The sequence below is a fragment of the Polynucleobacter sp. AP-Nickl1-40-C4 genome (assembly GCF_035012665.1).
In the GTDB taxonomy this organism is placed as follows: domain Bacteria; phylum Pseudomonadota; class Gammaproteobacteria; order Burkholderiales; family Burkholderiaceae; genus Polynucleobacter.
The window spans coordinates 56,860-169,194 of record NZ_JAYGQR010000003.1 but is presented as its reverse complement, the minus strand read 5'-3'; the positions used below and the strand labels follow the sequence as shown (position 1 = coordinate 169,194).

Below are 112,335 nucleotides of genomic sequence, written 5' to 3'. Positions count from 1 at the left end.
CTATTTGTCTGATGATGACATGGCAGAAAAATTTGGACGAGAATTGCAGCGCCCTAATGGCGAGTCAAATGACTACCGCTTCAGCTTTGATGTTGAGTTTGAGGTTGAAAGTTACTTACGCCATCAAGGTGATAAGTTTTCAACCTACTTTGACGCCAATACTTATTTATTGATTACGCGCGCACTAGATTATTTTGATCCTGCACGTCGTTACGATGGCAGTCTGAATCGCGCCCTAGCGGAAGTACAAGCCAAGTTTTTGGTTGTCAGCTTTTCAACCGACTGGCGCTTCCCACCGGATCGTAGTCGCGAGATTGTGCAATCTTTGCTGAGCAATAAGAGTGAAGTGACCTATGCTGAGATCGATGCGCCACATGGGCATGATGCTTTCCTGTTGGATGACGAGCGTTATCACAACCTGGTCCGCGCTTACTTTAAGCAAATGCGTGAGGTTCAAGCATGAGCAATTTTAATAAGCGTGCCGACTTTGCTGCCATAGCTAATTGGATTGCACCCAATACTCAAGTCTTGGATCTCGGTTGTGGCGATGGTAGTTTCTTGGAGTTTTTACAGAAACAAAAACCGGTTCACGCTTATGGCGTTGAGATTGATGATTCACGCGTACTCTCTTGCGTGCAAAAGGGTTTGAATGTCATTCAGCAGGATTTAGAGGGCGGCTTAGCGCTCTTTGAAGATGGTAGTTTTGACACAGTTGTGCTGTCACAAACTCTGCAAACTATTCATCAAACTGAAAAGATTTTGCGTGAGGTAGTGCGGGTAGGTAAGGAGTCGGTGATCTCCTTCCCAAACTTCGGACATTGGTCTCATCGATTGGCTGTTGGTCTTGGCCGCATGCCAGTTTCTAAGAGCTTGCCTTACCAGTGGTACAACACGCCTAACGTACGCGTACTCACGGTTGCTGACTTTGAGAAGTTAGCCTCAAGCCTTGGCCTGAAGGTAATCGATCAATGCATCTTGCATGAGGGTCGCCAGGTGACTTTGATGCCAAATTTATTTGGTAGCCTCGCTTTATTCCGCATTCGTCGTGCCTAACAAGCAACTCCATGTAGTGAAGTCCTGGCTTCAAGACTTTCGGGTTTATCTCGAATGGCCTTGTTTGCGCATGTTGTTCTTGGGCTTCTCCGCAGGACTTCCTCTATTACTTATTCTAGGAACACTGAGCTTTTGGCTGCGTGAAGCCGGCATTGATCGCAGCACCATTGGTTACTTAACTTGGGTTGGTTTGATCTATGCTTTTAAGTGGGTTTGGGCTCCGCTTGTGGATCGCCTACAAATCCCACTCTTAACTCAATTATTTGGTCGCCGTCGCAGCTGGTTACTCTTTGCGCAAGCACTCATTATTTTGGGCCTAGTCGGTATGTCGACTTTAGATCCCAAGCTGGCACTCAATTCCATTGTTTGGTGTGCGCTCTTGGTGGCTTTTGGATCTGCCACTCAAGATATCGCATTAGATGCTTTTCGTATCGAGTCAGCTAATAGTGACCATCAAGCAGCCCTTGCTGCTACTTATCAAACTGGATATCGTCTTGCCCTAATTTGGGCTGGCGCCGGCGTGCTTTGGCTTGCTGCTCGGGCTGAAACAGGCAGCGGCTACGACGCCAGCGCATGGCAGTTTGCTTATCTTTGTATGGCAGCTTCTATCGGGGTGGGAGTGATTACAACGCTCTTGAGTAAAGAGCCAGCAAGATACGAATTAGCCAAAGTACGCACTGCTAAGGCCTGGCTTTATCAAACCTTGGTTGAGCCATTTGCAGAATTTATTACGCGCTATCGCTGGCATGCCATTTTGATTTTGTCTTTAATTGCCATCTACCGTATTAGTGATGTCGTGATGGGCATCATGGCCAATCCGTTTTATGTTGATATGGGTTACACCAAAGATGAAGTTGCAGCCGTCAGTAAAGTATTCGGTGTGGTGATGACCTTGGTCGGCGCTTTTGTAGGCGGTGTGCTCACATTGCGTTTTGGCGTGCTGCGAATTCTATTTGTGGGTGCAGTTCTCTCGGCGGTCAGCAATGTATTGTTTGCTTGGCTGGCCACTCAAGGACATGATTTACATGGTTTGATTTGGGTCATCTCTGCAGATAATTTAAGTTCTGGTATCGCTAGTGCAGCCTTTATAGCTTTCTTGTCATCACTTACTAATATCCGTTACTCAGCTACCCAGTACGCCCTGTTTAGTTCGATGATGCTGCTCTTGCCCAAATGGTTGGCGGGCTTCTCCGGAGTGTTTGTTGATAACTTTGGGTACCAAGCATTCTTCTACGGCACTGCCATTATTGGCGCCCCAGTCCTACTTCTTATTTGGGCAACGATTCATTTCAAGATCGTGCAGACCAAAAAAGAGGGGGAGTAAAAGCGGAGTAATGGGGAAAGTAAATTCTCCCCGTTACTTGTTAAATCTTCCAGTCGTAATCCACGGTAAGTGGTGCATGGTCTGAGAATTTCTCGTCCTTGTACACCGCAGTTTTCTTGGCTGTAGCAGCAATACCAGGGGTGGTGATGTGATAGTCAATTCGCCAGCCAACATTCTTAGCATAGGCTTGGCCTCGATTACTCCACCAGGTGTAGCAAGTTTCTGTTGCCTCTGGTTCAAGATGTCGATAGACGTCTACGTAACCTACTTTGCTAAAGAGATTGGTAAGCCACGCGCGCTCCTCAGGTAAGAAGCCAGAATTTTTGAGATTCCCTTTCCAGTTCTTCAGGTCAATTTCTTGATGGGCAATATTGACATCGCCGCATAGGACGATTTCGCGACCAGATTTTTTTAGGGAAACGAGATGTGGCAGAAAGCTGTCGAGGTAGCGATATTTAGCTTCTTGACGCTCCTCAGAGCTTGAGCCTGAGGGCATATAAACAGAGATCACTGATAAACCTTTAAAACGGGCTTCAACATAGCGCCCTTCAGCATCAAACTCTTCATTGCCATAGCCGTACAAGACCTCATCTGGCTTATGGGGCGTATAAATACCGCAACCGCTGTAGCCCTTTTTCTCCGCATGATGGAAGTAGCCATGCATGCCGTCGGGATTCAGAATGGCGTCCTCTAGATCATCGCGCTGAGCCTTAAGCTCCTGCATACAAATGAAATCAGCCTTTTGCTTCACAGCCCATGGCAGAAAGCCTTTTTTGACTGCGGAACGGATACCGTTGAGGTTCGCGGAAATGATGCGTAACATGTAGGCCTATGAGCTCAAATAATTCAAATCAAGATAACTTTATTCGTTTTGCCTTAGAGGCAAAGGTTTTGTCCTTCGGGGAGTTTAAAACCAAAGCGGGAAGACTCTCACCTTATTTCTTTAACGCTGGTGAATTTAATGATGGAGCTCGTCTAAGCGCATTGGGTCGTTATTACGCCAAAGCTTTGCAAGAATCGGGTATTCAGTTCGATATGCTTTATGGACCGGCATATAAGGGAATCACACTTGCAGCGGCAACAGCCATTGCACTGGCAGATGATGGGATTAACGTTCCATATGCTTACAACCGCAAAGAAGCTAAAGATCATGGGGAAGGTGGCATGCTGGTTGGTGCGCCTGTAAAAGGCAAAGTGGTCATCATTGATGATGTGATTTCTGCTGGCACTTCAGTTAGGGAATCCGTAGATCTCATTCGCAAAGCGGGAGGACAGCCTGCAGCGGTATTGATCGCTTTGGATCGTATGGAGCGCTCAGGTAATGCTGTTGAAATTGGAGACAAGTCTGCAGTACAGGCCGTAGAACAAGAGTTTGGTTTGCCAGTTGTCGCGATTGCTAACTTAGCCGGCTTAATGTCTTTCCTAACCTCTTCTAGTGATGCTCAGCTTACTCATTACTTGCCTGCAGTAAAAGCCTATCGCGATCTATATGGAATCTAAAAGCAGCTACTTTTAGATTGTTGTTTCACCTTCAAAGACAGTAACGGCAGGCCCGGTCATGATGACGGGCTGAGCAACACCATCAATTACCCCGCCCCAAGCAATCTGCAAATCTCCACCGCGGGTATGTACTTTTACTGGCGAGTCTAGCAAGCCTCTGCGAATCCCTGAAACCACGGCTGCACAAGCGCCGGTACCGCAGGCCAAGGTTTCTCCAGCGCCCCGTTCAAAGACGCGAAGTTTGATTTCATTGCGATTAAGCGCCTGCAGGTAACCCACATTTACTTTTTTAGGAAACGCAGCAAACTTTTCAATTTCAGGACCCTCTTCTAAAACGGGTGCGCTATCGACATCACCAACTACTTGGACGGCATGTGGATTCCCCATTGAGAGGACGCCCACCAAACTATCGTGAGTAGCTGGGTAATTCAAAGGGAGTGCATAGAGGGTTTCTTGAAATTCTTGAACGCTTGCCAAACCAGTCGCATTAAATGGAATATGGCTGTGTTCAAAAATTGGCGCACCCATATCCACCTCCACCTGGCCATCCGGATGGGAGTTGAGAGTCAGAACGGTGTGTGCCACTTCGACGCGCAAAGGATTCTTGTTAGATAGGCCCTGGTCTTGCACAAATCGTACAAAGCAGCGCGAGCCATTACCGCATTGTTCAACTTCACCGCCATCCGAATTAAAAATGCGGTACCGAAAATCAGCATCAGGGCGCATGGCTTTTTCAACTAGGAGAATTTGATCGGCGCCAATGCCAAATTGACGATGGGCTAAGGCTTGCCATTGCTCCTTGGAGATACCGCTTAAGTCTTGGTCGATACCATTGAGCACAATGAAATCATTGCCGGCACCATGCATTTTGGTGAAGCGAAGCTTGCGTACTGGATTGTTGGTATTGGTGCTCAAAATAATTCCGTTTAATCGTAAAGACTCGGTTCGCCTTCGGGCCTATGTTTAAAACGCTTATGAACCCAATAGTACTCTGCTGGTCTTTCTTGAACAAGTTCCTCGATATATTGATTTAGGCGAGCAGTATCTTTTTCAACATCATCGCTAGGGAAGTTTGGCAATGGCTCACTAATATGGCAGGTATAGCCTTTACGGTCTTTGTTTAAGGTAGTTGTCATCAAACATACCTCAGCGCCACTGAGTCTTGCCAGGCGCGAGACTGAGGTAATGGTGTTGGTCTGTATGCCAAAGAAAGGGACAAAGACAGAGTCACGTGGACCCAAGTCAATATCAGGGGCAATGAAAATAAAGTTACCCGTTTGAATTTCACGAATCAGGTCACGTAAGCGGCTCTGTCGCTCAATGGACTTCCCACCAAAGCGATTTCTCCACTCAATCATTTTTTGATTGAAGAAAGGATTCTTCATGTTTTGATAAAGGCCTGCACCACGGGGCCAGTCGTGTTGATTGGCCAATACTGAAAGCGCCATAAAGCCGCCTTCAAGCCCAACAAAGTGTGGATTAATCAGTAGGCGTGGCTTGCGATCTCCCAAAGTAATCGCTGATTCAATGGTGACGATATCGGTAATTTGTTTGCCACTACCCAGCCAGATACGACTTCTCTCTAATACGCTGCGGCCAAATAATTTCCAATGCTCAATCGCCAGATCATCAAGTTCTTTTTCACTGAGAGTGGGAAAGCACAAACGTAAATTAGTCTTGACTACGTGGGTGCGGCTGTTTGGAATATGGGCGGCAAGCCAGCCCAGGCCGTAGCCCACATGGATGGTGATCGTATAAGGCAGAAAGGCAAAGAGACGCAAAAGACTGAGCGCCAAGAAATTGAAGAGGTTTTGTAACCAGGTCATTTCAAAAATGATAACGAATTTATTTAATTTCTTGGAGGAAATTCTGCACCGGCGGGATGCTTATAGCGGTTGTATGACCAAATAAATTGTTCTGGCGCAACCAGAACTGCATTTTCAATTGCAACGTTGAGTTCTGCGGCGGCAAGATTGGCATCTTCAGATAAAGGCGCAAGACGAGTAGCCTGCATGAGCCATCCTTGGCCAATACCTTTGCGCTTAGCGGTAAACATGACTACTGGCGTGTTATTCCTATTGGCTAGGCGCGCCGGTAATGGCGTTGTGTATGCAGGACGTCCAAAGAATGGGACCCAAACACCTTCGCCACCACTAGGCACTTGATCTGGAAGAATGCCAATCGCTTCGCCTCGGGTGAGCGCTCTAGTCATTTGGCGCACGCCATTGAGGTTGGTCGGCACGAAATGCATATTCGGATAGGCGCGACCTTCTTCTACTACTTCATTGAGCCATTCTTGGCGTGAAGGTCGATAGAGAATCGTTGCTGGGAAATGCTGTGCGAGAACACGTGGAATGATCTCAAAGCCACCAAGGTGAGGAGTCAGCATCACTAAGCCGTGCCCTTCGCCGATCGCCGCCTCAACCACATCCCAGTTTTGCACTTCCACTAATTTCAGTGCTTTTGCAGGGTTGCGCCAAATCCACAAGCTATCTGAAAACAGCATTCCAGAGGCCCTTACTGCATCCCAAAGCTTGAATGGCAGGCCCCGTGCGTCAACTACTGCTTCGTATTGGGGTTTAAAGAGTGAGCGATATTGCTTGGAGCCAAGGTAAGCCAGCATGCCTAAAAAGGCCCCAATCACTTGCACTAGCGCAAGAGGAAGCACGGCAATCGCATTAAGGCAGAGCTTGAGAAGGAGTGTTCGCACCCCCTAATGATATTCAATGCCGCTCTCAGTGTGTGGATTTCAGCATGCCTTGCTGAATTAGGCATTTTTCGGATAGAATCCATCCATCGCTGAGTTAAGGCAACTTGCAGGGCGATTCATAAATTCTGCTAAAGCGTCGCCGTTGTAGTTCCTGGCACGTCGAGTTGTCCCAATGATCGTGTTAATTATTAAAGGAATATGCAATGGCAAATGATTACTTCTTTACCTCAGAATCCGTTTCTGAAGGTCACCCCGATAAAGTAGCAGACCAAATCTCTGATTCGATTCTTGATGCCATCTTGGCTCAAGATCCTACTGCACGTGTTGCAGCAGAAACTTTGTGTAACACCGGTTTAGTCGTTTTGGCTGGTGAAATCACTACAAACGCCAACGTTGACTACATCCAAGTTGCTCGCAATACTTTGCGTGAAATTGGTTACGACAACACTGACTACGGTATCGACTACAAAGGTTGTGCAGTATTGGTTGCTTACGACAAGCAAAGCCCTGATATCGCTCAAGGTGTTGATAAAGCCCATGATGACGGCTTGGATCAAGGCGCTGGTGACCAAGGCCTCATGTTTGGTTACGCTTGTGATGAAACTGCAGAGCTCATGCCTTTGCCAATTCACTTGTCACACCGCTTGGTTGAGCGTCAATCACAGTTGCGTCGCGATGGCCGTTTGAACTGGTTGCGCCCGGATGCAAAGTCACAAGTGACCTTGCGCTATGTGGATGGCAAGCCGGATTCTATTGATACTGTTGTGTTGTCTACTCAACACGATGAAGAAATTTCTCTCGAAAAATTACGTGAAGCAGTCATTGAAGAAATCATCAAACCAGTATTGCCTAAGCATTTGATCAAAGGCGCTATTAATTTCTTGGTAAACCCAACTGGACGTTTTGTTATCGGCGGCCCACAGGGCGATTGTGGTTTAACTGGTCGCAAAATTATTGTGGACACCTACGGTGGTGCAGCTCCTCACGGCGGCGGCGCTTTCTCTGGTAAAGATCCATCTAAGGTTGACCGTTCTGCTGCATACGCTGGACGTTATGTTGCGAAGAACGTAGTTGCTGCTGGTTTGGCAAGCAAGTGCTTGATTCAGATCTCCTATGCGATTGGTGTTGCTAAACCAACCTCAGTCATGGTGAGCACTTTTGGTACTGGCAAGATTTCGGATGAGAAGATTGCTCAATTGGTTTCTGAGCACTTTGACTTGCGTCCAAAAGGTATCGTGAAGATGCTTAACCTCTTGCGCCCAATTTATAAAAAGACTGCTGCTTATGGCCACTTTGGTCGTGAAGAGCCAGAATTTACTTGGGAGCAAACAGATAAAGCGGCTGCATTACGTGCGGCAGCAGGTTTGTAAGTAGGAAATACGCAGTTTGTAGGTGTATTGAGGCGAAATATGCCGTAATTGTTTACAATTACGGCATACCTTCAAGGAGCGTTGCAAGGAATGCTGAGACCCAGCACTTCCCCAGGCTTGAAGGGAGTGGGCTCTAAGGTAACCCCCGGAGTTTGCTAATTGCAACCGCGCTCGCTAACCCATGATTCAATGGCTAGCGAGTTTTTACTCCAGCATTGGATCGTATTTAGCTGGAGCATTAATGAATACCGTTTCTGATTTAAATAACTTTGTAGCAACTCGTTGCGCAATCGCTGATATCTCTTTGGCTGACTTTGGTCGCAAAGAAATCGCCATTGCTGAAACCGAGATGCCAGGCTTAATCGCCATTCGTGATGAATTTGCTGCTCAACAGCCATTGCGTGGCGCACGCATTACTGGTTCATTGCACATGACCATTCAAACTGCAGTATTGATCGAGACGCTAGAGGCACTCGGTGCTGAAGTTCAATGGGCATCTTGCAATATTTTCTCTACACAAGACCATGCTGCTGCAGCCATTGCTGCTAACGGCACGCCAGTATTTGCTATTAAAGGCGAAACCCTTGAGCAGTATTGGGACTTTACTCACCGCATTTTTGAGTGGGCTGATGGCGGCTACACCAATATGATTTTGGATGATGGTGGCGATGCTACTTTGTTGTTGCACCTTGGAGCGCGCGCTGAGAAAGATCAAGCTTGCTTGAACAATCCAACTAGCGAAGAAGAAACTATTTTGTTTGCTGCTATCAAGAAAAAATTGGCACAAGATCCAACTTGGTACTCAACACGCTTAGAAAAAGTTAAGGGTGTTACAGAAGAAACGACTACTGGCGTACATCGCCTGTATCAAATGTTTGCTAAGGGCGATTTGAAATTCCCGGCAATCAACGTAAACGACTCTGTTACTAAGAGCAAGTTCGATAATCTCTATGGTTGCCGTGAGTCTTTGGTGGATGCGATCAAGCGTGCTACGGACGTGATGGTGGCTGGTAAGGTTGCCGTGGTTTGTGGTTATGGCGATGTGGGTAAGGGTTCAGCTCAAGCATTGCGCGCCTTATCAGCTCAGGTTTGGGTAACTGAAGTAGATCCAATTTGTGCATTGCAGGCTGCAATGGAAGGCTACCGTGTTGTGACGATGGATTACGCTGCTGATAAAGCGGACATCTTTGTTTCTGCAACAGGCAACTACCATGTGATTACACATGACCACATGGCCAAGATGAAGAATCAAGCCATCGTATGTAACATTGGCCACTTTGATAATGAGATTGATGTTGCTGGTATTGAGAAATACAAGTGGGAAGAAATCAAGCCACAAGTTGACCATGTGATTTTCCCAGCTGCCAATGGCAAGCCTGAAAAGCGCATCATTATTTTGGCTAAAGGTCGTTTGGTTAACCTGGGTTGCGGCACAGGACATCCTTCATATGTCATGAGCTCTTCATTTGCAAACCAAGTGATTGCGCAGATCGAATTGTGGAATGCAGTAGGTACAGATAAATACCCAGTCGGCGTTTACACATTGCCTAAGCATTTGGATGAGAAGGTTGCACGCTTACAGCTCAAGACTCTCAATGCAGAGTTAACTGTGTTGTCAGATCAGCAAGCTTCTTACATTGGCGTAACGAAGGAAGGCCCATACAAGGCTGACCATTACCGTTATTAATCCAGTCACATAGAAACCTAGGCCCAAAATCATGGAATTAAGCGTTGAATTCTTTCCTCCAAAAACACCTGAAGGTGAGACTAAGTTGCATCTTGTGCGTGAGCGTTTTAGTGAAACACTCAAGCCAGCGTTTTATTCCGTGACCTTTGGCGCCGGCGGCTCTACTCAGTCCGGTACTTTAAAAGTGGTGAGTGACATTCACGCTGCTGGTGCGGCTGTTGCTCCTCACTTGTCTTGTGTTGGTAGCTCACGTGAAAGCGTGCGCGAGATGCTCAAGCAATATCAAGCCTTAGGTGTGAAGCGCATTGTGGCTTTGCGCGGTGACTTGCCATCTGGCATGGGTCAGTATGGCGAGTTTCATCATGCCAATGAATTGGTGGAATTTATTCGCTCAGAAACAGGCGATTGGTTTCATATTGATGTAGCTGCTTATCCAGAAACACATCCACAGGCGAAGTCACCTGCTAGTGATATCGATTTCTTTGTGCAAAAGATGAAGGCGGGCGCTAACTCCGCGGTTACTCAGTATTTTTACAACAGCGATGCTTACTTCCGCTTCGTAGACGAGGCTTATGAATTAGGCGTTACACAGCCAATTATTGCCGGCATTATGCCGATTACCAATAGCAGCCAATTATTACGATTCTCTGATGCCTGTGGCGCAGAAATTCCACGCTGGATTCGTTTACGCCTTCAATCCTACGGTGATGACGTCGCGTCTATTCGTGCATTTGGTGAAGAAGTGGTGACCGACTTGTGCGATCAGTTGTTGACTGCTGGCGCACCTGGAATTCATTTCTACTCGCTAAATCAGGCTGATGCAGTTTTAGCGATTGCAGACAATTTGGATTTAACGAAGTAAATCAAATAAGTAAGCCAGACTCCGTCAACAGCATATCCAGGGGCTCGTCATGTGTTTGAGCAGCCCATTGAGAATCATCTAATTTTTGCCAATCAAATCCAACCCCCATGCAAATGAGGTTTGGATTGTCTTTTCGCAGCTGGGCTAGTGTTCGATCAAAATACCCGCCACCATAGCCTAGGCGCCAGTAGTGTGCTTTACCGCTCACAACAGAGCTAGACCAGCCTACGCAGGGAATCAGGATGCAGTCGGGAATGAGTTGTGGCCTGGCAGTGTTTTCTGGGCTGGGCTCAGGAACGCCGTGAGCGCTTGGAATTAATACATCTCCCTCTTGCCACTCGTAGAATTCAAGATGCTTATCCGGGCGTGCATAGGGCAGCGCTAAGCGACGCTGAGGGACATTCTTCATCCAGCTTAATAAAGTGGGGCGTAAATCAATTTCATCTTGAATGGGCCAATAAAGGGCGATTGAGCGAATGGATTTGCCTTCATTTGCTAAAAAATGATTGAGGCCTGCAATCAAGCCCGCTTCTACAGAAGCATGGCCATTCCCAGCAGCAATTTCTTTGCGTTGTTTTAATAAATCTTGGCGAAGAGTTTTTGGTGAATTACCGTGCATATCAACCATTATCAGGCGAAAATTAAAGGATATAGTAATCAATTGCTGCAAGGCCTCTAGCCTTGCAAATAGAGATAGGGTTGAGTCGGAAGAATGAAGTTTGTAACAGTAAACAGCAAATATCTTGAGTGGGCCAAAATTCTGGTTTTGGGCCTAGCGTTAGGCGCGTCCAATTCCTATGCTGAAAAGCTGAAGAAGCCAAGCCTGCCCAAGTCCTATGAAAGCAAAGCTGCCCCAGCTGAAATTACCGATACCGATCGGATGTTTGTCGATTTGCGCGAAGCTGCAAAGAAGAATGATGTATTTCGTACTCAGCAACTTTCATCGAATCTAGTCAACTATCCATTTGATGACTATGTAGCCTACTTCCGTATCAAGCCACAGTTATTTGATAGTGCTGGCGGCGCGCGTAATGACTATGGTGCAGATGCTCAAGTAGTCGCGTTCTTAAATCAATATCAAGGCACAGCATTAGCTGACCGTATGCGCAATGATTGGTTATTGGTTTTGGGTAAGCGTAGGGACTGGGCACGCTTTGATGTGGAGTACGCTAAGTTTGTATTGGATGACGATACACAAGTGAAGTGCTATTCCCTGCTATCAAAATTATCACAAGGCGAAAACCCAACTAAATTGGCGATTGATTCTCGAGCAGTGTTGCTTGACCCAAGTTATTTTGGACAAGCATGTCAAGAATTGGTTCCATCTTTGGTGGCCGCAGGTGGCATGTCCCCGAGTGAGGCTAAAGCTATTGGGCGTGCGGCTAGCGAGAGGGGCTATGACACGATGGCACGTCGCCTTGGCGGTGAAGATCCGATCGCAGATATTGTTAAGGCTGTAAAAGCTGATCCATCAAAGGCCTATCGCGACTTTTCTCAAAACGCTTCACGCTATAGCAAAGAAAACCAAGCCGTTGCTTGGGGCGTGATCGGACAATTTTTAGCCAAAAAATTAGATCCCAATGCGGATGATGCCTATCGCTTACAGCAAGAGCTGGGCTATAACGAACTCCTTTCGGTCGAATCACAAGAGTGGAAAGTGCGCGCAGGCTTGCGCGCTAAAGATTGGGCTCTAGTTAAAAATGCGATTGATGGCATGAACCCAGCGGTGCGGGCTAAAGATCCCGCATGGACCTATTGGTATGGTCGTGCGCTCAAAGCTGAAGGGCAGGACGCAAAGGCCAAAGACAGTTTTGAAATAATTGCGGATCAATATAACTTCTACGGCCAGCTTGCGCGTGAAGAATTAGGCAAATCTAATAATGCGCCTGCTAAAACGAAAGTGACTGAGCAGGAGATAGATGCAATGGCCAGCCGCAAGGGCTTTATTCGTGGTGAGCGCTTGTATTCCATGAATCTTCGCTTCGAAGGTAATCGTGAATGGAATTGGGAATTACGCAATATGACCGACAAGCAGTTGTTAGCAGCTGCCGAATATGCAAAACGAATCAATTTATATGACCGTGTCGTTAACACTGCCGATCGTACCAAGCAAGAGCATGACTTTAGCTTGCGCTACCCAACTCCGTACAAAGAAGAGCTATCTCCAATTGCGCGTCAAATAGATCTCAATCTTGCTTGGGCTTACGGCTTAATTCGTCAAGAGTCACGCTTCATTATGAATGCTGCCTCTTCTGTGGGTGCATCTGGCTTAATGCAGGTGATGCCGAATACTGCAAAGTACGTAGCTAAGAAAATTGGGATGCCCAATTACACCAATGACAAATTGAGTGATATGAATACCAATTTAACTTTAGGTAGTAATTATTTAAATATGGTTTTGATCGATTTAGATGGGTCTTGGGTTTTGGCCTCTGCAGCCTATAACGCAGGCCCTTCGCGCTCAAAGGCTTGGCGGGAAAAATTATCTGGCCCTACAGAGGGTGCTATTTTTGCTGAAACTATTCCGTTTACTGAGACACGTGTGTACGTGAAGAATGTGCTCTCTAATGCAAATTACTATTCATCGGTGATGAGTGGTCAGCCACAATCTTTAAAACAGCGCCTAGGTGTCATTACACCGAAGGCTGCTACTCAATCTGAGCTTCCTTAAACAATCAAACACCGAGCTAAGCAAAGAAAGCTTCCTATGAAATATGACATCCTTCTAATCGGTGGCAATGGATTTGTGGGGCGAGTGATTGCTGCGCAACTTCAACTAGCGGGTTATTCTGTATTAGTTCCAACAGGCCATTTAGGTGCCGCGCGTGAATTACGCATGTTGCCCAAGGTACATGTCGAAGAGGCTGATGTTCATGAGTTTGATGAGCTGCAGAGCCTTTGTGAGCGTATTAAGCAAAATGGTGCCGTGATCAATTTGGTCGGAGTACTGCACGATAAGCCGGCTAAGCCTTATGGAAAGGTATTTAAAGCTGCGCATGTGGAGCTGCCTAAAAACATTATTACGGCAATGCAGCTCCATGGCTTAAAGCGCTATTTACATATGAGCGCATTGGGTGCCGACTCTCATGGTCCATCGATGTACCAGCGCAGCAAAGGTGATGGCGAGGCTGCAGTCAAGGCCAGCAATTTAGATTGGACTATCTTTAGGCCTTCAGTCATTTTTGGGGCGCAGGATCAATTTATTAATTTGTTTTCTAAGTTGACTAAGTTGTTTCCAGCTATGCCTTTGGCAAATTCCCAGGCGCAGTTTCAGCCGGTGAGCGTAGATGATGTTGCAAGTGCATTTGTTAAATCCTTATCGATGCCTCAAACAATTCGTCAGTCCTATGACTTGGTTGGCCCAACGGTTTACACCATGAAAGAGATTGTTGAGTTTGCCGCTCGTAAGGCTAAAACCTCGTGCCTCATCATTCCCGTGCCAGCTTTTGTGGGTTATCTACAGGCATTGGCATTCGAATTCTTGCCAGGTCCTACATTGATGTCTCGTGACAATATTGCATCTATGCAAGTACCCAATACTTTGCCAGCGAATAGTGTTGATGCGTTGCCGGAAGTATTCAAAATGAGTCGTCGCAGCCTAGAGGGCATGCAGTAATGAAAATCTACGCAGTAGGCGGAGCCATTAGGGACACCCTCATGGGCTTGCCTTTGCACGACATTGATTATGTTGTGGTGGGTTCCAGCGTGGATGAGATGATTGCTAAGGGCTTTCGTCCTGTAGGCAAAGATTTCCCAGTATTTTTGCATCCAGAGACGCAGGCTGAATATGCACTGGCGCGCACTGAGCGCAAGACTGGTAAAGGCTACAAAGGCTTTAACTTCTATGCCGACCCTTCTGTCACTCTGGAGCAAGACTTAGAGCGTCGTGATTTAACAATCAATGCAATGGCGCAAGAAGTGGGCGCTGATGGAAAGCAATTCGGCCCTATTATTGATCCTTATAACGGTCAAGAAGATTTGGCTGCCAAAGTATTTCGTCATGTGTCAGATGCATTTGCAGAAGATCCATTGCGGCTCCTGCGTATTGCTCGCTTTGCTGCACGCTTTCCTGAATTTAGTGTTGCTCCTGAAACGCTCAGCGCCCTAAAGGCAATTGTCCAATCAGGTGAGCTAAATGCTTTATCGGCGGAGCGTATTTGGCAGGAATTAGCCAGGGGCTTAGTTGCTTCTAAGCCGATGCGCCTATTTCAGGTTTTATTGGATGCCGGTGCTGCCAGAACGATACTGGGACCTTCATTGACCACCCAACTGTCTGAAGAGTCGTTTCGTGAAGAGCTCATCGCGTATTTTTCCTTAGCTGGAAATAGTATTGAAGAGCGCTGCGCAATTGCCTTAATGAATTTGCCCGCAAATGAAATTCGTTCATGGGCTGAATGTGTGCGCATGCCAATTGATGTGCGAGATTTCAGTGAAATATTCAGCGATCTTAGGGCCTTGATAAACAAGTATCCCAATGCTTCTTATCAGGCAGTTGACGTTTTGAATTGGTTCAACCGTGCAGATGTTTGGCGTAAGCCAGATCGAGCACAAGCACTTTTGAATCTTGCGGATAAATTGGGAATGCCTGTTTCCCCTTTGATCAATGCAATGCGTACTACTCAAGCCATCAATACAGCCGAAATTATTGCTGGCGTAGCTGCAGAAGATCGATCCAACGGCGAGCGGATTGGCAGCGCATTTGAATCTGCCAGGTTGTCTGCAATTACTATGGCTCTAGCTTCTTAAAACGAGCGCCTACAGCCTATTTCTGCCGCGTAGGCCCGGCAGATCTTCGAGTACATATCCCGGTAGCAAACTTTCTAATTTCTTTGAAAATGCAAAAGCTTTAAAGAGTTCGCCCATCTCTGCTTCAGACAATAATTTTTGCAAAGAATTGGAGATCGGCAGGAAGGTTTCTGGATCACTTGGGTCGCCAATTTCTAAAGCAATGTCACCAATGCCAGCATCTAATAGATACGCAGCCTGGTTGGTAAGGTATACATCATCCACATTTTCAGCCAACGCGCTACGAGCAATTTGGGACCATTCAACGTGCGTTGTTAAATCGCAAAGACCAGGTAGATGAAATGGATCTTGAATTGCATGGTGGCGATGATGGGCCATGAGGGTGCCCTCAAGCCTTTGCGGGTGATAGTACTCGCTCTCAGGAAATCCATAGTCAAACGTGAGGAATAGGCCAGCATCTAAATGTTTTGCAACTTGTTGCATCCATGCATTTGCTGGCGCGTGTAGTTCGGTGACATAACCTTCAGAGAAGTTGCCGCTGAGAAGGCTTTCAGGAAGTAATTGTTGTTCGACTGGAGGGCCTACTTTCCAGATCAGTTTGTCATTCTCAAATGCAACACCGTACCAATACCAAAATCCATTTTGATAAATGATGGCATCACAAGGAATCGCATCAATCACTTCGTTGGCCAGAATGATGCCTTTGAAATTTTCGGGTAACTCCGTTAACCAATTGCATTGGGTCTTAAGATGAAGTTGTCCAACAGTATTTCTAATTCTTTCTTGTTGGCGCTGTGCTAAGTCTGGTGAAATTTCGATAATGTCGTAACGATCCAAATGAAAGCCAAGATCATTGAGGCGGGTCAGTATTGAGGTAGCAAGATTTCCTGTCCCAGCGCCAAACTCCAAGATTTGAGTGGGAAGGCCTTTTTCCTTGAGTCCCTCAAGTACCGGTAGGAGAGTGGAGCAAATGGCTGCGCCAAAGAGAGGGCTTAATTCAGGGGCAGTAGTGAAATCGCCGCCGGCACCTAATTTGTGAGCGCCAGCGCTGTAATAGCCCATGCCGGGCTCATATAAAGCCATCTCCATATAGCGAGAGAATGGCAGCCAGCCGCCCTGTAAGGCGATTTGAGAGGCTATTTGGGCCTTTAGAAGCGCACTATGCTCCGTTTCAAGGCTGGTCAAGGTAATATCCATAGCTCGCTAGTCTAAGAGAATTTAATTGAACCCTAGTTCAACGCCCCCATCCCAGCAAGGAAAAGCAGTTTTAGTGACTGGCGCCGCCAAGCGCCTGGGTCGAGAAATTGCCTTGCAGTTTGCCCGTCAGGGCTGGGATGTTGCCGTTCATTATGGGCGATCTGAGCAAGAGGCCCAAGAAACCATCAGAGAAATCGAAATGATGGGTGTGAAAGCCCAAGCTTTCCAGGCGGACTTGGCTGATGAGGCTGCCACTAAAAATCTTTTTTTGGCTGTCAGCAAGATATTCCCTAATTTGGCCTGCTTAGTAAATAGCGCGTCTATCTTTGAATATGACCGCGCGAACTCCGGTACCCCGTTAAGTGGAAAAAGTTTGCAAGACCATATGCAAGTCAATTTAACCGCGCCAATTTTGCTATCTCAGCAGATGTTTGAGTTTCAAAAAAGTAAGCCAAATACATTTGGTGTAATTCCAGCGGTAATTCAATTGTTAGATCAAAAGTTGATTAATCTCAATCCAGATTATTTGTCCTACACATTATCTAAAGCAGCGCTACTTTCTTCTGTTGAATTATTGGCAATGGATTTCGCGCCCCATCTGCGTGTAGTCGGATTAGCACCAGGAATCTCTTTGCCATCAGGCGATCAAACAATGGATGGTTTTTCCAAAGCACATCAAATGACGCCACTGGGAAGATCCTCAACACCAGCAGATATTGCAAAGGCAGCCGTATTTTTGGCGGACTCTAGCGCCATCACCGGAACCACCTTATATGTGGACGGCGGGCAACATTTATTGCCATCATCACGTGATGTGATGTTCAAAACTAATTAAGTATTTTTAAAAAGCAAACATACATGCACGCTATTCTTTCTCATCCCGCTCTTGTTGACTGTCGCCGTTTATTTCTCCGGGACTATGAGATTTATATCAACATCGGAGTTCATGACTTTGAGAAAAAAGCAGAGCAGCGCGTCATCCTCAATGTGGACTTATATATTCCCCTTGACATGAATACGCCAACGAATGATCAGTTGGATGAAGTGGTGGATTACGACTTCATGCGCGAAACTATTAAGGCTCGGGCCTTTCAGGGGCATATTCATTTGCAGGAAACCTTCTGCGATGACATCGTGACGGCAATGTTGCTTCACCCAAAGGTGTTGGCTGCGCGTGTAAGTACGGCTAAGCCAGATGTCTATCCAGATTGCCACTCGGTAGGCGTTGAAGTATTTCGTATCAAGACTTCTTAAATAGAATTTAGAAAAGAACTCTTATGGGCGATATTCGTAAAGTTGTCTTCGAAGAAAACAAGCTAGAGAAGAAACTCTGCCGCTTGGTAGGTCAGGCCATTGGTGACTTTGGCATGATTGAAGATGGTGACAAAGTGATGGTGTGTGTATCGGGCGGTAAAGATAGCTATGCCATGCTCGATATTCTGATGAAGCTGCGTGAGCGTGCACCAATCAATTTTGAAATTGTTGCAGTGAACTTAGATCAGAAGCAGCCTAACTTCCCTGCTGAAATCTTGCCCAATTATTTAAAGAGTTTAGGTGTTCAGTATCACATCGAAGAGCAAGATACTTACAGCATTGTGAAGCGTGTGATTCCTGAGGGTAAAACTACTTGCGGATTATGCTCACGCTTACGCCGTGGCATTTTGTATCGTGTTGCAGATGAGTTGGGCGCAACGAAGATTGCTTTAGGCCATCATCGTGATGACATTCTAGAAACTTTAATGCTCAATATGTTTTATGCGGGCAAACTAAAAGGGATGCCGCCCAAGTTACGCTCAGATGATGGCAAGCATATAGTGATTCGCCCCTTGGCATATGTCCCTGAGAAACTGCTTGAACGTTATGCGGCAGATATGAACTTCCCGATTATTCCTTGTGATTTATGTGGAAGTCAGCCCAATTTGCAGCGCCAGGTCATGAAAGAAATGCTGCGCGATTGGGAAAAGAAGCATCCAGGTCGAGTGGAGAACTTGTTCCGCTCTATGCATCACATCGTCCCATCCCATTTGATGGATGGTGAAGCCTTTGATTTCAAAAATCTGGAGATTTCCACCGAGTTAGCGGGTATTGCTGCTAGATCTTCTGGCGACAGGGCAATTGATGAGGCTGAATTGGATGAATTAGCCTGTGGAACCATGATTCAGGGGACTTATAATCCCCCTTTATGAATATCGTCATTTTGGCTGCTGGGCAAGGAAAGCGGATGAAATCCGCTCTGCCAAAGGTCCTGCAAACTCTCGCAGGCAAACCTCTGCTCCAACACGTTCTCAATACCGCTCTTTCGCTACAGGATAAGAAGGCTAAATCTGGCCCCGTTGTAGTGGTTGGTCATGGTGCGGCAGATGTAAAGACATTCTTATTAAATGCCGGCAAGGAAGATCCAAGCTTTGGCAAAGTAAGCACTGCGCTGCAATCAGAGCAAAAAGGAACGGGTCACGCGCTATTACAAGCCCTACCTAAATTAGATGTTCAAGAGCCAACTTTAGTTTTATATGGCGATGTTCCCCTCACTACAAAAAAGACGCTAGCCAAATTAGCAAAGTTAGCTGATGGCGTTAGAGGACAAGACTCTGCATTAGCTTTGCTGACACAGAACCTCAGCAACCCTACTGGCTATGGCCGCATCGTGCGCGATGCTGACGGCTCTGTAAAAGAGATTGTTGAAGAGAAAGATGCAACGCCAGCGCAAAAATCGATTCAAGAAATTAACACCGGCATCATGGTATTGCCAACGAACTCATTAAAGAAGTGGCTCAAGTCTTTACGCGCCAGCAATGCACAAGGCGAGTACTACTTGACTGACGTGATTGCTATGGCTGTTAAAGATGGCGTGCCGATTCGAACAACGCAAGCTGATGATGAGTTTGAAACTATTGGTGTCAATAGTCGTGATCAACTTGCTGCATTAGAGCGTGTACACCAACTCAATAATGCTTATCAATTAATGGATGCAGGCGTATCGCTTGCTGATCCTGCGCGTATTGATGTACGTGGCACCTTAGAGTGCGGCACTGATGTATCAATTGATGTTGGTTGTGTATTTGAAGGTTGTGTAACTCTAGATACTGGTACTAAGGTTGGACCATATTGCGTGATTCGCAATAGCGTGATCGGCAAAGGCGTTTCTATTTATGCATATAGCCATGTGGACGGCGCAAAAGTGGGCAATCAATCATTAATTGGCCCTTATGCTCGTTTGCGTCCTGGCGCAGATTTATCAAACGATGTACATATTGGTAATTTCGTAGAAGTGAAGAACAGCAAAATTGCTGCTAATAGCAAAGCCAATCATTTGACTTATGTGGGCGACTCTATTGTTGGCTCCAGAGTCAACATTGGTGCTGGCACTATTACTTGTAACTACGATGGCGTTAACAAACATCAGACCATTATTGAGGATGATGTCTTCATTGGCTCGGATACTCAGTTGGTTGCACCTGTGCGTGTTGGCCGTGGCGCCACATTGGGTGCGGGAACAACTTTGACTAAAGATGCTCCTGCCAATCAACTGACTGTATCTCGAGCAAAACAAATTTCCTTACAGTGGCAGCGCCCTGTCAAGCAAGAAAAGAAACCAGTAAAAAAAGCAGCATCAAAGACGGCTGTGAAGAAGGCCGTCAAGAAGCCGGTTAAGAAAACTGCAAAGGGTAAAAAATAATGTGCGGCATTGTTGGCGCGGCTTCCCGTAAAAATATTGTTGATGTTTTGGTTGAGGGTTTACGCCGCCTAGAGTACCGTGGCTATGACTCTTGTGGTTTTGCGGTAATTAATGGTGAGGATGCCAAGCATCCCATCGAAAGAGCTCGAACTACTGCACGTGTTTCTGAATTAGGTGAGCAAGGTAAAGATTTTTTCGGCACCTTGGGTATTGCGCACACACGTTGGGCTACCCACGGTAAGCCAGATACCCAAAATGCACACCCACATACTTCAAACGATTTAATTGCAGTCGTACATAACGGCATTATTGAGAACTATGAAGTTCTGCGCTCAGATTTAAAGGCTGCTGGATATGTGTTTACCTCTGAAACAGATACTGAAGTTATCGCCCATTTAATTCACCAGCAATATGTTGCTAGTGGCCAAAAAGATATTGCAGCATCGGTAAGAGCGGTGCTCCCTCAATTGCATGGCGCATACGCTATTGGCGTTATCTCTCAAGATAATCCAAGCATTTTAGTAGGCGCCCGCGTTGGATCTCCTTTGGTGGTTGCTATTGGTGATCATGAGCACTTTTTGGCTTCTGATGCTTTGGCATTGGCAGGACGCGCTCATTCCATTATGTATTTGGAAGAAGGTGATGTAGTTGTTCTCAAGGCTGATTCCGTTGAGGTAATTGATCAAGCTGGTAAGGTCGCCCAAAGAGAGTTGAAGCCTATGCCAGCTCAAGCTGACTCAGTTGATCTCGGCCCTTATCAGCATTACATGCAAAAAGAAATCTTTGAGCAGCCTAGAGCAATTGGCGACACGCTTGCTAATATCGCTGACTTTGGCCCTGAACTATTTGAAGCTAAGCCAGAAGACTGGAGAGCTTTCGAGCAGATTTTAATATTGGCATGTGGCACAAGTTATTACTCTGCATGTGTTGCTAAATATTGGCTAGAAGATATTGCTGGCATTCCGACTCAAGTAGAAATTGCGAGTGAGTATCGCTACCGCACCACTGTACCTAATCCAAAAACACTTATTGTGGTGGTTTCACAATCTGGTGAGACAGCAGATACTTTGGCGGCATTGCGTCATGCTAAGAGTTTGGGTCACCGCTTTACTTTGGCTATATGCAACGTGGCTAGTAGTGCTATGGTTCGTGAAACCGATTGGCATTTCTTGACCAAGGCTGGTGCTGAAATTGGAGTAGCTTCAACAAAGGCATTTACTACGCAGCTTTTAGCGCTTTATCTCTTAGCGGTTTCGATTGCTAAACGCGATGGCAGAATATCCCCTGAAAAAGAAAAAGAGTTACTGCGTGACTTGCGTCACCTACCGAAAGCACTGCATGCAGTACTAGCGCTTGAGCCACAAATTATTGCTTGGAGCGAGGCATTTTCTAAATGTGAAAATGCCCTATTCCTTGGCCGTGGAATGCACTATCCAATTGCGCTTGAAGGCGCATTAAAGCTCAAAGAGATTTCTTATATTCATGCTGAAGCTTATCCAGCAGGTGAGTTAAAGCATGGGCCGCTTGCTCTAGTTACAGACAAGATGCCGGTTGTTACTGTTGCACCTAATGACGTCTTATTGGAGAAACTCAAATCCAATATGCAAGAAGTCAAAGCACGCGGTGGCAAGCTATATGTTTTTGCTGATCAAGATACTCACATCTCCAGTAGTGAAGGTATCAATGTCATCAAGCTGCCTGAACACTACGGCAACCTCTCCCCTATATTGCACGTAGTTCCTTTACAGCTGTTGGCTTATCACACAGCCTGCGCACGCGGCACTGATGTTGATAAACCCAGAAATCTAGCAAAGAGCGTTACGGTTGAATAATTTTTCGCCCGTTTGACATTCATCTAAAGTTGTGGACAAAATTCAGTAGATAAATCAGGGCTTTACGAAGCCCTGATTGCATTTCTGTGGTCAAATAACTATTGTAAAAGAGGATATTTGTTGCAACTTATGTTTCTGTCGATGCCCCGTCTTTCAGGTTTGAAATTGCTTCCGCTAATTTGCGCGCTAGCTCTCTCTGCATGCGCAGTCGGCCCAGACTTCAAACAACCTGAAGCACCTAAGACCTCTTCCTATACAGAAACCCCTGTAGCTAAGAAGCTCACTACCGCACCTGGAGTACCGGGCGGCACAGATCAAGAGTTTGTTGAAGGCGCAGATATTGAAGCGCAATGGTGGGAGCTTTATAAATCCCCTGAACTTGATGCGTTGATTAAAAGAGCGCTTGAGCAAAATCCAAATTTAGGCGCAGCCGATGCAGCATTGCGTGCTGCCCAAGAAAACGTCAACGCACAAATTGGCGGCCAATATTTTCCGGCAATTGGCCTTGGTGCAAATGCCATAAGACAAAAACAACCTTCAGCTGTGTACGGCATGAACTATGGTTCCGATACTTATAACCTCTACAACACTTCAGTCAATGTAACTTATAAGTTAGATGTCTTTGGTGGAGCTCGGAGGGCGGTTGAAGGTGCGCGTGCTCAAGCAGAGGTTGCGCAGTTTCAATTAGAGGGTGCGTACCTGTCGTTAACAGCTAACGTAGTGACGAGTGCTGTTAAAGAGGCCGCGTTACGTGCACAGATGCAAGCCACAGAAGAAATTCTGAAGGCTCAAACGAATCTTGCCGAGGTAACTGAGAAACAATTAATCATTGGTACGGTTTCTAAGGTAGACGTCACATCCCAGCGAACCCTGGTATCAAACTCTCAAGTGGATCTCTTTAACTACGAAAGAAATCTCGCATTTGCACGCAATCAATTGGCAGTATTAGTGGGAGAGATTCCGAGCAACGCCAATATTGCCAAGTTTGATCTGGCCAATTTGCATTTGCCAGAGAAGCTACCTCTATCGGTGCCTTCCAGCCTGGTGCGGCAACGTCCTGATGTGCGGGCGGCTGAAGCCCAGTTAAAAGCTCAAAATGCTTTTGTGGGCGTTGCAACGGCAAACTTATTGCCGCAATTTAATATCACGGGATCTATTGGTGCTGCCGCACTGACATCCAATGGACTGTTTGGGCCGAACTCTGCGTTATGGACTTTGGGTGGCGGTATCTTGCAACCATTGTTTCAGGGTGGCCAGCTTTTGGCGCAGCGTCGTGGCGCCATTGCGAACTATGAGCAGGCTGCTTTTCAATATCAGGCAACCGTCTTAAATGCATTCCAAGAAGTAGCCAATGCATTACGCGCACTAGAGACTGGTGCGCAAGCACTCAAAGCAGCATCGGACGCAGAGCGTTATGCCTACGAAACTTTGGACTTAGTGCAGCAACAGTACAAACTCGGTACGGCTAGTTATTTAGCAGTGCTCTATTACCAAAATCAGTATCAGCAAGCAAAAGTGAAATCGGTTGCAGCACAAGCAACTCGCTTCTCAGATACGGCAGCTTTATTTGCAGCATTAGGCGGCGGCTGGTGGAATCGTGAAGGCCCTGCTTTTAAACCAAAAGACATAGCGAACAAAGATCAAAATGAAACTTCTGGAACAAATTAAGAACAAGCTCGTTGCTTTGGTTCTTGCCTTATGGGCATGGCTGCAACGTAAAGCAATTGAATGGAAATTGCGTGAGAGAGCAATTGCGCTTTGGGAAAAGACCAAAGCCTTTTGGGCGCGCATGGGTCAGAAATGGCGTGGTACCAAGGCCCATGAAAAGCTCATGGCAATGGAACCTTTGCAACGTCGTATGACTATCATGCTTTGCGGTGTATTTTTATTATTGGGCCTAATCTTCGCTTTCAATCAGCTGAAGACTTTCATGATTAAGCATTTCATCGCGGGTATGGGATTGCCTCCTGCAACGGTTTCCACCATGGTGATTGCAAATACAGAATGGCAGCCCATGTTAACCAGCGTGGGTAATGTCCGCGCATTTAGGGGTGTTGAGCTCAGCACTGAGATTGGCGGCTTAGTACAGACTGTGCCCATTAAGTCAGGTCAAGACGTTAAAGAAGGCGAACTCCTCATTAAATTAAATGATGCATCTGATGTAGCCCAATTAAATTCTTTAAAAGCAATGTCTGACCTAGCTAAAGTCATTAATGAGCGCGATAGACAGCAGTTAGCAATTCAGGCAATTAGTAAGAACGTATTTGATACGAGTGCTGCTGATTCCAAATCAAAACAAGCACAGGTGGAGCAGCAGACTGCTTTAGTGGCCAAGAAAAACCTCAAAGCACCATTTAGTGGCCGGGTAGGTATTGTTTCTATCAATCCAGGACAGTATGTAAATCCTGGCGATAAGCTACTAACGTTACAAACCTTAGACCCTATTTTTGTGGATTTCAACTTACCGCAAAACAATGCTGAACTCATTCAGGTTGGCCAAGAGGTTCAGGTGACTACCGATGCATTTAAGGATGCAAGCTTCACGGGCAAGATTACTGCTGTTAGTCCAAAGGTCGATAGCAATACCCGCAATATTCAAGTCGAGGCGCAACTCGCTAATCCGGATAAGAAAATTCTGCCAGGCATGTTTGCTAATGTGAATATCAAGCTGGGCGATCAAGTGAAATACCTGACCCTACCCCAGACGGCAGTTACCTATAACCCGTATGGCTCGACCATCTTTATTGCAAAACCTACTGGCAAGAAAGATAAGCAAGGCAATCCAGCTCTTGAGGCACAACAGGTATTTGTAACGACTGGATTAACTCGTGGTGATCAAGTGGCCATTTTGAAGGGTGTTGATGAAGGCGCAACGGTGGTTACTAGTGGCCAGCTCAAGCTCAAGAATGGCACGCCACTAATTATTAATAACAAGGTGCAGCCAGCTAATTCACCTGATCCAAAGCCGCAGGAATAAATAGCAGATGAATTGGACTGACATATTCATCCGCAGGCCAGTACTCTCTATGGTGGTGAGTGCTCTTGTATTGATTTTTGGTTTAAAGGCAATTGGTTCTTTGCCTGTAAACCAATACCCGCAAACGCAAAATGCGATTGTGACAATCACTACGGCCTACTATGGTGCCGACCCTGAAACGATTGCAGGCTTTATTACGCAGCCTCTCGAGGCATCTATAGCTCAGGCGCAAGGTATTGATTACTTATCTTCTGCCAGCGTGAGTGGAGTCTCCACTATTACTGCAACTTTGAAGTTGAACTATGACTCAAACGCGGCATTAACGCAGATACAGACTCAAATTGGTGCGGTAAAAAATCAGTTGCCACCGCAGGCACAACAACCTATTTTGACAGTGCAGGTAGGGCAATCTACTGCCGCAATGTATATGGGTTTCTATAGCGATGACATCCCCAATAATGCTATTACCGACTATCTACTGCGAGTTGTAAAGCCAAAGCTGGATTCTGTTGAGGGGGTTCAGAATGCAGAGATTACTGGTGGACGTAAATTTGCCTTGCGCGCCTGGTTGGATCGAGAGAAGATGGCCGGTCTTGGTGTGGGCGCAGATGATGTTTATAACGCAATGTCAGCAAACAATTACTTGTCTGCAGTTGGAAGCACCAAAGGCGAGATGGTCTCGGTTGACTTGGTTGCTGGCACCGACTTGCATACCCTGGATGAGTTTCGCAAGTTAGTCATTAAAAAAGATGGCGTGAATATTGTGTACTTAGACCAAGTGGCCAATGTCACTATGGGTTCTGAGGACTACAACACGAACGTTGCCTTCAGCGGTAAGAGGTCAGTATTTATTGCTATTAAGGTTGCGCCGCAGGCTAACCTATTAGATGTAGCGCAGCGTGTGCGGGATGTTGTGCCAGATATTCAGAAGCAATTACCCACTGGCATGACGGGCAAGATTGTTTATGACTCTACCAAATTTATTACTAGCTCTATTGATGAAGTGGTGTCTACTTTAATAGAGGCCTTGGTGATTGTGACTGTGGTGATCTACCTCTTCTTGGGTAGTGCTCGTGCGGTTGCTGTTCCAGTAATTGCAATGCCTTTATCGCTCATTGGTACTTTCTTCCTCATGCAAGTGCTGGGTTATTCGATTAACTTGCTTACCCTTCTCGCTCTGGTCTTGGCAATTGGATTGGTGGTGGACGATGCCATCATCGTGGTGGAAAACGTTGACCGCCACATGAAAGAAGGTAAGTCACCACTAGAGGCATCTTTAATTGCTGCCCGCGAATTAGGCGGCCCAATTTTGGCGATGACGGTAGTGCTGATTGCGGTGTATATCCCGATTGGCTTTCAGGGTGGCCTAACGGGTGCACTGTTTACCGAATTTGCCTTTACTTTGGCTAGTGCAGTAGCGGTTTCAGGATTGATTGCTTTGACGCTATCCCCAATGATGTGCTCTCGCATCTTTACCGAAGAGCAAGAGGCTTCACCTTTTGTACAAAAGATTGATCGTATTTTTGAGAAGGTACATCACAGCTATCAAACCACTTTACGTGATTTGCTAAGCACTTGGCAGGTCATCATCGTGATGGGCGTCATCTTGTTAGGTGGCGTAGCTTATTTGTACTCAACGGCGCGTGCTGAATTGGCGCCAACTGAAGACCAGGGCATTGTTTTGATGCAAGCATCAGGACCTCCCAATAGTACGGTGACGCAAATGCAGACTTATGCAGATCAAATCTACGCAATTGCCGCTGCAGAACCAGAATACGAACAGGCTTTTCAGATCACCAGCCCAACTTCGAGCTTTGGCGGTATCTTGCTTAAAGACTGGGGTGAGCGCAGTCGTAATGCAACCAAGTTCCAAGAAGATATGCAGCAAAAGTGGAACTCTATTGCAGGCGCACGCGTGGCTGCCTTCCAGTTCCCGGCTTTGCCGGGCGCTCAAGGCTTGCCTGTGCAGGTTGTTATCAATACAACGGAATCTTATGCAGCGTTAAATGAAGTCTCGCAAGCAGTGCTTGATAAAGCGCGCCGCAGTGGCAACTTCTTCTTCGTAGATTCTGATCTTAAGATTGATAAGCCACAAGATGTTTTAGAGATTGATCGAGAAAAAGTCGCTGCATTAGGTATGACCCAGCAACAAGTCGGCGCTGCTTTATCTGCTGCTTTAGGTGGTGGCTACGTTAACTACTTCTCTGTAGCTGGACGTTCTTATCGCGTGATCCCACAAGTGAAGCAAGTGGATCGTTTAAATCCAGATCAAATATTGGATTACTATATTCGCACACCAAGCGGTGCGATGGTTCAAGCGCGCACTATCGCAACGATTAAACAAAGAGTGGTACCGCAGTCTATCAACCACTTCCAGCAATTGAATTCAGCAACAATCTCGGGTGTAAGCACTCCATTTATTTCGCAAGCGGATTTATTGGAGTACATGCGTCAGACTCTGAAAGAGGTTGCGCCGAACGGTTACACCATGGACTACGCAGGCCCGTCACGCCAATTTATGGCTGAATCTGGTGGATTCTTGGTCACCATGTTCTTTGCGATCTTGATTGTGTTCTTAGTGCTTGCAGCGCAGTTTGAAAGTTTCCGGGATCCGATTGTGATTTTGGTTTCTGTGCCGCTAGCCTTATTCGGCGCCCTGATTTTTATTAATTTAGGATTCACTACCTTAAACGTCTATACCCAGGTTGGCTTAGTTACCCTGATGGGCTTGATTAGTAAGCATGGCATTTTGATTGTGGAGTTTGCGAACGAGCTGCAAGAAGCGGGGCGTAGCAAGCTTGATGCTATTGTTGAGGCAAGCAGTGTTCGTCTACGTCCCATTTTAATGACGACTGCGGCGATGGTTCTGGGCGTACTACCTTTAGTGATTGCATCTGGGGCTGGTGCAGCAGGACGTAAATCCATGGGCATCGTGATTTTCACTGGCCTATCAATTGGTACGCTGTTTACACTCTTTGTAGTACCGGCAATGTACTTATTTATTGGTGCCGATCACCACGCTAAGAAATTTAAGCAGCAGTAAAAAATGAAAGACAGAAAAATTATTTAACGATATTGAGTTCTTTTTCAGCAATATCGTTAAAGCAGGTTTCTGTCTCTAGGCGCTTCATCCAAGTATCAATATTCTTATGGGCTGCACGCTCGCCCGTTTGCTGTGGAAAGGTTTGATTCAGAAGAGCCCAACGGCTGACACACAGGGCTAGAGCAATATCGCCAATCTGAAATTGATTTCCTGCGCAATAGCTTTGCTTAGACAATGTTTGATCAAGTAATCCAAGCAAACGATTAGTTTCTTGATACCCCTTGAGAATGGATTCGTATTTACGTTCTGCCTCTGGTGTTCTGGTGAGACCCAGAAATGCAATCCGTAGTGCTGGCCACATCGTGCCCAATTGCCAATCCATCCATTTCTCAGATTCGTACTGAGTCTTAATTTCTGCTGTAAAGCGCCCAGCCTGATCATGCTGACGGGCTAAATAGCGCATGATGGTATTGGATTCCCAAAGCACCACTTCACCATCTTCCAGTGTAGGTACCAAGCCATTTGGGTTGAGATTTAAAAACTCTGGAGTGTTATTGACTCCAAATTGCAGGCCAGCATCGATGCGCTCAAAGTCTTTGCCTTCTTTGAGTCCAAGCTCAGCAAGGCACCACAATACTTTTTGAACGTTAATCGAACTTTTTCGACCCCATAAACGCATCATGGTATTTCCTTACAAAGATAAATTGGTATTAGCTGGCTTTAGTTTCTGTGAAATCGAGACCAACAAATTGGCTGCGCGCAAAAATGAGGGGCTCTCGCTCGGGATGATTTTTTAAGTTAATCACTTTGGCAACAATGATGTTGTGATCACCACCTATGTGAACACAAACAGTTTCACATTCGTAATAAGCTACACAATGATCAATCTGCGTAAGTCCGCTAGCCGCAAGCTTGTGATCAATTCCCTTAAATTGATCGGTCTTCACATTAGCGAAATGCATTGCCAAATTCTCTTGAGAGCGCTCTAGCACATGAATCAGATGTTTCTTGCCAAGCTCAACCCAAGGCATGAGTCTTGAATGCTTCTTGAGACTCCAAAGAATGAGTGGTGGCTCAAGTGAGACAGTATTGAATGAGCTAATCGTAATGCCGTGAGAATTATTTTCCTCATCCAAGCAAGTGATAACAGTGACCCCAGTTGCAAATGATGCGAAACCTTTGCGCAGCTCTTGTGAGGTAAACGGGGTCATTAGTCTTTACTTATTTAGCTTCAGCTTTTGCTGTAGCGGTCAGTGTTGTGCCGGGAATAGGAATCAAAATTTCATCCTCTTCGGCTTTTACGCATCTGAAGCGATATTCATTGCCTGCCTTGGATAGAAAGCTGGCGCCTTCATAGAAATCATCTTTACAGGTCTTGGTGGCGAAATCCATAACATCCTGCGGTGCTGCGCTAGAGGTGATCAGGCGCATATTGCCCATGGACATATTAATTTGGGTGGAATAGCAGCCAGACAGCGCCAAGCCAGAAATCGTAGTTAATAGTAGAATTTTTTTCATGGAAACCTCCATAATCAGCAATGCTCGTTAGGATAAACCTATTAAGCAATTGCTGTGGGGAAATACCTCGTTCTAAAAGGAAGAGACATGTTTAAAGCAATATTGGTAAATAAGGATGATCAAGGGTATCGCGCAGAATTAGCCCAAGTGGATGAGGCCAGCCTCCCAGAGGGCGATGTTCGCGTAAAGGTCCTGTATTCCACTCTCAATTACAAGGATGGCCTGGCTATCACCGGCAAAGGACCAGTGGTTCGTAGCTTTCCAATGGTGCCGGGAATCGATTTTGCTGGTGAAGTGATGGAAAGCACCAGTTCCGACTTCAAGACTGGCGACATGGTGCTTCTTAACGGCTGGGGAGTTGGGGAAGGGCATTGGGGCGGCTTAGGACAGCAGGCCCGTGTGAAGGCCGATTGGTTGATTCCGCTACCCAAGGGATTTACTGCTAAACAAGCATTAGCCATTGGCACCGCAGGTTATACCGCTATGCTCTGCGTCATGGCACTACAAAAGCATGGGCTTAAGCCAAGTGATGGTGAGGTTTTGGTCACTGGTGCTGCAGGCGGCGTTGGCAGCTTTGCCATCACACTTCTCAGCAAGCTAGGTTTTACTGTTGTCGCGAGTACCGGCCGTATGGCTGAAGCGGATTACCTGAAAAAATTGGGTGCAACTGAAGTAATTGATCGCGCCACCTTATCTGCTCCTGGCAAGCCATTAGCAAAAGAGCGTTGGGCTGCAGTGGTTGATAGTGTGGGTAGTCATACCCTGGCTAATGCGTGCGCGCAGACCAAGAGCGATGGTGCTGTAGCTGCTTGTGGCTTGGCTCAGGGCATGGATTTTCCTTCAAGTGTTGCACCATTTATTTTGCGCGGCGTTACTTTGTACGGCATTAATAGTGTGACTGTGCCGCGTGCAAAACGCATTGCTGCTTATGAGCAATTGAGTCAGTTGGTGGATCTGAAGACCTTAGATGAAATCTCTCATGAGATCACGCTTGAGGAGTCAATCAAATACGCGCAAGAATTAATGGCGGGTAACGTACGTGGACGTTTGATTGTCGACGTCAATAAATAAAAAAGAAGTAAAGATTGGTATTACTGCGGTGCTTGGGGTTTGCGACTTGGAAGTTGTGTCCAAACCTCAAGCTTCTCAGGATTCGTGAGATCTGACCAATCAGCAATTTCAGTCAAGGTACGATAGCAGCCACGACAGTAACCATTTTCAGGATTAATGTCACACCAATTAATGCAAGGCGATGGAACTGTTGTCAAAGCAAACCTAGAAGTAAAAAATCAATCAATAACACTAAGCCATGAATACTCAAAACAAAGCAAGTGCTGAAGCTGCAATTCATTATCCCTTAGGAGACAATCTTCCGGAAGTGGGTAGCAGCTTAGAGGTTGCGCCAGGTGTTCGCTGGATCAGAATGCGCCTGCCCTTTGCTTTAGATCACATCAATCTTTGGCTGCTGCGCGATGAAATTGATGGCGTTGCGGGTTGGACGATTGTGGACTGCGGTATTGCTAATGAAGAGACAAGAAACTCTTGGGAGCAAGTGTTTGCTACTCAGCTTGAAGGCTTACCAGTCTTGCGCGTGATAGTGACGCATATGCATCCTGACCATGTGGGTCTATCCCAATGGCTCTGTGAAAAATGGAAGGTCCCTATGTGGATTTCCATGACAGATTACTTAACTGCTCAATGGTTAAGTTGCAAAGAGGGTGGTGCTGCAGTTGGTTCACGCGCTGGCAGTGGCGGTTCTGCAGATCACTTTCAAAGACATGGTTTAACGGGCTCAGAAGATTTAGAAAAAATTCGCGGGCGCTCCAATTACTACAGCAATATGGTTCCTGGAGTGCCGCGTCAATATCGCCGCATTATTGATGGCGAATTGATTTCAATAGGTGGTCGTACCTGGCAAGTCATTATGGGCTATGGGCATGCGCCTGAGCATGCTTCACTATTTTGTAAAGATCTTGGAGTGTTGATTTCTGGAGACATGTTGTTGCCTCGCATCTCTACCAATGTAAGTGTCTATGATGCAGATCCAGATGCAGATCCGCTAGGCTTATATCTTGATTCTATTGAAAAATATTTAGTATTGCCTGAGGATACATTGGTACTTCCTTCACACGGCAAACCATTTACTGGAATTAGGCCGCGTGTTGCGCAACTCAAAGCGCATCATGATGATCGCTTGGCGGATACTTTGGCCGCATGTAAAAAACCGGCACATGCCAGAGAGATTGTGCCGGTCTTGTTTAAACGTGAATTAGATATTCATCAACTCACATTTGCAATGGGTGAGGCTATTGCTCATCTGAATTACCTACTTCGTCGAGGAAAGTTGCGTCGCCAGCTTTGCGAGGACGGCGTGTTGCGGTTTTCCGTGGCTTAGCGCTAGTCGTTTTAGTCTTGGATTCTTCCTTTGGGGCGCTTGTTGAGCTAGCTGCAGAGCTAGCTGCTGAGACAGCATCACCAAAGGATTTGAGCGCCATCATGGTGGCATGCTGAACTTCAAGACCCTGAATAGTCGACTTGAGGATGTTGAGGTTCAAATTAAGCCAGTTTTCAACGCTTTTCAGGTCTTTAATACGCTTTTCAAGCTCATCTACATCCAAGCCAGGAAAAGCTGAAGCAAAGCCACCGGCAGCCTTGGAGGCATCTGCCGTGAAGGGGAACTGCCCAGCCTGACCTGCGGCACCTTGCCCCCACATGGTTTTAAACATATCTAGGCTTTGATTGAATTCTGGAATGGTTCCAAACATAGGGGCTCCGGGGTAAATGAAAAGTGGCTTTTCCAATAGAATAAGGGATTCTAGAGATTAATCCCGGTTTAACAATGCAATCTAATGGTTTGTCCCAGCCCTATACCCGTGGTCAAAAGCTTCCCGAGCTTTTGAAGCAGCGCATTCTCATTTTGGATGGCGCCATGGGCACCATGATTCAGCAATACAAGTTAACTGAAGCCGACTATCGCGGTTTGCCGGGAAATACTCGTTTTGCCGATCATCCTGGAGATGTCAAAGGTAACAATGAACTCTTGGTTTTGACTCAGCCACAAATTATTAGCAAGATTCATGAGCAGTATTTAGATGCTGGCGCAGACATTATTGAGACCAATACTTTTGGCGCCACTTCAGTCGCGCAAGAGGATTACAAAATGGCTGGCTTGGCTCGTAAGATGAATGAAGTCTCTGCCAAATTAGCGCGCGCAGCTTGTGAAAAATACAGCACCCCAGAAAGACCGCGTTTTGCTGCGGGCGCGATTGGTCCTACACCAAAGACGGCAAGTATTTCACCAGATGTTAATGATCCCGGTGCGCGCAATGTAACCTTTGATGCATTACGTGCTTCGTACCGTGAGCAGATTGAAGGATTGTTTGCGGGTGGCGTCGACTTATTTTTGGTTGAAACCATTTTCGATACGCTCAATGCTAAAGCGGCACTCTTTGCCCTCGATGAATTTTTTGAAGAGACCGGTGAGCGTTTGCCGGTAATGATTTCTGGAACGGTGACAGATGCATCAGGACGTATTTTGTCTGGTCAAACAGTTGAGGCGTTCTGGAATAGTTTGCGTCACATCAAGCCACTCACCTTTGGTTTGAACTGCGCATTAGGCGCTGCTTTAATGCGCCCTTATATTGCAGAGCTAGCAAGAATTTGCGATGCGGCAGTGTCTTGTTACCCCAATGCGGGCTTGCCTAATCCGATGAGTGATACGGGTTTTGATGAGACCCCAGAAATCACTTCTAGCCTAGTAGATGGTTTTGCTAAAGATGGCTTAGTTAATTTAGTAGGCGGCTGCTGCGGCACGACACCCGATCACATTCGTGCAATTGCTAATGCGGTTGCCAAACGGAAGCCACGCGCTTTCTATCGCGAGAATGCGGAGGTACCAGCATGAGCAAGATAGAGAAAAAAGCGATGCCAGCAATGAAGCTTTCTGGTCTTGAGCCATTTAATGTTACAGCAGATGTTGGCTTCGTCAATATTGGTGAGCGCACCAATGTCACTGGGTCAAAAGCATTTTCTAGAATGATTTTGAATAATCAATTTGATGAGGCGCTCGTAGTGGCGCGTCAGCAGGTTGAGAATGGCGCACAGGTCATCGACATCAATATGGATGAAGCGATGTTGGATTCTGAGGCGGCTATGACACGCTTCCTCAACTTAATCGCTTCTGAGCCTGATATTGCTCGTGTTCCCATCATGATCGACTCCTCCAAGTGGAGCGTGATTGAAGCGGGTCTGAAGTGTATTCAAGGTAAGCCAATTGTGAACTCGATCTCCTTAAAAGAGGGTGAGGAGTCCTTCAGAAAGCAAGCGCGTTTAATCCGTCGTTATGGTGCTGCCTCAGTGGTGATGGCTTTTGACGAGGTAGGGCAAGCTGATACCTTTAAGCGTAAGACAGAAATCTGTCGGCGCTGCTATGAGATCTTGGTAAACGAGATTGGATTCCCAGCAGAAGACATTATTTTTGATCCGAATATTTTTGCAATTGCTACCGGCATTGAAGAGCACGACAACTATGCGGTCGACTTTATTAATGCCACCCGCTGGATTAAAGAAAACCTACCGGGTGCTAAGGTTAGCGGCGGCGTTTCCAATGTGAGCTTCTCATTCCGCGGTAATGACCGTGTGCGCGAAGCGATTCATACGGTGTTCTTGTATCACGCCATTCAGGCTGGCATGGACATGGGTATTGTGAACGCTGGTCAGTTGGGTGTTTACGCTGATTTGGATCCTGAGTTGCGTGAGCGTGTTGAGGACGTTGTTCTCAATCGCTTTAAAGAAAAAGATGGCAAAACACCTACCGAGCGTTTGCTCGATATTGCTGATCAATTTAAGGGCGGTGGCGCTAAGCAAGTAGAAAATCTGGTATGGCGCGAAGCCCCAGTACGCGAGCGTCTAACGCATGCCCTAGTGCATGGCATCACCACCTTTATCGAAGAAGATACCGAAGAGTTGCGCGCAGAAATTATGGGCGCTGGCGGCAGACCTATTGAGGTCATTGAAGGCCCTCTGATGGATGGTATGAATGTCGTGGGCGACTTGTTTGGTGCGGGCAAGATGTTCTTGCCTCAGGTAGTCAAAAGCGCCCGCGTGATGAAACAAGCGGTTGCCATCTTGATTCCGTACATCGAAGAAGAAAAGCGCCAACATATTGCAGCAGGCGGTGAAGCCAAAGCTAAGGGCAAGATTGTCATGGCAACCGTGAAGGGCGACGTGCACGATATCGGTAAAAATATTGTGACTGTTGTTCTGCAATGTAACAACTTTGAAGTAGCCAATATGGGTGTGATGGTTCCTTGTGCAGAGATTCTCAAGCGTGCCAAAGAAGAGAATGCAGATATTGTTGGTTTATCTGGATTGATTACACCTTCGCTAGAAGAAATGACTTATGTTGCGCAAGAGATGCAACGTGATGATTGGTTCCGTGAACGTCAAATTCCGCTGATGATTGGTGGCGCAACAACTTCACGTGTTCACACAGCGGTGAAGATTGCCCCACACTACGATGGCCCTGTGGTGTATGTGCCTGACGCATCTCGTTCAGTTTCAGTGGCTTCTAGCCTGCTTTCGGATGAGAGCGCTAAGAAATTTATTCAAGATTTGCGTGACGACTATGTACGCATTCGTGAACAGCACGCCAATAAGAAAGCGGCGCCAACAATTTCTTTAGAGGCAGCGCGCAAGAACCGCGAGATGATCGACTGGTCTGCTTATGTTCCAGAGAAGCCGAAGTTCATTGGCCGTCGCGTATTTAAAAACTTTGCACTGAGCGATATTGCTAAATATATTGACTGGACACCATTCTTTCAGACCTGGGATTTAGCTGGAAAGTTTCCGGCGATCTTGGATGATGAAGTAGTTGGTGTTGAAGCACGCAAAGTCTTTACAGACGCCCAAGCCTTGCTTGATAAGCTGATTAAGGGGCAATGGTTACAAGCCGATGCGGTGGTGGCTTTCTATCCAGCCAATACCGTTGGTGACGATATCGTTTTGTATAGTGATGAAGCACGAGAGCATCCTTTGTTTGTATGGCATAACTTGCGACAGCAGTCCGAGCGCCCTGTTGTAGAAGGTGTTCGCAGACCTAATCGTTGTTTGGCAGACTATGTTGCGCCAAAGGACTCCGGCGTGGCTGATTACCTGGGTTGTTTTGCAGTGACCACCGGTCATGGTGTTGAAAAGAAAGTGGCTGAGTTTCAGGCAAAGCACGATGATTACAGCGCCATTATGTTGAAGGCCTTGGCTGACAGATTAGCTGAAGCTTTTGCTGAGCTGATGCACCATCGAGTGCGTACAGACTTATGGGGCTATGCAACAGATGAGATTTTGACAAACGATCAAATGATCAATGAAGAATACCGCGGTATTCGTCCGGCACCTGGTTACCCAGCCTGCCCTGCACATGAAGTTAAAGAGGATTTATTACGAGTCATTGGCTCTGAAGATATTGGCATGACTCTGACCGAGTCAATGGCCATGAATCCAGCTTCAAGCGTGAGCGGTTTCTATCTTGCTCATCCGGATGCGCGCTACTTTAATGTGGGCAAGCTATCCGATGATCAGGTTGAAGACTTGGCTAAGCGCCGTGGGCAAAGTATTGAGGACACCCGTCGCCAGCTAGCGAGCTTGCTTGATTAAACGCCCCACATAACGGGCTCGTCTTTGGCTTTGGACTGCTTCATGAGCTCTAGGAACGGGTAGGCTCGCTGCCCAAGGCGATCGGCCAGCTTAGGCTTCTCAGCGCCCTTCTCGGACTCGTCATTTGCTTTAGCCCGCTCCTCAAGATCTTTGAGGATGGCAGTTTCTAGGGCAGTGATGAGGTCAGGAAGTTGCTCAGCGGTCAAAATTCCGCGAGGCTCCAGGGGGCGCCCCAAAATATCAAAAATTCGTTTAGTCAGATCCGCCAGCATGATGACATCTGGACCAGCCTTTGAGCGAAATTGATAGATCATTTCGATAGCTTACCACCTGATAAACTCACTTATCTATGTTGTTAACCAATAAAAATCGTTTAATTGAAATGCTGAGTGCTGCACTTGCAGGCTTGGCTCAGGAGCGCGACCTAGGGGAGGCTCCTACCCCCCGTTTGGAGCGTCCCAAGGCTGTTGACCATGGTGATGTCGCTTGTAATATCGCCCTTCAGCTAGCAAAGGCTTGGAAGCTGAACCCGCGTGAGCTGGCACAGGCTTTGGTAGAGCGCTTGCAGCAGCAAGTAGGCTTTAATGAGCTGATTGCATCCTGTGACATCGCTGGCCCTGGCTTCATTAATTTCCGCCTTAGCAATGCTGCTAAGACTGCTGTAGTTCAGGAGATCCTTTCTGCAGGAACTCATTTTGGTGAGTCTGTGCAGGACGGTCTGTCTGCGCCAAGCGCCATGATTGAGTTTGTCTCTGCCAATCCAACTGGCCCATTGCATGTTGGCCACGGTAGACAAGCAGCGCTGGGTGATGCCTTAGCTAATTTATTAGCCACCCAGGGAATCAAAGTGCATCGTGAGTTTTATTACAACGATGCCGGTGTACAGATTGAGAATTTAGCCTTGTCTGTTCAAGCTCGCTTACAGGGTTTGAAGCCAGGTGATGCCAAGTGGCCTGAGCAGGCGTATAACGGTGAATATATTGCGGAGATTGCTAGCGCATTTAAAACTTCTCCAGAATTTAAAGATGATCTTGAAGCTATTCGCCAATTTGCGGTTGCTTATTTGCGTAATGAACAAGACATTGATTTAAAAACTTTTGGCGTGAAATTTGATTGCTATTACTTAGAGTCCTCTCTATATACCGACGGTAGTGTTGCACAAATTGTTGGCGACTTACAAAGCATTGGCAAGACCTATGAATCCGAAGGCGCGCTCTGGTTGAAGAGTACGGATGATGGTGACGATAAAGATCGCGTGATGCGTAAGTCAGATGGTAGCTTTACCTACTTTGTGCCTGATGTGGCGTATCACACCAGCAAGTGGAATCGCGGCTTTCAGAAAGTGATTAATGTGCAGGGTAGCGATCACCACGGCACCATTGCCCGTGTACGCTCGGGCCTGCAAGGTGTAGCGCAGAAGCGCGGCTGGGATATTCCTAAAACGTATCCAGAGTATGTGCTGCATAAGATGGTTACGGTTATGCGCCATGGTGAAGAAGTCAAAATTTCTAAGCGTGCGGGCTCATATGTCACTGTGCGTGATTTGGTGGAATGGTCTGGTGGCGTTACTCCAGAGATGACGCCTGAAGAGAGAGAATTGGCTTTGCAGCGTGGTCGTGATGCTGTGCGCTTTTTCTTGATCTCGCGTAAGGCAGATACCGAGTTCGTTTTTGATATTGATTTAGCCTTGCAGCAAAACGATGAGAACCCAGTGTTCTATGTTCAGTATGCGCACGCGCGAATTAATTCAATCTTGCAACAGTGGGGTGGCCAAATATCGGATTTAGCTACGGCCGATTTATCGCTCTTACAGAGCAAAGCATCGGATCATTTACTGCGTCGTTTGGCAGAATACCCAGAAGTTCTGACCGCTGCTGCCGAAGAATTAGCACCGCATGCCTTGGCTTTTTACCTGCGTGACTTAGCGGGTGATTTCCATACTTTCTATAACGCGGATCGCGTCTTGGTTGACGACCAAAACTTAAAGCAAGCGCGTCTTGCATTGCTACTGGCAACCCGCCAGGTTCTGCAAAATGGCTTAAAAGTACTCGGGGTATCAGCGCCAATAAAGATGTAATGGCGAGGTATGAAGTGAAGATGTAAGATGAGGAAATGATGAAAACACCGAATCAACAAAACTCCCAATACGGCGGCACTATTCTCGGCTTTATTTTGGGTTTGGGTGTCGGCCTTGGAATCGCCTTTGTCATCGCCTTTTATCTTTCTAAAAATACCCCTCAAGAAAGACCGGGGATGCGTGCCCCTAGTCTGCCTTTGACCATTAAACCTTCTGCAGCACCTGCTGAAGGTGAATCAGGCGCTCCTGCTGAACCAGTTGATTTAAATAAGCCGCTCCAGGGTAAATCACCCGCTCCTGCATCACCCGATCCGATTGGAGATTTGGTAAATGGCAAGAAAACTCCTGATAAGCCATCGGACGCATCCCCTGCAAGCAAATCAGATGCCATTTATTTCTTACAAGTAGGTGCGTTTACGAAGCGTGCTGATGCAGATGCGCAAAAAGCGAATTTAGCAATCCAGGGAATTCAAGCCCAGTTAAGTGAAGTCACGAGTGACGGCAATACTCTTTGGCGCGTCCGGGTAGGTCCATATAACAGCGTTGAAGAGAGCAACTCAGTGCGAGACAAATTGAGTGGCATGGGCATTAAACCAACTTTAATCAAATCCAGTAAATCATGATTTCATTCAGCAAAAAATTTATTACTTTATTAGCGCTGCTTTCTTTAAGTGGCTTTGCTAGTGCACAAGCTCAAAAAATCGAAGAAGGCTTTGATTACCGCATATTGCCTGTTGCACAGCCGGTCGAAACCAAGGGAAAAGTAGAGGTTATTGAATTCTTTTGGTACGGCTGCCCGCATTGCTACGACTTTGAGCCAGAGCTCAGTAGCTGGGTAAAGCGCCAGCCTAAGGATGTTGTCTTCAAAAGAGTCCCCGTAGCTTTCCGTGATGACTTCTTGCCCCATAGCCAAATGTATTACGCGCTCGAATCGATGGGCAAAGCTGATGCTCTAAACGAAAAAGTCATGTACGCAATACATAAAGAAAATAAGCACCTCTTGACGGAGGCGGAGATCGCGGATTGGGTCGCATCTCAAGGGGTTGATCGTAATACTTTCTTAGCAACCTATCGCTCTTTTGCAGTGGTTTCTAAAGCGCGTGCCGCTAAGCAATTAACCGAAGCCTATCGTATCGATGGGGTGCCAACGATTGTGATGCAAGGTAAGTATGTGACATCACCATCCATTGCTGGATCTAAAGCTAAAGCAATCGCAGTAATGGATTATTTAGAAGACAAAATTCGTAAAGACAAGTACAAGCAGTAACTTCAAAATGGGTTGCTGCGTAATACTTAAACGCTGCTTAAATTTTGACGAAGCGGCGCACAATCCAAAAGTAGATTGGGTAAGGCAAGATTCTCAGAAACTTTAAGAATCTTGTGAATCGCTTAGGGAAGTGAATATCGAATTCCCCCCTCTGAATACCGGTCAATATCTCGCTGGCTGCTTCCTCGGCACTAATTAAAGCTGGCATTTCAAAGTCATTTTTTGCAGTAGCCTCAGTAGCCACAAATCCTGGCGAGATCATGTGCATACTGACTCCTGTCGGCAACAAGTCGTAATATAAATTCTCGCAAAAGTTAATGATGGCAGCTTTACTTGGGCCATATGCCAAGGCTTTTGGCAGGCCGCTATACCCTGCAACGCTACCCACGATGGCAATATGTCCCGAGTGAGCCTTTAGCATCTCTGGCATTACTAATGCAACTGCTCTCATAGGCCCCAGAAGATTTGCATCGATTGTTTTTTCAGCAATCTTGAAATCAAAATAAGCTGCTCGCAATGGGGTGTATACGCCCGATACAAAGAGCAGGAGATCAATTCCGCCCCAGGCGTTCAAAATCGTTTTATAGCCATCCTGGAGTTGCGCATCATCAGTAACGTCGATAGGAATGACTAGGCTTTGATCAATCGTTCCAGTGAGGGCAATTTCATTTAATCGTTCAGCTCTTCGGCTGGAAAGCGCTACTTTAGCGCCCTTGAGAAGAAGGGTTTTCGCACAAGCTTCGCCAATGCCGCTGGATGCGCCTATGACCCAGACTCTTTTGCCTGAAAAGTGGTCTATTCCGCTTTGTTTCATGTGCCTAGTGCATCAGAAGATGCTGGTGATGGTTGATGACTCAGAGTGAATTGCACTACGTCGATATTATGCTCAGTAAAGCCGGCGGCGCAATACATGAGGTAGAAGTTCCAAAGGCGTATGAATGCTTCATCAAAGCCAAGTTGACGTACTTCTTGCAGTTTTTGATTAAAGCTATCGCGCCACAAGCAAAGAGTTCTTGCGTAATCTCCGCCAAAGGCGAACTCGTCATCAATTCGCAACCCAGCTTTAGCAGCGCTTGCTTTAAAGCTTGCTCTAGAGGGCAGCATACCTCCAGGAAATACATACTGCTGAATAAAGTCAGTATTGCGCCTGTATCGATCAAAAAGATCTTCTGCAATCACAATCGTCTGGATGCAAGCTTTGCCACCTGCTTTGAGACAATCAGCAATCGTTTCAAAATACTCTGGCCAATGCTTTTCTCCGACTGCTTCAAACATTTCGACGGAAGCAATACCATCAAATTTTTCTTGGCAATCACGATAGTCTTGAAGGCGGACTTCAAATCCAGGGGGGTTGGCAACTTGAGCTTGCACTTCTAGCAAACGTTTCTCTGCAAATACTTTTTGCTCTGTAGAAAGAGTTAGGCCAGTAATAGCTCTATTGTTACGAAGAGATTCCTCCATGACGCCACCCCAGCCACAGCCAATTTCAAGTATGTGATCCCCTGGTGCAGTTTTTAAAGAATCTAGAATGCGTCCAATCTTTGCGCGCTGTGCATCAGCTAGGACTTGCTGACTGCCTTCAGAAAACCAGGCGCTCGAGTAACTCATCGTGGGGTCAAGCCACAGCGTATAAAAAGCATTACCCAGGTCATAGTGCGCATGAATATTCTTACGGCTACCTGCTTTGCTGTTATCTCGCAGCCAGTGTTTCAGGCGGTAAAAAATCGATCCGTACCAATTGCCATAAATCGCTTTTTCTAAAATGGTTCGGTTGCGTATGGCCAACTCAAGCAGTACTTTGAGGTCGGGAGTATTCCATTTGCCTTGAATATAGCTCTCGGCAAAACCAATATCTCCATGGGACATGATCTCTTTAAATACAGACCACTCCAAGATATGAATTTCAGCATGTAATTGATCGCTTTGAATGCCAAACTCGCGCTTCTCGCCATTGGGAAGGATGAGTTTTAAATGACCACTGCTTAGCTTTGTCAGCAGGGTTAGCAGTGCCTTAGCCTTAATTTGGTGTTGCGGCGAAGCACTATCCCGCCCTTGTGGGCGAGAAAAATTTAGTCTGGAAAGAAGGGTTTGTCCTGGGCGGTTCATCTGCTAACTTCAAGTTCTGGTGGTTTAGGCTTTGAGTGAAAGGGTACACCTTTTACCCACAATTTCAATGCTTGCCAATGTATACGGAAAATGACACCCAAGCTCATTAATGGGTAGCGCAGTAGCGCCAGAATGACATTGGCCCGACTTAATGAGCGGCTGGTGCCACTGATGCTGGTATTAATAAGGGGTTGCCCGTCCTCATGTAGCTCAATGCGACAAACATTATTTTTGCCGCTAGTACTATCTTGCGGAAACAAGAAGCGGAAATGGTAGTCACCACGCACCGCACAAAATGGTGAAACGTGAAATACCTTTTTACTGCTGAGTGTTTCGCCAGAGTGCAACACCTCGCCCGAATCTTTGTGCAATAGATAGCAATGACGCTCACCAAAGGTATTGTTAACTTCAGCTAGTACCGCTTGTACTTTGCCATCAGCGCGCGTGCAGATCCAAAAGCTCACCGGATTAAAGACGTAACCTAACACCCTAGGAAAAGTCTGTAGCCAAATTTCTCCATCGACATCTTGTACATGATTGTCAGTCAGGATCTTTTCGATCCAAGCAAGGCTATTTGACTCTCCTTGGCCATGGTCCTTATCAAAAAATGCACAGAGGCCCCAACGGTTATCGCTTAAGCCGTTTTGACTCAGTAAATTTGGATTAGTGCTACGAGCACGCATAGGGATGGAGACGGTAAATACTCCATAACCAAAAGCATTCTTAGCCGGCCGCAAGCGCTGGTGTTTTACTACTCCAAAGTTAATTTTGGCATCTGACATTAACTACACATCTTGTTTGGTTTTGATCGGCAGGCGAATGCTTTCAATTAAAGCTTCTGCCACTAATTCGCCGGAGCGCAAACCATCTTCATGAAATCCAAATCCCGTCCAGGCGCCGCAGTACCAAATTGATGATGTGCCCTGAATTAAAGGAAGCTCCTTCTGCGCTTGAATTGCACTCATATCAAAGACAGGATGTGAATAATGAATCTCTTGATGCACAAGATTTGGATCTGGCTCTTCCGAGGGATTTAAGCTCACAATAATTTGGGTATCTTGAAGTTGGTCTGGCAGCGGTTGTAGGCGATTAATTAAGTAGTTAACGCTGACATGTTGTTTTGTATTGGGTTTGGCGCCGGATTTAGCGGTGTAATTCCAGGCAGCCCAGCAACGTTTTGCATCTGGCAAGAAACGAATATCGGTATGTAATATTGCTCGATTCTTTTGGTATGGAACTGATGCCAGGATATTTCTGGCCTGTTGATCAATGCCATGCACTAAATCTAGCGTTTGATCGCTATGACAAGCCATGATGACTTCATCGAAATGGGCAGAGCCAGCTTGGCTAATAACCTCAACTTGCCCGCCATCATGACCTGTATTTACTTTCAGGACACATTCCCTTTTAATGGCCACACCATGCTTTTCTAGTGCCGCTACAAGTCGCTTTACATACTCTCGTGAGCCACCCTTGATGGTCAACCATTGCGGACGATTTTGGATTTGTAGTAGGCCATGGTTATGGCAGAAGCGCACCATAGTTTGAATAGGAAACTCGAGCATCTGCTCGACTGAACAAGACCAGATGGCGCCGATCATCGGTAGAAAGTAATTTTCTTTAAAGCTTTGGCTAAAGCGATGACGTTTTAAAAAATCGGCAATTTTTTCATCAGGCTCTTTGTATTGATGACCAGCTTCAATTTGGTCATGTGCTAACTGAGTGGCCAAACGATTAAAACGCATGATGTCATAAGCCATTCTCCAAAATGATGGAGATAGGAGATTGGATCTTTGTCCAAAAAAAGAATTGATGTCGTTACCAGCCCATTCAATCTTTTTCACCGCCCCAGATTTACTGGCGGTATCAATCGATACAGAAAAAGACATTTCTGAGGGGGCTACTGGCGCTTGAATTTCTTCGAATAAACGAACGAGCCGTGGATAAGTCTTACGGTTAAATACCAAGAAACCAGTGTCTACACCGTGTGTGATTTCATTTCCACCGATATTGCAAGTGATATCAACAGTATTGCTGTGGCCACCAATGTGATCGCCAGCTTCATACAAGGTGATTTCAAATTCAGGATGTTGTCTTAAGGCGTAGGCACAGCCTAACCCAGAGATGCCTGCGCCAATAATGGCAATTCTTTTTTTACTCACTGAGCTTTTTCTCCTAAAAGCTTTTCAATTTCATTTGTAATGCTGCTACTGGTGGGTTTGGTAACGCTTCCAAACGAATCAACCACATTACCATTTCGATCGATTAAATACTTATAAAAATTCCACTTTGGAGTTGTGCCAGTTTTGGCAATCAACATCTTAAATAGGGGGTTTGGGTTAACGCCAGAAACCGTGCTCTTAGCAAACATTGGAAATTTCACGTCATAGGTGTTCTTGCAGAAATCGGCAATCTCTTTATTGCTACCAGGCTCCTGTTGTCCAAAGTCATTCGAGGGAAAGCCCAGAATGACAAAGCCTTGATCTTTGTATTTAGCGTAAATCTTCTCAAGACCCTCATATTGGCTGGTAAAGCCGCAAAAGCTGGCTGTATTGACTACCAATATGACTTTCCCTTGATATTGGCAAAGGTTTTGCGGCGCTTCATCCTGCAAGCGAGGAAAAGTATGGGAGAGCAGGGGGCTGCAAGTCGGCGCAGCATTGGCAAGCTGAAATCCAGATAAGAATGCAATTAGCCCAAATAGGCAGTTCATTACAAAACGGGGCATATTGCACCTTTTTTATTCACGAGTGAGAAGCCAAGTCTAAGACATTCTGGGTAATATCGCTGGCCTCGCAAGATTGCCATTAATATTGGGTTATGAGTCATTTGCCACCCCCTTCTTTTGAAGCAAAAGTCTGCTCACCAGAACAGCTTGCTACTCGCCTGGAAAATCTTCCTAGACCATTGGTCTTTACTAATGGAGTCTTCGATATCCTGCACCGTGGCCATGCCAGTTATTTGGCCCAGGCTCGTGCCCTAGGGGCTAGCTTGGTGGTGGGCGTGAATTCTGATGCCTCAGTGAAGATGTTGGGTAAAGGCGATGACAGACCCATTAATTCAGAGGCTGATCGCCAGGCTTTATTAGCTGCATTGGAAAGCGTGGATATGACTGTGTTGTTTACCGAACAAACACCAGTCAATTTGATTGAAAAAATTCGTCCTGATATTTACGTCAAGGGTGGTGATTACGATATCGACACTTTGGCAGAAACCCATCTGGTAAAAAGTTGGGGTGGTAAAGCAGTTGCGATACCTTTCCTATATGAGCGCTCAACTACAAGCCTGTTGGGTAAGATCCGCTCTTAGAGGCTTTGCAGTAACCACGCCCAGATACCGCGAAGTACTAATCCTTCAGTTACTTCCACGGATTGCTTGATTGGTAAATTAGTTTTTGTAATTTCTTGCGCTAGGACTTTGGCGTTGCCGCCATCAAGCCAAATTTTTTCGATGGGAAAATTTAACTCTTTTGCATGTTGTATGCCATAGAGGATTGCGCCAATTTGCGCCGCATCACATCCTCCGATAATTGCGTCATTGGTAGAGCATCCAAATCCATGATGTTCCGCACGCTTCGCCAAGCCTAACTGCGCAGTATTACTTGCCAGACTTTCTTGCATTAATCCTAAGCCAGGCAAAATCCATCCGCCATAATGTACGCCGTTAGAACCCAATAAGTCGATGGTGGTGGCAGTACCGGCATTCACAATCAAGGTGTTTTTATTTGATAAGGCGCGCGCCCCAATCAGAGCGGCCCAGCGGTCAGCGCCGAGCTTGCTGGGATCTTGATACAGGCTACGCATTCCTGTGTAAGCACTATTGCCAGCAAGTTGTTTCCAATCCAGGTCATTCCATTGCGGGAACAGTGATTTGAGATTGGCAATCGCTTCCTGGCCAGCAACGCAGGCAAAGCCAATAGCTGCAGGCTTCGGTAAGGTTTTAGAAATATAGTCCGCCAACTCGGCTCGATGCTCTGCTGATTGCAAAGACTTGCTACTAATAGAGCCTGAGTATGCCCATAACTTTTTTTGTTGAGCGCTAGGATTTTGTGTTGACTCTACAGCCGCCCACTTCAGGCGCGTATTACCAACATCAAAAAATAAATAAAGGCTCATGATTGAATCCGCAATGAAACATCACCCGCATGAATGGCGATGAATTTGTTTTCTTTTTGCAATAGTAATGCCCCCGTCCCATCCACACCTTTTGCAATTCCATGAATAGGATCTTTACCAGCGCCAGAAATGCATACAGATTGCTCTCGATAGGCATCCCAGCCCATCCAACGTTCTTTACAAGCCTTAAATCCATGCAGGTCAAATTCGGCAAGATTGTGTTCGAGTGAAGCAATCAGTTTGAGCCAGAGATATTCGGTATCAGGAAGTGAGCTTGTCAGCTGAGCAAGTGAGCCCACTTTGAGTCCAGTATCCAGGTTTGCTTCTATTGCTTCTGGATTGCGCAAGTTAATACCAACCCCAATAATCATCCAAGTAGGATCACCCGCTTTTGCTTGGCCGCCCTCAATGAGGATGCCGCCGAGTTTATGGTTATTCAGCAATAAGTCATTGGGCCACTTCAGTTGCAGGCCAGCCTTTTGAAGTTCTTCCTCGCTCAGGTTGCAAGCTTGTGCAATTCCTTCTATCACTGCAAGGCCAACTAATAAGCTGAGTCCGCTGAGTTCGGCCGGAGTTCTTTTAAATGAAAATGCGAGAGAGAAGCAAAGAGAGTCCTCGGGGTTGGCTAGCCATGCTCGGCCTGCCCTGCCTTTGCCCGCAGTTTGTTTGTGGGCAATCCGAGCCACCGGATCAATGAGTTCCCCTGCACGCCAGCGACTCATCAGATCGTCATTGGTGGATCTAGTCTCGGTAACGCGCTCAAGGATGCAATTTGCAGTCATTCCGCCATTGTAGAAAGGTCTGACCTAGAATTGTGGGATGGATCAAAAAGATCAACGACCTCGGAAGCTAGTATGGCCACTACAGGCTATGCCTTTAGCGAGGGCTATGAGCTTAAGCTACGCGCTTTTGATCATCTATGTAAGCCTAAACCCCTTTGACTTTGATTTTCAGAATGGGATCTCTGCTTGGGCGTGGTTGGATGCTCCCTTGCCACGTTTTATGACTTTATTTGATGTATCGGTCAATATCTTGGCTTATATTCCCTTTGGATTTTTGGTAGTGTTTGCTGCCTATCCTCGTTGGCGTAACTACGTAGCTCTTGGAATGGCCCTTAGCTTGAGTGCTGGCCTGGCACTAGGTGTAGAAACTTTGCAGTCTTGGCTGCCTACTCGCATACCGAGTCAGATGGACTGGTGGGCCAATATATTGGGAGGACTGTTAGGCGGCTTATTAGCGATTCCTCTAGGGCCACAATGGCTTTCTGGAAGCGCAATTCGTCGGCGCTTTGATCAATGGTTTGGCCTTAATTGGGCAGCGTGTGCCCTGTTCTTATTGTTTCCCTGGTCACAAATTTATCCACAAAGCTCTTGGCTTGGCACAGGTGTATGGGGCCATGCCATATTTGGCTCGGTCGATTGGGGTACTGTGGTGATTAATCAGGTCATTCAAGAGGCGGTAATCACCTCCCTATGCTGGCTTGGAGTGGCCTTGTTGCTCTCTCTGGGAATGCGTGCCAAAGCCCCCCAGTGGCGCATTCTCAATGGACTGCTTGGTCTAACCGTGATGGTGAAGACTCTATTTACCGCCCTTCAATTTGGCGCTGAGTTTAGTTTGATCTGGCTTACGGCTGGAGCTCTATGGGGAATGGTAATAGGCGGCATCTTATTAAGATGGACGTTAAAGCTCAAGCAAATGACTAAGTTTTGGTTAGCTTTGATTTGCTTGCTGGGAACCACAATAGCGGTCAATGTTTTGCCTGACAATCCATATTTCATTTTGACGCTCAGACACTGGTATCAAGGGCGCCTATTGCACTTTAATGAGTTGATGCAATGGGTTTCCGTAGTATGGTTACCTCTGGCACTGATTTGGATGGTTCGAAGTGCCGTGGAATTTAAACCGAAACATTGATGAATATAATTTTTTTATGAGTTTTTCACATCACCTATTTTTTTGTCTCAATCAGCGCGCCAATGGTGAAGATTGTTGCGATCAACATAATGCTTTTGCCTTGTTTGACTACGCCAAGAAAAGAGTGAAAGAGCTTGGTCTTGCGGGCCCAGGAAAAATTCGGGTGAATAAGGCGGGATGCTTGGATCGCTGTGCTGATGGCCCAGTCATGGTTATCTATCCAGAGGGTATTTGGTACACCATGGTTGATGTGGATGATGTTGAAGAAATTATCCAGTCCCATTTAATCGCAGGTCGTCCAGTAGAGCGCTTGCAATTAGCTTAGTCATTTCAGAGAGTTGAAAGTTTTTTATGAATAGCCGTACAAAAGTAATTCAGATTGAAGGCATTGTCGGATCAATGGAAATGTCTATTGATCTGCCGGATGAATTAAAAAATGATCCTGCATTTGCTGTCCGTGGCTTGGCCCTCGTTGCTCACCCCCATCCTTTGATGGGCGGTACGATGGATAACAAGGTAGCTCAAACCATGGCGCGTGCTTTTAATCAGTTAGGTTACGTTAGCGTGCGCCCAAACTTTCGCGGTGTAGGCGGAACCGAAGGTGTTCATGACGATGGCGTTGGTGAGTTAGAGGACTTGCTTCATGTAACCGATTGGATGCGGACACCATCAAGTTGGAGTCAATTTGAAGCAACTGCGAATCAATCCTGGGTAGGGGATGCCAATACGCTGCCGCTAGTAGTTTCAGGTTTTTCTTTTGGAAGCTTTGTTGGTAGTCACTTAGTGCAACGGCTTTCAGAATTAGGCCGTCCAGCTGAGCGCCTAGTGATGGTGGGTAGTGCTGCAGGCAAATGGACTCTGGCCCCAGTGCCTGCCGATACGATTTTGATTCATGGGGAACTGGATGAAACCATTCCCTTGATTGATGTTTTAGATTGGGCGCGTCCGCAAGAGTTGACTGTGCAAGTAGTGCCTGGCGCAGATCACTTTTTCCATCGCCGCCTACATTGCATTCGCAACATCATTACTGGCGCGTGGTTAGGCATGCCAGATCATCGTAAGTAATTAGAAATAGAAAGACTATATGGCCGAAGAAAAATCATTAATCGAGTACCCATCATTATTTCCTATCAAGGTCATGGGTAAAGCAAACCCAGAATATCTTCCAGCGATAGTGCATATTGCCAAACAATTTGATCCTACGTTTGATGAGAGTAAGGTCGAGCAGCGTCCTTCTAAGGATGGAAATTATTTAGGCATTACTTTGCCAATTACTGCGACTAGCCGTGAACAGTTAGATGAGTTGTATAGAACCTTGTCCACCCATCCATTGGTTAGTGTTGTTCTGTAATTGAATTCATGGCAGCTTTAGTAAAACAACTGGGTTTAGCAGATTACGCCTCTACATATGAGGCGATGAAACTTTTTACTAAAGAGCGTACTAGTGAAACGCCCGATGAAATTTGGGTCTTAGAACATCCCCCTGTTTTCACTTTAGGTTTGGCAGGCGATGCGGGTAACTTGCATTCACCCAGCAATCAAATTCCACTCGTGCAAGTGGATCGGGGTGGAGAGATTACGTATCACGGGCCAGGCCAAATCGTGGTTTATCTTTTGCTAGATCTAAAGCGTCTAGGGATCTTTGTAAAAGAATTGGTCTCTCGTATAGAGCAGGCGCTGATAGATACGTTGGCCGATTTTGGGATTAAGGCTGAAAGACATCCGGGGGCTCCGGGAATTTATGTCTCTGAGCAGTCAGGAGTGCCCTCAGAATGGATTGGCGCCAAGGTGGCTGCCTTGGGCCTCAAAGTCTCCAAAAGCTGCTCCTATCATGGTCTAGCCCTGAATGTGGCCACCGATTTAGAGGCATTCAAGCGCATCCACCCCTGTGGGTATGAGGGTTTAAAGACAGTCGACATGCAAACTCTTGGGATCAAGGACAATATAGACACTATTAGCCAAAGGCTTTTGCAGCATTTACAAAAGCAACTGATGCCATCATGACTACAAATAAGCCTGACACCAAGACACCTATCGAGGCCCGCCAAGACCTCAATTACGACGCATCACGTAAACAAAAATCAAGCGAGAAGACTGCGCGCATTCCGATCAAAATCATTCCTTTAACAGAGGTATTGAAAAAGCCTGACTGGATTCGGGTGAAGGCGGCCTCTAATAATTCCCGCTTTTCTGAAATTAAAAAGATTTTGCGCGAGAACGAATTGGTAACCGTTTGCGAAGAGGCCAGCTGCCCCAATATTGGTGAATGTTTTGGTAAAGGGACTGCCACATTCATGATCATGGGGGACAAGTGCACGCGTCGTTGTCCATTCTGTGACGTAGGACATGGCAGACCAGATCCTCTTGATGAAAAAGAGCCTGCTAATTTAGCGCGCACTATTGCCGCTCTCAAACTGAACTATGTGGTGATTACAAGCGTAGATCGTGATGATCTTCGTGATGGTGGCGCAATGCACTATGTTGATTGTATTTCTCAATCACGCGGACTCTCCCCAAATACCCGAATTGAAGTGTTGGTGCCAGATTTCCGTGGTCGTCTAGATAAAGCGTTGGATATTTTTGCTGAGCATGCGCCTAGTGGTTTGCCTGATGTGATGAATCACAACCTCGAAACAGTGCCACGTTTATATAAACAGGCTAGACCGGGTGCAGATTATTTGCATTCTTTAAAGCTCTTGAAAGATTTTAAAGAGCGCTTTCCTCATGTCCCTACTAAAAGCGGTTTGATGGTGGGCCTTGGTGAAACAGATGAAGAAATCTTAGATGTGATGCGCGATATGCGTGAGCACAATATCGACATGCTCACTATTGGTCAGTATCTCGCCCCGTCAGGACATCATCTACCTGTTACGCGTTACGTTCATCCCGACGTCTTTAAGATGTTTGAAGAAAAGGCTTATGAAATGGGCTTTTCTCATGCGGCTGTAGGCGCTATGGTGCGCTCAAGCTATCACGCAGATCAACAAGCGCATGGAGCAGGGGTTGTTTAGACTGGTTTCTAAGGCCGCTACCTTACTAGCGACCTTCATTTTTCTCATTGCATGTAGTCCTAAATTAGATTGGCGTACAGTCCAAGCGCCGCAAGAAAGATATACCGCTTTATTTCCTGGCAAACCAGATAAGTTAGAGCGCCGCATTCCTTATCTTGATCAAGAACTTTTACAGACACTTGAAGCGGTAAAAATTGATGATGATATTTACTCGGTCAGCACTATCCAGTTGCCGGCCAATCAAAGTGCCTCACTAAGCAAGTTACTTTCGCAATTACAGGCTAACTTAATTGATAGGGCAAAAGCATCTGGTGGCGATGTCATTGTTGAGGATGCTTTTTATAAAACAACAGATCGACAGCGTTTACCGATCAAAGATTATTTTCTGGATTTGGAATCCAACGGTAAATCACAGCAACTCATGCGCGTTCGTTGGATTAATCGAGTTGCGTTGAATGGTGATATCTGGGTTTATCAAATATCAGTCCTGCATATGAATGCAGGCACGGAGAATGTAAAAACTTTATTGTCTAAAGAAGAGTATGAAAACTTCTTTAGTGATTTTTCTCCAGAGTAGTCTGAAGAGAAGATCATTTAATTATTGTTTTTCTAGTGCAGCAACTTTAGCTTCAAGCGCTTCTAACTTTTCACGTGTCTTAGCAAGCACTTTGCTTTGAAGATCAAATTCCTCGCGTGTTACCAAATCCATTTTCTGAAATCCTTGATTCATCATGGCGCGTACATTCTTTTCAATTTCTTGAGCTGGCGAATTGCGAATGGCATCACCAACCTTGTTTTGCATATCGTTCGCGATACGTTGGATTTGCTCGAGGATTTCGCCTGGTTTTTGCATGATGAGGGTTCGCAGTTCTATTGAGAGTTGCAGAAAAGATACACATTTGTATTTTAAGTTGTATGCGTAAAACTGCCCAAAAAGGGGTTAAAACCCGAAAAATGCCCCATATTCACTCATTCGGTGCAATATTTAGCACCAAAAAAGAGCATTTGCCTTATTTAGGGGATTTGTGACAAGGCCATGAACCCCTGGGGATTCAATATCACCCCATGCAATAAGCATTCAACCCATTTTTTTATTACAACCAGTAAGGAGTAGTTCATGAAAACTTTGCAAAAGACAGCAATCTCTGCGGCAGCAGTAGCTTTGTTGGCAGGCCTTTCAACTGCAGCATTCGCAGCTGACGAGCCAGCAGCACCAGAAGTAAGCCCAATCACTGCTAACGTAACTGTTGCAAGCAACTATATCTATCGTGGTTTGACACAAACCAATAACAAGCCAGCGATTCAAGGTGGCTTTGACTACGCGCATGAGAGCGGTTTCTATGTAGGTAACTGGAACTCAAATATTAGCTGGATCAGCGACCAATACGGTGGTGGTGGTTCTAAGCCTGGAAGCGGCACTGGCGCTGTTACAGCTCCAATCGAAATGGACTTTTATGCTGGTTTCAAGAAGGAGTTAATCGGCGAAGGTTTTGCCTCTGACTTTGGCGTATTGCAGTACTACTACCCAGTTTCAGGGATGTTTGCCAATGCACCTACTGGAACTCAAATTCAAGGTAACCCAACTTATCGTCAAGCTTCAGGCTCATCCCCAAGTACAACGGAAGTTTATGCGGCACAAAACTTTACTGCTGGTCCTGTAACTGGTTTCTTCAAATTCTCATATGCCTTGAGTAACCTCTTCGGTATCTATAACTCTAAAGGTTCTTTTTACCCAGATTTGACAGCAAACTATGACACTGGTTTCTACGGAGTTGGCTTGGTTGGTCACGTTGGCTACCAGTATGTTCCAAACAATACTGTTTCTTCTGTAGCCCAGCTTGCTGCTAATGGCAATCCTGCTAGCATGGCTGGTACATACAACTTAAGCTATGCTGACTGGAAGTTTGGTTTCACTAAGGACTTTGGTGGTGGCTTGTCAGGTACCGCTTACTACACTGGTACTTCTGTAGCTAAGACAGGCGGTAACTACATGTACACAACTCCTAACGGCGGCAACGCTGGTCGTGCTAACGCAGTTGTAGCTTTGACAAAAACTTTCTAATTTCCACTCTGAACGGAGAAACACATGAAATTAATTACCGCAATCATCAAGCCCTTCAAGCTTGACGAAGTGCGCGAAGCTCTCTCGGAAGTGGGAGTTTCGGGCATTACCGTCACTGAAGTTAAAGGCTTTGGTCGTCAAAAAGGTCACACCGAGTTGTATCGTGGTGCTGAGTATGTTGTCGACTTTTTACCTAAAGTAAAAATTGAAGCTGCTGTTGAAGATGGCATCTTGGAGCGTGCGATTGAAGCAATTGAAAAATCAGCACGTACTGGCAAGATTGGCGATGGCAAGATTTTTGTCTCTCCAGTTGAGCACGTCATTCGTATTCGCACCGGTGAAACCGGCGCGTCAGCACTTTAAAGAGAGGTTCAAAATGTTAACTTGGATGAAACGACTCGTTGCTGGTGGTGCTATGGCTTTGGCTATTGGCGCTACTGGTGTAATGGTTACTTCGCCAGCGCATGCTGATGAAGTAAAAAAACCAGCTGTAACAGCTCCTGCTGCTACTCCTGCTGCTGCAGAACCTGCTCCTGTTCTTTGCTCTGAAAAGTGCAATAAAGGTGACACTGCTTGGATGATGGTCTGTACAGCATTAGTGCTGTTGATGACTCTTCCTGGCTTGGCGTTGTTCTACGGTGGTTTGACACGTAGCAAGAACATCTTGTCTATCTGTATGCAATGTTTCATGGTCTTCTCTTTGATTTCAGTGCTATGGGCGATTTATGGCTATAGCTTTGCATTCACGGAAGGCGGAGCATTCATCGGTGGATTAGATCGCCTCTTCTTGGGCGGTATGAATCCAGACTCAGTAGCAGCAACCTTTAGTAAGGGTGTTGTGATTCCTGAGTATGTATTTATGGCTTTCCAAGCGGTGTTCGCAACTATTACTTGCTGCTTGATCATTGGTTCTTTTGCTGAGCGCGCTAAGTTCTCTGCAATCTTGGTATTCATGGTGATTTGGTTCACTTTGAGCTACCTGCCAATCGCTCACATGGTTTGGTTCTGGCCTGGTCCAGATGACATCAAAGATGCTGCATCACTCGAAGCGATTACTGCTCGTGCTGGTTGGTTGTGGCAAAAAGGTGTTCTCGACTTTGCTGGTGGTACCGTTGTGCATATCAATGCTGCGATCGCTGGTTTGGTTGGTTCCTTTGTAATCGGCAAGCGTTTGGGCTACGGCAAAGAAGCAATGAAGCCACATAACTTAGTTTATGTAATGTCTGGCGCTGCTCTCTTGTGGTTCGGCTGGTTTGGTTTCAATGCTGGTTCAGCTCTTGAAGCAAACGGTAGCGCTGCCTTGGCATTCGTGAATACTTATTTAGCTACCGCTGCTGCTGTATTGGGTTGGTCAGTTGCTGAGTGGGTTCTCAAAGGTAAGCCATCAATGTTAGGTGCTGCATCTGGTTGCGTAGCTGGTTTAGTTGCAATTACTCCTGCTGCTGGTTTCGTTGGCCCAATGGGTGCAATCGTAATCGGTGTTATCGCTGGCGTAATCTGCCTCTGGGGTGTTACTGGTCTCAAGAAGATTTTGGGTTCAGATGACAGCTTGGACGTGTTTGGTGTTCATGGTGTAGGTGGTATTACTGGTGCATTATTGACTGGTGTATTCGCTGACCCAGCTTTGGGTGGAACAGGTATCTGGGATTATGTAGCCAATGCAGTTGCTCCTGATTACTCTGTTGCTAGCCAATTGTGGATCCAGGCTCAAGGCGTGATTACCACTGTAATTTGGTCTGGCGTAGTTTCTTTCGTAGCCTTCAAATTGATCGATATCGTGATTGGTTTGCGCGTTAAGGAAGAAGAAGAGCGCGAAGGCTTGGATATCAGCTCACACGGTGAGACTGCTTACGAGTCTTAATCAGTAGATTTACCCCTCACTGGGCGGCCCTAGTTGGCTGCCTAGTTTTAAGCGCGGGATCCTCGGATCCCGCGTCTTTCTTTTAATAATCTTACAATGGTGGAATGGTTCCACATCTCATTACTGCACTCACCGGCCCTTTGCTCGAATTAGAGTCAAAGGTTCTAGAAGCGACCCCAACCATTGAGCGTTGGTTCAGGCTGGAATGGCAAGAACATACCCCGCCTTTCTACTGTTCTGTCGATTTACGCAATTCTGGCTTTAAGTTAGCTCCAGTTGATACCAATCTTTTCCCAGGAGGGTTTAATAACCTTTCGCCGCAGATGTTGCCGCTTGCTGTTCAGGCTGCCATGGCTGCCATTGAGAAGATTTGCCCTGAGGCCAAAAACTTATTGCTGATACCAGAACGACATACACGCAATACTTTCTATTTGCAGAACATTGCGCGCTTGTCTTCGATTTTGCGTCAAGCTGGCTTAAATGTTCGACTAGGTACTTTCTCTGAAGAAATTAAGAAGCCAACCTGGATTGATTTACCCGATGGCAATCGCTTGTTGATGGAGCCACTTTCTCGATTAGGTCTCAAGAAACAACGTTTAGGGTTAAAAGATTTTGATCCTTGCTCGATCCTGTTAAATAACGACTTATCCGCAGGCATTCCTCCGATTCTGGAGAATATCTATGAGCAGTACTTGCTGCCGGGCTTACATGCTGGTTGGCATGTTCGTCGTAAATCAAATCACTTTGCCGCCTATGAAGAGGTGGCAAAGAAATTTGCCAAAGTTGTAGATATCGATCCATGGATGATCAACCCTTACTTTACTAGTTGCTCCAATATTAATTTTCACGAGCGTAAGGGCGAAGACGAACTTCAAACTGCCGTAGAACAAGTCTTGAAAAAGACTGCTAAGAAGTATCGTGAATACGGTATTAAAGAGAAGCCTTATGTCGTAGTAAAAGCTGATGCTGGTACTTATGGCATGGGTGTGATGGTAGTCAATGATCCCGCGCAGTTAAAGGGCTTGAATCGTAAAGACCGCAACAAGATGAGTGTGGTCAAGGAAGGCCTTGAGGTCAGTGATGTATTGATTCAGGAGGGTGTGTATACCTTCGAGAAGGTCAATGAAGCGGTTGCTGAGCCCGTGGTGTACATGATTGATCGCTATGTCATTGGCGGCTTCTATCGTGTTCATACTGACCGTGGGCCAGATGAGAACCTGAACGCTCCCGGCATGCATTTTGTACCTCTAGCCTTCGAGCAAAACTCGATGCCTGATCTAGGGGCTAAGCCAGGTAGCGCCGCTCCAAATCGCTTCTATCTGTATGGTGTGGTTGCTCGCTTAGCGCTGCTTGCTGCATCATTGGAGCTAGAGCGAACCGATCCCAATGCTGAAGCTGCATAAATAAATCACCAATCTCTCAATAGAAATAATGAACCTTCTTTTTATTGCAGACCCCCTTGAATCTTTTAAGATTCAAAAAGATTCCACACTCGCAATGATGCGAGCAGCGCAAGAGGCTGGGCACTACTTATGGTTTTGTCAAAGTCGCAATGTGTTGTGGAGAGATGATTTCGTAGTAGCTGATTGCCAATCTTTAGTGATTAAGCCCGGCTCCACGAACTGGTTTGAGTTGGGTGAGATTGAGTCTCGAACACTCAAGTCTTTTTCTGCTGTGCTCATGCGCACAGACCCTCCTTTCGATATTGAATATCTCAATACCACTTGGTTGTTATCGGCTGCAGTACGTCAGGGCGCGAAAGTATTTAACGAGCCAAGCGCTGTTCGAGATCATTCAGAAAAACTATCTATTACAGAGTTTCCAGAACTGATTCCGCCTACCTTGGTCACGCGTGAATTAGCTGCGGTAGAGCTTTTTCATCAGGAACATCGCGATATCGTGATTAAGCCTTTAGATGGCATGGGCGGCATGGGTGTATTTAGGGTTGGGGCTGATGGACTCAATCTTGCTAGCATTGTAGAAACGCTTGGCGAGAATGGCGCAAGAACCCTGATGGTTCAGCGTTTTCTGCCAGAAATTGCCCAGGGCGACAAACGGGTGCTTTTAATTGGCGGAGAGGTAGTGCCATTTGCGCTAGCTCGCATTCCGCAGGGTAGCGAAATTCGGGGTAATTTGGCTGCCGGTGGCAAAGGCGTAGCGATGCCTTTAACCGAGACCGAAAAAGGGATTGCTGAAAAATTAGCCCCTGTTTTAAATCAGCGTGGATTATTCTTGGTAGGGTTGGATTTAATTGGTGGTTATCTCACCGAAATTAATGTGACGAGCCCTACTTGTTTTGTTGAAATTACTGACCAAAGCAACTTTAATGTTGCGCAATTTTGGTTGGCAGCGCTAGAGAAAGCATTGGCATAAATATGGTTGGAATTGTCATCGTTGCTCACACACCGGTTGCCAGCGCAATGCTGGGGTTTGCTGAGCATACTTTTGGTGTATTGCCTGAGCGTGTTCGAGCAGTGGATATCCCTCCTCATGAAGATACCAAGGCAAGCTTTGATCGCGTGATGAAGGCGGCTTATGGTGTGAACACAGGCAACGGCGTCTTAATCCTGACAGATGTTATGGGTGCAACTCCTGCTAATGTGGCCTCAAAGTTAGAGGCCTTGGGTCCTTTATCGGGATTGAATGCGCCTGTAATTGTGTTGGCGGGATTAAACCTTCCTATGCTGATGCGTTGCATTTCTCATCGCGGAGAAAATCTGGAAGACTTGGCGCAAAAAGCCCTTGCTGGTGGACAGAATGGCATCTTGCGCTTAGGTGCAAAAGTAAATCAAGAATAGATAAGGGCCAGCACACTATGCCTTCGGTAGAAATCGAAATCATCAATAAATTAGGCTTGCATGCGCGCGCATCTGCCAAGCTATCTCAATTAGCCGCTCAGTTTCCCTGTGAAATATTTCTGTCACGTAATGGGCGTCAAATTAATGCGAAGAGCATTATGGGTGTGATGATGTTGGCGGCCGGTATCGGCAGCACTGTGACCCTTGAGACTGTGGGCGAAAAGGCGGATGAAGCTATGCAGGCACTCACCGCCTTAATTAATGACCGATTTGGTGAGGGTGAGTAAATAGTATGACTTTTGCATTGCACGGAATTCCAGTATCGAAAGGCATTGCCATTGGCAAGGCGGTACTGATTTCTCGTGCAGCATTAGAAGTCAGTCATCACCTGATTGAGGCTGGTAAAGAAGAGGCTGAAGCACAAAAGCTATTAGACGCATTTGATCAGGTTCGCCTAGAGCTTGAGCAATTGCGCCAAGGATTGCCAAAAGATGCCCCGCAAGAGATGGCGGCATTCTTAGACGTGCACGGCATGATATTGGCGGACCCAGCATTGGCTGAGAAGCCCATTAAACTCATTCGCACGCAACGATTAAATGCAGCATGGGCCTTAACTACTGAGTTGAATGATCTGTTGGAGCAATTTGCAGACATTGAGGATGCGTATTTAAAGGAACGCGCCAACGATATTCGTCAGGTTGCTGAACGCGTGATTAAGGCATTAAATGCCCAGAAAAAAGATCCATTAAACGATGCCGATTTTTTGCCAACCAGTGATATCGGCGTTGAGTCCATCATCGTTGCCCACGATATTGCTCCGCATGACATGCTGCGTTTTAAAGAGCATGCTTTTACCGGATTTGTAACGGATCTGGGTGGTAAAACTTCCCATACGGCTATCGTGGCGCGCAGCATGGAAATACCCGCAGTAGTTGGTGTGCGCCATGCCAGCGAAATGATTCGTCATGGTGATTGGTTGGTGCTAGATGGCGATCGAGGAGTTGTAGTAGTTGCCCCAGATGAGCAGCTACTAGCCGAATATCGCAAACTACAAGCTCAGGTTCTCAAAGAAGCTCGCAAGCTCCAACAGTTAAAGCATGCAAAAACAGAAACAGCTGACCGTGTTGAGATTGAGTTGTTTGCCAATATTGAATTACCAGAAGATGCTATTCAGGCGGTAAAGCTAGGGGCTGTAGGGGTTGGTTTATTCCGTTCTGAATTTTTATTCATGGACCGTAAACAGGCTTTGCCAGATGAAGAGCAGCAATACCAAGAATATCGTCGCGTAGTCGATTTAATGCATGGCTTACCTGTCAACATCAGAACGATTGACGTTGGTGCAGATAAGGCATTGGGCGGCGGCGGCGATATTTCTCAAACAGGCACATCACCATTGGGCTTGCGGGCAATCCGCTGGTCTTTAACGGAGCCTGAAATCTTTTTAACGCAGCTCAGAGCAATCCTGCGTGCATCAGCACATGGTCAAGCGCGCATCATGATTCCGATGTTGGCACATGCTAAAGAGATTGATGAAACATTTAGACTGATTGAAAAAGCGAAACAGCAATTGCATCAGCGGGGCAAAGCATTTAATCCGAATATCCAAGTTGGCGCAATGATTGAGATTCCGGCTGCTGCTTTAGTGCTGCCTTTGTTTATTAAGCGATTCGATTTTCTTTCTATTGGAACGAATGATTTAATTCAGTACACACTAGCGATTGATCGTGCAGATCATGCAGTTGCCCATTTATATGACCCATTACATCCAGCGATATTGAATTTATTAGCCAATATCATTGAGCAAGCTAAACGTGCTAATGTGCCTGTGGCTGTTTGTGGCGAGATGGCTGGTGATCCTGCATTAACGAAGTTATTGCTTGCCTTGGGTTTAACGGATTTCTCAATGCACTTCAGCCAGTTATTGCTGGTCAAGCGGGAAATTCTTCAGGCCAATGTCGGCTTGTTAAAAGCCCGCGTTGCTAGAGTCTTGAAGGCATACGAGCCAGAAGAGCAGGCAAAGGCTCTAGAGCGACTGCTGTCTTAATTATTTATTGCGCTGCCTAGTGGGCTGAGCCGCATACCGAACACTCGGAATTACGGCTAATACGGATTTCATTGATTTGGGTCGTACGCCCATTCCAAAGCAACATACGGCCCACCAAAGGCTCTCCAAAACCAATTAATACCTGCAGGGCTTGAGCGGCTTGCATGGCTCCAATGATCCCTACTAGAGGCGAGAAGATGCCCATGCTGGAGCAACTGACTTCTTCAAATACTTCATCTGGAGAAAAGATGCAGGCATAGCATGGTGAGCTTGGATTTCGCAGATCAAAGACGCTCACTTGACCATCGAACTTGAGAGCTGAGCCTGAAACCAATGGAATTTGATGTTTAACGCAGGCAGCATTAATAAGGTGTCTGGTTGAAAAGTTATCTGTGCAATCGAGCACAACATCAACGCTTGGCAGCAGTTCATCTAATAGCGAAGCTGTGGCTTTAGCCTGAATGGTTTCAATCTGAATGCTGGAGTTAAGGCGTTGTAAAAATTCTTTTCCTGAAGCAACTTTGCTTTTGCCAACGCTACTTTCGGTATGCATGATTTGACGCTGCAAATTGGTGAGCTCTACATCATCATGATCTACTAGGGTGATGTGTCCCACTCCGGCAGCGGCTAAATAGGGGGCGGCAGCACTACCTAAGCCGCCGGCGCCGATGACTAATGCATGTGATTGGAGAAGCTTCTCTTGGCCAGCAACATCAATCTCGTCAAGCAGCAAGTGCCTTGAGTATCGAAGTAACTGCTCGTCATTCATGTGCCAGCCGCAGAGATTAAAAGATTATTCGAGTTTGGATGAGGAGCGTTTCACGGGCTGGCCATTAATAAAGGCTACTGCCTGAGAAAGCATGAAGTCATCTGCACTGCCTAGCTCAGGCGGTTTCTTATTCTTATCTTTCTCTTTTTCTTCAGGAGTCTTCTTGGCATTTTTCTCTTCAATGCGCTGCAGCTCTTCGAGGCGACGTTGTTCGCGATCTTTAATCAGATTATCTTCAGCAGACTGCTTATTGCGTAAGTGTTTCTCGCTATCGATCTCACGAGTGATTAAGACATCATCTGGATCACCATCTTTGTTTTGGTCTACTGGGATATCTGGTTTCACACCAAAAGCCTGAATCGACTTACCACTTGGGGTGTAGTAATAAGCGGTAGTAATCTTCAGTGCTGAATCATTGGTCAGGGGGCGAACGGTTTGGACAGAGCCCTTACCAAAGGTCGTTTTTCCAATAATGGTTGCGCGTTTATAGTCCTGGAGTGCGCCAGCCACAATCTCAGAGGCTGAGGCGGAATAAGCGTTTACCAAGACCGCCATAGGTAATTTCTTAAATATCGCTGGAACACCCGCCAAAGGGTCGCCAGACTCATTTAGGCGATACATCGCTGGCGTTGCATTAAATACCTGTTTTGAATCTGGGGACTGGCCTTTAGTGGAGACAATAACTGCGTCAGCAGGCAAGAATGCTGCAGCCACACCTACGGCTCCTTGCAATAGACCGCCGCCATTGTTGCGCAGATCAAGAATGATGCCTTTGAGTTTTGGATCTTGATTGGCAATATCGGTTAATTTCTTAGCAAGATCAGGAACGGTGCGCTCCTGAAAGCTGGTGATGCGTACCCAAGCAATATCGTTATCCAGAATTTTTGTTTTGACTGATTGAACTTGAATCTCTGCGCGAGTGATTGTGACCGGAAAGCTACGCTCTTCACTCTTACGAAATACCGTCAAAGTAATTTTGGTTCCAGGTTCGCCGCGCATAGTGCGTACCGCTTTGTCTAGAGACATACCGCGTACAGGTTTGTCATCAAGGCGTGTAATGAGGTCTCCGGCTTGAAGACCCGCGCGAGCAGCAGGACTATCTTCAATTGGATTGAGTACTTTCACTACACCATCTTCAGAAGTGATTTCAATACCAAGTCCAGCAAACTTTCCAGAGGTCATCTCTTGCATTTCTGCAAAATCTTTTTTATCTAAGAAAGTGGAATGAGGATCAAGACTACTGACCATTCCTTTAACAGCATCCGTTAATAGTTGCTTGTCTTCAATAGGCTCAACGTATTCGCGCTTAATTTGGGCAAAGACATTGGAGAGCGTGCGAAGCTCATCCAGCGGTAGCTGAGGGCTTTGCTGGGCGGTCGCGGAGAGCTGTATCGTGGCTGCTACGCCGGCGATAAGGCCAACGGCTATCAGGGCGAAATTCTTTAGAAATTGGCGCATATCTCTTTTGCTTTAATCCAAATAAAAGTGTTGAATAGGTTTGAGGTTGTCATCTAACTCATAAACAAGTGGCACACCATTAGGTACGTTCACTTCCATGATGGCTTCATCAGACATTTGATCTAAATACTTAATGAGTGAGCGAATACTGTTGCCGTGTGCTACTAGTAAAACGCGTTTGCCAGCTTTGAGTGCGGGTGCAATAGATTCATTCCACAAGGGTAACACTCGCTCCACATTATCTTTCAGGCATTCGCCCAAAGGAATATCGGAAGGATTGAGCTTTGAGTAACGGGGATCATTTTTAGGGTGACGCTCATCATCATGCTCAAGTAGCGGTGGACGTACATCATAGGAGCGACGCCAAATATGAACTTGTTCATCGCCATATTTAGTTGCCGTTTCAGTTTTATTCAATCCGGTGAGTGCGCCATAGTGACGTTCGTTTAAGCGCCAGCTATGAACAACAGGGAGCCACATCAAATCCATGGCATCTTGCACGTGCCAAAGAGTGCGAATGGCACGCCTTAAAACGGAGGTATAGGCAATATCAAATTCATAGCCTGCTTTTTTGAGGTTTTCACCTGCTGCGATGGCCTGTTCTGCGCCTTTAGGGGTTAAGTCGACATCCGCCCAGCCAGTGAAGCGGTTTTCAAGGTTCCAGGCGGATTCGCCATGACGAATAAGGACAAGTTGTTTCATAGAGCCATTCTATAATCTGGTGATGAACTTTCTTACGCAAATTGATAATTTAGCGCTTATTGCCCTGCTGTTGGTTTCAGGCATAGCGCTTTTCCTACCCTCATTATCTACGCTTATTGGCGGGAAAGGCTTAACGCCTACTGAAGCGACGATTTGGATTAATCGTCGCAAAGCCTATGTCTTGGACCTGCGCTCGGAGGAGGCTTTCAAATCAGGGCATTTACCTGGCGCCAAATTTGCCAATGCTGCTGGCTTAACTGCAGCCATTGAAAAGCTCAAGTTAGACCGCAAGCACCCAGTGGTCTTGGTTTGTGAAACGGGCTCCCAGTCACGCAAACTCGTAGCCGAAGCTCAAAAACTAGGCTTTGCCGAAGTAGGCGCTTTAGATGGCGGCGTGCTGGCTTGGAAAGCAGCAGCCCTACCTTTAGTGAAGTAAGGAGAAATCGATGCCTCCAGTAACAATGTATAGCACCCAAGTTTGCCCTTACTGCGTCATGGCGGAAAAGTTGCTGACTAAAAAAGGCGTTGCTAATCTCGAAAAGATTTTGATTGATCGTGATCCGGCCCAGCGCGAAATAATGATGACACGCACTGGCCGCCGCACTGTTCCACAAATCTATATAGGTGACACGCATGTTGGTGGTTATGACGACTTAGTGGCATTAGATCGGGCTGGAAAGCTTGATCCCTTATTAGCTTAATAGATTAAACATACAAAGAAAGTTAGCAATGACTGAAAAATCCCCAGCACCCCAGGCAAGTGCCGAGCAAGCTAAAGAACCTGGATTTCGTATTCAGCGAATTTACTTAAAAGATGTATCTCTTGAGCAACCAAATGCTCCGCAGATTTTGTTGGTTGCGTCTGAGCCACAAGTGCAGGTTGAGGTTGATATCTCCGTTGCACCCTTAAGTGAGGGGATCTTTGAGGTGGCTCTAAGCTCCACCGTGACTGCTAAAGTCGATACCAAAGTACTATTCTTGGTAGAAGCAAAACAAGCTGGCATCTTTGAATTTAGCAACATTCCGGTTGAGCAAATTGATCCCATGCTTGGTATTGCTTGCCCAACGATTCTGTACCCGTATTTGCGTTCAAATATTGCCGACATTATTAGTCGCGCAGGCTTCCAGCCAATTCATTTGAATGAGATTAATTTCCACGGCATGTACGAACATCGTTTGATGCAAGCTCAACAAGAAGCTGCTGCCAAGGATGGTGCAGCCGCTGAGAGTAAGCCTCACTAAGCTCAACGAGCGAGCCCACAGATCATGAAAGTGACACTGCTTGGTGCTGGTGCCTGGGGAACGGCGATGGCCGCGCAAGCAGCTCGCTTTCTCCAAGAAGGTGATGTTGTTTTATGGTCTCGTAGCAAACAACAGTTAAAAGAAATTGAAGAGAGCGCTGAAAATCGCGCTTATCTTTCAGGGATTCAGTTGCCTAGAGGCCTCAAGTTTGAGAGCAACTTTTCTACTGCTATCAAAAGACTTTCTAGTGATGATTTATTGGTCATTGCTACACCAATGTCGGGGCTTTCAGAAACAATCGCCCAAGCTTTAAAGATTGCTGAGCACCCACTCAATATTATTTGGCTCTGCAAAGGTCTTGAGCCGAATACCGCCTTATTGCCCCACCAGGTTGTAGAGCGTGAGAGCAAGATACACTCTCATGGAATAACGCATTCATATGGCGCCTTATCTGGCCCAAGCTTTGCGCGTGAGGTTTGTGAAGGTATGCCTTGCGCTTTAACCGTTGCTAGCAAATCTCCTAAGTTATGTGAAGCAGTGCAGACCGCTTTCCATCACGGCAATATGCGCGTGTATTCAAGCGATGATTTAATTGGTGTGGAATTGGGTGGGGCAATTAAGAATGTCTTGGCGATTGCTGCAGGTATTGGTGATGGCTTAGATTTGGGTTTGAACGCACGCGCTGCAGTTCTCACACGCGGTTTAGCAGAGATGATGCGCATTGTGAAGGCTGCCGGTGGCAAATCTGAAACTTGTATGGGCTTAACTGGTGTTGGAGATTTAATCTTGACTGCCACTGGTGACCTTTCTCGCAATCGTCGCGTTGGTCTTGAGCTTGCTGCTGGTAAGTCGCTGCCTGAGGTTCTTGCCAGTCTTGGTCACGTTGCTGAGGGTGTGCTTTGTGCAGAGGCGGTTGGCGACTTGGCAAAACGCCTAGGGGTTGACATGCCGATTACTACGATGATGGGTGAAGTGCTCTCTGGAAAATTGAAGCCACATGATGCTGTTAAAAAGCTCATGGGGCGTGATCCTAAAATAGAATCGTAATTACAGCATCTGGGTCAATTTGTTATTGACCGCCAGCAAGGCCATTCTGCCGCCATGCTTCATAGACGACGATTGCTACAGTATTTGATAAGTTCAGACTACGACTGCTATCTTGCATCGCCAGACGCATGCGATTCTCATTCGGAATCGAGTCTCTGACTTCATCCGTAATGCCTTTGGTTTCAGAGCCAAATATAAAGTAATCATCGGGCGCGTATTTGCCTTCATGAAACTTTCCTGAGCCCTTGGTAGTCAATGCAAAGAGATGCTGAGAATCGGGTTGCTCATCCTTTAAAAACTGCGCCCAATTTTTGTGGACTTTGACGCGTGCAAACTCGTGATAGTCCAAGCCCGCTCTACGCAACTTAGCATCTTCCATTGGAAATCCAAGCGGCTCAATTAAATGCAGCTTGGCGCCAGTGTTTGCACACAAACGAATAATGTTTCCAGTGTTAGGTGGAATCTCGGGTTCGAATAAAACAATATTAAACATACGGCACTCTTTAGATTGGTCGCGCAGCTCGAAGTACTACCCAATTAATTACGCGAGATACACCATTGTCCTTCAGAACGCGCGCAATTTCATTAAGAGTTGCGCCGCTTGTCATCACATCATCAAACACAATCACAGTCTTGTTTGTGAGCTGCTGAATATAACGCTCTTCAAGGTAAAACATTCCCTGAATGGCTAGTTGGCGATTGCTTAAGGTGCTGCCGGCCTGGTGCTCTGCATAATGATGGCGCTGCAGCATATAAGGTGATTTTTGAATATACCCTCCACACTGAATTCGTTTAGCAATTTCCCAACTTTGATTGAAACCACGCCGTGTTAACTTCTCAATACTGAGCGGCACTGGCAGTAAATAATCAGCAGAGATATCTTCAAGCTCCTGACTGAGAAGTAAGTTCCATGTTCTGCCAAGGGCATTAGCAAATGCAATGCGTTTTTGATACTTCAATTCATGCAGTGGAGTTTGTAGCAATCCATCATAGCGATCCAAGCAATGGGTTGCATCAAAGTATGGTCGAGAGATTTGGCATTGCACACAACGTTGCTCTGCAATTTCTGGTGCCTGAAGTGCTATGCCACATTGATAGCAGCATTGGTAGTTCATTAAGCCATCATCTCGCAATTGATTGAGACAGCGATCGCATAGGGATGATTTTTGAAACTCCTGACAAGCAATGCAGGCTGTTGGCAAAAGCTGCTCACAAATAGTTTGAAAAATGTTCTCTGGAAATCGCATGGGGCGCTGAGTATACTGAGCCAATGACCCAGCCCCTTAGATGGTTACAAGACGAAATTGCAGATCGCATGCTGCAGAAATTAGACATCGTTAAGCTTGATGTAAAAGACATCTTAGTGGTGCCCGATTTTGCTGGTAAGCATTTATATACGCTCGCTCAGCGCTATCCAAGGGCGCGCATTTTTAGCATCACCGAAAAAGGTGTTTCAGGATTTCAAATGTGGCGCGCTAAAGCGCTGAGTAATTGGCGATCCTTATTTGCCAGCAACACTAGCCCCTTCGCAAGTTACATCTCGTCTGGAAGATTTGATATTCCCGACAATTCTGTTGATTTAGTGTTCAGCGATCTTTTACTGCACGATTTGCCTGATCCGAAGCATTTTTTGCAGGAGTGTTGGCGCGTTCTGCGCGAGGGCGGCTTAATCACATTTAGCTATTTAGGGCCCGATACCGGAAAAGAGTTGCGCGCCTTGGAGCTTCCGGACGTAAAGCTGAAGAATTTATTGAGCCCCTGGGATATGCACGATATGGGAGACGCTTTGCTTGGGGAATGGTTTTCTGATCCTGTAATGGACATGGAGTACCTCACTTTGGATTACGAGAAACCTACTTTATTACTGGCTGATATGAGTGCGCTGAAATTGATGCATTCCACCTCTCCCAAAGTGATTGAAAAAGAGGTTTTGCCGCAAAAAGTCACTTTAGAGGTGGTTTATGGGCACGCGTGGGCCCTTGGAAAGCACCTCGCAAAGGCAAAGGACAACGTCGCCTACATTGATCTAAATCAAATTGGGCACAAGACTAGGTGAGATTCTGCCTAAGTGTAAGTGCTTACTATCATTTAAACCTCGACCAAGATTGGTTCAAGCTGGGTTAACCCGGTTTGTTCTTGTATCTAATTAACCCTATAATCACGGCTGTAAGTATTAGCTTGAGACCGTTTTTTGGGCATTTTGTGGCATTTTTGCTGCTTTGCTCACGACAATAAACAGAGAATAAGATGAATTTATTTGGAAAAGTCACTAGGGCTTCGCTCTATTTCGCAGTAGCTTTTGGTACTGCATTTGCTCATGCAGCAGAGAATATGCCTGGTGGCCCAGCTGTTAATCAGCTGAATTTTACGCCTCCTGCAACGAAAATCATGCAAGAGATTCATTGGTTGCATTGGATGATGTTGGTCATTTGCGCAGTGATTTTTATTGGTGTTTTCGGAGTGATGTTCTATTCCATCTTGAAGCATCGCAAATCATTGGGTCACAAATCAGCTTCTTTTCACGAGAGCACAACTGTTGAAATCATTTGGACAGTCATTCCGCTGTTGATCGTGATCGGCATGGCATTACCAGCAACAAAAACTGTTGTGGCGATGAAAGACACCACTAACTCTGACATCACTATTAAGACCACTGGTTATCAGTGGAAGTGGGGTTACGACTACATCAAGGGCGAAGGCGAAGGCATTAGCTTCTTGTCTACCTTGTCAACATCACGTGAAGCAATTAACAACTTGGCACCCAAATCAAATACCTATTTGATGGAAGTAGACAATGAAATGGTTGTGCCAGTAGGTAAAAAAATTCGTTTGATCACTACTGCTAATGACGTGATTCACGCTTGGACTATTCCAGCGTTTGGCGTTAAGCAAGATGCGATCCCAGGCTTCGTACGTGACACTTGGTTCAGAGCCGACAAGATTGGCACATTCCGCGGTCAGTGCTCTGAGCTTTGTGGTGCAGAGCACGCTTTCATGCCTATCGTTGTCAAAGTAGTTTCACCAGAGGACTACACCGCTTGGGTTGCTGAGAAGAAAAAAGCAATGGGCGCAGGCGGCGATGATCCATCGAAGGTTTATACCTTGGATGAACAGAAAGAGCGCGGCGCAAAAGTTTATGCAGCGAACTGTGCAGCTTGCCACCAGCCAAATGGCAAAGGTGCTGGCGCGTTCCCCGCATTGGATGGCAGTAAAGTGGTTAATGGACCTAAAGCAGGCCAATTTAATATTTTGCTGAACGGTAAAAATGCAATGCCGAAGTGGGGCGGTGTCCTTTCCGACGGAGATATCGCAGCCGTTATTACCTACACCCGTAATTCATGGGGTAATAAAACGGGCGAAGTGATTCAGACCCAAGAAATTATTACCGCACGCGGCCAGTAAATCAGATTAACTAATACAGATAAAACGAAACCGGAGTAATCCATGAGCACAGTCTCTACTACCCACGACCACGCACACGATCACGCGCATGATGATCACACGCCACACGGATGGCGTCGTTGGTTATTTGCAACCAACCACAAAGACATCGGTACGATGTATTTGATCTTCTCGTTTGTTAGCTTGTTAGCTGGCGGCACTATGGCGTTGGGAATTCGTCTGGAATTGTTCCAGCCTGGTTTGCAATTCTTCCGCCCTGAGTTCTTTAATCAGCTAACAACCATGCATGGCTTGGTAATGGTGTTCGGTGCGATCATGCCGGCATTCGTTGGCTTCGCGAACTGGATGGTGCCCTTGCAAATTGGCGCATCCGATATGGCGTTTGCTCGTATGAATAACTTTAGCTTCTGGATTCTTCCGGTTGCTGCAACATTGTTGTTCAGTTCATTCCTAGTTCCTGGCGGTGCTCCATCTGGTGGTTGGACTATTTACGCTCCATTGACCTCACAAATGGGTCCTGGCATGGACATGGCTATTTTTGCTCTGCATTTATTGGGCGCCTCATCCATCATGGGTTCGATCAACATCATCGTGACCATCTTGAATATGCGCGCTCCTGGCATGACTTTGATGAAGATGCCAATGTTCTGCTGGACTTGGTTAATTACTGCTTACTTGTTAATTGCTGTGATGCCTGTATTGGCTGGCGCAATCACCATGGTTCTAACTGACCGTCATTTCGGTACCTCATTCTTCTCCGCAGTTGGCGGTGGCGACCCAATCATGTTCCAGCATATTTTCTGGTTCTTTGGTCACCCAGAGGTTTACATCATGATTCTTCCAGCATTCGGAATCATTAGTGAAATTGTTCCTGCTTTCTCCAGAAAGACGCTGTTTGGTTATAGCTCTATGGTTTATGCAACATCGTCTATCGCGATCTTATCATTCATCGTTTGGGCTCACCACATGTTTGCAACCGGTATGCCTGTAACTGGCCAGCTGTTCTTCATGTACGCAACAATGTTGATCGCTGTTCCAACTGGCGTGAAGATTTTTAACTGGGTCGCAACCATGTGGAAAGGTTCGATGACCTTTGAAACGCCAATGTTGTGGGCTATTGGCTTCATCTTCGTATTTACGATGGGTGGCTTTACTGGTTTGATCTTAGCAATGGCGCCAATTGACATCGGTTTGCAAGATACCTACTATGTTGTGGCTCACTTCCACTATGTATTGGTAGCGGGCTCATTGTTTGCAATGTTCGCTGGCTTCTACTACTGGTGTCCTAAGTGGACTGGCTTTATGGCCAATGAAACTCGCGGCAAGATCCATTTTTGGACCTCCTTGATTTTCTTTAACATCACATTCTTCCCAATGCACTTCTTGGGCTTAGCAGGCATGCCACGTCGTTATGCCGACTATCCTACTCAGTTTGCAGATTTCAATATGGTTGCTTCAATCGGTGCATTGGGCTTTGGCTTGTCTCAGGTCTATTTCTTGTTCTTCGTTGTGCTTCCTGCATACCGTGGTCAAGGTGAAAAAGCACCGATGAAGCCATGGGATGGAGCTAAAGGTTTGGAGTGGACTATTCCTTCTCCAGCGCCACATCACACTTTTGAAACTCCGCCTAGTGCAGAGCAAATGCGTGAAGCAGGAATTTAAGTCGTCAGAGAAGCAAGTCCTTGCTGCGAATAATCGCAGGATGGGCTTCATTCTTTTGAGTGTTGTATTGGTATTTTTTATTGGTATTGTGATTAAACGGAGTATGTTGGGTTAATCCCGCGATGACGATGGTTTCAACTCAATCACTGAATCGCCAGATTTTATTAAAGCTCTTAATTGCAGCGGTAATGATGTTTGGATTTGGTTACGCACTAGTCCCAATGTATAAAGCCTTGTGTGAGGCTACCGGGATTAATGTTGTAACGAGCAAAAATGACTATGGTGTCAGAGCCTTCAGCCCAAACAGGGTTGGCAATACCCAAGTTAACTATGCACGTACGGTGACGATTGAGTTTGACTCTAATAGCCGAGGTCCGTTTACTTTTAAGCCGGTAAAGAATTTTTTAGAAGTGCATCCTGGTGAAATGACTGAGATTGTTTATGAGGTCACTAATAATCAGAATCGCCAAGTGCGAGCACAGGCAATACCAAGTTATGCGCCTAAAAGCGCAACAGAATTTTTTACAAAGTTAGAGTGTTTTTGTTTTCAGGAGCAGACACTAGCGGCAAATGAAACAAAGAAGATGCCGGTAGTTTTTGTGATCGATGCGGGTTTACCGGACGACGTGAAAACCATTACTTTATCGTATACCTTCTTTGAGCTGGGCATGGGTGGTACACCGCCTGCGCCAAAGTCAAAGGTGGTGTCATGAAGAAAAAAAGTAGTTTTATGCAGTCCATGAAAGCCGTGATGTGGGGCTTTTTGGGGGTGCGTAAACAATCAGGTTTGCAGGAAGATGTAGCTTCACTCAGTTTTGTTCACATTATCATTGCAGGTGTTGTTGGCGCCTTGATTTTTATGGGCGTTCTCCTGTTGATAGTGAAGGCAGTTGTGTCCCATTGATTATTTTTTGATTGAATAGAGAGAATAAGATGTCATCCAATTCAACCCCATACTATTTCGTCCCTGGACTATCTAGGCATCCTGCCATGGCCGCCGCCGGCTTAATTGCATTTGGCGCTGGTATGTCTGGCTGGGTAAATCACACTTCTTGGGGCGGTGCTCTAAGTTTAGTTGGTGTGGCATGGGTTCTATTTGTGCTCTATCACTGGTTCGGCGATACGATTGCTGAATCCAATGCTGGCAAGAATGGTATCAACGTTGATATTTCTTATCGCTGGTCAATGGCTTGGTTCATCTTTTCTGAAATCATGTTCTTCGGCGCATTCTTTGCGGCCCTCTTTTACGCACGCAATATTGCAATGCCTTGGATGGGTGACGTTACGAGCAAATTACTTTGGCCTAATTTCCAGGCTGTCTGGCCAAATGATGGCCCTGCTGGATTGGTTGAGAAGTTCACCACTATGGGCCCATGGCCGATTCCAACCATCAACACATTATTGTTATTGAGCTCTGGCGTGACGATTACTATTGCTCACCATGCATTGGTAGCGAACCATATGAAGAAGGCCATTATTGGCTTGGCTGCAACTGTTGGCCTAGGCTTCATCTTCTTGTGCTTCCAGGCTTTTGAGTATTACCACGCTTACCATGAGCTCAATTTGAAGCTCACATCAGGTATCTACGGTTCTACATTCTTTATGTTGACTGGATTCCATGGTTTCCACGTATTCCTTGGGGGCACTATGCTGGCCATCGTATTGCGCCGTATGATTCGTGGCGACTTTACTGCTAAACACCACTTTGCTTTTGAAGGCGCTGCTTGGTACTGGCACTTCGTTGACGTAGTCTGGCTTGGCTTGTACATCGCTGTTTACTGGATGTAAGTTGAATAAAAAATCGGGGCTTTAAAGCCCCGATTTGTTTTAGTACTCTTGTCTTGTGCAGTAACGGTTAGTTTGTTCCCACCCTGATACCAGTAGCCTCAATGAGGCCAAAGTAGTGGGCTAGCAGAATTCCTAAAAATAGCGCGACGGACAAGCCAATGCGTAGCATCAGTGAATGAACCATGCGGGAGCTATTTCCCCTATCTTTCATCATGTAATACAAAGCCGATCCTAAGCTAAAAACAATCATTAGTAGGACAATAGGAATAATCCACTTCATCTCAAATCCCTCAATTGAATAAGCTGTTTTTTGCCCTCGTTGCCAAGCGCATAGTCGCTACTTTATCAGCCTTGCTGGTGATTACGATCGGCTGTGGTGCTGGGGTCTGGCAACTGAGCAGGGCTAATACCAAAATTGCCTTGGCAGCGAATTTACAGGCTCGCCAACAAATGCCCATATTAAGTGCCAATGCAACACCATGGACCTTGGAAGAGGCTAGTGAGCGCCGTATGATTGCTCGGGGGCGATATATTCCCGAGGCAGCAGTTTGGCTGGATAACAGGCCAAGACCTATTCCTCCTGCTGGTAGCGCCACTGCACAGTCCGGCTTTTACCTGATGATGCCTTTGAGGCTGGAAGGGAAAGATGAGGTTCTTTGGGTGAATCGGGGTTGGGCGCCGCGCAACAATGAAAATCGCGAAACCCTCCCACCCGTGCAAACCCCAAATACAGTAGTCAATATTGAAGGCGTTGTATTTGCTCATCCCGGGAAAGTCTATGAGCTTGGGAGCGGCAAGATTTCTGCCGATGTAAACAAACCAAGAATTGAACAAAATTTTGATTTAACAGCTGAAGGCAAGTTACATGGTTGGAGTCAAGCGCCCTTTATCTTGCGTGAGATTGAGGTTGGCATAGAGGATGGCTTAATCCGCGATTGGGCGCCTCTGACAAGTGGGGTCGATCGCCATTATGCTTATGCATTCCAGTGGTTTGCTTTGGCTTTTGCTGGATTTTTATTTTGGTTGCTAAGTGGCCTGCGGCAATATAAACGACAGGGATTAGTGAATGGGGATCAAGAGTGAGTGATAAAGAGTTATTAATTCCGGCTTCACAGGTGGATGCATCTGCGATTAATGCGCGTACGCATCGTGGCCGTATTCAGATGTTGTTGTTATTGCTTGCCTGTGCCTCACCAGTTCTCGCCTCTTACTTTGCTTATTACGTGATTAAACCTGAAGGTGGAAAAACCAATTTCGGAACACTCGTATATCCAGCGCAAGAGTTCAATACGGCGTGGCTTGATGCCCCCCTCCAGGGTAAATGGACTCTCTTAGTTGCTCGTCCAGCTGGCGAATGCCACATCAAAGATGAGAAATGTATTGAAGCTTTATTTCTCATGCGCCAAACCAAAGTTGCCATGGGTAGAGAAAGCGAACGCTTGCAGTTGATCTGGGTGAATACAGATGGCAAGCCTATTGACCCTGAGGTCCTCAAGATTTATGACGAAAAGACGGCGGGGCTTAAGGTACTTACATTGCCCTCCGACCCAAAGCAAAGGGCTGACTTTGAGACTTGGTTAAATAAAGAAGGTGTAGGACAGGAAATTCAGTTGATTGATCCAAGTCCTGCCAAGATGATGTATTTCCCAGTGACAAATTCTCCTAAAGAATTTTCTAGCATGAAGAAGGACTTGGAAAAGCTTCTGAAGTTAAATCACAAGGGCGAGAATTTGTAATGCCCAGTTTCATTTTATTTCTGGAGTTGGCAGCCATCGCTATTATTTTTGCTGGCCTACCGCTCTTCTTCATTTGGAAAAAACCTGGCTATAGCTTGTTGCAAAAACTCAATTGGGTCTTGGTCTTCATGACCTTTGATCTAATTGTATTTGGCGCATTTACACGCCTCACTGACTCTGGGCTGGGCTGCCCTGATTGGCCTGGATGCTACGGTACTTCCAATCCTTTTCATGCGCTAACGGATATACAGCAAGCTGAGAGCGCTTGGCCTACCGGGCCAGTCACAACTATTAAAGCCTGGATTGAGATGATTCATCGCTACTTAGCCATGACAGTAGGTACATTGATTTTGGTACAAGTGGCTATTGCATTTTCTAAGCTGAAGTCCTTGGGAAAAAATCCTTTGCTCGGCAGCTTGGGCTTGCTCTTATTGGTCTGCATTCAAGGCGCCTTTGGTGCTTGGACTGTCACCCTGAAGTTGCAGCCAATCATTGTTACAACACACCTGATGTTGGCCTTAGTCTTGTTGGCTTGCTTAACGGCGTATGCACAGCAGTCATGGGAGGACAGGTCCTCTACAATTCGCACCATTCGGGTCCGGCCGCTTTCTGCGCAACTCCTCATCCTTTCTTTTATGGTTTTATTCATCCAAATTTTTCTAGGCGCATGGGTGAGTACTAATTACGCTGTATTAGCGTGCCCTGATTTTCCGATGTGTTTGGGAGGTGCTTGGCCTGAGACTAATTGGGGTGAGGGCTTTACTCTCTGGCGTCAGTTGGGCCTTAATGCGCAAGGAGAATTTATCTCTCCAGAGGCCTTGCAAACAATCCACTGGGCACATCGCCTCTTTGCCATGCTGGTATTGGTTGTACTTGGGACCTTGGGCTGGAGAGCTCTTGCGCTGGCAACCCCAGTTCTAGCAGGCCTTAGTCAAGTGGCTAAGCTATTGCTAGGAGTGCTTTTATTGCAAGTCATCACTGGTATTTCTAATGTGGTGTTTCAGTGGCCGTTATTGGCGGCTTTATTACACACTGCCGGCTCTGCGGCTTTGGTATTCTGTTTGGTCAGAATGAGTTATTGGGCTTCTTGGAAGCCTTTCATTCAAAAGAAGATGGCGTAAATATGAGTGACTCTAAAACAAGCGCACCAGTGGCTATGCCACGTTGGCGTCAATATTGGGTTTTAACTAAACCCAGAGTGACTCAGCTCGCTGTTTTTTGTGCAGTGATTGGTATGTTCTTAGCGACGCCTGGCATGGTTCCGTATCCAGTGCTATTTGGTGGCATTGTTGGTATCTGGCTTTTAGCTGGTGCTGCATTTGCAGTGAACTGTTTGATTGAGCAAGCTGTTGATGCCAAGATGAAGCGCACTGCTTGGCGTCCATCAGCCACCGGCGAAGTCACACCTTTTCACATTATTATTTTCTCAATTGTTCTGGGTTCACTCGGAATGATTATTTTGTGGAATTTTTGTAACCCATTAACGATGTGGTTAACACTTGCTACCTTTGTTGGTTATGCAGTGATTTACACCTGGTTACTAAAACCTGCCACGCCACAGAATATTGTGATTGGCGGTTTATCCGGTGCGATGCCACCGGCCTTGGGCTGGGCTGCAGTGACTAACACCCTTTCTGCAGAAGCCTGGCTTTTGGTTTTGATTATTTTTGTGTGGACCCCTCCACATTTCTGGGCACTCGCTTTGTATCGTCGCGATGACTATGTTCAATCGGGTTTACCAATGCTGCCAGTGACCCATGGCGAGCGTTTCACACTTCTGAATATTGTTCTCTACACTCTTATATTGATTGCAGCTACGATGCTGCCATATATCTATGGCATGAGCGGTATGGTGTATTTAGTTTCGGCAATCGTCCTAGGCTTAATGTTCCTGGCCTATGTCATCGCCTTATTTATTTCCTATAGTGATGCTTTAGCCAAAAAGACCTTCCGCTTTTCTATTACCTATCTTTCGCTACTCTTTGCAGCGCTTTTGATAGACCATTATTTCCTCTGAGAGTCATATGAATTTTCTGCGCATTTGCTTTTTAGCAATTCTTTGTTTCGTATTGACTGCTTGCAGCCCAAAACCAGAGTTTAAAAATATTGATATCACTGGCAGCACCGCTTTCGGAAAAGACTTTAGTTTGGTAGATCCTGATGGCAAGGTGAGAACCTTGGCGGACTTTAAGGGAAAAGTAGTGGTGATGTTTTTTGGGTATACCCAGTGCCCTGATGTTTGCCCGACCACCTTAACTGAAATGCAGCAAGTTATGACGCTCTTGGGGTCTCAGTCCGATAAGGTGCAAGTACTTTTTGTCACTGTAGATCCTGAGCGCGATACTGCAGAGATTCTCAAGCAGTATGTCCCTGCCTTTGATCCTCGTTTCTTGGGTTTGCGTCCCGCAGATGAGGCAGCTTTGGAGAAGGTGACGAAAGACTTCAAGATTTATTACAAGAAGGTTCCAGGATCTAAGCCAGGCTCTTACACCATGGATCACACAGCGGGTAGCTATGCATTTGATCCTGAGGGTCATCTACGTTTGTATATCAAGCACGCTCAAGGTCCAGAGACCTTGGCGCATGACTTGAAAGAATTGCTGAAGTAAGAGAATTAAAGAAGTTTGCTGCCTGCAAACTTCTTGCTTGATTAAGCTGCTTGCAACAGGCCGCGCATCTTTTTGAGAGCGGCCGTTTCAATTTGACGAACACGCTCTGCTGAGATGCCATATTCTCTAGCAAGATCATGTAACGTCTTAGTGCCATTACCTTCGGCATCCATGGCCAACCAACGAGATTGCACAATATTGCGACTACGCTCATCTAAGGCCATCAGTGCTTGGTCTAGCTTCGGGCCTTGCAAGGCATCTGCTTCAGCGCTAGCAATGCGAGCGGTAGGCTCTTGAGAGTTATCCGCTAGCCATTGAATAGGGGCGTAAGCAGATTCATCATCGCTGTCATCGCCTTCTAGAGCGACATCCCCACCAGCAAGGCGCATTTCCATTTCTTTAACATCGGAACCTTTGACATCAAGTGCTTTGGCCAAGGCTTCAACTTCGCTCGGAGTAAGCGCACTTAATGTAGGTTTATTGCTGCGTAAGTTAAAGAATAATTTGCGTTGTGCTTTAGTCGTTGCAGTTTTTACTAAGCGCCAATTCTTGAGAATGTACTCATGAATCTCTGCTTTGATCCAATGGATTGCATACGACACTAAACGTGCACCATTGTTTGGGTCATAGCGTTTAACGGCTTTCATCAAGCCAATATTGCCTTCTTGAATTAAGTCAGCATGCGGGATTCCATAGCCAAGATATTGGCGAGCAACAGAAACTACTAGGCGTAAATGGGAGAGCACTAAAGTTTTAGCGGCATCGACATTTTCAGTGCGACGAAATTCCTGCGCAAGATGTAACTCTTCGGCAGCACTAAGCATTGGCACACGATTAACGTACGAAATGTATGAGTCGAGAGTGCCAACCCCAAGAGTTGGCAGCATCGGAAATGCAGACGCCGACGCAGTCTGCGCGACTGGCAGCGTTTGCAAATTCGGTTTGTCGGATTTCTTTTGAACCATTTTTTTTATAAATATGATGTATTAGTAGAAGTCTATTTTAGCACTCTTGTCAAGAGAGTGCTAATGGTTTTAATGACCTCTAAGCTATTGAATTAATTGAATAATTCAGATGAATATTGTTCTGCTGTGAAGGGGGCTAAATCTTCAATCCCTTCGCCCTTGCCTAGAGCTAGAACAGCGGGTTTTGGGCCATCTTGTAGGGTGTGGGCTAGGGCGCAGATCACTCCGCCCTTAGCGGTGCCATCAAGCTTGGTAACAATGATTCCAGTGAGGCCAAGGGCGGCATGGAAGGCCTTTACCTGGCTCAAGCCGTTCTGTCCGGTATTGCCATCCAAAACAAGCAGGGTGTGGTGAGGCGCCCCAGGTAGCGCTTTACCAATGACACGTTTGACTTTCTTAAGCTCTTCCATGAGGTTGTCTTGGGTAGCAAGACGCCCTGCAGTGTCAATGATGAGAATATCGTTCTTACGAGAGATGGCAGCATGAATGGCGTCGTGTGCAACGGCTGCTGCATCACCACCTTCTTGAGTAATAACGTCAACCTGGTTGCGTCCACCCCACTCCTGAAGCTGGTTACGTGCCGCAGCTCTAAAGGTATCGCCAGCAGCCAAAAGAACTGACTTACCTTGAGACTGAAAGAGTCGGCAGAGTTTGCCAATAGTCGTAGTCTTGCCGGCTCCATTTACCCCTACAACCAACCACACCTCTGGGGTGTTAGGCTTATCACTTGTAAACAGTGGGTTTGGTAAAGGTTCAATAGCAGTTAATAGAGCGCTGACTTCTTGAATGAGAAGAGCTTGTAACTCCTCTGGGCTAGAAGCCTTTTCAGACTTTGCTGCTTTACGTAGTTTGGTGATGAGTTGTTCGGTCGTAGGCAGACCCACATCACTTTGAATGAGTGATTCTTCTAAAGTTTCAAACCAAGATTCATCAATCTTGCTTGATTTAAAAAGGGATCCGAGGGTTTTACGTAAGCCGAACATAATCGATACAATTTAAACCTTGCATCTTATCAATTTAATTCTAGGGATATGGTGATTTAGCAGATGCTTTCCAATTTACTTCGAATTTCCTTTTTATTCTTTGTATTTAGTCAACTTACTTGGGCTGCTGGTCCTGATTCAGAGGATACGCATGAGTATCAGTTGAGCAATGGCCTCAAATTGATTGTCAGGGAAGATCATCGTGCGCCAACGGTAGCTCATATGGCTTGGTATCGTGCTGGATCAATGGATGAGGTCAATGGGAAGACGGGCGTTGCACACGTGCTTGAACATATGATGTTTAAGGGTACCGACAAAGTGAAGGCAGGCGAATTTTCTCGCTTGGTAGCCGCGGTCGGTGGGCGCGAGAATGCATTTACCTCGCGCGATTACACCGCTTATTTTCAGCAAGTTGAAAAATCAAAATTAGAAGACGTGATCAAGCTTGAAGCGGATCGTATGTCTAACCTCAATTTTGATGATGCAGAATTCTTAAAAGAAATTCAGGTCATCATGGAAGAGCGCCGTTTACGAACAGAAGACAATCCTAGTAGTTTGCTCAACGAATCATTAATGGCAACTGCTTATATGAGCTCCCCATATCGCCATCCGGTCATTGGTTGGATGAATGACTTAGAGAATATGAAAGCATCCGATGCGCGAGATTGGTATCGCAGTTGGTATAAGCCAAACAATGCAACCGTAGTCATCAGCGGTGATGTGGATGCTAAAAAAGTGTTGAATATGGTGGAGAAGTACTACGGCGCTGCCGCTGCTCATGAGTTGCCAGTGCGTAAGCCACAAATTGAGTCGCCTCAAAAAGGGATTAAGCAGGTTCAGGTAAAGGCGCCAGCTGATAGCGCTCAATTGGCCATGGCTTGGAAGGTGCCCCGTCTCGAGCCTGGCAAGCTGGATGACCCCGAGCCATATGCCTTAGAGCTTCTGACAGCAGTGCTGGATGGCTATGACAATGCCCGCTTAAACCGCACTCTCGTTAAGCAGGAAAAAGTAGTGAATGATGTGGGTGTGGGCTACGACATGATTTCTCGTGGGCCAGAACTATTTTTAATTAGCGCCACGATGGCTAAAGGAAAAACAGTCGATCAGGCTCAGGCAAGCATCCGCAAGGCGCTTGACGAATTAAAGCAAAAAGGAATTCTGGAGTCTGAACTCAAGAGAATTAAGGTACGAATTCTGTCTGAGCAAATCTATAAACGGGATTCTATCTTTGGCCAAGCAATGGAAATTGGCAGCACAGAGATGGCAGGATTTTCTTGGAAGGACATCGATTACATGCTAGAGAAAATGCAAACCATTACACCTGAGCAAGTGCAGGCAGTTGCAAAAAAATATCTGGTTGATGAGGGTTTGACGATTGCGGTATTGGATCCTCAGGCGCGTCAAACTGCAGGTAAGGAGAGCAAGTGATGAATGTCTTCGTTAAGAGTATTTCAGTTTGTCTCTTTACTTTTTGCTTGTTTAGTAACGCGCACGCCATCTTGCCGATTGAGAAGTTAGATTCTTATAAGGGCGCCAAGGCATATTTAGTACAAACCAAAGCGCTGCCGATGGTAGACATTGAAGTGAGCATTGATGCAGGCGATCGCTACGACCCTGCTGGCAAAAGTGGCCTAGCCGATATGGTTGCAGGCCTGATGAATTATGGGGTGAAGAGCGAAAAAGGGGTTCTCACTGAAGCTCAAATAGCTGATGAAATCGCTGATCTTGGAGCTAATATTGGCTTATCTGTGAGCGGCGAGCGAGCAATCTTGCGCATTCGCAGTTTGAGTCGAAAAGACTTGCGCGATAGAGCGGTACAACTAGCCGCTGCTATGTTGAGCGCGCCGACTTACGATTCAAAAATTGTTGAGCGTGAGAAACAAAGAACGATAACGAGTTTGCTTGAGGCGGAAACTAAGCCCGAGTTTGTTCTCGAACGTCGTTTTAAAAAATCAGTGTATGGAAACTATCCCCTAGCTGATTCGCCAACAGTGAAATCAGTTGCTGCTGTAAGCGTGAATGACTTGGTGCAATTTCATAAGCAGTTTTATCGCGGTGACCGCATGATTGTGAGTATTGTTGGCGATATTGATCGCGCTCAAGCAGAAGAAATCGTCAAAGCTTTGTTAAAGCAGATTCCTGCTTCAGGTCAGCCCATCGCAAAGTTGCCTGAACTCGAGCGCTCTCCCGTAGAGCCTCTGGCGCAAAGAGAAATTCAAATTCCTTTTGACTCTCAGCAGGCTCACATTGCTATGGGGATGACGGCGGTTGCTCGCAACAACCCTGATTACTTCCCCTTACTGGTTGGTAACTATGTTTTAGGCGGGGGCGGTTTTGTCTCTCGCTTGATGGCTGAGGTGCGTGAGAAGCGCGGTCTGGCATACAGCGTGTTTAGTTACTTTATTCCTGGAAAAGAGAATGGCATTTTTCAAGCGGGTCTACAAACCAAGAGTGATCAGGCTGCGCTGGCTTTAGAGGTGATGAGTTCTACCACTGCTCAATTTATCGCCGATGGACCTACTCCATCTGAGCTTGTGGCTGCTAAAGCAAACTTAGTGAATGGTTACCCGCTGCGGATTGATAACAATCGTAAGTTGTTGGATAACGTCTCTTCAATTGCATGGAATGACCTGCCGCTCGATACGATGGATGTATGGACTAAGCAAGTTGAGGCGGTAACTTTAGAGCAGGTAAATGCTGCATTCAAAAAATATCTTGCAATGGATCGTATGAAGATTGTTGTATTGGGAGCAAAAAATAAATAAGCTCAATAAAGCAAACAAGCCTCTAAAGTCTGAGCCGCCGAAGAAGGTGCGGATTATTGGCGGCAACTGGAGAAGTCGTTTGCTAACGGTTTTGGATCTTCCTGGCCTACGCCCTACAACTGATCGTATTCGGGAAACGCTATTTAATTGGCTAGGACAAGATTTAACAGGTTTACGATGCCTAGATCTTTTTGCCGGTACCGGTGCTTTGGGTTTTGAGGCCGCATCAAGAGGTGCTGCATTAGTAGTATTACTTGAGAAAGAAAAAAGGGCTTGCGCAAATTTAACGGCCAATTTTGCCTTATTGCAGTCTTCGCCGGCCGTTGGCCTCGTAGAAATTTTGCAACGAGATAGCCTTGAGTTTATAAAGCAGCAGGCGGATCGTTCCAGCAATTTAATTTTTATTGATCCACCATTTCAGGATTCGGGCTTATTAGATCGCGCCGTTATCCAGGCAGCTAGGGTGTGTGATGACTCTGCAGGCGGTGGTATTTATGTGGAATTTCCCTCTAGCCGTCCACGCGAGGAGGTAGAGGCCCTACTACCGGACTGGCATTGTGGAAAATACTTAGAGGCTGGACAGGTAAAAGCTTGTCTATTTCGGAGTGGAAGAGGCTAAACTCTTGCCTGTAGCCGATAAAGCCTTAGGAACGTTATGACAGTTGCCGTATACCCTGGAACATTTGATCCATTTACTCGTGGTCACGAGGACTTGGTTCGCCGCGCATCGAGCATTTTTACGGAGTTGATTGTGGGTGTTGCCGACAGTCGCAGCAAACGTCCATTCTTCAATTTAGAAGAGCGCATTGCTATCGCTAAGGAAGTGCTTGGCCACTATCCGAATGTAAAAGTCGTTGGCTTTACTGGCTTATTAAAAGATTTTGCACGCGAGCATCAAGCGCGCGTGATCGTACGGGGTTTACGCGCCGTATCCGATTTTGAATACGAGTTCCAAATGGCAGGTATGAATCGTTACCTGCTTCCTGATGTCGAAACGCTGTTCTTAACCCCATCCGATCAGTATCAATTTATCTCAGGCACTTTCGTACGTGAGATTGCTTCAATGGGTGGTGATGTGAGTAAGTTTGTTTTTCCATCAGTGGAAAAATGGCTCGTCAGGAAAATTGCTTCAGGTACTCAGAATAAAGAGTGACCAAATGAAATTTGGCGAGTAAATCATGGCATTAATGATCACGGACGAATGCATCAACTGCGATGTCTGCGAGCCAGAGTGTCCGAATGATGCTATTTACATGGGTTTAGAGATTTATGAAATTAATCCTGATAAATGTACTGAATGCGTAGGTCACTATGATGCCCCCCAATGTCGCCAGGTCTGTCCAGTCGACTGCATTCCATTTAATCCTGAGCATACCGAAACTCAAGAGCAGTTAATGATGAAGTTCACGCTTTTAACTGCTGCCAAAAAAGCCAATACAGCTTAACTGAGCAGCTTGGTTCAGTACTTAGTCCTTGGAGTGCAACTCCATCATGGCGGTTTGAGTGTCGCCTTTTAAAAAGAGCGGCAAAATTTGCAGACCATTTTCAATGCTGGCATCAATGAGTTTTTGCTCGGCTAATTGAGGTCTACGTAATACATAATCTGCAACATCCATAGGGTGTCCATCACCAGCTGCATCTCTGGGGTGGCCAATGCCTAAGCGTAAGCGCCAATAATCTGGGGTACTTAAATGCGCTTGGATATCTTTCAAGCCATTGTGGCCGCCAGTGCCGCCACCTAACTTCAGGCGTGCAGTACCAGGCTTTAAATCCAGCTCATCTTGGACCACCAAAATATCTGCAGGAGTGATTTTGTGAAAGCGGCATAGCGCGCCAACAGATTGACCACTGAGGTTCATGTAAGTGCTTGGCTTGAGTAAGTAAAGATCTTCGCCTTCCCATTTAGCTTTAGCCACTTTGCCATGAAAGCGTTTTTCAGATTCAAAACGAGTGCTTAGTTGTTTTGCCATTGCGTCAACAAACCAGAAGCCAGCATTGTGCCGATCTTCTTCATGCTCATCTCCAGGGTTGCCCAGGCCAACAATTAATTTAGTCATGCTGAGAGTTTAAAGATATAAAAGCATTTCGCCAAAAAAGAATGAAAACTGGGGGCAATAAAAAAGGCCCGCTTGCGCAGGCCTTCTTGTACAAGCGATTGAGCTAAGTAATTAAGCTTTATCCTTTGGCGCTTCAGCTGCAGGGGCAGCCGCTGCTGGTGCAGCAGGCGCATCTGTAGGCTCAGCAGCTTTAACTGCTGGGATACGTGCGTTAGCAAGTACTGGGTTCTCTTGCTCAACATGTAATACCAAAGTAACGCCTTTTGGCAATGCGATGTCTTTAGCATGAATACCATGACCAACTTCAATCTTCGCCAAGTCCACTTCAATGAACTCTGGCAAGTCTGCTGGCAAGCAAGAAACTTCAATTTCAGTAAGGATGTGGCTAATAACGGCACCTTGCAATTTCACAGCAGCTGAAGTGTCAGCATTAGTGAAGTGCAATGGAACGCGCATATGAACTTTCTCAGACGCGGATACGCGCTGGAAGTCAATGTGCAATACCAATGGCTTGAATGGATGCATTTGGTAATCGCGCAACAACACTTTTTGTGTCTTGCCGCTAATTTCCAAATCCAAAATGGATGAGTGAAATGCTTCCTTGCGGAGAGCATGGAACAACGCGTTATGGTCTAACTCGATGACCAAGGCTGGATCTTTACTACCGTAAACGATTCCCGGAGTTTTTCCGGAATTGCGCAGACGGCGGCTCGCACCCGTTCCCTGTACGCTTCTTTCAAAGGCAACTACTTTCATGATGATTTTCCTAGTTAAGGTTAATTTCCGTTCGCGACCAAACAGAAAAGCCTTCGATTATATCGTGGGAAAGGGTGTTTTTGCCTGCAAAAGGCTTAAAACTGCCAAAAACCAGGGTAAAACGGTGATTTTTGGCTTATTCAGCAAACATCGACATCACTGAATCACCTTTGCTAATGCGGGAAAGGGTTTCAGCGAGGATCGGAGCAACGCTCAATTGGCGAATTTTGGATACTTTCATGGCCTCTGCGGTCAAGGGGATGGTGTCAGTAACAACCAACTCATCCAATTCAGAAGCAGCAATACGAGCTACAGCACCGCCTGAGAGCACGGCGTGAGTACAGTAAGCGGTAACGCCCTTAGCACCACGCTCTTTAAGCGCTTCAGCGGCTTTACAGAGGGTTCCACCAGTATCGATGATGTCATCCATGATGACGCAATGGCGGCCTTCTACTTCGCCAATAAGGTGCATTACTTCGGATACGTTTGCTTTAGGACGGCGTTTATCAATAATTGCCAAATCAGTGCCTAATTGCTTAGCCATTGCACGGGCTCGAACCACACCACCAATGTCTGGAGACACGATGATCAGATCTTTTTTAGTTTTCTGCGCTTCTAAGTCAGCCAAAAGAACTGGAGAAGCATAAATGTTGTCTACCGGGATATCGAAGAAACCCTGAATTTGGTCGGCATGCAGATCCATGGTCAAAACACGCTCAATGCCAGCTACTGACTGAAGCATGTTGGCCACAATGCGAGCGGAAATAGCTACGCGAGCAGAGCGAGGGCGGCGGTCTTGACGGGCATAACCGAAGTAAGGAATCACTGCGGTTATACGGCTTGCAGATGCTCGTTTCAGAGCATCAATCATGATCATGAGTTCCATCAAGCTGTCATTAGTAGGTGCGCAGGTTGATTGGATCACCACGACATTTTTGCCGCGAACGTTCTCTTGAATTTCTACTTGAATCTCACCATCAGAGAATCGGCCAACAAAGGCTTTTCCCATTGGGAGTTTGAGTTCTTTGGCTACAGCCTCAGCCAAAACGGGATTTGCGTTGCCTGTGAAAAGAGTCAATAAATCTGCGTTTGTGGAGGACATAGTCTTATGGGTTTTGTGGGGTCAAAAGGTTATCTTTATCGTTTCTACAGTACTTGGCAGGGGAAGAAGGATTCGAACCTTCGCATGCTGGAATCAAAATCCAGTGCCTTAACCAGCTTGGCGATTCCCCTACAGGTCAATCTGAAGAAATCAAATTGTAAGCGGGATTTTTATTTAGCCCCCGAACAACCCGACCTACCCACCCTTCAGGAAGATTTTGCAGAAGATTTTCTAGTTTTGCGGTATCAGTCTTAGGGTCTAAGACTGCAAAAACGCTACTTCCAGAGCCAGACATTCGGGGCTGTGAGCCCGGTACTGCCTGGATAATCCAATCCAAAGCTTGCTTCACTTCTGGGCAAATCCGCATCGCTACGGCCTGACAATCATTTGATTGATACAACAATGGCGATGCAAGAAAGCCATCAATTGTAATCTGAGCGTGATCTCGGGTCAATTCCGGGTCTTGAAAAATGCTTACGGTTGCGATGCCCTGATTGGGAAATATCACCAAAAAATCAGGGGTTTGGAGGGAAATTTCTTGAATTTTCTCCCCAATGCCTTCAACAAAGGCATTTTGACCAAAAATGAAGAAGGGGACATCGGCACCGAGCTGAAGCCCAAGGTTGCAAAGTATTTCTTTGGAGAGATTGAGATTCCAAAGGGCGTTAAGACCAATCAATGTAGTTGCTGCGTCAGAGGAACCACCCCCCATACCTGCACCCATCGGGATTTCTTTGTGAAGATTAATTTCAACACCAGCCTCAATCTTGCAAAATTCTTTTAGTAAATTAGCTGCGCGAACTACCAAATCTTGCTCGGGCGGAACTCCGGGAATGGGATTAATGCGGCGCACTTCATTTTCAGCAATGCTTTTTAAGTGGATGGTGTCACACCAGTCAATCAGTTGAAAGACGGATTGGAGTAAGTGATAACCATCCGCTCTACGTCCGACGATGTGTAAAAAAAGATTGAGCTTAGCCGGCGAACGAAGAAATAAAGAATCGGATTTCGCCATTATTATTTTGCTTAGTCATTCGGGCGGTCAAACACGAGACGTATATCAATCGAGCCGATATTCGAGGTACGTGTCATCGTGAGCTTTTCGAGGCGATTGGTATTGCTCCAGGTATATACCAAGTCCCAGCCATCCTGACTAATTTTGCTTACTTGACCATTTGCATCTCTATCAACACTTGCCTCGCTTCCAGGACGCACTTCGCCTCTTAACCAGTTTGATAATCCGCGCGCTGGTAGTGGTAGGCCTAATGTGTTTTGCAATAAGGTGTCTGCATCAACTGCAGTAACTACTTTGCCATCACTTTCGAGTGTGGCTTCACCCGGCGTAATAGTAATTTTTGCAATCGAGCCACCCATGGGATTGCGTATTTCTAAAACATCCTTTAATGCTTCTTGGGACAAGGTAAAACCACCAGAGCCACCTTGGTTTTGTGACTCAGTTAAGCCGATGACTTTGACGGCAAAGCGCCCATCCCATGAGTTCTTAGATGCTTGGTCATCCGTTGCCCAGTCTGGCTTTAGGCGTTGCAAAGTTTCTTTCAGGGTTGGATTATTAGCGTCTATTTTTTGTCCCTGGCGCCACATCTCTTCAGCTTCCGCACGGCGATTCATGACCCATAACACTTCACCAGTATGAGCCGCAATATCCGCTTCTGGTTTCATAGCAAATGCTTGTTGTAATTGTTCTAATGCAAGGGTATTTTTACCTAGACGAAAATTGACCCAGCCCAAGCTGTCCAAAATAAAACTATCTTTTGGAGACAGCTGATGCGCTTTACTGATGAGCGCATATGCTTCAGGTAACTTCATATTGCGGTCGGCTAAAGAATAGCCAAGGGCATTAAGAGAATTTACATCGTTTGGGTTCTTGCGCAAAATGTCACGCAGTGTTTTTTCCATCACATCTATATGACCTACTTTTTCAGCAGACATGGCATAGGTATAAAGTAGGCCTGGATCTTTGAGTGGAATCTTGACGGTAGATGCGATTTCATAAAAAGCGCGTAAAGCATCCGACTCATCTTTCGCTTTAGCAAGCAATGCTTGTAATTGCAAAAGAGTATTTTCTTGTTCCGCGGGAGTTTGTTGGCGCAATAAAGTAATTGCTGGCTTGACAGCATCAGACCAGCGATTACTTAAGATCAATAGCGTTACCAGGACTTCTTTAGGTTTGGTATCCGAAGCTGGAGAGAGTTCATCCCAAGTTTTTGCTGCTTGCATAGCTAAATCTGGGGATCCTCCAGCAATTGCAATTTCCATCGCTCTTTGGGCTAGCCTGGGGTCCTGGTATTGGCGCGCCATCTCCAGATAGGTGTTGTAAGCCAAGCCAGCCTCACCCCGCTGAAGGGCGATTTCGGAGGCGAGCACCTCAAACACCGCTTCGCCAGTTTGCAATCCATTTGCCTGGGTTTGGGCATGGGCTGTTGAAATGACTCCACCAGTGAGGGCCGCCAGGAATAAACCCTTTAAAAGAGGTTTCAGTGTGAATTTACTCATAAGCACATTCTAATCCGCGAATCTACAATCCATTTATGCCAGAACTTCCAGAAGTAGAAGTCACCCGATTAGGAATCGCCCCCCATCTGGAGGGGCGCAAGGTCAGCGCCGTCAAGATTATTGATGGACGCTTGCGTTGGCCAGTGCCCGCCAACCTCTCTAAAAGCTTGCCTGGGCAAACAGTGCATGCCATTGAGAGGCGTGGGAAGTATCTTTTATTAGAAATGGATACGGGCTACTTGCTGATTCATTTGGGGATGACGGGAACTTTGCGTGTACTCCCAGGTTCGGACCCCCTCAAGATTCATGATCGCGTGACGCTAGAGTTCGGTAAGTTCAGCTTGCGTTTGCATGACCCACGAAAATTTGGTGCCGTTTTATGGCATCCCAAATCAAAAGGTCCCATTGAAGCATTTGCGCTTTTGCAAAAGTTAGGCGTTGAGCCATTTTCTCCGGAGTTTGCGGGTGAGCTGGGCGCGGATATTTTGTATCAAAAATCCCGCAAACGCAGTGTTGCTGTGAAGCAGTTTCTTTTGGCAGGGCAAGCGGTTGTCGGTGTTGGCAATATTTATTGTTCTGAAAGTTTATTTGAGGCGGGTATTCATCCAGCTAAAGCTGCAGGAAAGCTCACACGTCCGCAATGTTCTCGTTTGGCTGAAGCGGTGAGATTGATTTTGAAAAAAGCTATTGCAGCTGGCGGTAGTAGTTTGAAAGATTTTGTAAATAGCGATGGTGATCCTGGGCACTTTATGGTCCAAACCAAGGTCTATGACCGCAAAGGCTTGCCATGTAAGGTGTGTAAGTCGCCTATTAGTCAGATAGTGCAGGGCCAGCGCTCCACTTATTTTTGTACTCAATGTCAAAAACGCTGATCAACACATTTGCATCAAAGCTTGTTGCTTGGCATGCGATCAGTGGGCGCTCAGGTTTGCCTTGGCAAGGTAATCGAGACCCTTATGCAGTGTGGGTTTCAGAAATCATGTTGCAACAAACTCAAGTGGCTACGGTCCTTGAGCGCTACCCACGTTTTATGAAACGCTTTCCAACGGTTAAAAAATTAGCCGCTGCTGATATCGATGAGGTATTGGCTGAGTGGGCGGGATTAGGGTATTACTCGCGCGCGAGAAATCTACATGTTTGCGCAAAGCAGGTCATGACAGAGTTCGGCGGCAAGTTCCCAAGTGACCCCATTTTGCTTGAGCAATTAAAAGGGATTGGGCGATCTACAGCTGGCGCAATCGCTGCATTTGCTTTTCATGAGCGAGCACCTATTTTGGATGCGAATGTGAAACGCATTCTGGCACGTTTATTTGCGATTGAAGGTGCGATACAAGATAAGAAGATCAACGATCGACTGTGGGATTTAGCAATAGATTTACTACCAACTAAGCCTACAGATATGCCGGTCTATACCCAGGCACTGATGGACTTTGGCGCTACTTGGTGTACGTCACGCAAACCAGTATGTTTAGGGTTAGAAAAAAAATGCCCATTCGCAAAAGACTGCCAAGCCAATTTAAGCGGTCAAGTCCTTTTGCTTCCACAAAAAACCAAGAAGACCAAATCCCCAGAATTTGATTGCAATATGTTGTTGATGCGTTCGGCTAACTCCATCCTCTTGCAAAAGCGCCCGAGTAATGCCATTTGGGGTGGTCTATGGTCTTTGCCTGAAGGACCGTGGACCCCTAGGGTAGCTCGTGCAAAAGTTGTTGAGATAAGCCCACAGGAATTATTGGCAGCTACATTGCCCGAAGAAAAATCGGCAGCACTTACAAAAGCTTGTAAAGCCATAAATCAGGCCGAAGAAATTAAGCATGTCTTTACGCACCGCAAATTGTGGATGCAGATATGGCAGGTAGGCGCTCCAAAAGAGTTGGTCTTTTTAAATCCAGATCTGAAGTGGGTCCCCTTGGCTCAGCTAGGGCGCCATGGCTTGCCGCAGCCGATTAAGCTTTTGCTGCAGGGATTGAATCTAGTTCGCGGTGACGATCTAAAAAATTAAGCTGCAAGTCCATCAGGTCCTTTTGGGCCCGGAAGTGTTCGCTCAGGCGGCCTACGAGATAGACAGAGCGATGTTGGCCGCCAGTACAACCAATGGCAACCGTTAAATAACTGCGACCATCAGCAATGTAATGGGGCAACCACTTGTTAATGAATTGGGTGATGTCGGATTCCATGCTCCTGACTTCTGGAATTTTTTCCAGAAATTCCTTAACGGGCTTGTCGTTGCCGGTCAGTGGTCTGAGTGCTTTGTCATAGTGGGGGTTTGGTAGACAACGCACATCAAAAACTAAGTCCGCTTCGCTGGGCACGCCCTTTTTAAAACCAAATGACTCAAAAACTACTGTGAGACCTACCGGTTTGTCTTTGAGGAGATCTTGAATCCAGGAACGCAATGCATGAGCAGGTAGGTTGCTGGTATCGATGCTGTGCGCTTGGGCACGTAAGGGCTCGAGCAAATTACGCTCTTTATCAATTGCCTCAATCAGAGTTGCCGATTGAGATTGTTTGCCATTAGTAGATAAGGGGTGGCGACGACGGGTTTCTGAGAAGCGTTGCACCAAAGTATTGGTATCGGCATTCAGGAATACCACTCTGACCTGATGATTTTTGCGTAGGTTCTCGAGAATGGACGGCAAGTTTGCAATAGATTGTCCGCGACGAGCATCTATGGCGACCGCAACTTGTTCGCACTTTTCTTTTTCAAGAGTGGAGATGAGGTTTTCGAGAAGTGAGACGGGAAGATTGTCTACGCAGTCATAGCCAGCATCTTCAAAAGCCCTCAGGGCTACTGATTTACCTGAGCCTGATATTCCGGTAATCAGATTGATCTGCATAGCTTAGAGTAGGCGTCCTTGGGACTTTGATGACTCTGACTCCGCATTCATCTGAATACGTTGACGCTCGATAAATTCTTTTAAGGTATCGATACCGCGCAATTGCAAAATGGTATTGCGTACAGCAGCTTCAACTAGTACGGCTAAGTTGCGACCTGCAGCAACCTGAATTTTGACCGTACGAATAGGGATGCCTAGTACGTCGATATGCTGGGCCTCAAGGGGTAGACGCTCAAATTCGCCATCGGTTCTGCGAACGAGCTGAACAATCAGGCGTAGTTTTAATTTACGACGCACTGCTGTTTCACCAAAGATCGTCCGAATATCGAGCAATCCCAGTCCACGTACCTCAAGTAGGTTGCGCAAGATGACGGGGCAGCGACCCTCAATGTAATCAGGTCCAAGACGTGCAAAGTCAACTGCATCATCGGCTACCAATCCATGTCCACGAGAAATAAGTTCGAGGCCTAATTCACTTTTACCTAGGCCAGATTCGCCAGTAAGAAGCACACCCAAGCCCAAAATGTCCATGAAGACACCATGCATGGTGATTTGAGGGGCACCAATTTTGGTTAAGTAAGTGCGTAAATGATCAATTACTTCCGCAGCAGAAATGGCGGTGGTGAATAGCGGTGTTGAGGAGCGCTGGCAGAATAGTTGCAAGTCTGGATCCGCACTCTTACCATCAGCCACAATGACACAAGGAGGCATCTTGGAGATCAAACTGGCAATTTGCTCTTGCCTTTGTTTTGGCTCCAGAGCTGCGTGATATTCAACCTCTTGTTCGCCGAAGATTTGAATACGGCTTGGGTGAATAAGGTTTAAGTGACCTACTAAGTCGGAGCTGGCTGCAGCTATTTTTACAGCTTCTGGAGGGAAGGTGCGGTCGGCACCTTCAAGACCGCCAATCCAAGACAACTTTAATTCTGAAACATTGTCATCAAAAATCTGCTGAGCAGTTACTCCTTCTAGGAGTAATGGCTGAGTCATTTTGCTGTACCCCAGTGTTGTAAGAGTGCGCCAACCTTTAAGGGGTCTGCAGTAGACGATAAGGTCTCGCGAGCATCTGCATCCGACAGCAACTGAGCAATCGAAGACAAAATTTCTAAATGTTGTTGGGTGGCTTTTTCTGGGACTAGCAAGAAAATCAAGATGGAAACCGCTTCACCATCCGGAGCTGCAAACTCAATAGGGTTTTGCAGTCTCATAAAAGCGGCACTTGGCTGCTTTAGGCCTTTCACACGTCCGTGAGGGATGGCTACACCAGCGCCGAGGGCGGTAGAGCCTAAATCTTCACGAGCATTGAGGAACTCTATAACGGAGTTTGCTGCTATTCCTGTTTGTTTAGAAAATAGTTCTCCAGCGGCTGCAAATGCATCAGCCCTGCTTGTGGCGAGGATATCTAATGCAATGCAGTCGGGAGTAAAAAGATTGGTCAGGGCATTCATGTGAATTGATTATAGGTGTCCTGACGTACTAGATCACTCAAAATGCTTTTCGTGGTGATGATCTTGAATCTTTTCTTTGTGTTTGACAACTTGACGCTCTAACTTATCAACCACTGCATCCATAGCGTGATAGAGGTCAGCATTGTGTGCTTCAGCGAACAGATCTTTCCCTTTAAGGTGAATGGTGATCTCGGCGCTTTGACGCAGGTCCTTCTCTTTGGCTTTATCTACTACCAGGAAGGCAGACGCATCAATGACGTGATCGAAGTGCTTACGAATTTTGGTTAGACCCGCCTCAAGATGAGAGCGCATGGCAGGGGTAACTTCCACGTGACGGCTATTAATTTTCAAATTCATTAGCGACTCCTTTTATAGATGCTATAGATGCGTGCGCATAGTCATGCCCGGGGTGCGCAGCAAGCCCCTGAAATTTTTTGTGCTGTTTTTTTTGGAAAATAAACCATGAGCCTCCAGCGTATCAGCGAATTTGCCGAAAACCAAGAGGGAAGTGCAATTTTTATTACTTTAAAAGCAGGAAGCCTTGTTTGACTTACATCCGGAAGTTTTCGCCCAGATAGACTCTGCGGACAGCATCGTTCTGAATAATCTGATCAGGCTTACCTTCAGCCAATACGCTACCTTCGCTGATGATGTAGGCGTGGTCACAGATGCCCAGGGTTTCGCGGACGTTGTGGTCGGTAATCAGTACCCCAATTTGGCGGTCCCGCAGGAAGCGCACAATGCGCTGGATTTCCCCAACAGCAATAGGGTCAACACCAGCAAAGGGCTCATCTAGCAGGATAAATTTTGGCTGGGAAGCTAGCGCTCTCGCAATTTCTACCCGCCTACGTTCACCACCCGATAGGGAGAGGGCTGGGTTATTGCGCAGATGACTGATTTGGAGTTCGCCTAAGAGCTCATCAAGGCGGTTAGCAATTTCGGCCTTAGTAAGGGGTTTGCCGCCTTGAGCTTGAAGCTCTAAGACTGCCTGAATATTTTCAGCTACGTTGAGCTTTCTAAATACAGAGGCTTCTTGTGGCAAATAGGAGAGACCCATTCGAGCGCGCTCATGAATCGGTAAATGCGTAATATCTGCGCCATCTAAAACGATATTTCCACCATCGAGTGGGACTAGTCCAACAATCATGTAGAACGAAGTTGTTTTGCCTGCTCCATTTGGGCCGAGTAGTCCTACCACTTCCCCACATCTAACTTGTACGGATACATCACGAACCACGGTTCTTGAGCCATACCGTTTTTGTAGGTTATGGGCGCTTAGTGTGGGCGCATTATCGATGTGGGCTAAATCCGCTGTCATTTCTCTAGGGTTGCTTTTCGTCTTGGTGAAAGGATGGCTCTTGCTAAGGGCAGATCATCCGGTTTTGCATCTTTAGGAGGTGTGACATGATAGTACTGCTTTACATCATCGTACTCAATTTTCCAGCCCTTTAATTGATCAAGCATTTGCATATTGAGCAAGCGCTTCAAGCTGGCATCGCCTGTCAACGTCAGAAATTCTGTCTTGGCATCATAGGTAACCTGGGCGCCGCGTCCTTGCATGAACTCATCCGCAAGACCTTCGCGACGTTGTCTAAAGCTTGCAACCGTTTCCGGAGTACCCACGACATCGACAAACTCATAACCCTGAGGATCCACTTCAATGTGGCCATCCTCACCAGTAACAATAATGCTGCCTTTGATCAGTAGCACCTGACCATTGAGGTCATAGATTTGCTTAACGTCGTTTACAGAAACTTTTTCTGCTTCCAGAATGACTGGTTTGTCTTGGTCTGCTTTTTCTGCGAACGACAAAGATGCAAGGGAGAGCCCAAAGCTTAGGAGCGCAAGGCGAACCAATAAAATTTTCATTGGCACCATTTTATTGGTGGCTCCGTGGGGCGCGCTCAATACGTCCTTTAACTTGGCCGCTGAGCACCATACTTTGTTCGACGTTGTTAAACACACCACCTTCAGTGGAATTCATAATCGACATGCCCTGCTCAAGGGTAATTGGCCGATCGGTTTCAATAATGTCATCGTTAATGAGCACTTTAAAATAGCTTGAACTGGCTAACATTCTTAAGGTGGCTGACTGTGATTCAGTTGCTTCTTGAGCTGGGCGAAAGATGCTGGCGTTATCGTATAAATCAAGGATGGTGAGATCACCATCGAGATGTCCGGTATCCGACTTCACGGTTACAGGCGCTTTCTCAGCTTGGAACAGGCGCATGCGCGGTGTCAGGATATCGATAGAGGCATCGTCATCATAGTGTGTGACTTTGACGCCCAACACTCGGTATTTAGTATTGCCCAATTCATTAAGAGCGGATAGTGCACCATCTTTGATGGTGTAGTCAGGCTCATGCAGGCGCACGCGTTCTAAAGGAGATTTTTCTGGCGGAGTATTTTTTTCGACCAGCCAAAAAGTAGCCAGCGTGAGTGCCCCCATCAAAATCAAGGGCAGCAGGCGCAACAGAGCGCGACCGATGCCCACTTTAATTTGCTGAGGCTTTAACTGCATTGCTTAGTTACGAGCCTTAAGAAGTAATTCTTCATAGCGATTCTGTGCTTTAAGAATCAGGTCACATACTTCACGTACCGCACTATTACCGCCATTGCGTGTCGTCACCAAGTGGGAAAATTCTTGGACAGCTTCATGACCTTGTGCCGGGCAAATTCGAAAGCCTGCATTTTTCATCATTTGCATGTCTGGCCAATCGTCACCCATAACAGCGCAGTCAGCCGCAGTCAGCCCCAGAGATTGAAGAACTTCTTTCAGGGCAATAGCTTTTTTTTCAACACCCATGTGAACATGTTTAATACCAAGCTCTTCACAGCGTGCCAAAACCATTTTAGAATTTCTGCCGGTAATGATGGCAGTCGGAATGCCGCATTGCTCTAATAATTTGATGCCTAAGCCATCTTGAATATCAAAGGCCTTTAAAGATTCTTTGCCATCAGAACCAATCCAAACTTGTCCATTTGTTAATACGCCATCAACATCCAATACCAAAAGCCTCACTTTGCCTGCGCGCTCCCAGGCCTGTGGGTATTGAGCTAGAGGGTTGGTCTTGTGAGTATTGAAAGCACTAGGCATGAAAGGGAAACTCGATTACGAATGGAAATTAAATGACTTTGGCTGCAAATAAATCATGTAGATTTAATGCGCCCAACAAATGACCTTGGTTATCTGTCACCACTAAATGATTGATGCGATGTTTCTCCATCATCTCGATCGCTTCTTCAGCAAGTAACTCTGCTGGAATGGTACGAGGATCGGCAGTGGTCGCACTCTTCAGTTTGATGCCGCCAAGGTCGGTAGTTTTTTCCAAAAGGCGACGCAAGTCACCGTCAGTCAATATACCAAATACTTTTTTGTTGGCATCTAGGATAACCACCATACCCATGCGCTTCGAGGTCATCTCTAACAAGGCATCTTGTAGAGACGCATCAATGGAGATCTTAGGCGTGTCTGCAAGGCTACGCATTACTTCGCTGACATGCATTAATTGCTTGCGACCTAGTCTGCCACCAGGATGAGAGCGAATAAAGTCTTCAGCTTTAAAGCCGCGTGCATCTAGTAAGGCAACAGCTAGTGCATCGCCCATGGCTAGTGCAGCAGTAGTGCTAGTTGTAGGCGCCAGATTCAATGGACACGCCTCTTTTTCAACACTGGTATCTAAATGCGCGTCTGCCAATTTGGCAAGAGAGGAATTTGGAGCGCCAGTGAGAGCAATAAGTTTTGCGCCAGTGCGTTTTACGATTGGCACGATAGTCAAAAGCTCATCTGTCTCGCCGGAATTAGAAAGGGCGACAAAAACATCATCTCTAGTAACCATGCCTAAGTCTCCGTGGCTGGCTTCAGCGGGATGAACAAAAAATGCCGGGGATCCTGTGGAGGCAAAGGTAGCGGCAATTTTGCGGGCAATATGACCTGATTTGCCGATTCCAGAAACTACGATTCTGCCTTTGCAGCCATGTAAAAGCTCAACCGCCAGGACGAGGGCATCAGCATTAGCGCCCTCAAGGCGATCACGCATAGTTTGCAGTGCAGCAGCCTCAATAGTGAGGGTGTCGCGCGCAAGCTTTAGGGTACGTTCACGAGTCTTAGCTATCATCAAGTAAGTATATGCCGTCAGTCCTTCAATTAACCCTCATTCTCCTGGCCTCGGGTGTGGCCGGAGTGGTTATTTTCCGCTATTTTGGCTTACCCCCCATTTTGGGCTATTTGGCCATTGGTGTGCTGATTGGGCCTAATGCCCTGGGCTTGGCGAATGATTCAGCCACAGTGAAGTATTTGGCTGAATTTGGCGTGGTTTTCTTGATGTTCTCGATTGGCTTGGAATTCAACCTGCATAAATTAAGGGCAATGCGATCGATCGTATTTGGCCTTGGTGGCAGCCAAGTCATTCTGACAATGCTTTTAGCAATCCCAGCCAGTTTGCTAATGAATTGGATTTATCCCATCTCTTGGCATGCTGCGATCGCCTTAGGTGGTGCGCTGGCAATGTCATCAACTGCAATTGTGACCAAGCTGATTTCTGATCGCGCTGAATTAGAGACAGAGCATGGTCGCAATGTCGTGGGTATTTTGTTATTCCAGGATTTAGCAGTGGTCTTCCTGTTGATCCTATTACCATCGCTCGGGAAAAATCCTTCCGATTTGTTCGTTGCGTTAACTGCAGCGTCTATCAAAATCACCATCGCCTTGGTATTGATTTTCTTCATTGGCCAAAGCTTGATGAGCCATTGGTTTAAGTTGGTTGCTAAGTTGCGCTCACAAGAGTTGTTCATGCTCAATCTGTTGTTGATTGTTTTGGGTATGGCGGCGCTTACCGAGCACTTTGGTTTGTCGCTAGCGCTTGGTGCGTTCTTAGCTGGCATGTTGATTTCTGAAACGCCTTACCGCCATCAAGTGGAAGAGGATATCAAGCCGTTTCGCGATGTTTTGCTCGGCCTCTTCTTTGTGACGATTGGCATGTTGCTCGATTTCAACGTCATTCGTGAGCAGTGGTTATTGGTTTTGGTTTTACTCGTTGGCCCACTCATCTTCAAGTTTGGCCTTATTGCTTTGCTATCACGGAGCTTTGGCTCTAGTCCTGGCATCTCCATTAGAACGGGCTTGTGCTTAGCTCAAGCAGGTGAATTCGGCTTTGTTTTGCTCAATCAAATTGATGGCCTGGATCTAATTGATCCCACCTTGAGTCAAGCAGTATTGGCAGCGATGTTGATCTCCATGTTCTGCGCACCATTCCTCATTGAATATAGCGATCGCATTGCGATGCGTTTTGCCAGTAACGAATGGTTACTGCAATCGCTTGCATTAACTCGTGTTGCTTCCAAGAGTGTTCGTAATGAAAACCATGTGGTCATTTGTGGCTTCGGTCGTTCAGGTCAAAGTTTGGCCCGCATGCTTGATCAAGAAAAAATTCCATACATTGCCTTGGATTTAGATCCTGATCGCGTTAAAGAAGCTGCGGCTGCTGGCGACAATGTAGTTTATGGCGACGCTAGTCGTGAAAACTATTTAGTAGCTGCTGGCCTTTCAAGGGCAAAGGCGGTCGTGATTACTTATGCCGATACCGCAGCAAGTATGCGAGTCTTGCGTCAGGTAGAGCGCTTACGTCCTGGTATGACGGTATTGGTGCGTACTAGAGATGATGCGGATATCGCCAAGTTGCAGGCAGCTGGAGCTACTGAGGTCGTGCCCGAACTCATTGAAGGTAGCTTAATGATCGCCTCCCATGTTCTATTGATCATGGGTGTGCCAATGCGTAAGGTAGTGAGACGCATCACAACAGCAAGGGAAGAGCGCTACAGCCTATTGAGGGGCTACTTCCGCGGATCTGCGGACGATGACTTTGGCTCCAATGAATCTTGGCGTTTACATGCCATTACGCTGCTGCCCCAGTCAAAAGCGATTGGTAAAGCTTTAGGCGAGCTTGACCTAGAGAAAGAAGGCGTCAATGTTCAGGCAGTACGTCGCAAGGGTCGAAACGCAGATTATGTGAAGTTGGACCCCATTCCGGATCTCAAGCTTGAGGCCAACGACATTTTGGTGATCTCAGGCAATTCAGAAGCTACCGACTTGGCTGAAGCTAAATTACTCTGAGATCTGTTAGCGCCTACTTTTTCTTTTTACTGGCTACAGGAGTGGGCGCTTTGCGAGTTAGTAATGGCGCTAAGTAGTGACCTGTAAAACTTAATTCATTTTTCGCGACGTCTTCTGGTGTGCCGGTAGCAATGATTTGCCCACCACCGGCGCCGCCCTTAGGCCCTAAGTCAATAATCCAATCCGCAGTCTTAATCACATCAAGGTTGTGCTCAATGATGACAATCGTATTGCCTTGTTTCTTGAGTGTTTGAATCACAGTTAGCAACAACTGAATATCGTGGAAATGCAAACCAGTAGTTGGCTCGTCCAAGATGTATAGGGTTCTTCCGGTGTCACGCTTGGAGAGTTCAAGAGAGAGTTTTACGCGTTGTGCTTCACCGCCGGATAAAGTAGTTGCACTTTGTCCAAGCTTCACATAGCCCAGGCCTACGTCCAGCAATGTTTTGAGTTTGCGCTTAACAACGGGTACCGCTTCAAAGAACTCATGGGCTTGTTCGATTGTCATCGAGAGTACTTCATGAATATTCTTACCCTTGTAGCGAATATCTAAAGTCTCACGGTTGTAGCGCTTGCCGTGACAAACGTCACAAGGAACATAGACATCTGGTAGGAAGTGCATCTCTACTTTGAGGACGCCATCACCCTCACAAGAATCACAGCGACCGCCCTTCACGTTAAAGGAGAAGCGACCTGCTTCATAGCCCCGTTCACGTGATGCAGGAACGCCTGCGAAGAGTTCTCTAATCGGGGTAAATAGTCCCGTGTAGGTAGCAGGGTTAGAGCGCGGCGTTCTACCAATCGGGGATTGGTCAACACTAATGACTTTATCGAAATGCTCTAGACCCTTCATTGCATCGTGTGCTGCAGGCTCTGCATTAGAACCATAGAGGTGTTGAGCAACAGCATGATGCAGGGTGTCATTAATTAAGGTGGATTTACCAGAGCCTGATACACCAGTCACGCAAGTTAACAAACCAACGGGGATTTTTGCATGAACAGATTGCAAGTTATTGCCGCGCGCACCAATGATTTCTAAAAAGCGATCATTTACAGGAATACGTTTTTCTGGAACCGCAATTGCTTCACGGCCGGCAAGGTAGGCACCAGTTAAGGAATTCGGGTTTGCTTCTACTTCGGCAGGTGTGCCTTGAGCTACTACTTCGCCACCATGAACGCCAGCACCAGGACCGATATCAATAACCCAGTCAGAGGCGCGAATCATATCTTCATCATGCTCAACAACTAAAACACTATTACCTAAATCACGCAGGTGCTTCAGGGTGCCAATCAGGCGATCGTTATCGCGTTGATGCAGGCCAATAGAGGGTTCATCCAATACATACATTACCCCTGTTAGTCCAGAGCCAATCTGACTTGCCAGGCGAATACGCTGGGCTTCTCCACCAGAAAGAGTGTCAGCACTGCGCTCGAGGGAAAGGTAATCTAGGCCTACGTCATTTAAGAAGCGTAAACGTGCGCCAATCTCTTTGACGATCTTGTCAGCGATTTCTCGTTTAGCGCCTTTGAGTTCCAGTGTTTCAAAATATTCTTTGGCCTCTTTGAGTGGTAGGGCACTAATTTCATAGATGGCACGCGATTGTTTCTTCTCACCCACTTTGACAAAGCGCGCTTCTTTGCGCAAACGGCTGCCGTTACATTCTGGGCAGGTTTGAACATTTTGATAGCGTGATAATTCTTCACGAACTGTCATGGAATCGGTTTCGCGATAGCGTCTTTCAAAGTTGGCAACAATGCCTTCGAAAGCGTGTTCGCGAATGCTGTTCTTACCACGCTCATTGATGTACTCGAAAGGAATAGTGACATCACCAGATCCCAAGAGAATCAGATCTTGCTGCTTTTTGTTGAGCGTCTCAAATGGCTTCTCCACATCAAAGCCGCCATGCTTAGCCAGGGTCTGAAGGAGTTTGAAGTAGAACTGATTGCGGCGATCCCAGCCTTTAATAGCGCCTGAAGCGAGCGATAAATCAGGGTGCGCAACGATACGCTTTGGATCAAAGAAGGATTGGTGTCCAAGTCCATCGCATGAAGGGCAGGCACCCATTGGGTTATTAAAGGAGAAGAGGCGCGGCTCTAATTCTTGTAAGGAGTATGAGCAAACTGGGCAAGCAAACTTGCTGGAGAAAATCATCTCTTTGCCAGTATCCATATCGACGATCATGGCTTTGCCATCCGCCAAACGTAAGGCTGTCTCAAAAGATTCTGCCAAACGTTGCTGAATATCAGGGCGCACTTTAATGCGATCTACTACTACTTCAATAGAGTGCTTATCGTTCTTTTTGAGAGTTGGTAATTGATCCACTTCAAAAATCTCGGCTTTCGCTACGTTTGCTGTACCACCACCAGAGCGCACACGGAAGCGCACAAAGCCTTGTGCCTGCAGGTCTTGAAAGAGATCAACGAATTCACCTTTGCGCTCGCTCACGACGGGAGCCAAAATCATCAACTTCGTATCTTCAGGCATCGAGAGTACGGTATCGACCATTTGAGAAACGCTTTGTGCTTCTAAAGGTAGATCGTGATCTGGGCAATGGGGCGTGCCTGCGCGGGCAAATAACAAACGCAAGTAATCATGAATTTCAGTGACGGTACCAACGGTCGAGCGGGGATTGTGGCTAGTGGCTTTTTGTTCAATCGATATCGCTGGAGACAGCCCTTCAATCGTATCGACATCTGGCTTTTCCATGAGTTGTAAAAACTGACGGGCATAAGCTGAGAGAGATTCCACGTAGCGGCGTTGGCCTTCTGCATACAGCGTGTCAAAAGCCAATGAGCTTTTGCCTGAGCCAGATAAGCCAGTAAGGACGACGAGCTTCTCTCTAGGGATGTCTAGATTGATGTTTTTGAGGTTGTGGGTGCGGGCACCGCGGATCTTGATTTCGTTATTCATGATTTTTTAGCGTAACTTGTTAATATAGCTCTTTCCCATGAATCCTTCTGAACTTCGCTCCACTCTGGCCTTAGCAGGCATATTTGGCCTCCGTATGCTGGGCCTATTCTTGCTATTGCCCATCTTTAGCCTCCATGCGCGTGGCTTGCCGGGTGGTGAGCACGCCCTTTGGGTCGGTTTGACTCTCGGAATCTTTAATATTATTCAGGCCTGTTTTTACATCCCTTTAGGCCGTTTATCGGACCGAATTGGGCGTAAACCCGTTGTTTTATGGGGTCTATCCCTGTTTGTGGCCGGAGCCTTAATTTGTGCTGCCAAAGATGATTTGCTCTGGATTGCGATTGGCCGGGGGGTCATGGGTGCTGGTGCCGTCTCAGCAGCGATTTCTGCCTGGGTAGCAGATTTGACTCGCGAGCAGGTGCGCACGCGAGCTATGGCATTGGTTGGCGGCAGTATTGCCCTCTCGTTTGCTTTGTCTTTAGTGATTGCCGCCCCGATTTATCGAGCGATTAGTCTGAGTGGAATTTTTATCGTTCTAGCAGTCTTGGGTGTGATTGCGATGTTTGTCACTTATTACGTTTTGCCAACGAGTGCGCCTGAAGCAAAAGTTCAACAGGCTTCATTGAAAGAAGTTTTCTTTCGTCCGGACTTGATGCGCTTGAATCTCGGTGTATTTGTATTACATGCAACTCAAGTTGCGATGTTCTTAGTAGTCCCTAGATTGTTAGTGCAGGCGGGATTACCGCTTTCTTCACACTGGGAAATTTATCTTCCTGTAGTGCTACTGTCATTTGTCTTCATGGCACCCGCAATTATTTATGGTGAAAAGAAGCAGAAGTTAAGAACCATTTTGTTAGTCGCAATTGTTTTGTTGCTGGTTGCAGAATTGATTTTTACGCAAGCCAATTCAGTGTTGACGATTGCAACTGCATTGCTGGTTTATTTTGTAGGCTTCAATCTGCTCGAAGCCTTACAGCCTTCTTTGGTGTCTCGTTTTGCTAAAGAATCCAAGGGCACCGCATTAGGCGTTTACAACACTACGCAATCGATTGGTTTGTTCTCAGGGGCGGTCATTGGGGGTTATTTGATGGATAGCCATGGTGATTTATCGGTCTTTGCCATGGGCGCAGCACTCTTGGTTTGCTGGCTTATAATTGCTTGGTCGATGGGTGAAATGCCAACGAGAGCAACAGATTCTAAGGATGTAAGCACAACGACATAACCGCAGCTTCATTGATTAAATTAAAGCGAGCAGTTTATTTTTTAGCAGTAATAACAGTAGTATTTTTCTTCGGGAGACAACATGGCTTCGGTAAATAAGGTCATCATCGTAGGTAACGTAGGACGTGATCCAGAGACGCGTTACATGCCAAGCGGCGACGCAGTGACAAACATCTCAGTAGCAACATCTGATCGCTACAAAGACAAACAAACTAACGAAATGAAAGAAACCACAGAATGGCACCGTGTTGCATTCTTTGGCAAGCTTGCAGAAATCGCTGGTCAGTACCTCAAAAAAGGTTCACAGGTTTATGTTGAAGGTCGTTTGCGTACACGCAAATGGACTGACGCTAGTGGCCAAGAAAAGTATTCCACAGAAATCGTTGCAGAAACAATGCAAATGCTTGGTGGCAAGCCAGTAGGCGGAAGCGGTGATGGCGGCGAGAGCTACAGCCGTTCAAAGCCGGCTGAGCAGTCTGCCCCAGCACCATCAAACGCTGCATCATTGGGTGCAATGGACGACGATATTCCGTTTTGATAATTTCAGAATGCCTAGTAAGTAGTTTTTACTAAAAATCAAGAAAACCCCAATTAGTTATTGGGGTTTTCTTTTATGTAATCAGGATTCTTGGGTGCATGTAAATCTAACATTCACTATTGACCTTAAAATAACCATATGAATATCAGAGGAATAAGGCAGTTAGTATTTTTGCTATGCACAGTAGTGCTTGCGGCCATCATGCCTAGCTTATCTTATGGTGCCCCCTTCTTCTTTCCGGATATGAATCCTTCCTTTGTTAAAGGAGATTCCCCCGAATGGTTGCAAGAAGGCCGGGGCAATGACGGCTACCTAACAATTACTTCTGAAGTGATTCCAGTTAATACATGCACGCAGATGGCTAGTCGTAGTTTCTGGGGATCGGATAAAACTCAGCTTGTTCTATCGGTTGTTACCTATGGGTTTAAGAGTAAGCTTGATAAAGTAGACATTCCAATTGGGACTTTTGATGGTAGAGATAGTGGCTCTGAGTGCTCTTCTCTGAGCACTACACCATTGCAGATAGTGCCAATCACCAGTCTTGGTGCTTACTCAGTATTTAATCCAGGAAATCTATCTTTGGTCCTGAATGTCAGAAGCTCGAATGATTCCAATCAAGACTTTGTGGGTTCTGCAAAATTACTTCTCGGCGCAGCGGCAATGGTGGCAACAGGCGGATCAGCAGCGGCGATTGGGGGTATTTCAGCGACTGTTGGTAATTCAGTGATGAGCGATACCCAGAAAAAAGCCAATAGTCTTTTGCAGGGAATGATTGATGCAAAAGTGCCTGTGACATTTAGCTGGTCAGAGTTGCGTCGAGGAATTAGCGCAGTGCAAATCCCTGTATACAAGATTGATCAAAGCGTAAGTAGTCTGACGGATAAACAAATTCAGCAACTACAAAAAGATCCCAAAGCAGATAAGCAATTAATGTTTACAGTGAAGTTAGAGGTTCAATACTTTAGAAGTATCTTCTATCCAACTGTGGCAAACATTGTGGATTTGGCTACCCGTGAAAACCTGTCATCAGATTATATTTTAAATTTCCAGGTGCCCGGTTCTAGTCAAAACTTTATGCAGCTCTTAAATAGTTCAGCGCCAAGTCTTTTGCAGCAAGTGACCAAAGTGGAGGGGGCCGATCTCACTCGTGCCTGCTCCATTGCCTTATCGAAATTGAAGTCAGCAGGTCTTGATGACGTTGACAGTGCAATTGTGATGAAGTCATTTATTGATGAGGCAAAAGGGGATGCAGGCTGGTACTTGAACCCAGCTTTAGTGAAAAGCTGCTTTTCTCAGGCCCCAAGTATTCATACAAATCTGGAAAAGATATATGGCAAGCCCGCACAAGTAAGCATCCAGACTACGACGCCTTAAGTTTTGACTTATTGACGTGCGTGTCGAATGTTTTCTGGCCAAGGGGAGTTGTAGTCTGTGCGGAATGGATTGATATCTAAGCCGCCGCGTCTTGTGTAGCGCGCATAGACAGATAGTTTCTCTGGTTTGCACTGACGCTTGATGTCAGTAAAGATGGTTTCCACGCAATGCTCGTGGAACTCACCTAACTGCCTAAAGCCAATGAGATAGCGTAATAAACCCTCTTCAAGGATCGGCCTGCCTTGGTAACGAATTTGCACGCTCGCCCAGTCTGGTTGACCGGTAACTGGGCAATTGGATTTAAGAAGATGCGAGACAAGACACTGCTCTATTGGACCAAATGATTCATTGACGCCAAGTAGGCCTGGGTCTGCGGGTAGGTTTGGGTCTACTTCAATATCTAATCTGTCCATCAAAATGCCACCCATTTCTTGCATCCCTTTTTTTGAGACTGCCTCTGTTAGGTTGATGCGGGTGGTGATCTTGCTGCCAGCAACTGCAGATAAGTCAGTAATGAGGCGCTCTTTAACTTCATTCTCATCTTCAAAGCGTGCGCTGTTAAGGCTGTTGAGATAAAGCTTGAAAGATTTAGACTCAATCATGTTCGGTGAGTCTGCAGGAATCTGAAACTCCGCCAAAGCAATCTGCGGTTTACCTTTTTGATTAAGCCAGCTCAGCTCAAAGGCGTTCCATAGATCAACACCAGCAAAGGGTAGGGCTTGATCTTCTTTAAGGCCCAACTTCTTTCTGTTCTCAGACCTGGGGATGGGAAACAGCACACTCGGATCATATTGATCTGGGTATTGCGTTGATTGTCCGAGGGGTAAGGTTGCCATTACAGTATTTCACTTACTTCTTAGGTTTATTTGATACGCCAGATACCACGTGGCCCGTTGGTGCTACAGACGCAGCTGACTGGCAATGACCGGTTTGATCATCAAAGAAAAAGTCTGGTTCGAATTCTCGTAAGAACTCGCTCTTTGAGAGGCCGCCTAAGAACATCGCTTCATCCACATCAATACCCCATGCCATCAGTGTGCGAATGGCTCGTTCATGGGCTGGTGCAGAGCGTGCTGTAACTAATGCCGTCCGAATGCGCATACCGTTTTCACTAGTGGAGCGTTGCAGTCTGTGTAGGGCTTCTAGCAAAGGTTTGAATGGGCCGGGAGGCAAGGGAATATCGACCTTCTTACTTTCGTGATCCACAAAGGCTTCAAGACCTTTTTTCTGGAAGACTTGCTCGGCTTCATCGGAGAAAAGGACAGCGTCTCCGTCAAACGCGATGCGGATTTCATTAGGATGGGACTCGGCGGTTTTACTAGACTCTGGATACACGCGAGCGGCAGGAAAGCCTGCATCAATCGTTGCTCGCACATCATCTTCATTTGCAGACAAGAAGAGATTGGCATGTAGAGAGCGCAAGTAATGATACGGAGGCCTACCTCTTGTAAATACGCCACGCTCAAGATGTAGACCATGATGCTCGGCTGAACGGAATACACGCAGACCGCTGACCGGATCGTTGCGAGAAAGAATGACCACTTCGACACGTTGCTCACCCTCATCATTAAAAGCGAGGAGTTTCTTGACCAAGGGGAATGCCACCCCTTTTTGAGCGGCCTCACTGAGGCGCTCTAACTGCAACTTCATATAAGCGCTGTCATCGGTTGACTCGAAGATGCGATTTTCTTCCTCGAAATCAAACAGGGCGCGCGAAGAGATCGCGACGACGAGTTTTCCGGTGAGTGTGTATGACATTTGAGATTGGGCTTATTTCAGGAACAGGCGATAGGCGGGATTGTTAGTCTCATCCCAGTGTGGATAGCCTAGGGTTGCCAAGAAGTTTTGGAATTTCTTCTGCTCATTTTTCGGTACTTGAATACCAATCAGAATGCGGCCATAGTCGGCTCCGTGATTGCGATAGTGGAACAAACTGATATTCCAGTTAGGGGCCATGCTGGTTAAGAACTTCATCAAAGCACCTGGGCGCTCTGGGAACTCAAAGCGATAGAGCAATTCATCTTTAGCCAGTGCAGAATGCCCGCCAACCATATGACGTAAATGCGATTTTGCTAGCTCATCATGCGTGAGATCAATCGTTGCAAACTTGGCTTTGCGGAAATGCTTTGCAATCGCTTCGCTGTCACCGGATTTTTGTGTGCTGATGCCAACAAAAATATGGGCTTCACTTTGATCGCCAATACGATAGTTAAATTCAGTCACGTTACGTTTGCCGAGTAATTCGCAGAAGCGTTTAAAGGAGCCACGTTCTTCAGGAATAGTGACTGCAAATACCGCTTCGCGGAACTCACCAACGTCTGCGCGCTCAGCCACAAAGCGTAGGCGACTAAAGTTCATGTTGGCCCCGCAAGCCACAGCCACTAAGGTTTTCTTCTTGATACGTTTTTTCTCGACATACTTCTTCATGCCCGCAATGGCGAGTGCGCCAGCGGGCTCAAGAATACTGCGGGTGTCGGTAAACACATCATTAATAGCTGCGCAGATTTCATCTGTGTCGACTGTGACGATTTCGTCTACTACTTTTTTGCAAATACGGAATGTTTCTTTGCCAACCAATTTCACAGCAGTGCCATCTGAGAACAAACCGACGTCTTTCATCTCAATACGTTTATTTGCTTTGAGCGATTGATTCATGGCATCGGAGTCAGAAGCTTGAACACCAATCACTTTTGTTTTTGGGCTAACAGCTTTGATGTATTCACCAATGCCAGAAATTAAACCGCCGCCGCCAATAGCAACAAATACCGCATCGATCGGTTTTTCATATTGAGTAAAAATTTCGTGGGCAATCGTTCCTTGACCTGCGATGACATCGGGATCATCAAAAGGGTGGACAAAAGTTAAGCCCCGTTTTTTGCCGAGAATCTCAGAATGTTTAAAGGCATCGCTATAGGATTCACCATGAAGGATGATTTCTACCCAAGATCCGCCTCTGACCTTGACCGCATCAATTTTGACGCTAGGGGTCGTGACCGGCATCACGATGACGGCTTTGCACTTCATTTTGGCGGCAGATAGGGCTACACCCTGGGCATGATTGCCTGCAGAAGCTGTAATAACCCCGCGTTTTAGGGCTTCTGGGGGTAAATGGGCCATTTTGTTGTAGGCGCCACGGAGTTTGAAGGAGAAAACCGGCTGGTTATCTTCTCTTTTAAGTAAGACCTGGTTGCCCAAACGCTTAGTCAGTTCTGGGGCGAGCTGAAGTTCGGTTTCTCTGGCTACGTCATAGACGCGAGCCGATAAAATTTTCTTTAAATAGTTCGTTGCCATCCGATGAGCGTACCACGGATGGCTCCTAAGCCCTTAGATTTGCAAGGGTTTATCCCTTTGGGGAGCAACTTTCTCGGAATCCTGCCACTATCAGGTTCACTCAATTAAAATGCTTATTTATCAAATATGTCGCTATGAACGCACCATTAGCTTTGAACCAGTTGTTGGATGCTGAGGCGGGCTCCCCCCGTCTTCGCGAAATTCCCTACAACTACACCTCCTTTTCTGATCGAGAGATTGTGATTCGCCTATTGGGCGAGGAGTCATGGCATGTTCTCAACAACTTGCGTGGCGTTCGCCGTACAGGTCGTTCCGCTCGCATGCTGTTTGAAATTCTGGGTGATATTTGGGTGGTTCAGCGCAACCCGTTCTTGCAAGATGATTTGCTGGATAGTCCCAATCGCCGCAAACAATTAATTGATGCACTCTGGCATCGCTTGGGCGAAGTCAAGAAGCGCAATAGTGGTGATTCTGCTGACCAAGTAGAAATTCTATTAAGTGCCGCTTATCGCGCAATCGAAAATTTCGAAAACGGATTTAAAGAAGTTGAAGTCATTCGTAAGCGTGCTCGTAAGGAGTTAGGTCGTCATACTGCTGCAGACAATATTTGCTTTGATGGTGTGTCTCGTGCTGCTCACGTTACCGATGCAACAGACTGGCGCGTGGAGTTTCCACTCGTTGTTCTAAAGCCGGATTACGAATCTGAAATTCCTGGTTTAGTGAAAGCTTGTATTGAATTAGGGCTGACCATTATTCCTCGTGGAGGTGGTACTGGTTATACCGGTGGCGCTATTCCGCTGTATGCAATGTCGGCAGTGATTAACACTGAAAAGTTACAAGATATTGGCGGCGTAAAAGCTAAAAAACTACCAGGCTTAGATCGTGAAGTATCTACCATCTTTACTGGCGCAGGCGTTGTGACCCGTCGCGTATCTGATGCTGCAGAGCATGCTGGTCTTGTGTTTGCAGTTGATCCTACTTCTGCCGATGCAAGCTGCATTGGCGGCAATATTGCCATGAATGCGGGTGGTAAGAAAGCGGTTCTTTGGGGAACTGCTTTAGATAATCTGGCTAGCTGGCGCATGGTGGATCCGCAAGGCAATTGGTTGGATATCGAGCGTCTTGAACACAATATGGGCAAGATCCATGATGTGGCAACTGTCCGCTTTCAGCTCACTTGGTCTGATGGCAATAGCGAGCCGGGTCAGCGCATTCTAAAAACAGAATTATTAGAAGTTGAAGGCAGACGTTTCCGCAAAGAAGGTTTAGGTAAAGACGTTACTGATAAATTTTTATCAGGTTTACCTGGTGTGCAAAAAGAAGGTTGTGATGGTTTGATTACTAGCGCAACTTGGGTATTGCATCGCATGCCTAAATTCATGCGCACGGTTTGCTTGGAGTTTTTTGGTCAAGCGCGAGAAGCGATCCCCAGTATTGTGGAGATCAAAGCATACTTAGATGGCTTAAGCAAGCAAGGTGGCCCAATCTTGGCCGGCCTAGAGCATTTGGACGATCGCTATTTAAGAGCGGTGGGTTATTCAACTAAATCAAAGCGCAATAGCTTGCCGAAGATGGTATTGATTGGCGATATTGCTGGCGATGATGAAGAAGCCGTTGCTGCAGCTACTAGTGAGGTAGTGCGGATGGCGAACTTACGTGTTGGCGAAGGCTTTGTTGCAGTCAGCGCTGAGGCTCGTAAGAAGTTCTGGCTCGATCGTGCCCGCACAGCTGCGATTGCCCGTCATACCAATGCTTTCAAGATTAATGAAGACGTCGTGATTCCTTTGCCGCGTATGGGTGAGTACACCGACGGTATCGATCGCATCAATATTGAGCTCTCTCTCAAGAACAAGTTGCAAGTACTCGATGGTCTTGAGACTTTCTTGAAAAAGAGCGCATTACCGCTAGGTAAGAGTGATGCTGAGTATGAGATCCCTACAGCAGAAATCTTGGGAGATCGTGTTCAGCAAGCCCTAGAGCTTATTGCCAAGGTCCGTGGGCGTTGGGCTGAGTGGCTCATTGAGATGGACTCTTATTTTCCGCGACTGCAGGATTACAGTCTGCGCGCTTCATGGAAAGAGGAAGTGCGCTCAGAGTTGCGCATCATCTTTGGTGGTTTGGCATTTGAGCCGATTCTGGCCGAGCTAGAAGCAATTCACAAAAACGTGTTGCGTAAGCGCGTATTCGTCGCGTTGCACATGCATGCTGGCGATGGCAACGTTCATACCAATATCCCGGTGAACTCGGATGACTACGAGATGTTGCAAGATGCGCATCGCGCCGTAGATCGGATCATGAAATTAGCCCGCTCATTAGACGGTGTGATTTCCGGTGAGCATGGTATTGGTATTACTAAATTAGAGTATTTAACAGAAGCTGAACTCAAAGATTTCCGCAGCTATAAGAATCGCGTTGATCCAGAAGGTCGCTTTAATAAAGGCAAGTTGATGCCACATGCTGATCTGAGCATGGCCTACACGCCTAGCTTTGGTTTGATGGGCCATGAGTCAATCATCATGCAGCAAAGCGATATTGGTGCTATTGCCGATAGCGTAAAAGATTGTTTACGTTGCGGTAAATGCAAGCCTGTTTGCTCAACCCATGTACCACGTGCAAACCTGCTTTACAGCCCGCGCGACAAAATCCTCGCAACATCACTATTGATTGAAGCCTTCCTATATGAAGAGCAAACTCGACGTGGTGTTTCGATTCGCCATTGGGAAATGTTTGATGATGTCGCAGCGCATTGCACGGTTTGCCATAAGTGCTTAACTCCATGCCCGGTCAATATCGACTTTGGTGATGTGACCATGAACATGCGTAATCTCTTGCGCAAGATGGGACAGCAGCGCTTTAATCCTGGCACAGCAGCATCCATGTTCTTCTTGAATGCCACCAGCCCAGAATCGATTAATCTTGCTCGCAAGACGATGATCGGTTGGGGTTATAAGTTGCAACGCCTGGGTAATGATGTCTTACGGAAGTTTGCGAAAAAACAAACTGCCCATCCGCCTGCAACAGTAGGAAAGCCGAGCGTTAAAGAGCAGGTGATCTTTTTTGTAAATAAGAAGATGCCTGGCAATCTACCCAAGAAAACGGCGCGTGCTTTGTTGGACATTGAGGATGCGAACTACGTTCCAATTATTCGTGATCCTAAGACAACTTCTGCAGATACTGAGGCGGTGTTCTACTTCCCGGGTTGCGGATCTGAGCGCTTGTTCTCTCAGGTTGGTTTGGCTACTCAGGCGATGTTGTGGAATGTAGGTGTTCAAACGGTTCTGCCACCAGGCTATCTCTGTTGCGGCTACCCACAGCGTGGTAATGGCGACTTTGATAAAGCAGAGAAGATGATCACGGATAACCGTGTGTTATTCCATCGTGTTGCCAATACCCTCAATTACTTGGATATCAAGACCGTGGTTGTTTCTTGTGGCACTTGTTATGACCAGTTAGCTGGCTACCAGTTCGAACAGATTTTCCCTGGCTGCCGCATTATTGATATTCATGAGTTCTTGGCAGAGAAGGGCGTTAAGCTCTCTGGCGTAACTGGTGTGAAGTATATGTATCACGATCCTTGCCACTCTCCAATGAAGTTACAAGACCCTTTGAAGACGGTGAATGAGTTAATTCAACTCGAAGATGGTAAGGCGATTGCGAAGAATGATCGTTGCTGCGGTGAATCTGGCACATTAGCCGTCACACGTCCTGATATTTCTACTCAAGTGCGTTTCCGCAAACAGATTGAGATGGAAAAAGCGGCGACTGAATTGCGCAAAGATGATTTCACTGGCGAAGTCAAAGTGTTAACTAGTTGCCCATCATGCTTACAAGGTCTGACACGTTTTGATGCAGATAGCGACACTACAGCCGATTACATTGTTGTTGAAATGGCTCAGAAGCTACTTGGTAAAGACTGGATGCAGGACTATGTAGCAAAGGCTAACCAAGGTGGTATTGAGAGGGTCCTCGTTTAATGATTCCGAGCAATATCGTTGTACATCAGCAATCCAAGGTCTTGGAGCTCTCTTATGAGGGTGACAAGACTTATCGCCTGCCTTTTGAATTGTTAAGGGTTTTATCTCCTTCCGCCGAAGTTCAGGGCCATGGGCCTGGGCAGGAAACATTGCAGACGGGTAAGCGTGATGTTTTGATCGCCAATATTGAACCTGTTGGGCACTATGCACTCAAGCCCAGCTTTTCGGATGGGCATGACTCTGGCTTGTTTACCTGGGATTACTTATTGTTTCTGTGTGAGAACCAGGAGCAGTTATGGAAAGAGCATTTAGATAAATTGGCCGCTGCTGGCTTAGACCGCGATACACCGATGACACAAGCAGGCAGTGCATCAGGCCATTCTTGTGGAAGTCACTAATGAGTAAAACGCACTTCGGGTATCAAAGTGTTGATGAAGCTGAAAAAGCCGGCAAGGTTGCCGAGGTTTTTCATTCGGTAGCCAGCAAGTACGACGTCATGAATGACCTGATGTCATTCGGGCTGCATCGGGTTTGGAAAAAAGTGACGATTGCTCGTGCAAATGTTCGTCCTGGCCAAAAGATTTTGGACATTGCTGGCGGTACTGGCGATCTCGCCGCGGCTTTCGCAAAAGCGGCTGATTGGGGACGCAACCCAGATGCTCAAGTTTGGTTAAGTGATATCAATGCTTCTATGTTGGGTGTGGGGCGTGACCGCCTATTGGATCGCGGTATGGCTTTGCCTTGCGTTCAGTTTGATGCCGAAAAAATTCCTTTTCCGAATAATCATTTTGACGTGGTGACCGTTGCCTTTGGTTTGCGTAACATGACACATAAAGAGATCGCTTTAGGTGAAATGTGCCGTGTGATCAAACCTGGTGGCCGTGTTTTGGTATTGGAGTTCTCTAAGCCTGATGCCTTTTTGCAACCCGTATATGACACTTATTCATTTAAGGTTTTGCCTTGGTTGGGTGAGAAGATTGCACAAGATTCAGAAAGCTATCGCTATTTAGCTGAATCGATTCGCATGCATCCCGATGCAGAAACCCTTAAAGAAATGATGTTGGGGGTTGGTTTTGATGAAGTGGAAACCCACAGGATGACTGGGGGTATCGTTGCCTTACATATTGGTATTAAATACTAATAGTCGTATAGTTTTTAAAGTCTTAAAAACTAAAGAAGTTGAGTAGTTATCAGAAGGGGTAAATCTAAAAATGAATAAACATTTTTTTAAAGCAGTTCTCTTGAGCTTTACTTTGATCATTGCAATGGTTGGTCAGGTTGATGCTGCTCGCTTAGGTGGCGGAAGAAGTCTTGGACGCGCGCCAAGTGCACCAATGCAACGTCAGGCTGCTCCTGTGCAAAAGCCAGTTCAGCAAGCACAGCCGACTTCCCCAGCCCCCGCCCCTCAAGCACCTGCGCCTAGTCGTTTTGGTGGCATGGGTGGTATTTTGGGTGGCTTAGCTGCGGGCCTGGGAATTGGTTACCTCTTATCGCATTTTGGTTTAGGTGAAGCAGCCTCTTCATTAATTACTGGTTTGCTGATCGCAATGTTGGCTGGCTTTGTCATTATGTTTGTGATTCGTAGATTATTGCCAGCGATGTCTGGTGCTGGTCAAAACTCAAATGCGCCATCACAAGGCATGCAGCGCAATAGCGTTGAGATGCCCAGAC

The 112,335-nt window shown here is 46.4% G+C and carries 118 protein-coding genes, 1 tRNA gene and 1 riboswitch (2 of these 120 cut by a window edge); of the genes, 72 read left to right on the top strand and 47 right to left on the bottom strand.

Features of this window, described 5'->3' with window-relative positions; genetic code table 11:
* The 3 genes in view from metX to VC182_RS05405 are tightly spaced (each overlapping or abutting the next) and all read left to right on the top strand, a layout consistent with a single transcriptional unit that may run on beyond the window.
* Positions 1–463, top strand: the 3' portion of a protein-coding gene (gene metX / locus VC182_RS05415) for a homoserine O-succinyltransferase MetX (protein WP_072582608.1). Its footprint begins 677 nt before the window's first position; 463 of the gene's 1,140 nt are visible here — the last part of the coding sequence; the start codon falls outside the window, past its left edge; the stop codon is at positions 461–463.
* On the top strand, positions 460–1,053 hold the full coding sequence (gene metW, locus VC182_RS05410) for a methionine biosynthesis protein MetW (protein ID WP_072582609.1): 594 nt from the start codon (positions 460–462) through the stop codon (positions 1,051–1,053). Before metX ends, metW begins: the two co-directional genes overlap by 4 nt.
* Positions 1,046–2,377: an AmpG family muropeptide MFS transporter gene (locus VC182_RS05405; RefSeq protein ID WP_216120830.1), complete on the top strand. Its 1,332-nt coding sequence runs from the start codon at positions 1,046–1,048 to the stop codon at positions 2,375–2,377. The genes metW and VC182_RS05405 overlap by 8 nt, the downstream gene beginning before the upstream one ends.
* Positions 2,378–2,417: 40 nt before the next feature.
* Here the strand turns inward: VC182_RS05405 and VC182_RS05400 are convergent, their stop codons facing one another.
* Positions 2,418–3,200, bottom strand: a complete 783-nt coding sequence (locus tag VC182_RS05400; protein WP_072582611.1) for an exodeoxyribonuclease III — start codon at positions 3,198–3,200, stop codon at positions 2,418–2,420.
* Between the two features lie 8 nt (positions 3,201–3,208).
* Between VC182_RS05400 and pyrE the strand changes: the two genes are divergently transcribed.
* Positions 3,209–3,877, top strand: a complete 669-nt coding sequence (gene pyrE, locus VC182_RS05395) for an orotate phosphoribosyltransferase (protein ID WP_323484735.1) — start codon at positions 3,209–3,211, stop codon at positions 3,875–3,877.
* Between the two features lie 12 nt (positions 3,878–3,889).
* On the opposite strand, the gene dapF is transcribed toward pyrE, so the two are convergent.
* Genes dapF through VC182_RS05380 form a run of 3 tightly spaced genes read right to left on the bottom strand, consistent with a single transcriptional unit; the run spans position 3,890 to position 6,587 of the window.
* Positions 3,890–4,744, bottom strand: a complete 855-nt coding sequence (gene dapF / locus VC182_RS05390; RefSeq protein ID WP_323484757.1) for a diaminopimelate epimerase — start codon at positions 4,742–4,744, stop codon at positions 3,890–3,892.
* A gap of 59 nt (positions 4,745–4,803) precedes the next feature.
* Positions 4,804–5,703: a lipid A biosynthesis acyltransferase gene (locus tag VC182_RS05385; protein ID WP_323484734.1), complete on the bottom strand. Its 900-nt coding sequence runs from the start codon at positions 5,701–5,703 to the stop codon at positions 4,804–4,806.
* Between the two features lie 23 nt (positions 5,704–5,726).
* Positions 5,727–6,587, bottom strand: a complete 861-nt coding sequence (locus VC182_RS05380; RefSeq protein WP_323484733.1) for a lysophospholipid acyltransferase family protein — start codon at positions 6,585–6,587, stop codon at positions 5,727–5,729.
* A gap of 203 nt (positions 6,588–6,790) precedes the next feature.
* Between VC182_RS05380 and metK the strand changes: the two genes are divergently transcribed.
* The 3 genes from metK (at position 6,791) to metF (ending at position 10,506) form a co-directional block, all read left to right on the top strand.
* Positions 6,791–7,957: a methionine adenosyltransferase gene (gene metK / locus VC182_RS05375; RefSeq protein ID WP_072582616.1), complete on the top strand. Its 1,167-nt coding sequence runs from the start codon at positions 6,791–6,793 to the stop codon at positions 7,955–7,957.
* Positions 7,958–8,024: 67 nt separating this feature from the next.
* Positions 8,025–8,137: riboswitch (S-adenosyl-L-homocysteine riboswitch) on the top strand.
* A gap of 61 nt (positions 8,138–8,198) precedes the next feature.
* On the top strand, positions 8,199–9,644 hold the full coding sequence (gene ahcY / locus VC182_RS05370; RefSeq protein WP_072582617.1) for an adenosylhomocysteinase: 1,446 nt from the start codon (positions 8,199–8,201) through the stop codon (positions 9,642–9,644).
* Between the two features lie 31 nt (positions 9,645–9,675).
* Positions 9,676–10,506, top strand: coding sequence for a methylenetetrahydrofolate reductase [NAD(P)H] (gene metF / locus VC182_RS05365; protein ID WP_072582618.1), 831 nt, complete (start codon positions 9,676–9,678; stop codon positions 10,504–10,506).
* Between the two features lies 1 nt (position 10,507).
* Here metF and VC182_RS05360 read toward each other — a convergent pair whose 3' ends face one another.
* Positions 10,508–11,125 carry a 5-formyltetrahydrofolate cyclo-ligase gene (locus VC182_RS05360; protein WP_323484732.1) on the bottom strand — a complete coding sequence of 206 codons (618 nt, stop codon included), beginning with the start codon at positions 11,123–11,125 and terminating at the stop codon, positions 10,508–10,510.
* Positions 11,126–11,218: 93 nt separating this feature from the next.
* On the opposite strand from VC182_RS05360, the gene VC182_RS05355 reads away from it, so the two are divergent.
* The 3 genes from VC182_RS05355 to VC182_RS05345 are packed head-to-tail and all read left to right on the top strand — an operon-like array spanning position 11,219 to position 15,252.
* The gene (locus VC182_RS05355; protein WP_072582620.1) at positions 11,219–13,177 is read left to right on the top strand and encodes a lytic transglycosylase domain-containing protein; all 1,959 of its coding nucleotides are present in this window, start codon (positions 11,219–11,221) and stop codon (positions 13,175–13,177) included.
* 36 nt (positions 13,178–13,213) lie between these two features.
* Complete coding sequence (locus VC182_RS05350) at positions 13,214–14,122, top strand: complex I NDUFA9 subunit family protein (RefSeq protein WP_323484731.1); 909 nt, start codon at positions 13,214–13,216, stop codon at positions 14,120–14,122.
* A complete protein-coding gene (locus VC182_RS05345; RefSeq protein ID WP_323484730.1) occupies positions 14,122–15,252 on the top strand; it encodes a polynucleotide adenylyltransferase in 1,131 nt (376 codons plus the stop codon). Before VC182_RS05350 ends, VC182_RS05345 begins: the two co-directional genes overlap by 1 nt.
* Positions 15,253–15,261: 9 nt before the next feature.
* Here the strand turns inward: VC182_RS05345 and VC182_RS05340 are convergent, their stop codons facing one another.
* Positions 15,262–16,449, bottom strand: a complete 1,188-nt coding sequence (locus VC182_RS05340) for a class I SAM-dependent methyltransferase (RefSeq protein ID WP_323484729.1) — start codon at positions 16,447–16,449, stop codon at positions 15,262–15,264.
* Positions 16,450–16,474: 25 nt separating this feature from the next.
* On the opposite strand from VC182_RS05340, the gene VC182_RS05335 reads away from it, so the two are divergent.
* The 8 genes from VC182_RS05335 to VC182_RS05300 all read left to right on the top strand — a co-directional run bounded on the left by VC182_RS05335 (position 16,475) and on the right by VC182_RS05300 (position 27,977).
* A complete protein-coding gene (locus VC182_RS05335) occupies positions 16,475–17,284 on the top strand; it encodes an SDR family oxidoreductase (RefSeq protein ID WP_072582624.1) in 810 nt (269 codons plus the stop codon).
* Positions 17,285–17,307: 23 nt separating this feature from the next.
* Positions 17,308–17,703, top strand: a complete 396-nt coding sequence (locus VC182_RS05330; protein WP_072582625.1) for a dihydroneopterin aldolase — start codon at positions 17,308–17,310, stop codon at positions 17,701–17,703.
* Between the two features lie 23 nt (positions 17,704–17,726).
* The gene (gene ttcA / locus VC182_RS05325; RefSeq protein ID WP_323484728.1) at positions 17,727–18,635 is read left to right on the top strand and encodes a tRNA 2-thiocytidine(32) synthetase TtcA; all 909 of its coding nucleotides are present in this window, start codon (positions 17,727–17,729) and stop codon (positions 18,633–18,635) included.
* Positions 18,632–20,125, top strand: a complete 1,494-nt coding sequence (gene glmU / locus VC182_RS05320; RefSeq protein WP_323484727.1) for a bifunctional UDP-N-acetylglucosamine diphosphorylase/glucosamine-1-phosphate N-acetyltransferase GlmU — start codon at positions 18,632–18,634, stop codon at positions 20,123–20,125. The genes ttcA and glmU overlap by 4 nt, the downstream gene beginning before the upstream one ends.
* Positions 20,125–21,957 carry a glutamine--fructose-6-phosphate transaminase (isomerizing) gene (glmS, locus tag VC182_RS05315; protein WP_323484726.1) on the top strand — a complete coding sequence of 611 codons (1,833 nt, stop codon included), beginning with the start codon at positions 20,125–20,127 and terminating at the stop codon, positions 21,955–21,957. The genes glmU and glmS overlap by 1 nt, the downstream gene beginning before the upstream one ends.
* Before the next feature lie 141 nt (positions 21,958–22,098).
* Positions 22,099–23,625: an efflux transporter outer membrane subunit gene (locus VC182_RS05310; RefSeq protein ID WP_323484725.1), complete on the top strand. Its 1,527-nt coding sequence runs from the start codon at positions 22,099–22,101 to the stop codon at positions 23,623–23,625.
* Between the two features lie 169 nt (positions 23,626–23,794).
* A complete protein-coding gene (locus VC182_RS05305; RefSeq protein WP_323484756.1) occupies positions 23,795–24,934 on the top strand; it encodes an efflux RND transporter periplasmic adaptor subunit in 1,140 nt (379 codons plus the stop codon).
* 7 nt (positions 24,935–24,941) lie between these two features.
* Positions 24,942–27,977 carry an efflux RND transporter permease subunit gene (locus VC182_RS05300; protein ID WP_323484724.1) on the top strand — a complete coding sequence of 1,012 codons (3,036 nt, stop codon included), beginning with the start codon at positions 24,942–24,944 and terminating at the stop codon, positions 27,975–27,977.
* 19 nt (positions 27,978–27,996) lie between these two features.
* Here VC182_RS05300 and VC182_RS05295 read toward each other — a convergent pair whose 3' ends face one another.
* From VC182_RS05295 to VC182_RS05285, 3 genes are read right to left on the bottom strand one after another with little or no spacing between them, the layout of a single operon-like run.
* Positions 27,997–28,659, bottom strand: a complete 663-nt coding sequence (locus VC182_RS05295) for a glutathione S-transferase family protein (RefSeq protein ID WP_323484723.1) — start codon at positions 28,657–28,659, stop codon at positions 27,997–27,999.
* Positions 28,660–28,687: 28 nt separating this feature from the next.
* Positions 28,688–29,188, bottom strand: a complete 501-nt coding sequence (locus tag VC182_RS05290; RefSeq protein ID WP_072582631.1) for a flavin reductase family protein — start codon at positions 29,186–29,188, stop codon at positions 28,688–28,690.
* Between the two features lie 10 nt (positions 29,189–29,198).
* Positions 29,199–29,495, bottom strand: a complete 297-nt coding sequence (locus VC182_RS05285; protein ID WP_323484722.1) for a hypothetical protein — start codon at positions 29,493–29,495, stop codon at positions 29,199–29,201.
* An 87-nt stretch (positions 29,496–29,582) separates the two neighbouring features.
* On the opposite strand from VC182_RS05285, the gene VC182_RS05280 reads away from it, so the two are divergent.
* A complete protein-coding gene (locus VC182_RS05280; protein ID WP_323484721.1) occupies positions 29,583–30,566 on the top strand; it encodes an MDR family oxidoreductase in 984 nt (327 codons plus the stop codon).
* Positions 30,567–30,586: 20 nt separating this feature from the next.
* Here VC182_RS05280 and VC182_RS05275 read toward each other — a convergent pair whose 3' ends face one another.
* On the bottom strand, positions 30,587–30,763 hold the full coding sequence (locus VC182_RS05275) for a DUF1289 domain-containing protein (protein ID WP_072582634.1): 177 nt from the start codon (positions 30,761–30,763) through the stop codon (positions 30,587–30,589).
* A 41-nt stretch (positions 30,764–30,804) separates the two neighbouring features.
* Between VC182_RS05275 and VC182_RS05270 the strand changes: the two genes are divergently transcribed.
* Positions 30,805–31,890, top strand: a complete 1,086-nt coding sequence (locus tag VC182_RS05270; RefSeq protein ID WP_323484720.1) for an MBL fold metallo-hydrolase — start codon at positions 30,805–30,807, stop codon at positions 31,888–31,890.
* Here VC182_RS05270 and VC182_RS05265 read toward each other — a convergent pair.
* Positions 31,802–32,260: a PhaM family polyhydroxyalkanoate granule multifunctional regulatory protein gene (locus tag VC182_RS05265; protein ID WP_072582636.1), complete on the bottom strand. Its 459-nt coding sequence runs from the start codon at positions 32,258–32,260 to the stop codon at positions 31,802–31,804. The genes VC182_RS05270 and VC182_RS05265 overlap by 89 nt on opposite strands.
* Before the next feature lie 74 nt (positions 32,261–32,334).
* On the opposite strand from VC182_RS05265, the gene VC182_RS05260 reads away from it, so the two are divergent.
* Entirely contained in the window at positions 32,335–33,399 is a 1,065-nt protein-coding gene (locus VC182_RS05260) for a homocysteine S-methyltransferase family protein (RefSeq protein ID WP_323484719.1), read from the top strand.
* Entirely contained in the window at positions 33,396–36,146 is a 2,751-nt protein-coding gene (gene metH / locus VC182_RS05255) for a methionine synthase (RefSeq protein ID WP_323484718.1), read from the top strand. The genes VC182_RS05260 and metH overlap by 4 nt, the downstream gene beginning before the upstream one ends.
* Here the strand turns inward: metH and VC182_RS05250 are convergent.
* Complete coding sequence (locus VC182_RS05250) at positions 36,143–36,460, bottom strand: DUF1840 domain-containing protein (protein ID WP_323484717.1); 318 nt, start codon at positions 36,458–36,460, stop codon at positions 36,143–36,145. The two genes, metH and VC182_RS05250, sit on opposite strands and share 4 nt — an antisense overlap.
* A gap of 35 nt (positions 36,461–36,495) precedes the next feature.
* Here VC182_RS05250 and argS point away from each other — a divergent pair, with 35 nt between their 5' ends.
* From argS to VC182_RS05235, 3 genes are read left to right on the top strand one after another with little or no spacing between them, the layout of a single operon-like run.
* Complete coding sequence (gene argS, locus VC182_RS05245; RefSeq protein ID WP_323484716.1) at positions 36,496–38,223, top strand: arginine--tRNA ligase; 1,728 nt, start codon at positions 36,496–36,498, stop codon at positions 38,221–38,223.
* Positions 38,224–38,258: 35 nt separating this feature from the next.
* Entirely contained in the window at positions 38,259–38,846 is a 588-nt protein-coding gene (locus VC182_RS05240) for an SPOR domain-containing protein (protein WP_323484715.1), read from the top strand.
* Positions 38,843–39,490, top strand: coding sequence for a thiol:disulfide interchange protein DsbA/DsbL (locus VC182_RS05235; RefSeq protein WP_323484714.1), 648 nt, complete (start codon positions 38,843–38,845; stop codon positions 39,488–39,490). The genes VC182_RS05240 and VC182_RS05235 overlap by 4 nt, the downstream gene beginning before the upstream one ends.
* A 37-nt stretch (positions 39,491–39,527) precedes the next feature.
* Here VC182_RS05235 and VC182_RS05230 read toward each other — a convergent pair whose 3' ends face one another.
* From VC182_RS05230 to VC182_RS05210, 5 genes are read right to left on the bottom strand one after another with little or no spacing between them, the layout of a single operon-like run.
* The gene (locus tag VC182_RS05230; protein WP_323484713.1) at positions 39,528–40,304 is read right to left on the bottom strand and encodes an SDR family NAD(P)-dependent oxidoreductase; all 777 of its coding nucleotides are present in this window, start codon (positions 40,302–40,304) and stop codon (positions 39,528–39,530) included.
* Positions 40,301–41,596, bottom strand: a complete 1,296-nt coding sequence (locus VC182_RS05225; RefSeq protein ID WP_323484712.1) for a cyclopropane-fatty-acyl-phospholipid synthase family protein — start codon at positions 41,594–41,596, stop codon at positions 40,301–40,303. Before VC182_RS05225 ends, VC182_RS05230 begins: the two co-directional genes overlap by 4 nt.
* Positions 41,593–42,378 (bottom strand): DUF1365 domain-containing protein, encoded by a 786-nt coding sequence (locus VC182_RS05220; RefSeq protein ID WP_323484711.1) that lies wholly within the window; start codon positions 42,376–42,378, stop codon positions 41,593–41,595. Before VC182_RS05220 ends, VC182_RS05225 begins: the two co-directional genes overlap by 4 nt.
* Positions 42,379–42,381: 3 nt before the next feature.
* Positions 42,382–43,758, bottom strand: a complete 1,377-nt coding sequence (locus tag VC182_RS05215) for an NAD(P)/FAD-dependent oxidoreductase (RefSeq protein ID WP_323484710.1) — start codon at positions 43,756–43,758, stop codon at positions 42,382–42,384.
* Positions 43,755–44,309: a glutathione peroxidase gene (locus VC182_RS05210; protein ID WP_416350577.1), complete on the bottom strand. Its 555-nt coding sequence runs from the start codon at positions 44,307–44,309 to the stop codon at positions 43,755–43,757. Before VC182_RS05210 ends, VC182_RS05215 begins: the two co-directional genes overlap by 4 nt.
* A 107-nt stretch (positions 44,310–44,416) precedes the next feature.
* On the opposite strand from VC182_RS05210, the gene rfaE2 reads away from it, so the two are divergent.
* Positions 44,417–44,905 carry a D-glycero-beta-D-manno-heptose 1-phosphate adenylyltransferase gene (gene rfaE2 / locus VC182_RS05205; RefSeq protein WP_323484708.1) on the top strand — a complete coding sequence of 163 codons (489 nt, stop codon included), beginning with the start codon at positions 44,417–44,419 and terminating at the stop codon, positions 44,903–44,905.
* Here the strand turns inward: rfaE2 and VC182_RS05200 are convergent.
* The gene (locus VC182_RS05200) at positions 44,902–45,711 is read right to left on the bottom strand and encodes a type III pantothenate kinase (RefSeq protein WP_323484707.1); all 810 of its coding nucleotides are present in this window, start codon (positions 45,709–45,711) and stop codon (positions 44,902–44,904) included. The genes rfaE2 and VC182_RS05200 overlap by 4 nt on opposite strands.
* Entirely contained in the window at positions 45,708–46,493 is a 786-nt protein-coding gene (locus VC182_RS05195; RefSeq protein ID WP_323484706.1) for a biotin--[acetyl-CoA-carboxylase] ligase, read from the bottom strand. The genes VC182_RS05200 and VC182_RS05195 overlap by 4 nt, the downstream gene beginning before the upstream one ends.
* A 106-nt stretch (positions 46,494–46,599) precedes the next feature.
* On the opposite strand from VC182_RS05195, the gene VC182_RS05190 reads away from it, so the two are divergent.
* The 7 genes from VC182_RS05190 to VC182_RS05160 are packed head-to-tail and all read left to right on the top strand — an operon-like array spanning position 46,600 to position 51,213.
* Complete coding sequence (locus VC182_RS05190; RefSeq protein WP_323484705.1) at positions 46,600–47,625, top strand: VanZ family protein; 1,026 nt, start codon at positions 46,600–46,602, stop codon at positions 47,623–47,625.
* A gap of 16 nt (positions 47,626–47,641) precedes the next feature.
* A complete protein-coding gene (locus VC182_RS05185) occupies positions 47,642–47,950 on the top strand; it encodes a ferredoxin (RefSeq protein WP_323484704.1) in 309 nt (102 codons plus the stop codon).
* Positions 47,951–47,976: 26 nt separating this feature from the next.
* The gene (locus VC182_RS05180) at positions 47,977–48,690 is read left to right on the top strand and encodes an alpha/beta hydrolase (RefSeq protein ID WP_323484703.1); all 714 of its coding nucleotides are present in this window, start codon (positions 47,977–47,979) and stop codon (positions 48,688–48,690) included.
* A gap of 19 nt (positions 48,691–48,709) precedes the next feature.
* Positions 48,710–48,976 carry a DUF493 family protein gene (locus VC182_RS05175; RefSeq protein ID WP_072582654.1) on the top strand — a complete coding sequence of 89 codons (267 nt, stop codon included), beginning with the start codon at positions 48,710–48,712 and terminating at the stop codon, positions 48,974–48,976.
* A gap of 8 nt (positions 48,977–48,984) precedes the next feature.
* Positions 48,985–49,629 (top strand): lipoyl(octanoyl) transferase LipB, encoded by a 645-nt coding sequence (lipB, locus tag VC182_RS05170; RefSeq protein WP_323484702.1) that lies wholly within the window; start codon positions 48,985–48,987, stop codon positions 49,627–49,629.
* Complete coding sequence (gene lipA, locus VC182_RS05165) at positions 49,626–50,636, top strand: lipoyl synthase (protein ID WP_416350575.1); 1,011 nt, start codon at positions 49,626–49,628, stop codon at positions 50,634–50,636. Before lipB ends, lipA begins: the two co-directional genes overlap by 4 nt.
* Complete coding sequence (locus VC182_RS05160; protein ID WP_323484701.1) at positions 50,629–51,213, top strand: hypothetical protein; 585 nt, start codon at positions 50,629–50,631, stop codon at positions 51,211–51,213. Before lipA ends, VC182_RS05160 begins: the two co-directional genes overlap by 8 nt.
* Positions 51,214–51,234: 21 nt before the next feature.
* On the opposite strand, the gene VC182_RS05155 is transcribed toward VC182_RS05160, so the two are convergent.
* A complete protein-coding gene (locus tag VC182_RS05155) occupies positions 51,235–51,489 on the bottom strand; it encodes an accessory factor UbiK family protein (protein ID WP_072582658.1) in 255 nt (84 codons plus the stop codon).
* A gap of 264 nt (positions 51,490–51,753) precedes the next feature.
* Here VC182_RS05155 and VC182_RS05150 point away from each other — a divergent pair, with 264 nt between their 5' ends.
* The 8 genes from VC182_RS05150 (at position 51,754) to ptsP (ending at position 59,401) form a co-directional block, all read left to right on the top strand.
* A complete protein-coding gene (locus tag VC182_RS05150) occupies positions 51,754–52,698 on the top strand; it encodes a TorF family putative porin (protein ID WP_323484700.1) in 945 nt (314 codons plus the stop codon).
* 24 nt (positions 52,699–52,722) lie between these two features.
* On the top strand, positions 52,723–53,061 hold the full coding sequence (locus tag VC182_RS05145) for a P-II family nitrogen regulator (protein ID WP_011903792.1): 339 nt from the start codon (positions 52,723–52,725) through the stop codon (positions 53,059–53,061).
* Between the two features lie 13 nt (positions 53,062–53,074).
* Positions 53,075–54,559: an ammonium transporter gene (locus VC182_RS05140; protein ID WP_072582661.1), complete on the top strand. Its 1,485-nt coding sequence runs from the start codon at positions 53,075–53,077 to the stop codon at positions 54,557–54,559.
* A 104-nt stretch (positions 54,560–54,663) separates the two neighbouring features.
* Positions 54,664–55,962, top strand: a complete 1,299-nt coding sequence (gene gshA, locus VC182_RS05135) for a glutamate--cysteine ligase (RefSeq protein ID WP_072582662.1) — start codon at positions 54,664–54,666, stop codon at positions 55,960–55,962.
* A gap of 28 nt (positions 55,963–55,990) precedes the next feature.
* A complete protein-coding gene (gshB, locus tag VC182_RS05130; protein WP_323484699.1) occupies positions 55,991–56,932 on the top strand; it encodes a glutathione synthase in 942 nt (313 codons plus the stop codon).
* A 2-nt stretch (positions 56,933–56,934) separates the two neighbouring features.
* Entirely contained in the window at positions 56,935–57,357 is a 423-nt protein-coding gene (locus tag VC182_RS05125; protein ID WP_083564218.1) for a PTS sugar transporter subunit IIA, read from the top strand.
* Between the two features lie 17 nt (positions 57,358–57,374).
* On the top strand, positions 57,375–57,644 hold the full coding sequence (locus VC182_RS05120) for an HPr family phosphocarrier protein (RefSeq protein ID WP_072582664.1): 270 nt from the start codon (positions 57,375–57,377) through the stop codon (positions 57,642–57,644).
* Between the two features lie 5 nt (positions 57,645–57,649).
* The gene (ptsP, locus tag VC182_RS05115; protein ID WP_323484698.1) at positions 57,650–59,401 is read left to right on the top strand and encodes a phosphoenolpyruvate--protein phosphotransferase; all 1,752 of its coding nucleotides are present in this window, start codon (positions 57,650–57,652) and stop codon (positions 59,399–59,401) included.
* A gap of 16 nt (positions 59,402–59,417) precedes the next feature.
* On the opposite strand, the gene VC182_RS05110 is transcribed toward ptsP, so the two are convergent.
* Genes VC182_RS05110 through gpmA form a run of 3 tightly spaced genes read right to left on the bottom strand, consistent with a single transcriptional unit; the run spans position 59,418 to position 62,330 of the window.
* The gene (locus VC182_RS05110; RefSeq protein WP_323484697.1) at positions 59,418–60,170 is read right to left on the bottom strand and encodes a HesA/MoeB/ThiF family protein; all 753 of its coding nucleotides are present in this window, start codon (positions 60,168–60,170) and stop codon (positions 59,418–59,420) included.
* Between the two features lie 24 nt (positions 60,171–60,194).
* Positions 60,195–61,628 carry a S41 family peptidase gene (locus VC182_RS05105; protein WP_323484696.1) on the bottom strand — a complete coding sequence of 478 codons (1,434 nt, stop codon included), beginning with the start codon at positions 61,626–61,628 and terminating at the stop codon, positions 60,195–60,197.
* A gap of 12 nt (positions 61,629–61,640) precedes the next feature.
* Complete coding sequence (gene gpmA / locus VC182_RS05100) at positions 61,641–62,330, bottom strand: 2,3-diphosphoglycerate-dependent phosphoglycerate mutase (RefSeq protein WP_323484695.1); 690 nt, start codon at positions 62,328–62,330, stop codon at positions 61,641–61,643.
* Between the two features lie 22 nt (positions 62,331–62,352).
* Between gpmA and VC182_RS05095 the strand changes: the two genes are divergently transcribed.
* The 4 genes from VC182_RS05095 to VC182_RS05080 are packed head-to-tail and all read left to right on the top strand — an operon-like array spanning position 62,353 to position 64,619.
* Positions 62,353–62,766 (top strand): rhodanese-like domain-containing protein, encoded by a 414-nt coding sequence (locus VC182_RS05095; RefSeq protein ID WP_072582669.1) that lies wholly within the window; start codon positions 62,353–62,355, stop codon positions 62,764–62,766.
* A gap of 10 nt (positions 62,767–62,776) precedes the next feature.
* On the top strand, positions 62,777–63,031 hold the full coding sequence (gene grxC, locus VC182_RS05090) for a glutaredoxin 3 (RefSeq protein ID WP_072582670.1): 255 nt from the start codon (positions 62,777–62,779) through the stop codon (positions 63,029–63,031).
* 28 nt (positions 63,032–63,059) lie between these two features.
* On the top strand, positions 63,060–63,572 hold the full coding sequence (gene secB / locus VC182_RS05085) for a protein-export chaperone SecB (RefSeq protein ID WP_323484694.1): 513 nt from the start codon (positions 63,060–63,062) through the stop codon (positions 63,570–63,572).
* A gap of 24 nt (positions 63,573–63,596) precedes the next feature.
* Complete coding sequence (locus tag VC182_RS05080) at positions 63,597–64,619, top strand: NAD(P)H-dependent glycerol-3-phosphate dehydrogenase (protein ID WP_323484693.1); 1,023 nt, start codon at positions 63,597–63,599, stop codon at positions 64,617–64,619.
* Positions 64,620–64,641: 22 nt separating this feature from the next.
* Here VC182_RS05080 and trmL read toward each other — a convergent pair whose 3' ends face one another.
* Both trmL and VC182_RS05070 read right to left on the bottom strand, forming a co-directional pair.
* Positions 64,642–65,112 (bottom strand): tRNA (uridine(34)/cytosine(34)/5-carboxymethylaminomethyluridine(34)-2'-O)-methyltransferase TrmL, encoded by a 471-nt coding sequence (gene trmL, locus VC182_RS05075; RefSeq protein ID WP_216120166.1) that lies wholly within the window; start codon positions 65,110–65,112, stop codon positions 64,642–64,644.
* A gap of 10 nt (positions 65,113–65,122) precedes the next feature.
* Positions 65,123–65,866 carry a ComF family protein gene (locus tag VC182_RS05070; protein ID WP_323484692.1) on the bottom strand — a complete coding sequence of 248 codons (744 nt, stop codon included), beginning with the start codon at positions 65,864–65,866 and terminating at the stop codon, positions 65,123–65,125.
* Positions 65,867–65,889: 23 nt separating this feature from the next.
* Here VC182_RS05070 and VC182_RS05065 point away from each other — a divergent pair, with 23 nt between their 5' ends.
* From VC182_RS05065 to VC182_RS05035, 7 genes are all read left to right on the top strand, one after another.
* A complete protein-coding gene (locus tag VC182_RS05065) occupies positions 65,890–66,675 on the top strand; it encodes a methyltransferase domain-containing protein (protein WP_323484691.1) in 786 nt (261 codons plus the stop codon).
* 275 nt (positions 66,676–66,950) lie between these two features.
* Entirely contained in the window at positions 66,951–68,021 is a 1,071-nt protein-coding gene (coxB, locus tag VC182_RS05060; RefSeq protein WP_416350576.1) for a cytochrome c oxidase subunit II, read from the top strand.
* A 42-nt stretch (positions 68,022–68,063) separates the two neighbouring features.
* Positions 68,064–69,683 (top strand): cytochrome c oxidase subunit I, encoded by a 1,620-nt coding sequence (gene ctaD / locus VC182_RS05055; RefSeq protein WP_323484689.1) that lies wholly within the window; start codon positions 68,064–68,066, stop codon positions 69,681–69,683.
* Positions 69,583–69,798 (top strand): cytochrome oxidase small assembly protein, encoded by a 216-nt coding sequence (locus VC182_RS05050; protein ID WP_323484688.1) that lies wholly within the window; start codon positions 69,583–69,585, stop codon positions 69,796–69,798. Before ctaD ends, VC182_RS05050 begins: the two co-directional genes overlap by 101 nt.
* Before the next feature lie 13 nt (positions 69,799–69,811).
* Positions 69,812–70,396: a cytochrome c oxidase assembly protein gene (locus tag VC182_RS05045; protein ID WP_216191285.1), complete on the top strand. Its 585-nt coding sequence runs from the start codon at positions 69,812–69,814 to the stop codon at positions 70,394–70,396.
* Complete coding sequence (locus VC182_RS05040) at positions 70,393–70,587, top strand: DUF2970 domain-containing protein (protein ID WP_072582677.1); 195 nt, start codon at positions 70,393–70,395, stop codon at positions 70,585–70,587. The genes VC182_RS05045 and VC182_RS05040 overlap by 4 nt, the downstream gene beginning before the upstream one ends.
* A 29-nt stretch (positions 70,588–70,616) precedes the next feature.
* Positions 70,617–71,471: a cytochrome c oxidase subunit 3 gene (locus VC182_RS05035; RefSeq protein WP_216120179.1), complete on the top strand. Its 855-nt coding sequence runs from the start codon at positions 70,617–70,619 to the stop codon at positions 71,469–71,471.
* A 67-nt stretch (positions 71,472–71,538) separates the two neighbouring features.
* Here the strand turns inward: VC182_RS05035 and VC182_RS05030 are convergent, their stop codons facing one another.
* Complete coding sequence (locus VC182_RS05030; RefSeq protein WP_072582679.1) at positions 71,539–71,751, bottom strand: twin transmembrane helix small protein; 213 nt, start codon at positions 71,749–71,751, stop codon at positions 71,539–71,541.
* A gap of 14 nt (positions 71,752–71,765) precedes the next feature.
* Here VC182_RS05030 and VC182_RS05025 point away from each other — a divergent pair, with 14 nt between their 5' ends.
* From VC182_RS05025 to VC182_RS05005, 5 genes are read left to right on the top strand one after another with little or no spacing between them, the layout of a single operon-like run.
* Positions 71,766–72,554 carry an SURF1 family protein gene (locus VC182_RS05025; protein WP_323484687.1) on the top strand — a complete coding sequence of 263 codons (789 nt, stop codon included), beginning with the start codon at positions 71,766–71,768 and terminating at the stop codon, positions 72,552–72,554.
* Positions 72,551–73,207, top strand: coding sequence for a hypothetical protein (locus tag VC182_RS05020; RefSeq protein ID WP_323484686.1), 657 nt, complete (start codon positions 72,551–72,553; stop codon positions 73,205–73,207). Before VC182_RS05025 ends, VC182_RS05020 begins: the two co-directional genes overlap by 4 nt.
* Entirely contained in the window at positions 73,207–74,328 is a 1,122-nt protein-coding gene (locus tag VC182_RS05015) for a COX15/CtaA family protein (protein ID WP_323484685.1), read from the top strand. Before VC182_RS05020 ends, VC182_RS05015 begins: the two co-directional genes overlap by 1 nt.
* A gap of 2 nt (positions 74,329–74,330) precedes the next feature.
* A complete protein-coding gene (gene cyoE / locus VC182_RS05010) occupies positions 74,331–75,224 on the top strand; it encodes a heme o synthase (protein WP_215362267.1) in 894 nt (297 codons plus the stop codon).
* 7 nt (positions 75,225–75,231) lie between these two features.
* Positions 75,232–75,816, top strand: coding sequence for an SCO family protein (locus VC182_RS05005; RefSeq protein ID WP_072582683.1), 585 nt, complete (start codon positions 75,232–75,234; stop codon positions 75,814–75,816).
* Between the two features lie 41 nt (positions 75,817–75,857).
* Here the strand turns inward: VC182_RS05005 and rpoH are convergent, their stop codons facing one another.
* Positions 75,858–76,781 (bottom strand): RNA polymerase sigma factor RpoH, encoded by a 924-nt coding sequence (gene rpoH, locus VC182_RS05000; RefSeq protein ID WP_416350574.1) that lies wholly within the window; start codon positions 76,779–76,781, stop codon positions 75,858–75,860.
* 92 nt (positions 76,782–76,873) lie between these two features.
* The gene (gene ftsY / locus VC182_RS04995; protein WP_216155392.1) at positions 76,874–77,764 is read right to left on the bottom strand and encodes a signal recognition particle-docking protein FtsY; all 891 of its coding nucleotides are present in this window, start codon (positions 77,762–77,764) and stop codon (positions 76,874–76,876) included.
* Between the two features lie 63 nt (positions 77,765–77,827).
* On the opposite strand from ftsY, the gene VC182_RS04990 reads away from it, so the two are divergent.
* The 5 genes from VC182_RS04990 to VC182_RS04970 are packed head-to-tail and all read left to right on the top strand — an operon-like array spanning position 77,828 to position 81,974.
* Positions 77,828–79,192 carry a pitrilysin family protein gene (locus VC182_RS04990; protein ID WP_323484684.1) on the top strand — a complete coding sequence of 455 codons (1,365 nt, stop codon included), beginning with the start codon at positions 77,828–77,830 and terminating at the stop codon, positions 79,190–79,192.
* Positions 79,192–80,529: a M16 family metallopeptidase gene (locus tag VC182_RS04985; RefSeq protein ID WP_216120185.1), complete on the top strand. Its 1,338-nt coding sequence runs from the start codon at positions 79,192–79,194 to the stop codon at positions 80,527–80,529. The genes VC182_RS04990 and VC182_RS04985 overlap by 1 nt, the downstream gene beginning before the upstream one ends.
* Entirely contained in the window at positions 80,501–81,148 is a 648-nt protein-coding gene (gene rsmD, locus VC182_RS04980) for a 16S rRNA (guanine(966)-N(2))-methyltransferase RsmD (protein WP_323484683.1), read from the top strand. The genes VC182_RS04985 and rsmD overlap by 29 nt, the downstream gene beginning before the upstream one ends.
* Positions 81,149–81,184: 36 nt before the next feature.
* Entirely contained in the window at positions 81,185–81,682 is a 498-nt protein-coding gene (gene coaD / locus VC182_RS04975) for a pantetheine-phosphate adenylyltransferase (protein WP_072582688.1), read from the top strand.
* A 25-nt stretch (positions 81,683–81,707) separates the two neighbouring features.
* Positions 81,708–81,974, top strand: a complete 267-nt coding sequence (locus VC182_RS04970) for a YfhL family 4Fe-4S dicluster ferredoxin (protein ID WP_072582689.1) — start codon at positions 81,708–81,710, stop codon at positions 81,972–81,974.
* A 21-nt stretch (positions 81,975–81,995) separates the two neighbouring features.
* On the opposite strand, the gene pth is transcribed toward VC182_RS04970, so the two are convergent.
* From pth to VC182_RS04940, 6 genes are all read right to left on the bottom strand, one after another.
* Positions 81,996–82,586 (bottom strand): aminoacyl-tRNA hydrolase, encoded by a 591-nt coding sequence (gene pth, locus VC182_RS04965; RefSeq protein ID WP_323484682.1) that lies wholly within the window; start codon positions 82,584–82,586, stop codon positions 81,996–81,998.
* Positions 82,587–82,697: 111 nt separating this feature from the next.
* Positions 82,698–83,342, bottom strand: coding sequence for a 50S ribosomal protein L25/general stress protein Ctc (locus VC182_RS04960; RefSeq protein ID WP_072582691.1), 645 nt, complete (start codon positions 83,340–83,342; stop codon positions 82,698–82,700).
* 136 nt (positions 83,343–83,478) lie between these two features.
* Positions 83,479–84,444, bottom strand: a complete 966-nt coding sequence (locus VC182_RS04955) for a ribose-phosphate pyrophosphokinase (protein ID WP_215321077.1) — start codon at positions 84,442–84,444, stop codon at positions 83,479–83,481.
* A 54-nt stretch (positions 84,445–84,498) separates the two neighbouring features.
* Positions 84,499–84,575, bottom strand: a tRNA-Gln gene (locus VC182_RS04950).
* 5 nt (positions 84,576–84,580) lie between these two features.
* On the bottom strand, positions 84,581–85,459 hold the full coding sequence (gene ispE / locus VC182_RS04945) for a 4-(cytidine 5'-diphospho)-2-C-methyl-D-erythritol kinase (protein ID WP_323484681.1): 879 nt from the start codon (positions 85,457–85,459) through the stop codon (positions 84,581–84,583).
* A gap of 11 nt (positions 85,460–85,470) precedes the next feature.
* On the bottom strand, positions 85,471–86,958 hold the full coding sequence (locus VC182_RS04940) for a lipoprotein insertase outer membrane protein LolB (protein ID WP_323484680.1): 1,488 nt from the start codon (positions 86,956–86,958) through the stop codon (positions 85,471–85,473).
* A gap of 35 nt (positions 86,959–86,993) precedes the next feature.
* Here VC182_RS04940 and mutM point away from each other — a divergent pair, with 35 nt between their 5' ends.
* Entirely contained in the window at positions 86,994–87,830 is an 837-nt protein-coding gene (mutM, locus tag VC182_RS04935; RefSeq protein ID WP_072582695.1) for a bifunctional DNA-formamidopyrimidine glycosylase/DNA-(apurinic or apyrimidinic site) lyase, read from the top strand.
* Positions 87,815–88,960 (top strand): A/G-specific adenine glycosylase, encoded by a 1,146-nt coding sequence (gene mutY, locus VC182_RS04930; protein WP_323484679.1) that lies wholly within the window; start codon positions 87,815–87,817, stop codon positions 88,958–88,960. Before mutM ends, mutY begins: the two co-directional genes overlap by 16 nt.
* On the opposite strand, the gene rapZ is transcribed toward mutY, so the two are convergent.
* From rapZ to VC182_RS04885, 9 genes are all read right to left on the bottom strand, one after another.
* The gene (rapZ, locus tag VC182_RS04925; protein WP_216243231.1) at positions 88,905–89,795 is read right to left on the bottom strand and encodes an RNase adapter RapZ; all 891 of its coding nucleotides are present in this window, start codon (positions 89,793–89,795) and stop codon (positions 88,905–88,907) included. The two genes, mutY and rapZ, sit on opposite strands and share 56 nt — an antisense overlap.
* 3 nt (positions 89,796–89,798) lie before the next feature.
* A complete protein-coding gene (gene hprK, locus VC182_RS04920; protein WP_072582698.1) occupies positions 89,799–90,785 on the bottom strand; it encodes an HPr(Ser) kinase/phosphatase in 987 nt (328 codons plus the stop codon).
* Positions 90,782–91,243 (bottom strand): PTS sugar transporter subunit IIA, encoded by a 462-nt coding sequence (locus VC182_RS04915; protein WP_323484678.1) that lies wholly within the window; start codon positions 91,241–91,243, stop codon positions 90,782–90,784. The genes hprK and VC182_RS04915 overlap by 4 nt, the downstream gene beginning before the upstream one ends.
* Before the next feature lie 33 nt (positions 91,244–91,276).
* Complete coding sequence (hpf, locus tag VC182_RS04910) at positions 91,277–91,600, bottom strand: ribosome hibernation-promoting factor, HPF/YfiA family (protein WP_072582700.1); 324 nt, start codon at positions 91,598–91,600, stop codon at positions 91,277–91,279.
* Between the two features lie 193 nt (positions 91,601–91,793).
* Positions 91,794–92,561: an LPS export ABC transporter ATP-binding protein gene (gene lptB, locus VC182_RS04905; protein ID WP_072582701.1), complete on the bottom strand. Its 768-nt coding sequence runs from the start codon at positions 92,559–92,561 to the stop codon at positions 91,794–91,796.
* Positions 92,558–93,112, bottom strand: coding sequence for a lipopolysaccharide transport periplasmic protein LptA (gene lptA, locus VC182_RS04900; RefSeq protein ID WP_072582894.1), 555 nt, complete (start codon positions 93,110–93,112; stop codon positions 92,558–92,560). The genes lptB and lptA overlap by 4 nt, the downstream gene beginning before the upstream one ends.
* 10 nt (positions 93,113–93,122) lie before the next feature.
* The gene (gene lptC, locus VC182_RS04895) at positions 93,123–93,764 is read right to left on the bottom strand and encodes an LPS export ABC transporter periplasmic protein LptC (protein WP_323484677.1); all 642 of its coding nucleotides are present in this window, start codon (positions 93,762–93,764) and stop codon (positions 93,123–93,125) included.
* A gap of 3 nt (positions 93,765–93,767) precedes the next feature.
* A complete protein-coding gene (locus VC182_RS04890; protein ID WP_323484676.1) occupies positions 93,768–94,340 on the bottom strand; it encodes an HAD-IIIA family hydrolase in 573 nt (190 codons plus the stop codon).
* Positions 94,341–94,368: 28 nt separating this feature from the next.
* Positions 94,369–95,361 carry a KpsF/GutQ family sugar-phosphate isomerase gene (locus tag VC182_RS04885; RefSeq protein ID WP_323484675.1) on the bottom strand — a complete coding sequence of 331 codons (993 nt, stop codon included), beginning with the start codon at positions 95,359–95,361 and terminating at the stop codon, positions 94,369–94,371.
* 11 nt (positions 95,362–95,372) lie between these two features.
* Here VC182_RS04885 and VC182_RS04880 point away from each other — a divergent pair, with 11 nt between their 5' ends.
* On the top strand, positions 95,373–97,355 hold the full coding sequence (locus tag VC182_RS04880) for a monovalent cation:proton antiporter-2 (CPA2) family protein (protein WP_323484674.1): 1,983 nt from the start codon (positions 95,373–95,375) through the stop codon (positions 97,353–97,355).
* Positions 97,356–97,368: 13 nt separating this feature from the next.
* On the opposite strand, the gene uvrA is transcribed toward VC182_RS04880, so the two are convergent.
* Positions 97,369–100,266: an excinuclease ABC subunit UvrA gene (gene uvrA / locus VC182_RS04875; protein WP_216243239.1), complete on the bottom strand. Its 2,898-nt coding sequence runs from the start codon at positions 100,264–100,266 to the stop codon at positions 97,369–97,371.
* A gap of 37 nt (positions 100,267–100,303) precedes the next feature.
* Between uvrA and VC182_RS04870 the strand changes: the two genes are divergently transcribed.
* From VC182_RS04870 to VC182_RS04860, 3 genes are all read left to right on the top strand, one after another.
* Positions 100,304–101,488, top strand: coding sequence for an MFS transporter (locus VC182_RS04870; RefSeq protein ID WP_323484673.1), 1,185 nt, complete (start codon positions 100,304–100,306; stop codon positions 101,486–101,488).
* A gap of 81 nt (positions 101,489–101,569) precedes the next feature.
* Complete coding sequence (gene ssb, locus VC182_RS04865; RefSeq protein WP_072582708.1) at positions 101,570–102,025, top strand: single-stranded DNA-binding protein; 456 nt, start codon at positions 101,570–101,572, stop codon at positions 102,023–102,025.
* 138 nt (positions 102,026–102,163) lie between these two features.
* Positions 102,164–103,399, top strand: a complete 1,236-nt coding sequence (locus tag VC182_RS04860; RefSeq protein WP_216243242.1) for a hypothetical protein — start codon at positions 102,164–102,166, stop codon at positions 103,397–103,399.
* Between the two features lie 8 nt (positions 103,400–103,407).
* On the opposite strand, the gene queF is transcribed toward VC182_RS04860, so the two are convergent.
* From queF to ilvA, 3 genes are read right to left on the bottom strand one after another with little or no spacing between them, the layout of a single operon-like run.
* The gene (gene queF / locus VC182_RS04855; RefSeq protein WP_323484672.1) at positions 103,408–104,235 is read right to left on the bottom strand and encodes an NADPH-dependent 7-cyano-7-deazaguanine reductase QueF; all 828 of its coding nucleotides are present in this window, start codon (positions 104,233–104,235) and stop codon (positions 103,408–103,410) included.
* Between the two features lie 13 nt (positions 104,236–104,248).
* Positions 104,249–105,157, bottom strand: a complete 909-nt coding sequence (locus VC182_RS04850) for a 5'-nucleotidase (RefSeq protein WP_072582710.1) — start codon at positions 105,155–105,157, stop codon at positions 104,249–104,251.
* Positions 105,158–105,169: 12 nt separating this feature from the next.
* Positions 105,170–106,690 carry a threonine ammonia-lyase, biosynthetic gene (ilvA, locus tag VC182_RS04845; RefSeq protein ID WP_323484671.1) on the bottom strand — a complete coding sequence of 507 codons (1,521 nt, stop codon included), beginning with the start codon at positions 106,688–106,690 and terminating at the stop codon, positions 105,170–105,172.
* A gap of 134 nt (positions 106,691–106,824) precedes the next feature.
* On the opposite strand from ilvA, the gene VC182_RS04840 reads away from it, so the two are divergent.
* The 4 genes from VC182_RS04840 to VC182_RS04825 all read left to right on the top strand — a co-directional run.
* The gene (locus VC182_RS04840; protein WP_323484670.1) at positions 106,825–110,664 is read left to right on the top strand and encodes an FAD/FMN-binding oxidoreductase; all 3,840 of its coding nucleotides are present in this window, start codon (positions 106,825–106,827) and stop codon (positions 110,662–110,664) included.
* Positions 110,664–111,062 (top strand): gamma-butyrobetaine hydroxylase-like domain-containing protein, encoded by a 399-nt coding sequence (locus VC182_RS04835; protein ID WP_216243251.1) that lies wholly within the window; start codon positions 110,664–110,666, stop codon positions 111,060–111,062. The genes VC182_RS04840 and VC182_RS04835 overlap by 1 nt, the downstream gene beginning before the upstream one ends.
* Positions 111,062–111,805: a bifunctional demethylmenaquinone methyltransferase/2-methoxy-6-polyprenyl-1,4-benzoquinol methylase UbiE gene (ubiE, locus tag VC182_RS04830; protein ID WP_072582714.1), complete on the top strand. Its 744-nt coding sequence runs from the start codon at positions 111,062–111,064 to the stop codon at positions 111,803–111,805. Before VC182_RS04835 ends, ubiE begins: the two co-directional genes overlap by 1 nt.
* A 70-nt stretch (positions 111,806–111,875) precedes the next feature.
* A protein-coding gene (locus tag VC182_RS04825) for a Tim44-like domain-containing protein (protein ID WP_323484669.1) crosses the window boundary here: on the top strand, positions 111,876–112,335 show its 5' portion. 449 nt of this gene lie beyond the right edge of the window; the window shows 460 of its 909 coding nt (coding positions 1–460); the start codon lies at positions 111,876–111,878; its stop codon lies off the right edge, out of view.

Coding starts and splice junctions, on each gene's coding strand:
- VC182_RS05185 (WP_323484704.1), top strand. CDS start 47,642: ATGAGTTTTTCACATCACCTATTTTTTTGTCTCAATCAGCGCGCCAAT.
- VC182_RS05310 (WP_323484725.1), top strand. CDS start 22,099: ATGCCCCGTCTTTCAGGTTTGAAATTGCTTCCGCTAATTTGCGCGCTA.
- VC182_RS05345 (WP_323484730.1), top strand. CDS start 14,122: ATGAAAATCTACGCAGTAGGCGGAGCCATTAGGGACACCCTCATGGGC.
- VC182_RS04940 (WP_323484680.1), bottom strand. CDS start 86,958: ATGAGTAAATTCACACTGAAACCTCTTTTAAAGGGTTTATTCCTGGCG.
- VC182_RS05360 (WP_323484732.1), bottom strand. CDS start 11,125: ATGCACGGTAATTCACCAAAAACTCTTCGCCAAGATTTATTAAAACAA.
- rfaE2 (WP_323484708.1), top strand. CDS start 44,417: ATGAGTCATTTGCCACCCCCTTCTTTTGAAGCAAAAGTCTGCTCACCA.
- VC182_RS04840 (WP_323484670.1), top strand. CDS start 106,825: ATGAACGCACCATTAGCTTTGAACCAGTTGTTGGATGCTGAGGCGGGC.
- VC182_RS05200 (WP_323484707.1), bottom strand. CDS start 45,711: ATGAGCCTTTATTTATTTTTTGATGTTGGTAATACGCGCCTGAAGTGG.
- VC182_RS05050 (WP_323484688.1), top strand. CDS start 69,583: ATGGAGCTAAAGGTTTGGAGTGGACTATTCCTTCTCCAGCGCCACATC.
- VC182_RS04955 (WP_215321077.1), bottom strand. CDS start 84,444: ATGTCCTCCACAAACGCAGATTTATTGACTCTTTTCACAGGCAACGCA.
- ahcY (WP_072582617.1), top strand. CDS start 8,199: ATGAATACCGTTTCTGATTTAAATAACTTTGTAGCAACTCGTTGCGCA.
- VC182_RS05300 (WP_323484724.1), top strand. CDS start 24,942: ATGAATTGGACTGACATATTCATCCGCAGGCCAGTACTCTCTATGGTG.
- lptA (WP_072582894.1), bottom strand. CDS start 93,112: ATGAAAATTTTATTGGTTCGCCTTGCGCTCCTAAGCTTTGGGCTCTCC.
- VC182_RS05125 (WP_083564218.1), top strand. CDS start 56,935: ATGGTTGGAATTGTCATCGTTGCTCACACACCGGTTGCCAGCGCAATG.
- VC182_RS05240 (WP_323484715.1), top strand. CDS start 38,259: ATGATGAAAACACCGAATCAACAAAACTCCCAATACGGCGGCACTATT.
- VC182_RS05220 (WP_323484711.1), bottom strand. CDS start 42,378: ATGTCAGATGCCAAAATTAACTTTGGAGTAGTAAAACACCAGCGCTTG.
- VC182_RS04990 (WP_323484684.1), top strand. CDS start 77,828: ATGCTTTCCAATTTACTTCGAATTTCCTTTTTATTCTTTGTATTTAGT.
- ctaD (WP_323484689.1), top strand. CDS start 68,064: ATGAGCACAGTCTCTACTACCCACGACCACGCACACGATCACGCGCAT.
- metW (WP_072582609.1), top strand. CDS start 460: ATGAGCAATTTTAATAAGCGTGCCGACTTTGCTGCCATAGCTAATTGG.
- lipA (WP_416350575.1), top strand. CDS start 49,626: ATGACTACAAATAAGCCTGACACCAAGACACCTATCGAGGCCCGCCAA.
- VC182_RS05340 (WP_323484729.1), bottom strand. CDS start 16,449: ATGGATATTACCTTGACCAGCCTTGAAACGGAGCATAGTGCGCTTCTA.
- VC182_RS05005 (WP_072582683.1), top strand. CDS start 75,232: ATGAATTTTCTGCGCATTTGCTTTTTAGCAATTCTTTGTTTCGTATTG.
- VC182_RS05145 (WP_011903792.1), top strand. CDS start 52,723: ATGAAATTAATTACCGCAATCATCAAGCCCTTCAAGCTTGACGAAGTG.
- VC182_RS05400 (WP_072582611.1), bottom strand. CDS start 3,200: ATGTTACGCATCATTTCCGCGAACCTCAACGGTATCCGTTCCGCAGTC.
- metK (WP_072582616.1), top strand. CDS start 6,791: ATGGCAAATGATTACTTCTTTACCTCAGAATCCGTTTCTGAAGGTCAC.
- VC182_RS05030 (WP_072582679.1), bottom strand. CDS start 71,751: ATGAAGTGGATTATTCCTATTGTCCTACTAATGATTGTTTTTAGCTTA.
- ssb (WP_072582708.1), top strand. CDS start 101,570: ATGGCTTCGGTAAATAAGGTCATCATCGTAGGTAACGTAGGACGTGAT.
- VC182_RS04915 (WP_323484678.1), bottom strand. CDS start 91,243: ATGAATGCCCTGACCAATCTTTTTACTCCCGACTGCATTGCATTAGAT.
- VC182_RS04960 (WP_072582691.1), bottom strand. CDS start 83,342: ATGAAAGTAGTTGCCTTTGAAAGAAGCGTACAGGGAACGGGTGCGAGC.
- VC182_RS05260 (WP_323484719.1), top strand. CDS start 32,335: ATGCAATCTAATGGTTTGTCCCAGCCCTATACCCGTGGTCAAAAGCTT.
- coxB (WP_416350576.1), top strand. CDS start 66,951: ATGCCTGGTGGCCCAGCTGTTAATCAGCTGAATTTTACGCCTCCTGCA.
- VC182_RS05045 (WP_216191285.1), top strand. CDS start 69,812: ATGGTTTCAACTCAATCACTGAATCGCCAGATTTTATTAAAGCTCTTA.
- VC182_RS05035 (WP_216120179.1), top strand. CDS start 70,617: ATGTCATCCAATTCAACCCCATACTATTTCGTCCCTGGACTATCTAGG.
- VC182_RS05180 (WP_323484703.1), top strand. CDS start 47,977: ATGAATAGCCGTACAAAAGTAATTCAGATTGAAGGCATTGTCGGATCA.
- hprK (WP_072582698.1), bottom strand. CDS start 90,785: ATGACTCAGCCATTACTCCTAGAAGGAGTAACTGCTCAGCAGATTTTT.
- VC182_RS04870 (WP_323484673.1), top strand. CDS start 100,304: ATGAATCCTTCTGAACTTCGCTCCACTCTGGCCTTAGCAGGCATATTT.
- VC182_RS05385 (WP_323484734.1), bottom strand. CDS start 5,703: ATGACCTGGTTACAAAACCTCTTCAATTTCTTGGCGCTCAGTCTTTTG.
- VC182_RS04835 (WP_216243251.1), top strand. CDS start 110,664: ATGATTCCGAGCAATATCGTTGTACATCAGCAATCCAAGGTCTTGGAG.
- VC182_RS05355 (WP_072582620.1), top strand. CDS start 11,219: ATGAAGTTTGTAACAGTAAACAGCAAATATCTTGAGTGGGCCAAAATT.
- VC182_RS05080 (WP_323484693.1), top strand. CDS start 63,597: ATGAAAGTGACACTGCTTGGTGCTGGTGCCTGGGGAACGGCGATGGCC.
- secB (WP_323484694.1), top strand. CDS start 63,060: ATGACTGAAAAATCCCCAGCACCCCAGGCAAGTGCCGAGCAAGCTAAA.
- VC182_RS05110 (WP_323484697.1), bottom strand. CDS start 60,170: ATGAATGACGAGCAGTTACTTCGATACTCAAGGCACTTGCTGCTTGAC.
- coaD (WP_072582688.1), top strand. CDS start 81,185: ATGACAGTTGCCGTATACCCTGGAACATTTGATCCATTTACTCGTGGT.
- grxC (WP_072582670.1), top strand. CDS start 62,777: ATGCCTCCAGTAACAATGTATAGCACCCAAGTTTGCCCTTACTGCGTC.
- ftsY (WP_216155392.1), bottom strand. CDS start 77,764: ATGTTCGGCTTACGTAAAACCCTCGGATCCCTTTTTAAATCAAGCAAG.
- lptC (WP_323484677.1), bottom strand. CDS start 93,764: ATGCAGTTAAAGCCTCAGCAAATTAAAGTGGGCATCGGTCGCGCTCTG.
- VC182_RS05225 (WP_323484712.1), bottom strand. CDS start 41,596: ATGAACCGCCCAGGACAAACCCTTCTTTCCAGACTAAATTTTTCTCGC.
- ttcA (WP_323484728.1), top strand. CDS start 17,727: ATGGGCGATATTCGTAAAGTTGTCTTCGAAGAAAACAAGCTAGAGAAG.
- glmU (WP_323484727.1), top strand. CDS start 18,632: ATGAATATCGTCATTTTGGCTGCTGGGCAAGGAAAGCGGATGAAATCC.
- VC182_RS05140 (WP_072582661.1), top strand. CDS start 53,075: ATGTTAACTTGGATGAAACGACTCGTTGCTGGTGGTGCTATGGCTTTG.
- rapZ (WP_216243231.1), bottom strand. CDS start 89,795: ATGCAGATCAATCTGATTACCGGAATATCAGGCTCAGGTAAATCAGTA.
- VC182_RS05070 (WP_323484692.1), bottom strand. CDS start 65,866: ATGCGATTTCCAGAGAACATTTTTCAAACTATTTGTGAGCAGCTTTTG.
- ispE (WP_323484681.1), bottom strand. CDS start 85,459: ATGGCGAAATCCGATTCTTTATTTCTTCGTTCGCCGGCTAAGCTCAAT.
- VC182_RS05270 (WP_323484720.1), top strand. CDS start 30,805: ATGAATACTCAAAACAAAGCAAGTGCTGAAGCTGCAATTCATTATCCC.
- argS (WP_323484716.1), top strand. CDS start 36,496: ATGTTGTTAACCAATAAAAATCGTTTAATTGAAATGCTGAGTGCTGCA.
- ilvA (WP_323484671.1), bottom strand. CDS start 106,690: ATGGCAACGAACTATTTAAAGAAAATTTTATCGGCTCGCGTCTATGAC.
- VC182_RS05065 (WP_323484691.1), top strand. CDS start 65,890: ATGACCCAGCCCCTTAGATGGTTACAAGACGAAATTGCAGATCGCATG.
- metH (WP_323484718.1), top strand. CDS start 33,396: ATGAGCAAGATAGAGAAAAAAGCGATGCCAGCAATGAAGCTTTCTGGT.
- VC182_RS05120 (WP_072582664.1), top strand. CDS start 57,375: ATGCCTTCGGTAGAAATCGAAATCATCAATAAATTAGGCTTGCATGCG.
- VC182_RS04880 (WP_323484674.1), top strand. CDS start 95,373: ATGCCGTCAGTCCTTCAATTAACCCTCATTCTCCTGGCCTCGGGTGTG.
- trmL (WP_216120166.1), bottom strand. CDS start 65,112: ATGTTTAATATTGTTTTATTCGAACCCGAGATTCCACCTAACACTGGA.
- VC182_RS04970 (WP_072582689.1), top strand. CDS start 81,708: ATGGCATTAATGATCACGGACGAATGCATCAACTGCGATGTCTGCGAG.
- VC182_RS05350 (WP_323484731.1), top strand. CDS start 13,214: ATGAAATATGACATCCTTCTAATCGGTGGCAATGGATTTGTGGGGCGA.
- glmS (WP_323484726.1), top strand. CDS start 20,125: ATGTGCGGCATTGTTGGCGCGGCTTCCCGTAAAAATATTGTTGATGTT.
- VC182_RS05330 (WP_072582625.1), top strand. CDS start 17,308: ATGCACGCTATTCTTTCTCATCCCGCTCTTGTTGACTGTCGCCGTTTA.
- VC182_RS05265 (WP_072582636.1), bottom strand. CDS start 32,260: ATGTTTGGAACCATTCCAGAATTCAATCAAAGCCTAGATATGTTTAAA.
- VC182_RS04890 (WP_323484676.1), bottom strand. CDS start 94,340: ATGCCTAGTGCTTTCAATACTCACAAGACCAACCCTCTAGCTCAATAC.
- pyrE (WP_323484735.1), top strand. CDS start 3,209: ATGAGCTCAAATAATTCAAATCAAGATAACTTTATTCGTTTTGCCTTA.
- VC182_RS04985 (WP_216120185.1), top strand. CDS start 79,192: ATGAATGTCTTCGTTAAGAGTATTTCAGTTTGTCTCTTTACTTTTTGC.
- dapF (WP_323484757.1), bottom strand. CDS start 4,744: ATGCATGGTGCCGGCAATGATTTCATTGTGCTCAATGGTATCGACCAA.
- hpf (WP_072582700.1), bottom strand. CDS start 91,600: ATGAATTTGAAAATTAATAGCCGTCACGTGGAAGTTACCCCTGCCATG.
- rpoH (WP_416350574.1), bottom strand. CDS start 76,781: ATGGTTCAAAAGAAATCCGACAAACCGAATTTGCAAACGCTGCCAGTC.
- cyoE (WP_215362267.1), top strand. CDS start 74,331: ATGAGTGACTCTAAAACAAGCGCACCAGTGGCTATGCCACGTTGGCGT.
- VC182_RS05210 (WP_416350577.1), bottom strand. CDS start 44,309: ATGAACTGCCTATTTGGGCTAATTGCATTCTTATCTGGATTTCAGCTT.
- VC182_RS05290 (WP_072582631.1), bottom strand. CDS start 29,188: ATGACCCCGTTTACCTCACAAGAGCTGCGCAAAGGTTTCGCATCATTT.
- VC182_RS05040 (WP_072582677.1), top strand. CDS start 70,393: ATGAAGAAAAAAAGTAGTTTTATGCAGTCCATGAAAGCCGTGATGTGG.
- VC182_RS04860 (WP_216243242.1), top strand. CDS start 102,164: ATGAATATCAGAGGAATAAGGCAGTTAGTATTTTTGCTATGCACAGTA.
- VC182_RS05190 (WP_323484705.1), top strand. CDS start 46,600: ATGAGCTTAAGCTACGCGCTTTTGATCATCTATGTAAGCCTAAACCCC.
- ubiE (WP_072582714.1), top strand. CDS start 111,062: ATGAGTAAAACGCACTTCGGGTATCAAAGTGTTGATGAAGCTGAAAAA.
- VC182_RS05250 (WP_323484717.1), bottom strand. CDS start 36,460: ATGATCTATCAATTTCGCTCAAAGGCTGGTCCAGATGTCATCATGCTG.
- VC182_RS05175 (WP_072582654.1), top strand. CDS start 48,710: ATGGCCGAAGAAAAATCATTAATCGAGTACCCATCATTATTTCCTATC.
- gshB (WP_323484699.1), top strand. CDS start 55,991: ATGAACCTTCTTTTTATTGCAGACCCCCTTGAATCTTTTAAGATTCAA.
- VC182_RS04850 (WP_072582710.1), bottom strand. CDS start 105,157: ATGTCATACACACTCACCGGAAAACTCGTCGTCGCGATCTCTTCGCGC.
- VC182_RS05285 (WP_323484722.1), bottom strand. CDS start 29,495: ATGAAAAAAATTCTACTATTAACTACGATTTCTGGCTTGGCGCTGTCT.
- VC182_RS05235 (WP_323484714.1), top strand. CDS start 38,843: ATGATTTCATTCAGCAAAAAATTTATTACTTTATTAGCGCTGCTTTCT.
- gshA (WP_072582662.1), top strand. CDS start 54,664: ATGGTTCCACATCTCATTACTGCACTCACCGGCCCTTTGCTCGAATTA.
- gpmA (WP_323484695.1), bottom strand. CDS start 62,330: ATGAAACAACTTGTCCTTATTCGTCATGGCGAATCCGCCTGGAACCTT.
- VC182_RS05305 (WP_323484756.1), top strand. CDS start 23,795: ATGGAACCTTTGCAACGTCGTATGACTATCATGCTTTGCGGTGTATTT.
- VC182_RS04885 (WP_323484675.1), bottom strand. CDS start 95,361: ATGATAGCTAAGACTCGTGAACGTACCCTAAAGCTTGCGCGCGACACC.
- lipB (WP_323484702.1), top strand. CDS start 48,985: ATGGCAGCTTTAGTAAAACAACTGGGTTTAGCAGATTACGCCTCTACA.
- ptsP (WP_323484698.1), top strand. CDS start 57,650: ATGACTTTTGCATTGCACGGAATTCCAGTATCGAAAGGCATTGCCATT.
- pth (WP_323484682.1), bottom strand. CDS start 82,586: ATGACTAAATTAATTGTTGGCCTGGGCAACCCTGGAGATGAGCATGAA.
- VC182_RS05280 (WP_323484721.1), top strand. CDS start 29,583: ATGTTTAAAGCAATATTGGTAAATAAGGATGATCAAGGGTATCGCGCA.
- VC182_RS05155 (WP_072582658.1), bottom strand. CDS start 51,489: ATGCAAAAACCAGGCGAAATCCTCGAGCAAATCCAACGTATCGCGAAC.
- VC182_RS05195 (WP_323484706.1), bottom strand. CDS start 46,493: ATGACTGCAAATTGCATCCTTGAGCGCGTTACCGAGACTAGATCCACC.
- metF (WP_072582618.1), top strand. CDS start 9,676: ATGGAATTAAGCGTTGAATTCTTTCCTCCAAAAACACCTGAAGGTGAG.
- VC182_RS05095 (WP_072582669.1), top strand. CDS start 62,353: ATGAACTTTCTTACGCAAATTGATAATTTAGCGCTTATTGCCCTGCTG.
- uvrA (WP_216243239.1), bottom strand. CDS start 100,266: ATGAATAACGAAATCAAGATCCGCGGTGCCCGCACCCACAACCTCAAA.
- VC182_RS05230 (WP_323484713.1), bottom strand. CDS start 40,304: ATGAAACAAAGCGGAATAGACCACTTTTCAGGCAAAAGAGTCTGGGTC.
- VC182_RS05295 (WP_323484723.1), bottom strand. CDS start 28,659: ATGATGCGTTTATGGGGTCGAAAAAGTTCGATTAACGTTCAAAAAGTA.
- mutY (WP_323484679.1), top strand. CDS start 87,815: ATGTCAAAAACGCTGATCAACACATTTGCATCAAAGCTTGTTGCTTGG.
- VC182_RS05015 (WP_323484685.1), top strand. CDS start 73,207: ATGCCCAGTTTCATTTTATTTCTGGAGTTGGCAGCCATCGCTATTATT.
- VC182_RS05150 (WP_323484700.1), top strand. CDS start 51,754: ATGAAAACTTTGCAAAAGACAGCAATCTCTGCGGCAGCAGTAGCTTTG.
- queF (WP_323484672.1), bottom strand. CDS start 104,235: ATGGCAACCTTACCCCTCGGACAATCAACGCAATACCCAGATCAATAT.
- lptB (WP_072582701.1), bottom strand. CDS start 92,561: ATGACAGCGGATTTAGCCCACATCGATAATGCGCCCACACTAAGCGCC.
- mutM (WP_072582695.1), top strand. CDS start 86,994: ATGCCAGAACTTCCAGAAGTAGAAGTCACCCGATTAGGAATCGCCCCC.
- VC182_RS05105 (WP_323484696.1), bottom strand. CDS start 61,628: ATGCGCCAATTTCTAAAGAATTTCGCCCTGATAGCCGTTGGCCTTATC.